At 73.8% G+C, this 96,423-nt stretch carries 89 protein-coding genes, 1 tRNA gene and 2 riboswitches; of the genes, 44 read left to right on the top strand and 46 right to left on the bottom strand.

Annotated elements, in window-relative coordinates:
* Together HLI28_RS07810 and HLI28_RS07805 are read left to right on the top strand one after the other, a co-directional pair.
* The coding region (locus HLI28_RS07810; RefSeq protein WP_171246954.1) for a dihydrolipoamide acetyltransferase family protein at positions 1-1,092 on the top strand (1,092 nt) is incomplete at its 5' end.
* Positions 1,093-1,180: 88 nt separating this feature from the next.
* A complete protein-coding gene (locus HLI28_RS07805) occupies positions 1,181-3,220 on the top strand; it encodes a cytochrome c oxidase assembly protein (RefSeq protein ID WP_171246953.1) in 2,040 nt (679 codons plus the stop codon).
* A gap of 25 nt (positions 3,221-3,245) precedes the next feature.
* Here the strand turns inward: HLI28_RS07805 and HLI28_RS07800 are convergent, their stop codons facing one another.
* The 4 genes from HLI28_RS07800 to HLI28_RS07785 all read right to left on the bottom strand — a co-directional run bounded on the left by HLI28_RS07800 (position 3,246) and on the right by HLI28_RS07785 (position 7,764).
* Positions 3,246-4,139: a carbohydrate ABC transporter permease gene (locus HLI28_RS07800; RefSeq protein ID WP_171246952.1), complete on the bottom strand. Its 894-nt coding sequence runs from the start codon at positions 4,137-4,139 to the stop codon at positions 3,246-3,248.
* Positions 4,136-5,038 (bottom strand): carbohydrate ABC transporter permease, encoded by a 903-nt coding sequence (locus HLI28_RS07795; protein WP_171246951.1) that lies wholly within the window; start codon positions 5,036-5,038, stop codon positions 4,136-4,138. Before HLI28_RS07795 ends, HLI28_RS07800 begins: the two co-directional genes overlap by 4 nt.
* Before the next feature lie 73 nt (positions 5,039-5,111).
* A complete protein-coding gene (locus HLI28_RS07790) occupies positions 5,112-6,386 on the bottom strand; it encodes an ABC transporter substrate-binding protein (RefSeq protein ID WP_246246517.1) in 1,275 nt (424 codons plus the stop codon).
* 205 nt (positions 6,387-6,591) lie between these two features.
* Entirely contained in the window at positions 6,592-7,764 is a 1,173-nt protein-coding gene (locus tag HLI28_RS07785) for an FAD-dependent oxidoreductase (protein WP_171246949.1), read from the bottom strand.
* A 172-nt stretch (positions 7,765-7,936) separates the two neighbouring features.
* Here HLI28_RS07785 and HLI28_RS07780 point away from each other — a divergent pair, with 172 nt between their 5' ends.
* On the top strand, positions 7,937-10,063 hold the full coding sequence (locus tag HLI28_RS07780; protein ID WP_171246948.1) for an alpha/beta fold hydrolase: 2,127 nt from the start codon (positions 7,937-7,939) through the stop codon (positions 10,061-10,063).
* Between the two features lie 21 nt (positions 10,064-10,084).
* Here HLI28_RS07780 and HLI28_RS07775 read toward each other — a convergent pair whose 3' ends face one another.
* Entirely contained in the window at positions 10,085-10,723 is a 639-nt protein-coding gene (locus HLI28_RS07775) for a TetR family transcriptional regulator (RefSeq protein ID WP_171246947.1), read from the bottom strand.
* 125 nt (positions 10,724-10,848) lie between these two features.
* Between HLI28_RS07775 and HLI28_RS07770 the strand changes: the two genes are divergently transcribed.
* Together HLI28_RS07770 and HLI28_RS15755 are read left to right on the top strand one after the other, a co-directional pair.
* Positions 10,849-13,686 carry an efflux RND transporter permease subunit gene (locus tag HLI28_RS07770; RefSeq protein WP_171246946.1) on the top strand — a complete coding sequence of 946 codons (2,838 nt, stop codon included), beginning with the start codon at positions 10,849-10,851 and terminating at the stop codon, positions 13,684-13,686.
* Positions 13,683-16,295, top strand: a complete 2,613-nt coding sequence (locus HLI28_RS15755; RefSeq protein ID WP_171246945.1) for a YhgE/Pip family protein — start codon at positions 13,683-13,685, stop codon at positions 16,293-16,295. Before HLI28_RS07770 ends, HLI28_RS15755 begins: the two co-directional genes overlap by 4 nt.
* 4 nt (positions 16,296-16,299) lie before the next feature.
* Here HLI28_RS15755 and HLI28_RS07760 read toward each other — a convergent pair whose 3' ends face one another.
* Complete coding sequence (locus tag HLI28_RS07760) at positions 16,300-16,533, bottom strand: hypothetical protein (RefSeq protein WP_171246944.1); 234 nt, start codon at positions 16,531-16,533, stop codon at positions 16,300-16,302.
* A gap of 125 nt (positions 16,534-16,658) precedes the next feature.
* On the opposite strand from HLI28_RS07760, the gene HLI28_RS07755 reads away from it, so the two are divergent.
* Positions 16,659-17,735, top strand: coding sequence for a chymotrypsin family serine protease (locus HLI28_RS07755; protein ID WP_171246943.1), 1,077 nt, complete (start codon positions 16,659-16,661; stop codon positions 17,733-17,735).
* A 19-nt stretch (positions 17,736-17,754) separates the two neighbouring features.
* Here the strand turns inward: HLI28_RS07755 and HLI28_RS07750 are convergent, their stop codons facing one another.
* A complete protein-coding gene (locus HLI28_RS07750; protein WP_171246942.1) occupies positions 17,755-18,501 on the bottom strand; it encodes a GntR family transcriptional regulator in 747 nt (248 codons plus the stop codon).
* Between the two features lie 69 nt (positions 18,502-18,570).
* A complete protein-coding gene (locus HLI28_RS07745) occupies positions 18,571-19,020 on the bottom strand; it encodes a PTS sugar transporter subunit IIA (protein ID WP_171246941.1) in 450 nt (149 codons plus the stop codon).
* Between the two features lie 140 nt (positions 19,021-19,160).
* On the opposite strand from HLI28_RS07745, the gene ptsP reads away from it, so the two are divergent.
* The gene (gene ptsP / locus HLI28_RS07740; protein ID WP_171246940.1) at positions 19,161-20,834 is read left to right on the top strand and encodes a phosphoenolpyruvate--protein phosphotransferase; all 1,674 of its coding nucleotides are present in this window, start codon (positions 19,161-19,163) and stop codon (positions 20,832-20,834) included.
* A gap of 12 nt (positions 20,835-20,846) precedes the next feature.
* Here ptsP and HLI28_RS07735 read toward each other — a convergent pair whose 3' ends face one another.
* Both HLI28_RS07735 and HLI28_RS07730 read right to left on the bottom strand, forming a co-directional pair.
* Entirely contained in the window at positions 20,847-21,131 is a 285-nt protein-coding gene (locus HLI28_RS07735; RefSeq protein ID WP_171246939.1) for an HPr family phosphocarrier protein, read from the bottom strand.
* A gap of 130 nt (positions 21,132-21,261) precedes the next feature.
* On the bottom strand, positions 21,262-22,098 hold the full coding sequence (locus HLI28_RS07730; RefSeq protein WP_171246938.1) for an aldo/keto reductase: 837 nt from the start codon (positions 22,096-22,098) through the stop codon (positions 21,262-21,264).
* Positions 22,099-22,157: 59 nt separating this feature from the next.
* Here HLI28_RS07730 and HLI28_RS07725 point away from each other — a divergent pair, with 59 nt between their 5' ends.
* The 9 genes from HLI28_RS07725 (at position 22,158) to mnhG (ending at position 31,113) form a co-directional block, all read left to right on the top strand.
* On the top strand, positions 22,158-22,379 hold the full coding sequence (locus tag HLI28_RS07725; protein ID WP_171246937.1) for a hypothetical protein: 222 nt from the start codon (positions 22,158-22,160) through the stop codon (positions 22,377-22,379).
* A gap of 38 nt (positions 22,380-22,417) precedes the next feature.
* Positions 22,418-22,642, top strand: coding sequence for a hypothetical protein (locus HLI28_RS07720; protein WP_171246936.1), 225 nt, complete (start codon positions 22,418-22,420; stop codon positions 22,640-22,642).
* Between the two features lie 90 nt (positions 22,643-22,732).
* The gene (locus HLI28_RS07715) at positions 22,733-24,721 is read left to right on the top strand and encodes a thioredoxin-like domain-containing protein (RefSeq protein ID WP_171246935.1); all 1,989 of its coding nucleotides are present in this window, start codon (positions 22,733-22,735) and stop codon (positions 24,719-24,721) included.
* Positions 24,722-24,803: 82 nt separating this feature from the next.
* Positions 24,804-27,680, top strand: coding sequence for a Na+/H+ antiporter subunit A (locus HLI28_RS07710; protein WP_171246934.1), 2,877 nt, complete (start codon positions 24,804-24,806; stop codon positions 27,678-27,680).
* Entirely contained in the window at positions 27,677-28,210 is a 534-nt protein-coding gene (locus HLI28_RS07705) for a Na(+)/H(+) antiporter subunit C (protein ID WP_171246933.1), read from the top strand. The genes HLI28_RS07710 and HLI28_RS07705 overlap by 4 nt, the downstream gene beginning before the upstream one ends.
* Positions 28,207-29,826, top strand: a complete 1,620-nt coding sequence (locus tag HLI28_RS07700; protein WP_171246932.1) for a Na+/H+ antiporter subunit D — start codon at positions 28,207-28,209, stop codon at positions 29,824-29,826. The genes HLI28_RS07705 and HLI28_RS07700 overlap by 4 nt, the downstream gene beginning before the upstream one ends.
* Complete coding sequence (locus tag HLI28_RS07695; protein WP_343035720.1) at positions 29,823-30,404, top strand: Na+/H+ antiporter subunit E; 582 nt, start codon at positions 29,823-29,825, stop codon at positions 30,402-30,404. The genes HLI28_RS07700 and HLI28_RS07695 overlap by 4 nt, the downstream gene beginning before the upstream one ends.
* The gene (locus HLI28_RS07690; protein WP_171246931.1) at positions 30,401-30,736 is read left to right on the top strand and encodes an MrpF/PhaF family protein; all 336 of its coding nucleotides are present in this window, start codon (positions 30,401-30,403) and stop codon (positions 30,734-30,736) included. Before HLI28_RS07695 ends, HLI28_RS07690 begins: the two co-directional genes overlap by 4 nt.
* Positions 30,733-31,113 (top strand): monovalent cation/H(+) antiporter subunit G, encoded by a 381-nt coding sequence (gene mnhG, locus HLI28_RS07685; RefSeq protein ID WP_171246930.1) that lies wholly within the window; start codon positions 30,733-30,735, stop codon positions 31,111-31,113. Before HLI28_RS07690 ends, mnhG begins: the two co-directional genes overlap by 4 nt.
* Before the next feature lie 18 nt (positions 31,114-31,131).
* Here mnhG and HLI28_RS07680 read toward each other — a convergent pair whose 3' ends face one another.
* On the bottom strand, positions 31,132-31,776 hold the full coding sequence (locus HLI28_RS07680) for an HAD family hydrolase (RefSeq protein ID WP_171246929.1): 645 nt from the start codon (positions 31,774-31,776) through the stop codon (positions 31,132-31,134).
* Between the two features lie 113 nt (positions 31,777-31,889).
* Here HLI28_RS07680 and HLI28_RS07675 point away from each other — a divergent pair, with 113 nt between their 5' ends.
* A complete protein-coding gene (locus HLI28_RS07675) occupies positions 31,890-32,750 on the top strand; it encodes a sugar phosphate isomerase/epimerase family protein (protein ID WP_171246928.1) in 861 nt (286 codons plus the stop codon).
* 7 nt (positions 32,751-32,757) lie between these two features.
* Here HLI28_RS07675 and HLI28_RS07670 read toward each other — a convergent pair whose 3' ends face one another.
* Entirely contained in the window at positions 32,758-33,363 is a 606-nt protein-coding gene (locus HLI28_RS07670) for a TetR/AcrR family transcriptional regulator (RefSeq protein WP_171246927.1), read from the bottom strand.
* A 192-nt stretch (positions 33,364-33,555) separates the two neighbouring features.
* On the opposite strand from HLI28_RS07670, the gene HLI28_RS07665 reads away from it, so the two are divergent.
* A complete protein-coding gene (locus tag HLI28_RS07665) occupies positions 33,556-34,566 on the top strand; it encodes a hypothetical protein (protein ID WP_171246926.1) in 1,011 nt (336 codons plus the stop codon).
* Positions 34,567-35,299: 733 nt separating this feature from the next.
* Complete coding sequence (locus tag HLI28_RS07660; RefSeq protein ID WP_171246925.1) at positions 35,300-36,346, top strand: pirin family protein; 1,047 nt, start codon at positions 35,300-35,302, stop codon at positions 36,344-36,346.
* Positions 36,347-36,406: 60 nt separating this feature from the next.
* On the opposite strand, the gene HLI28_RS07655 is transcribed toward HLI28_RS07660, so the two are convergent.
* Positions 36,407-36,477: transfer RNA gene (locus HLI28_RS07655), tRNA-Gly, on the bottom strand.
* A 137-nt stretch (positions 36,478-36,614) separates the two neighbouring features.
* Between HLI28_RS07655 and dcd the strand changes: the two genes are divergently transcribed.
* Positions 36,615-37,190, top strand: coding sequence for a dCTP deaminase (gene dcd / locus HLI28_RS07650; protein WP_171246924.1), 576 nt, complete (start codon positions 36,615-36,617; stop codon positions 37,188-37,190).
* Between the two features lie 101 nt (positions 37,191-37,291).
* The gene (locus HLI28_RS07645; protein WP_171246923.1) at positions 37,292-38,419 is read left to right on the top strand and encodes a hypothetical protein; all 1,128 of its coding nucleotides are present in this window, start codon (positions 37,292-37,294) and stop codon (positions 38,417-38,419) included.
* 9 nt (positions 38,420-38,428) lie between these two features.
* On the opposite strand, the gene HLI28_RS07640 is transcribed toward HLI28_RS07645, so the two are convergent.
* The 4 genes from HLI28_RS07640 to HLI28_RS07625 all read right to left on the bottom strand — a co-directional run bounded on the left by HLI28_RS07640 (position 38,429) and on the right by HLI28_RS07625 (position 42,623).
* Positions 38,429-38,941 carry a methylated-DNA--[protein]-cysteine S-methyltransferase gene (locus HLI28_RS07640; RefSeq protein ID WP_171246922.1) on the bottom strand — a complete coding sequence of 171 codons (513 nt, stop codon included), beginning with the start codon at positions 38,939-38,941 and terminating at the stop codon, positions 38,429-38,431.
* Complete coding sequence (locus HLI28_RS07635; protein ID WP_171246921.1) at positions 38,938-40,437, bottom strand: AlkA N-terminal domain-containing protein; 1,500 nt, start codon at positions 40,435-40,437, stop codon at positions 38,938-38,940. Before HLI28_RS07635 ends, HLI28_RS07640 begins: the two co-directional genes overlap by 4 nt.
* A gap of 81 nt (positions 40,438-40,518) precedes the next feature.
* The gene (locus tag HLI28_RS07630; protein ID WP_171246920.1) at positions 40,519-41,493 is read right to left on the bottom strand and encodes an alpha/beta hydrolase; all 975 of its coding nucleotides are present in this window, start codon (positions 41,491-41,493) and stop codon (positions 40,519-40,521) included.
* A 26-nt stretch (positions 41,494-41,519) separates the two neighbouring features.
* Entirely contained in the window at positions 41,520-42,623 is a 1,104-nt protein-coding gene (locus tag HLI28_RS07625; protein ID WP_171246919.1) for an LppM family (lipo)protein, read from the bottom strand.
* Positions 42,624-42,812: 189 nt separating this feature from the next.
* Here HLI28_RS07625 and clpB point away from each other — a divergent pair, with 189 nt between their 5' ends.
* Complete coding sequence (gene clpB / locus HLI28_RS07620; protein ID WP_171246918.1) at positions 42,813-45,413, top strand: ATP-dependent chaperone ClpB; 2,601 nt, start codon at positions 42,813-42,815, stop codon at positions 45,411-45,413.
* Between the two features lie 82 nt (positions 45,414-45,495).
* On the opposite strand, the gene HLI28_RS15505 is transcribed toward clpB, so the two are convergent.
* From HLI28_RS15505 to HLI28_RS07595, 5 genes are all read right to left on the bottom strand, one after another.
* Positions 45,496-46,839, bottom strand: coding sequence for a C40 family peptidase (locus HLI28_RS15505; protein WP_246246514.1), 1,344 nt, complete (start codon positions 46,837-46,839; stop codon positions 45,496-45,498).
* A 4-nt stretch (positions 46,840-46,843) separates the two neighbouring features.
* Positions 46,844-46,987, bottom strand: a riboswitch (cyclic di-AMP (ydaO/yuaA leader).
* A 294-nt stretch (positions 46,988-47,281) separates the two neighbouring features.
* Positions 47,282-47,974 (bottom strand): septum formation family protein, encoded by a 693-nt coding sequence (locus HLI28_RS07610; RefSeq protein WP_171246917.1) that lies wholly within the window; start codon positions 47,972-47,974, stop codon positions 47,282-47,284.
* 46 nt (positions 47,975-48,020) lie between these two features.
* Positions 48,021-48,731: an anaerobic ribonucleoside-triphosphate reductase activating protein gene (locus HLI28_RS07605; RefSeq protein WP_171246916.1), complete on the bottom strand. Its 711-nt coding sequence runs from the start codon at positions 48,729-48,731 to the stop codon at positions 48,021-48,023.
* Positions 48,721-50,553 carry a ribonucleoside triphosphate reductase gene (locus HLI28_RS07600; protein ID WP_171246915.1) on the bottom strand — a complete coding sequence of 611 codons (1,833 nt, stop codon included), beginning with the start codon at positions 50,551-50,553 and terminating at the stop codon, positions 48,721-48,723. Before HLI28_RS07600 ends, HLI28_RS07605 begins: the two co-directional genes overlap by 11 nt.
* A gap of 109 nt (positions 50,554-50,662) precedes the next feature.
* Complete coding sequence (locus HLI28_RS07595; RefSeq protein ID WP_171246914.1) at positions 50,663-51,460, bottom strand: exodeoxyribonuclease III; 798 nt, start codon at positions 51,458-51,460, stop codon at positions 50,663-50,665.
* Positions 51,461-51,491: 31 nt separating this feature from the next.
* Here HLI28_RS07595 and HLI28_RS07590 point away from each other — a divergent pair, with 31 nt between their 5' ends.
* Positions 51,492-52,265, top strand: coding sequence for an SDR family NAD(P)-dependent oxidoreductase (locus tag HLI28_RS07590; protein WP_171246913.1), 774 nt, complete (start codon positions 51,492-51,494; stop codon positions 52,263-52,265).
* A 23-nt stretch (positions 52,266-52,288) separates the two neighbouring features.
* On the top strand, positions 52,289-52,870 hold the full coding sequence (gene pyrE, locus HLI28_RS07585) for an orotate phosphoribosyltransferase (RefSeq protein WP_171246912.1): 582 nt from the start codon (positions 52,289-52,291) through the stop codon (positions 52,868-52,870).
* Positions 52,871-52,977: 107 nt separating this feature from the next.
* Here pyrE and HLI28_RS07580 read toward each other — a convergent pair whose 3' ends face one another.
* Positions 52,978-53,754, bottom strand: coding sequence for an HAD-IIA family hydrolase (locus HLI28_RS07580; protein WP_171246911.1), 777 nt, complete (start codon positions 53,752-53,754; stop codon positions 52,978-52,980).
* Positions 53,755-53,784: 30 nt separating this feature from the next.
* Here HLI28_RS07580 and HLI28_RS07575 point away from each other — a divergent pair, with 30 nt between their 5' ends.
* From HLI28_RS07575 to fbaA, 3 genes are all read left to right on the top strand, one after another.
* Entirely contained in the window at positions 53,785-54,756 is a 972-nt protein-coding gene (locus tag HLI28_RS07575) for an undecaprenyl phosphate translocase family protein (protein WP_171246910.1), read from the top strand.
* Positions 54,749-55,360, top strand: a complete 612-nt coding sequence (locus HLI28_RS07570) for a TrmH family RNA methyltransferase (RefSeq protein ID WP_171246909.1) — start codon at positions 54,749-54,751, stop codon at positions 55,358-55,360. The genes HLI28_RS07575 and HLI28_RS07570 overlap by 8 nt, the downstream gene beginning before the upstream one ends.
* A 195-nt stretch (positions 55,361-55,555) precedes the next feature.
* Positions 55,556-56,575 carry a class II fructose-bisphosphate aldolase gene (gene fbaA, locus HLI28_RS07565; RefSeq protein ID WP_171246908.1) on the top strand — a complete coding sequence of 340 codons (1,020 nt, stop codon included), beginning with the start codon at positions 55,556-55,558 and terminating at the stop codon, positions 56,573-56,575.
* Between the two features lie 67 nt (positions 56,576-56,642).
* Here the strand turns inward: fbaA and HLI28_RS07560 are convergent, their stop codons facing one another.
* Complete coding sequence (locus tag HLI28_RS07560) at positions 56,643-57,059, bottom strand: STAS domain-containing protein (RefSeq protein ID WP_304602743.1); 417 nt, start codon at positions 57,057-57,059, stop codon at positions 56,643-56,645.
* Positions 57,060-57,173: 114 nt separating this feature from the next.
* On the opposite strand from HLI28_RS07560, the gene HLI28_RS07555 reads away from it, so the two are divergent.
* Positions 57,174-59,369 (top strand): ATP-binding SpoIIE family protein phosphatase, encoded by a 2,196-nt coding sequence (locus HLI28_RS07555; protein WP_246246512.1) that lies wholly within the window; start codon positions 57,174-57,176, stop codon positions 59,367-59,369.
* A 41-nt stretch (positions 59,370-59,410) separates the two neighbouring features.
* Here HLI28_RS07555 and HLI28_RS07550 read toward each other — a convergent pair whose 3' ends face one another.
* The gene (locus tag HLI28_RS07550; protein WP_216077488.1) at positions 59,411-59,848 is read right to left on the bottom strand and encodes a DUF3151 domain-containing protein; all 438 of its coding nucleotides are present in this window, start codon (positions 59,846-59,848) and stop codon (positions 59,411-59,413) included.
* A gap of 100 nt (positions 59,849-59,948) precedes the next feature.
* Here HLI28_RS07550 and HLI28_RS07545 point away from each other — a divergent pair, with 100 nt between their 5' ends.
* The 5 genes from HLI28_RS07545 (at position 59,949) to HLI28_RS07525 (ending at position 64,742) form a co-directional block, all read left to right on the top strand.
* Complete coding sequence (locus HLI28_RS07545; RefSeq protein WP_171246907.1) at positions 59,949-60,326, top strand: STAS domain-containing protein; 378 nt, start codon at positions 59,949-59,951, stop codon at positions 60,324-60,326.
* Between the two features lie 97 nt (positions 60,327-60,423).
* Complete coding sequence (locus HLI28_RS07540) at positions 60,424-61,719, top strand: adenylosuccinate synthase (RefSeq protein ID WP_171246906.1); 1,296 nt, start codon at positions 60,424-60,426, stop codon at positions 61,717-61,719.
* Positions 61,716-62,423 (top strand): transporter substrate-binding domain-containing protein, encoded by a 708-nt coding sequence (locus tag HLI28_RS07535; protein ID WP_171246905.1) that lies wholly within the window; start codon positions 61,716-61,718, stop codon positions 62,421-62,423. The genes HLI28_RS07540 and HLI28_RS07535 overlap by 4 nt, the downstream gene beginning before the upstream one ends.
* 55 nt (positions 62,424-62,478) lie before the next feature.
* Positions 62,479-63,771, top strand: coding sequence for a phosphoribosylamine--glycine ligase (gene purD, locus HLI28_RS07530; RefSeq protein ID WP_171246904.1), 1,293 nt, complete (start codon positions 62,479-62,481; stop codon positions 63,769-63,771).
* Positions 63,768-64,742: a phosphoribosylaminoimidazolesuccinocarboxamide synthase gene (locus tag HLI28_RS07525; RefSeq protein ID WP_171246903.1), complete on the top strand. Its 975-nt coding sequence runs from the start codon at positions 63,768-63,770 to the stop codon at positions 64,740-64,742. Before purD ends, HLI28_RS07525 begins: the two co-directional genes overlap by 4 nt.
* On the opposite strand, the gene HLI28_RS07520 is transcribed toward HLI28_RS07525, so the two are convergent.
* The 3 genes from HLI28_RS07520 to HLI28_RS07510 form a co-directional block, all read right to left on the bottom strand.
* On the bottom strand, positions 64,720-65,457 hold the full coding sequence (locus HLI28_RS07520) for a Crp/Fnr family transcriptional regulator (RefSeq protein ID WP_171246902.1): 738 nt from the start codon (positions 65,455-65,457) through the stop codon (positions 64,720-64,722). The two genes, HLI28_RS07525 and HLI28_RS07520, sit on opposite strands and share 23 nt — an antisense overlap.
* A gap of 134 nt (positions 65,458-65,591) precedes the next feature.
* Complete coding sequence (locus HLI28_RS07515) at positions 65,592-67,280, bottom strand: MSCRAMM family protein (protein WP_171246901.1); 1,689 nt, start codon at positions 67,278-67,280, stop codon at positions 65,592-65,594.
* A 175-nt stretch (positions 67,281-67,455) separates the two neighbouring features.
* Entirely contained in the window at positions 67,456-68,256 is an 801-nt protein-coding gene (locus tag HLI28_RS07510) for a DUF4190 domain-containing protein (protein ID WP_171246900.1), read from the bottom strand.
* Positions 68,257-68,489: 233 nt separating this feature from the next.
* On the opposite strand from HLI28_RS07510, the gene purS reads away from it, so the two are divergent.
* The 3 genes from purS to HLI28_RS07495 are packed head-to-tail and all read left to right on the top strand — an operon-like array spanning position 68,490 to position 70,070.
* A complete protein-coding gene (gene purS, locus HLI28_RS07505) occupies positions 68,490-68,762 on the top strand; it encodes a phosphoribosylformylglycinamidine synthase subunit PurS (RefSeq protein ID WP_171246899.1) in 273 nt (90 codons plus the stop codon).
* The gene (gene purQ, locus HLI28_RS07500) at positions 68,762-69,493 is read left to right on the top strand and encodes a phosphoribosylformylglycinamidine synthase subunit PurQ (RefSeq protein WP_171246898.1); all 732 of its coding nucleotides are present in this window, start codon (positions 68,762-68,764) and stop codon (positions 69,491-69,493) included. The genes purS and purQ overlap by 1 nt, the downstream gene beginning before the upstream one ends.
* 43 nt (positions 69,494-69,536) lie before the next feature.
* A complete protein-coding gene (locus HLI28_RS07495) occupies positions 69,537-70,070 on the top strand; it encodes a GNAT family N-acetyltransferase (protein WP_171246897.1) in 534 nt (177 codons plus the stop codon).
* 12 nt (positions 70,071-70,082) lie between these two features.
* Here the strand turns inward: HLI28_RS07495 and HLI28_RS07490 are convergent, their stop codons facing one another.
* Genes HLI28_RS07490 through HLI28_RS07480 form a run of 3 tightly spaced genes read right to left on the bottom strand, consistent with a single transcriptional unit; the run spans position 70,083 to position 72,893 of the window.
* Positions 70,083-70,985 carry an LLM class flavin-dependent oxidoreductase gene (locus tag HLI28_RS07490; protein WP_171246896.1) on the bottom strand — a complete coding sequence of 301 codons (903 nt, stop codon included), beginning with the start codon at positions 70,983-70,985 and terminating at the stop codon, positions 70,083-70,085.
* A gap of 45 nt (positions 70,986-71,030) precedes the next feature.
* Positions 71,031-71,807, bottom strand: a complete 777-nt coding sequence (locus tag HLI28_RS07485; protein ID WP_343035717.1) for an MBL fold metallo-hydrolase — start codon at positions 71,805-71,807, stop codon at positions 71,031-71,033.
* 39 nt (positions 71,808-71,846) lie between these two features.
* Positions 71,847-72,893 (bottom strand): LLM class flavin-dependent oxidoreductase, encoded by a 1,047-nt coding sequence (locus HLI28_RS07480; protein ID WP_171246895.1) that lies wholly within the window; start codon positions 72,891-72,893, stop codon positions 71,847-71,849.
* A 97-nt stretch (positions 72,894-72,990) separates the two neighbouring features.
* On the opposite strand from HLI28_RS07480, the gene HLI28_RS07475 reads away from it, so the two are divergent.
* Positions 72,991-74,100 carry an FUSC family protein gene (locus tag HLI28_RS07475; RefSeq protein WP_171246894.1) on the top strand — a complete coding sequence of 370 codons (1,110 nt, stop codon included), beginning with the start codon at positions 72,991-72,993 and terminating at the stop codon, positions 74,098-74,100.
* 9 nt (positions 74,101-74,109) lie between these two features.
* On the opposite strand, the gene HLI28_RS07470 is transcribed toward HLI28_RS07475, so the two are convergent.
* From HLI28_RS07470 to HLI28_RS07445, 6 genes are all read right to left on the bottom strand, one after another.
* A complete protein-coding gene (locus HLI28_RS07470) occupies positions 74,110-74,514 on the bottom strand; it encodes a Rid family hydrolase (RefSeq protein ID WP_171246893.1) in 405 nt (134 codons plus the stop codon).
* The gene (locus tag HLI28_RS07465) at positions 74,511-74,666 is read right to left on the bottom strand and encodes a hypothetical protein (protein ID WP_171246892.1); all 156 of its coding nucleotides are present in this window, start codon (positions 74,664-74,666) and stop codon (positions 74,511-74,513) included. The genes HLI28_RS07470 and HLI28_RS07465 overlap by 4 nt, the downstream gene beginning before the upstream one ends.
* A gap of 10 nt (positions 74,667-74,676) precedes the next feature.
* Positions 74,677-75,333 carry a DUF6226 family protein gene (locus tag HLI28_RS07460; protein ID WP_171246891.1) on the bottom strand — a complete coding sequence of 219 codons (657 nt, stop codon included), beginning with the start codon at positions 75,331-75,333 and terminating at the stop codon, positions 74,677-74,679.
* Positions 75,334-75,483: 150 nt separating this feature from the next.
* Positions 75,484-76,755 (bottom strand): O-succinylhomoserine sulfhydrylase, encoded by a 1,272-nt coding sequence (locus tag HLI28_RS07455; RefSeq protein ID WP_171246890.1) that lies wholly within the window; start codon positions 76,753-76,755, stop codon positions 75,484-75,486.
* On the bottom strand, positions 76,752-77,207 hold the full coding sequence (locus HLI28_RS07450; RefSeq protein ID WP_171246889.1) for a rhodanese-like domain-containing protein: 456 nt from the start codon (positions 77,205-77,207) through the stop codon (positions 76,752-76,754). The genes HLI28_RS07455 and HLI28_RS07450 overlap by 4 nt, the downstream gene beginning before the upstream one ends.
* A gap of 187 nt (positions 77,208-77,394) precedes the next feature.
* Entirely contained in the window at positions 77,395-77,937 is a 543-nt protein-coding gene (locus HLI28_RS07445) for a hypothetical protein (protein ID WP_171246888.1), read from the bottom strand.
* Positions 77,938-78,161: 224 nt separating this feature from the next.
* Positions 78,162-78,277: riboswitch (SAM riboswitch) on the top strand.
* Between the two features lie 31 nt (positions 78,278-78,308).
* Between HLI28_RS07445 and HLI28_RS07440 the strand changes: the two genes are divergently transcribed.
* Positions 78,309-79,736 (top strand): aminotransferase class V-fold PLP-dependent enzyme, encoded by a 1,428-nt coding sequence (locus tag HLI28_RS07440; RefSeq protein WP_171246887.1) that lies wholly within the window; start codon positions 78,309-78,311, stop codon positions 79,734-79,736.
* 6 nt (positions 79,737-79,742) lie between these two features.
* On the opposite strand, the gene HLI28_RS07435 is transcribed toward HLI28_RS07440, so the two are convergent.
* Positions 79,743-81,191 carry an amidase gene (locus HLI28_RS07435; protein ID WP_171246886.1) on the bottom strand — a complete coding sequence of 483 codons (1,449 nt, stop codon included), beginning with the start codon at positions 81,189-81,191 and terminating at the stop codon, positions 79,743-79,745.
* A 43-nt stretch (positions 81,192-81,234) separates the two neighbouring features.
* Between HLI28_RS07435 and HLI28_RS07430 the strand changes: the two genes are divergently transcribed.
* Positions 81,235-81,813 carry a hypothetical protein gene (locus HLI28_RS07430; protein WP_171246885.1) on the top strand — a complete coding sequence of 193 codons (579 nt, stop codon included), beginning with the start codon at positions 81,235-81,237 and terminating at the stop codon, positions 81,811-81,813.
* A gap of 79 nt (positions 81,814-81,892) precedes the next feature.
* Here HLI28_RS07430 and HLI28_RS07425 read toward each other — a convergent pair whose 3' ends face one another.
* Genes HLI28_RS07425 through HLI28_RS07415 form a run of 3 tightly spaced genes read right to left on the bottom strand, consistent with a single transcriptional unit; the run spans position 81,893 to position 85,613 of the window.
* Positions 81,893-82,903, bottom strand: coding sequence for a MaoC/PaaZ C-terminal domain-containing protein (locus HLI28_RS07425; RefSeq protein ID WP_171246884.1), 1,011 nt, complete (start codon positions 82,901-82,903; stop codon positions 81,893-81,895).
* Positions 82,900-84,252 (bottom strand): 3-oxoacyl-ACP reductase, encoded by a 1,353-nt coding sequence (locus HLI28_RS07420; RefSeq protein ID WP_171246883.1) that lies wholly within the window; start codon positions 84,250-84,252, stop codon positions 82,900-82,902. Before HLI28_RS07420 ends, HLI28_RS07425 begins: the two co-directional genes overlap by 4 nt.
* A 17-nt stretch (positions 84,253-84,269) precedes the next feature.
* Positions 84,270-85,613: an acetyl-CoA C-acetyltransferase gene (locus tag HLI28_RS07415; RefSeq protein WP_304602716.1), complete on the bottom strand. Its 1,344-nt coding sequence runs from the start codon at positions 85,611-85,613 to the stop codon at positions 84,270-84,272.
* A 179-nt stretch (positions 85,614-85,792) separates the two neighbouring features.
* Here HLI28_RS07415 and HLI28_RS07410 point away from each other — a divergent pair, with 179 nt between their 5' ends.
* Together HLI28_RS07410 and HLI28_RS07405 are read left to right on the top strand one after the other, a co-directional pair.
* A complete protein-coding gene (locus HLI28_RS07410; RefSeq protein WP_304606653.1) occupies positions 85,793-86,410 on the top strand; it encodes a TetR/AcrR family transcriptional regulator in 618 nt (205 codons plus the stop codon).
* On the top strand, positions 86,410-88,506 hold the full coding sequence (locus tag HLI28_RS07405) for an acyl-CoA dehydrogenase family protein (protein WP_171246880.1): 2,097 nt from the start codon (positions 86,410-86,412) through the stop codon (positions 88,504-88,506). The genes HLI28_RS07410 and HLI28_RS07405 overlap by 1 nt, the downstream gene beginning before the upstream one ends.
* A 60-nt stretch (positions 88,507-88,566) precedes the next feature.
* Here the strand turns inward: HLI28_RS07405 and HLI28_RS07400 are convergent, their stop codons facing one another.
* The 4 genes from HLI28_RS07400 to HLI28_RS07385 form a co-directional block, all read right to left on the bottom strand.
* Positions 88,567-88,872, bottom strand: a complete 306-nt coding sequence (locus HLI28_RS07400) for a hypothetical protein (RefSeq protein ID WP_171246879.1) — start codon at positions 88,870-88,872, stop codon at positions 88,567-88,569.
* 139 nt (positions 88,873-89,011) lie between these two features.
* Positions 89,012-89,521, bottom strand: a complete 510-nt coding sequence (locus tag HLI28_RS07395; protein WP_171246878.1) for a hypothetical protein — start codon at positions 89,519-89,521, stop codon at positions 89,012-89,014.
* 120 nt (positions 89,522-89,641) lie between these two features.
* On the bottom strand, positions 89,642-91,255 hold the full coding sequence (gene crtI, locus HLI28_RS07390) for a phytoene desaturase family protein (protein ID WP_171246877.1): 1,614 nt from the start codon (positions 91,253-91,255) through the stop codon (positions 89,642-89,644).
* A complete protein-coding gene (locus HLI28_RS07385) occupies positions 91,252-92,151 on the bottom strand; it encodes a phytoene/squalene synthase family protein (protein WP_171246876.1) in 900 nt (299 codons plus the stop codon). Before HLI28_RS07385 ends, crtI begins: the two co-directional genes overlap by 4 nt.
* A gap of 51 nt (positions 92,152-92,202) precedes the next feature.
* Between HLI28_RS07385 and HLI28_RS07380 the strand changes: the two genes are divergently transcribed.
* Both HLI28_RS07380 and purL read left to right on the top strand, forming a co-directional pair.
* The gene (locus HLI28_RS07380; RefSeq protein ID WP_343035715.1) at positions 92,203-92,763 is read left to right on the top strand and encodes a MarR family winged helix-turn-helix transcriptional regulator; all 561 of its coding nucleotides are present in this window, start codon (positions 92,203-92,205) and stop codon (positions 92,761-92,763) included.
* Positions 92,764-92,811: 48 nt separating this feature from the next.
* Positions 92,812-95,145, top strand: coding sequence for a phosphoribosylformylglycinamidine synthase subunit PurL (gene purL, locus HLI28_RS07375; RefSeq protein WP_171246875.1), 2,334 nt, complete (start codon positions 92,812-92,814; stop codon positions 95,143-95,145).
* 101 nt (positions 95,146-95,246) lie between these two features.
* On the opposite strand, the gene HLI28_RS07370 is transcribed toward purL, so the two are convergent.
* Complete coding sequence (locus tag HLI28_RS07370) at positions 95,247-95,732, bottom strand: Dps family protein (protein ID WP_171246874.1); 486 nt, start codon at positions 95,730-95,732, stop codon at positions 95,247-95,249.
* A 281-nt stretch (positions 95,733-96,013) separates the two neighbouring features.
* On the opposite strand from HLI28_RS07370, the gene HLI28_RS07365 reads away from it, so the two are divergent.
* Entirely contained in the window at positions 96,014-96,409 is a 396-nt protein-coding gene (locus HLI28_RS07365) for a hypothetical protein (RefSeq protein WP_171246873.1), read from the top strand.
* The last annotated feature ends 14 nt before the right edge of the window (positions 96,410-96,423 follow it).

Genomic DNA, 96,423 nt, shown 5'->3' with positions numbered 1-96,423 from the left:
CGCGGGGGTGCGAGCACCGCCGCGGCGACCCCGCCGGCCCCGGCGGCGCCCCCGGAGGTCCGGCAGCCCGCGGCGGCCCCGCCGGCGCCCGAGACCCCCGCGGCGCCGTCCGGGCCGTCCCTCGACCGCGCGATGGTCAGCGTGCCCGCGGCATCGTCCCCGGCCGGCGCGCCGACCTCGACCCGTGCGCGGGTGCTCGCCAAACCTCCCGTGCGCAAGCTCGCCCGCGACCTCGGGGTCGACCTGGCCTCGGTCCGCCCCACGGGTCCCGGGGGGATCGTCACCCGCGAGGACGTCACCGCACACGCCGCGGCCGCCGCACCGCGACCCCTGGCCACGTCCCCCGGCGAGGACCGGCCCTGGACGGCCTCGGACGGCCTCTCCGACGACGGGCGCACCACCCGCGTGCCGGTGAGGTCCGTGCGCAAGCGCACCGCCGAGGCCATGGTGGCCAGCGCGTTCACCGCCCCGCACGTGACGGTCTTCCGCACGGTGGACGTCACGCGGACGATGAAGCTCGTCGAGCGGCTCAAGCGCGACCGCGACTTCGCCGACGTGCGGGTCACCCCGTTGCTGATCGCCGCCAAGGCGGCGCTGCTCGCCCTCCAGCGGCACCCGGAGGTCAACGCGAGCTGGGACGAGGCCGCCCAGGAGATCGTCTACCAGCACTACGTGAACCTGGGGATCGCCGCCGCGACCCCGCGCGGGCTCGTCGTGCCCAACGTCAAGGACGCCCACCGTCTCGAGCTGCTCGGGCTCGCGCAGGCGCTCGGCGAGCTCACCGCGACCGCCCGGGCCGGGCGCACGTCCCCGGCGGACATGGCCGACGGCACGTTCACGATCACGAACGTGGGGGTGTTCGGCATCGACACCGGGACGCCGATCCTCAACCCGGGCGAGTCCGGGATCCTCGCCGTCGGCGCCATCCGGCAGCAGCCGTGGGTGCACAAGGGCAAGATCAAGCCGCGCTGGGTCACCCAGCTCGCGCTGAGCTTCGACCACCGGCTCGTCGACGGCGAGCTCGGGGCGAGGTTCCTGTCCGACGTCGCCCGGGTGCTCGAGGACCCGGCGCAGGGTCTCGTCTGGGGCTGAGCGCGGCCCGTTCCCCAGGGTGTCCCGGGGCGAGCGTCACACCGTCGACGCGGCCGGAGCCCCGCGGGAGAGGCCTAGGCTGGACGGCGTGACAGCGCCCGCCCGCCCGACGAGTCGCCCCGCCCCGGCGTCGACGTCCGCGCGCCCGTGGTGGCTGGTCGCCGCCGGGCCGGGCGCCGTCGTCGTCGCCCTGCTCGCCCTGCTGGCCGCCGGCGCGTACTCGGGCGCCTTCGACCCGCTGGGGACGTTCAGCGACCCCGGGCCGGTGGTGCGGTGGGGCCTGCCCGCCGCGACCGTGGTCGCCGAGCTCGCGCTGTCGGTGACCGTCGGCGGGCTGTTCGCGGCGGCGTTCCTGCTGCCCCGGGGCCGGCACGCGGACCGCGTCCTGCTCGTGGCCGGCTGGGCGTCGAGCCTGTGGGCCGTCGCCGCCGTCGCCCAGCTCGTCCTCAACTACTCCTACGTCTCGACGATCTCCGTCACCGCCGACACCTTCGGGCAGGGGCTGTGGCAGTTCGCGCGGGACGTCGAGCTCGGCCAGATCGGGCTGTGGACGATCCTGCTGGCGGCCGTCACCTCCGCCCTCGCCCTCGGTGTGCGGGGACCGGTCGGAGCCCTGTGGACGGCCGTGCTGCCCGCCGCGGCGCTGGCGCTGCAGTCCACGACCGGGCACGCCGCCGGGGCGGTGAACCACGACCTGGCCGTCGGGGCGATGCTGCTCCATCTCGTCGGGGCGGCGCTGTGGGTCGGCGGCCTCGCGGCGCTGCTCGTCGTCGTGCTGACCCGGACCGGGCGTCGGCGGGACGACGACCGCGTCGCCGCCTCCGCGGTCGCCCGGTTCTCGCCCGTGGCCGCCTGGTGCTTCGTCCTCGTGGCCGCGTCCGGCCTGATGAGCGCGCTGATCCGCATGGAGCACCTCGACGACCTCGTCACCCGCTGGGGCGTCCTGCTGCAGGCCAAGGTGCTGCTGCTGCTGGCGCTCGGCGCGTTCGGGTGGGCGCACCGGCGCTGGGTCGTCGGGCGTCTCGCCGCCGACCCCGGCCGGGTGCGCCGGCTGTTCTGGCAGCTCCTCGCGGTCGAGCTCGCCACGATCGGGGCGGTCTCCGGCGTCGCCGTCGCGCTCGGGTCGACGGCACCGCCCGTGCCGGACGAGGAGATCGTCGACGCCTCGCCGGCCTTCCAGCTCACCGGCTACGCGCTGCCGCCCGAGAACACGGTGGGCAACTACTTCACGCAGTGGAGCTTCGACCCGCTCTTCGCCGTCGCCTGCGCCGCCGGCGCGCTGGTCTACGTCACCTGGGCCCTGCGCCTGCGCCGCCGCGGCGACCGCTGGCCGTTGGGGCGGACCATCTCCTGGTGCGCCGGCATGGTCGTCATGGTGTGGGTCACCAACGGCGGCCCGTCGGTGTACGGGCACGTGATCTTCTCCGGTCACATGACCCAGCACATGGTCCTGGCGATGGTCATCCCGCTGCTGCTCGTGCTGGCCGCGCCGGTGACCCTGCTGCTGCGGGCCGTCCCGCCGCGCAAGGACGGATCGCGCGGTCCGCGCGAGTGGGTGCTGGCGATCGTGCACTCCCGGTTCGGCAGCTTCGTGGCGAAGCCGGTCGTGGCCGCGGTCATCTTCGCCGGCGGCATGATCGCCTTCTACTTCACGCCGGTGTTCGGCTGGGCGCTGTCCAACCACGCGGGCCACGTGTGGATGATCATCCACTTCACCCTGGCCGGGTACCTGTTCGCCAACGCGCTCATCGGCATCGACCCCGGTCCGCAGCGCCCGCCGTACCCGCAGCGCCTGCTGCTGCTGTTCGCCACCATGGTGTTCCACGCCTTCTTCGGGGTCGTGCTCACCACCGGCACGTCGCTGCTCGTGGCGGACTGGTTCGGGAACATGGGGCGGCCGTGGGGGCTGTCCGCGATCGACGACCAGCAGCTCGGCGGGGCGATCGCCTGGGGGATCGGCGAGCTGCCGACGCTGGTGCTCGCCGTCGTCGTGGGCGTGCAGTGGGCCCGGTCCGACGAACGCGAGGCGCGCCGCAACGACCGCCGGGCCGAGCGGGACGACGACGCCGAGCTGCGGGCCTACAACCGCATGCTGGCCGACATGGCCGAGCGCGACGGGCGGGACTGACCACGCCGCCCCCGGGCCCGGTCGGTCAGCCCTTGACGGACCCGGACATGAGCCCGCCGACGAAGTACTTGCCGAGCAGGATGTACACCAGCAGGGGCGGCAGCGAGGCGAGGAGCGCGCCCGCCATGGAGACGCCGTAGTCCTGCAGCAGCGCACCGTTGGCCAGGTTGTTCAGGGCCAGGGTGACCGGGCCGTTCTGGCTCGAGGAGAAGAAGACGGCGAACAGGAAGTCGTTCCAGGCGTTGGTGAACTGCCAGATGAGCACCACGACGAAGCTCGGCACCGAGATCGGCAGGATGATCGACCAGTAGGTGCGCAGCATCCCCGCGCCGTCGACGCGTCCGGCCTCGACCAGCTCGTGCGGGACGGTCTGGTAGTAGTTCCGGAAGATGAGCGTCGTGATCGGTATGCCGTAGATGACGTGCAGGATGATCAGCGACGGGACGCCGCTGGGGATGCCCGCCCCGAGCATCAGCTCCAGCAGCGGGATCATCACCGCCTGGTACGGGATGAACATGCCGAACAGGATCAGCGTGAACACGACGTCGGCGCCGCGGAACGACCAGCGCGACAGCACGAAGCCGTTCATCGACCCCAGCATCGCCGAGATGATCGCCGCCGGGATCACCATCTGGAACGTGCGCCAGATCGCCGGTGAGAGGGCGTTCCAGGCGCCGCGCCAGTTGTCGAGGGTCCAGTCGGTGGGCAGGTTCCAGGCACGGCTCGGCGAGGCGTCGCCGGCACCCTTGAAGCTCGTCACGAACAGCACGTAGACGGGGATCAGCACGATGAGCACGAACAGGATCATCGCCGCGTACTTGGCGGTGCGGCCCACGGTGAACCTGTTGCGCGCGGTGTCGTCCCGGAGCTCGACGGGTTCGCCCGTGACCCCCGGCGGCGTGGAGACGTGGGTGCTCATCGCTTCTCCGCCTGATGGGTCCGGACCAGGTAGGGCACGACGACCAGCGCCACGATGACGAGCAGGATCGTCCCCACGGCGGCCGCGTCGGCGTAGTTGAAGCTCGACTTGAACACGTACATGTCCACGGCCGGCACCTTGGTCTGGTAGTTCGCCGGTTTCGAGATCGACATGATGAGGTCGAACGACTTCAACGACATGTGGCCGATGATGATCAGCGCGGACAGCGCGATCGGCGAGAGCTGCGGGAACAGCACCAGCCGGTAGACCTTCCACTCGCTGGCGCCGTCCACGCGGGCCGCCTCGCGCAGCTCCTCGGGGATGCCCCGGAAGCCGGCGAGGAACAGCGCCATCACGTAGCCGGACAGCTGCCAGATCGCCGGCAGCGCGATCGCCGTGATCCCGAAGGTGATGTTGTTCCACCAGTTGTTCTGCAGGAAGTCGAGCCCGATCATCTGGAACAGCCGGTTGAGACCGCTCGCGCTCTCCCCCTGGTTCGAGTTCAGCAGCCACCGCCACACGACGCCGGAGGCCACGAAGGACACCGCCATCGGGAACAGGTAGATCGAGCGGAAGAACCCCTCCCCGCGGTCGGGCCGGTCCAGCATCCAGGCCCAGCCGAAGCCCATGACCATGGTGCCGACGAGGAACACGACCGTGAACAGCACGAGGTTGGTCAACGAGTGCTGGAAGTCGTCGCTGCCCAGCAGGTCGATGTAGTTCTGGAACCAGACCGTCGTCACGGGCTCCTGGCCCGTGGCCTGCGCGGCCGTGTGGTTGTCCGTGATCGAGGTGTTGAAGTTCGCCGCGATGAGGCCGTAGACGAACACGCCCAGCAGGATCAGTGACGGGGCGAGCAGCAGGAGCGGGGCTCCGAGCCGTCGCAGGCGGTGTCTCATGCGTCCTCCGCGTCCTCCGGGCCGGGAGGGCGGGGGCCGGGCCGGTGCGGCCGCGACCCCCGCCCCGACGGCGTCACATGTTCGCCGCGGCGAGCTCCGACTGGAAGGTGGCCAGGTCGGAGGCCCCGGTCGTGAACTTGCTCGTCGCGTCGGAGATCGCGTTCAGGGTCGCGATCGGTGTCGCGGCGCCGTGCGCGAGGGAGGACACGATGGTGTCGTTCGCGAACGCCTCGACGGCGCTCTGCTGGTACTCGGAGAAGTCCGAGGTGTCGGCGTCCGTGCGGGCCGGGATGGATCCCTTGGCCTTGTTGAACGCCTCCTGGCCCTCGACCGAGCCGACCGTCTCCAGCCACGCCTTCGTGCCGTCGGGGTTGGGCGCGCCCACCGGCATGGTGAACGAGTCCGCGAGGAAGTCGAACTCCCCGTCGGTGCCCGGGACCGGGAAGTAGACGTAGTCGTCGGGCGACATCGCGCCGGCCTCCTGGAACGCGGCCTCGGCCCAGTCGCCCATGACGTTGAACCCGGCCTGGCCGTCGATGACCTGCTGGGTCGCGTCGGGCCAGTCCAGGCCGTCACGGTCGTCGTTGGTGTACCCCATGAGCTTCTCGAAGTCCTCCAGGGCGGCCGTCACCTCGGGGCCCTCCCAGTCGGTCGACCCGTCCCACAGGCCCGTGTAGGCCTCGGGGCCGAGCTCGGAGAGCAGCACGGTCTCCAGCAGGTGGACCTGCGTCCACGTCGTCGCGATGGACAGCGCCGTCTGGCCGCTCTCCTCGACGGCGTCGAGCGCCTCGTACCAGGCGTCGAGGTCGGCGTACTCGGCGGCGGGGTCGAGGCCGGCGTCCTCGAGCACCGTCGGGTTGGCCCACACCACGTTCGCCCGGTGGATGTTCGAGGGGATGGAGTAGATCGCGCCGTCCTCGGTGCTCAGGCGGTCGACCAGGTCGGCCGGGAACGCGTCGGTCAGGCCGAACTCGTCGTACAGGGCCGAGACGTCCTCGATCTGCGCGGCGTCGATGTAGTCCTGCAGCTCCGCACCGGCGTGCGCCTGGAACGTGTCCGGCGGGTCGCTGGCCTGCAGCCGGGACTGCAGGAGGTCCTTCGCCGCGGAGCCCGCGCCACCCGCCACGGCGCCGTTGACGAACGTGTAGTCCGGGTGCTGCTCCTCGAACACGCCCACGAGGGCGTCGAGCCCGGCCTTCTCCGAGCCGGCGGCCCACCAGGTGAAGACCTCGACCTCCCCGCCGCCGGACATCTCCTCGCCGGAGGTGCTCTCGTCCGAGCTGTCGTCGGAGCCGCCGCAGGCCGCCAGGCCCAGGGCGAGGACGGCGGCGCCCGCCGTCGCTGTCATGAGTCGTGCGCTACGCATTCTCCTCATCGCCTTCGGTGCGGTGCGAGGGGATCGAGGCCCGGGGCCACGACCAGGTGCGTCGGTGCACCCGTCATCCCCGATTTCAGAGAACGCTCGGCCTTCCCCGTTGTCAACACAGGACCCGAACTTCACCCCCGAACCGTGATCGGCTCGTGACCTGGCGTGACGCCCTGCCGGGCGGTGCTCAGAACAGCTCGTCCAGCACCCGGGGGGCCAGGCCGAGCGCGGTCGTCGTGGCCAGACCGTCCGTGACGTTGACCGTGCGCACCCCGGGCAGCGGCTCGCCGAGGACGAACGGGTCCGCGGCGGGCGAGGTCCGGGCGCGGACGGGCTCCGTCGCCGTCCAGCGGCCCAGCACCGTCAGGGGCCCGGTGCCCAGCAGCTCGGCGGCCGCGGTCAGCAGCAGCCCGTCCACCGCCTCGGACCGTCCGGGCACGTCGGCGGGGGCCCGACCGTCCCCGACCACCACGGAGCCGTCCGCCCGGGCCTGCAGCGACAGGTGGATCTCGGCGGCCAGCACGTCCGGCCGGTGCCGGCGCCACCGGTCACGCACCTCACCGAGGGCGCGGGAGTGCCGGTAGGCGGTGTCGCGCAGCAGGGTCGTCCCGCCCAGGACGACCGGCCCGGTCGTGAGGCGTCCCCGGGCGGCGGCGTCGTCCGGCATCGGGGGCGCGACCCGCAGGAGCTGGCGGCGCACCGGCGTCAGCTCGGCGCCGACCTCCCAGCACAGCGAGCCGACGTCCTGCCCGACGGCGACCACGACGCGCTTGGCCACCACCTCGCCGCGGGAGGTGCGCACCAGGGTGCGGCCGCTGCCGGCGTCGAGGGTCTGGGCGGCGGTACGCCAGGCGACGTGGACCTGGGGCCGGGTCCCCAGCCAGTCGCTGACGGCCGCCAGCGCGGCGGGCGGGTCCAGGCGCAGGTCCAGCGGCAGCCAGGCGCCGCCGACGGCCCGCGTCACGGGGGTGCGGTCGGCGACGCTGCGGTGGTCCAGCAGCGTGGCGTCCCCGGCGCGCGCGGCGACCAGGTCGTCGAGGACGGCGAGCTCGTCCTCGTGCTGCGCGACGACGACGGCGCCGCTCTCGCGGACCCCGAACCCGGCGTCCCGGCCGAGCTTGAGCCAGCGTTCGCGGGAGGCGAGCGCGCAGGCCAGCGCCGTCGAGTCCTGGGTGGTGACGGCGACGTGCCCGCTGCGTCGTGCGGTGGAGCCGTCGGGACGGTCGGCGGCGTCGACCACCACCACCGAGCAGCCGCGGGCCTGGGCCTCGACGGCGTGCGCCAGACCCACGACGCCCGCACCGACGACGACGAGGTCGGCCTTGGCGGGCAACGGGGGCAGGGCGCTGTGGTGGTTCACGTCCAGAATCTGCCCGAGCCCGCGGGTGCCGTTCAAGGCGTGCGTGACCCCCTGAGCAGGAGTTCGACCACTGTTCACCGGCTGTTGGGGCGGACGTTCCCCCGGCGTCGTGCAGCGTCGTGAGCGCGCTCGTGCGGGCCGGGCGGGCCCGGCGTGTGGTAGACCCGGTGAGGTGACTCAGGACACCACCGCGGACACCCCGCAGACCCCCTTCGACGACCTCGACGACTACATCGCGCTCGGGCGGCTCGGCGGCCTGGCCCTCAGCGCCGACGGACGCCGGCTGGTGACGACCGTGCAGACTCTCGACCCGGACGGCACCGGCTACGTGTCGGCGCTGTGGGAGGTCGACCCGGCGGGGGAGCGCCCTGCCCGCCGGCTGACCCGCAGCACCCAGGGCGAGGCGGCCGCCGTGTTCACCGCCGGCGGTGACCTGCTCTTCACCTCGGCGCGCCCGGACCCCGAGACCAAGGACGGCGACGAGAAGAAGGCCGCGCTCTGGTCGCTGCCCGCGGCGGGCGGCGAGGCCCGCGTCGTGGCGACGGCGCCGGGCGGGGTCGGTGGTGTGCTCGCCGCCCGTGACGCCGACGTCGTCTCGGTCTCGGCGGCCGTGCTGCCCTCCGCGGAGGGTCTCGAGGCCGACGGCGAGCTGCGTGAGGCACGTCGTGACGCGAAGGTGAACGCCATCTGGCACACCGGCTACCCGGTGCGGCACTGGGACCACGACCTCGGACCGGACGCCCCGCGGCGTTACGCCTTCACGCTCGGCGACGTGGCCGAGGGCGAGCGGGCCGAGCTGCGCCAGCTCACCGGTCCCGGCCGGCAGCTCGAGGAGCACGACGCCGCGCTGTCCCCGGACGGGCGCACGCTCGTGACGACCTGGGCCGTGGCCGACCCCGGCGCGGCGCGACGCACCACGCTGGTCGCGGTCGACACCGTCTCGGGCGAACGCCGCACGCTGGTCGACGACCCGGACGCCGAGGTCGGCGGTCCGGCGGTGTCCCCCGACGGCCGCTGGGTCGCCTACGTCACCTCGACGATCACCTCGCCCACCGACCCCCCGGTGGTCCGCCTCGGCCTCGTGGCGCTGGACGGTACCGGCGAGCCCGAGGTGCTCGCCGACGACTGGGACCGCTGGCCGACGTCGGCCGCCTGGCTCCCCGACACGAGCGGCCTGGTCCTCACCGCCGACGAGGACGGCCGCGGCCCGGTCTTCCTGCTGACCTTCGACGGCGTCCCCGGCCAGGGCCCCGTGACCGTGGAGCGGGTGACGGCGGACGACGCCGTGCTCACCGACGTCCGCGTCGCCCCGGACGGCTCGGCGCTGTACGCGCTGCGGACGTCCTACGCGGCGCCCGCGGAGCCGGTGCGGGTCGACCTGGCGGCGTTCGTCGCCTCGGGCGCTCCGGGCGACCGCGAGCCCGTCGCCGCCGTCGTGCTGCCGTCGCCGGTGCCGGCCCCGGCCCTGCCGGGTCACCTGACCGAGGTGGAGACGACGGCGGCGGACGGCAGCAGGGTCCGCGCCTGGCTGGCCCTGCCGGAGGGGGCGTCGTCGGCGGACCCGGCGCCGCTGCTGCTGTGGATCCACGGCGGTCCCCTCGGTTCGTGGAACGCCTGGTCGTGGCGCTGGAACCCGTGGCTGATGGTGGCCCGCGGCTACGCGGTGTTGCTGCCGGACCCGGCGCTGTCCACGGGCTACGGCCAGGAGTTCGTCGCCCGGGGCTGGGGTGCCTGGGGGGACGCGCCGTACACCGACCTCATGGCGATCACGGACGCCACGGAGGCGCGGGAGGACGTCGACGCCACCCGGACCGCGGCCATGGGCGGCTCGTTCGGCGGGTACATGGCGAACTGGGTGGCCGGGCACACCGACCGCTTCCGGGCGATCGTCACGCACGCCTCCCTGTGGGCCCTGGACGGTTTCGGCCCGACGACGGACCACGCCTACTACTGGGCCCGGGAGATGACTCCCGAGATGCGCGACGCCCACAGCCCGCACCGGTTCGTCAAGGGCATCACCACCCCCGTGCTGGTGATCCACGGCGACAAGGACTACCGGGTGCCGATCGGCGAGGGCCTGCGCCTGTGGCGCGAGCTGCTGGCCGACTCGGGGCTGCCCGCCGCGGACGACGGCTCGACCGTGCACCGGTTCCTGTACTTCCCGGACGAGAACCACTGGATCCTGACCCCGCAGCACGCGAAGGTCTGGTACCAGGGCGTGCTGGCGTTCCTGGCCGAGCACGTGCTCGAGGTGCCGGCCGGGGAGGGCGACACCGTCCTGCCGACCACCCTCGGCTGAGGAACGACCTCCTCGTGGCGCCTACCGGGGCGTCACGAGGAGGTCGACCAGCTGTTCCAGGCGCGCCGTCGCCTGCTGCTCGGGCGGCGCGCCCAGGACCGCCGCCCGGGACCCGGCGTCCTCGACGCACATGAGCAGGTCGACGGCGGTCTGCGTGTCGACGGTGAACCGGAGACCGCACTGCTCCAGCAGGCGGTCGATGACCGTGGCGACCTCCCCGCGGAGGCGGTTCTGGTCGGCGACGTACTGCCGGGCGACCTCCGGGTCGCGCATGGCCATCAGCTCGAACTCGGCGTTCATCAGACGCCAGAGGCGGTGGTTCTCCTCGTCCAGCTCGAAGGCGAGCAGCACCTGCCGCACGGCCTCGCGGAACCCCTCGGGAGTGGCGACCTGCGCGGCGGCGATCTGCGGGCCGAGCCGTTCGAGCGCCTCGAGGTGGTCGCGTTCCTTGCGTTCCACCAGGGCGCGGAACAGCTCCTCGCGGGACCCGAAGTTCGAGTAGAACGCCCCGCGCGTGAACCCGGCGGCCTCGCAGATCGCCTCGATCGGGGTGGCGGCCACACCGTGCTCCGAGAACAGCGCGAAGGCGGCGTCGAGCAGGCGCTCACGCGTGCGCTCGCGGCGCGCGGAGCGCACGCTGGTGGCGGGCTCGGTCGTCACGGTGGTGGCCTCCTGGGTCCGGTGCAGGGTCCACTGTAGTCAGTACACCGGTGTATCCGATACAAACCCGTATCGGATACAGTGACGTATCGACAGCCCGTCGTCCATGTTCCGGGGAGTCCCGCGTGTCATCCGTCCTGTACTCGCTCGGCCGCTGGGCCGCCGGGGCCCGTCGGCTCGTCGTCGTCGCGTGGCTCGGGATCCTCGTGGTCACCGGGGCGGCCGGCGGCCTCCTCTACCAGGGGTTCGACAACTCGATCACGATCCCCGGCACCGAGGCGCAGCAGGCGCTCGACCAGCTCTCCGCGACGTTCCCCGAGGTCAGCGGAGCGTCCGCGCAGCTCGTCGTCGTCGCCCCGGAGGGCACGACGATCCAGGACGACGCCGTGCGGGAACCGGTGGAGGACGCCGCCGAGGAGATCGGCGAGCTCGACGAGGTCCGGGTCGTCAGCACGCCGTACGACGAGCAGCTGTCCGCCTCCGTCAGCGACGACGAGCGGGCGACCATCCTGCAGGTCCAGCTCGACGGCGACGTCTTCTCCATCAGCGACGCCACCAAGGAGGCGATGCACGACACCACCGACGAGCTGGCCGCGGCCCTGCCCGCCGGGTCGCAGGCATCCCTCGGCGGTGAGCTGTTCTCCCAGGAGCTGCCCGCGCTGAGCATCGTCGAGGCGATCGGCCTCGTCGTCGCGCTGGTCGTCCTCGTCCTCACGCTCGGCTCCTTCGTCGCCGCCGGGCTGCCGCTGGTCAACGCGCTCGTCGGCGTCGGCGTGTCGATGCTGCTGCTGCTCGCCGCCACCGTCTTCGGGCCGATCAACTCCACCACCCCGATGCTCGGGCTGATGCTCGGCCTCGCCGTCGGCATCGACTACGCGCTGTTCATCGTCTCGCGCCACCAGGAGCTGCTGCGCGACGGCGTCGACGTCCACGAGTCCGTCGCCCGGTCCACCGCCACCGCCGGCTCCGCCGTCGTGTTCGCCGGGCTGACCGTCATGATCGCGCTCGTCGGTCTGAGCGTCGCCGGGATCCCGTTCCTGTCGGTCATGGGTATCGCGGCGGCGGTCGCCGTCGGGTTCGCCGTCATCGTGTCGCTGACGCTCCTGCCGGCCGTGCTCGCCCTCGCCGGGGACCGGCTGCGCCCCCGGCCGAAGAAGTCCCGCGGTCGCCGCAGCAAGGCCGCGCCGGCACCTGTCGAGGGCGGTGCGACCGGCCACGAGAACCGGTTCTTCGCCGGCTGGGTGGCGGGCGTGACGAAGAGGCCCGTGGTGACGATCGTGCTCGTCGTCGTCGCGCTCGGGGCCCTCGCGTTCCCCGCCACGAACCTGCGCCTCGCGCTGCCCGACGCCGGCTACCTGCCCGAGGACAACGAGGCCCGGCAGACGTACGACCTGGTCGGGGAGTACTTCGGCGACGGGTTCAACGGACCGCTCATCGTCACCGGGTCGATCATCGAGTCCACGGACCCGCTGGGGCTCATGGACGACCTCGCGGCCGAGATCGAGGACCTCCCCGGCGTCGCCGACGTCCCCCTGGCCACCCCCAACCAGAGCGCCGACACCGGCATCATCCAGGTCGTGCCGACCGGTGCGCCGGACTCCGAGGAGACCAAGGCGCTGGTCGACGAGATCCGCTCGATGCACGACTACTGGATCGACGAGTACGGCGTCGACCTGTCGGTCACCGGGTTCACCGCCGTCGGGATCGACGTCTCGGACAAGCTCGGGCAGGCGCTGCTGCCGTTCGCGTTCGTGGTCGTCGGCCTGTCGCTGCTGCTGCTCATGATGGTGTTCCGCTCGATCTGGGTGCCCGTCAAGGCGACCGTCGGCTACCTGCTCAGCGTGGGCGCGGCGTTCGGCGCTGTCGCCCTCGTCTTCGAGAACGGCCTGTTCGCCGACGCGCTGCACGTGACCAAGCAGGGTCCCGTCATCAGCTTCATGCCGATCATCCTCATGGGTGTGCTGTTCGGGCTGGCCATGGACTACGAGGTCTTCCTCGTGTCCCGCATCCGGGAGGACTTCGTCCACAACGGCCGGCGGGCCCGGCGGGCGGTGCACACCGGTTTCCAGGGCGCCGCGAAGGTCGTCACCGCGGCCGCGATCATCATGTTCAGCGTCTTCGTGGCGTTCGTCCCCGAGGGCGACATGTCCCTCAAGCCGATCGCGCTCGGACTGGCGGTCGGTGTGGCCGTCGACGCCTTCGTGGTGCGGATGGTCCTCGTGCCCGCCGTCCTCGCCCTGCTCGGCGACCGCGCCTGGTGGATCCCGCGCTGGCTCGACCGGACCCTGCCGACCTTCGACGTCGAGGGCGAGGGCATCGCCCGCGAGCTGCGGCTCGCCCCGTGGCCCGGGCCGCGGGACGACGGCCGGCAGGACGCCGTCGTCGCGCACGAGGTCACCGTCGCCGGCCCGCACGACCGCCCCGGCGGGGCGCCGCTGGTGGGCCCCGTCAGCGTCCGGGTCCCCGAGGGCGGAGCCCTCGCCGTGCACGGGGACGCCACGGCCGCGGTCAACGCCCTGCTCCTGGCCTTCGCCGGCCGCATCCACCCGGACCAGGGCGCGGTGAAGACCGCCGGGTACGTGCTGCCGGAACGGGCACCGGCGGTCCGGTCGCGCGTGGCCGTGGTCGACGCCTCGGACGGCGGGGCCGCCGGGGCCGTCACCGAGGCGGTGCGCCAGGGCACGCGTCTCCTCGTCGTCGACCGCACCGACGTCGTCGCCGACCGCGCCGCCCGCGAATCGCTCGCGCACGCACTGTCCGCCGCCGCGGCCGCGGGCACGACCCTGCTGGTCGGCTCGACCGGCGTCGCGGCCACCGACCTGCTCCCCGACGGCACCCCCGTGCTCGACGTCGGCGCCGGCTGGGGCGCCCCGAGCACCCTGCGCGGCGGGGAGGCCCCGCCGCCACCCCCCTCCGACCAGCAGGCCGAGCACACCTACGACCCCGAGGAGGTCCGGGCATGAACCGCGTCAGGCAGAACCCGTGGGCGGTCGCAGCGGTCGTCCTGCTCCCCGTGCTCGTGCTGGGCATCCTGCTCGCGTCCCTGTGGAACCCGGTCGACCGGCTCGACACGGTGCCCGCAGCGATCGTGAACGACGACGAGCCCGTCGAGGTCGACGGGCAGACCGTCCCGCTCGGCCGCCAGCTCGCGGCCGGTCTGGTCGGCGGGGCCGAGGACTCCGACGTCAACTACGACTGGACCCTCACCGACACCGAGCACGCCGCCGAGGGGCTGGACGACGGCACGTACGCCGCCGTGGTGACCATCCCCGAGGACTTCTCGGCCGCCGCGACGTCGTTCGGGTCCGACGACCCCGCCGAGGCGCGGCAGGCGACGATCGACATCTCCACACCGCCCGGCGGCCGCGTCGTGGACGACGCCCTCGCCCGCATCGTGGCGACGACGGCCACCACGATCATGGGGTCCTCGCTCACCGAGACGTACGTCGACAACGTGCTCGTCGGGTTCAACGACCTCTCCGACGGCATCGGCGAGGCCGCCGACGGCGCGAACCAGCTCGCCGACGGGGTCGACGAGACCGCGTCCGGTGCCGACGACCTGGCCGACGGGGCGGAGCAGTACGCCGACGGTGTCGACCAGTACGCCGCCGGCGTGGGCGAGGCCGCGGACGGTGGGTTCTCGTTGGCGGCGGGGGCGAACCAGTTCGCCTCGGGTGTCGGGCAGGCGGCGGACGGTGGGTTCTCGCTGGCGGCGGGGGCGAACCAGTTCGCCTCGGGTGTGGGCGAGGCCGCGGACGGCGGGTTCTCGCTGGCGGCGGGGGCGAACCAGTTCGCCTCGGGTGTCGGGGAGGCCGCCGACGGCGGCTTCGCGCTGGCCGACGGCGCCGACCAGTACGCGGCCGGTGCCGGGCAGGCCGCCACGGGAGCGGACGAGCTCGCGGCGGGGGCCGACCAGTACGCCGCAGGGGTGGCCGCGGCGGCCACGGGCGCCGAGGAGCTGGCCACCGGTGCCCGGCAGGTCGCCGGGGGCACGGAGGGGCTCGCCGCCGGTCTGCACGAGAGCGCCGCCGGCGCGGACGAGCTGGCTGCCGGGACCACGGAGCTGGCGACGGGCGCCGAGGAGCTCGCCTCCGGTGCGGGTGACCTGGCGAGCGGCCTCGAGACGCTCGCGGCCGAGGCCGCCCCGCTGCCGGACGGGATCGTGACGGCCGGGACCTCCGCGCAGGACCTAGCCGACGCGCTCGGCGCCTACATCGCGTTCGACTGCGGCGCCGACCCGACGAGCGCGGCATGCCAGGAGGTCCCCACGCTCCCCGAGATCCAGGCGGGGATGGCGGCTCTGGGTGACGGTCTGGTCGCGCAGGCCGGACAGCCGGGCACCGAGACCAGTGCTCCGACCGGCCTCTTCGCCCTCACCGCGGGCATCGCCGCGTCGAGCGACGGCGCGGACCAGCTCGCGTCGGGCGCGGACGAGCTCGCGGCCGGCACGGGCGAGGCGGCCGACGGGGCGACGGCGCTCGCCGACGGTCTCGACCAGCTCTCCGCCGGTGCGGACGAGCTCGTCGTGGGGACCGACGGCGTGGCGACCGGTGCTGCCGAGCTGGCGTCCGGCGTCGGGCAGCTCGACACGGGAGCGCAGGAGCTGGCGACCGGGGTGAACGAGCTGGCGACCGGCGTGAACCGGCTCGACGCCGGTGCGCAGGAGCTGGCCTCGGGGGTGAACGGGTTTGCCTCGGGGGTGGGGCAGCTGGACTCGGGTGCGCAGGAGCTGGCCTCGGGGGTGAACGGGTTCGCCTCGGGGGTCGGGCAGCTCGACTCGGGCGCCCAGCAGCTCGCCGCCGGCGCCGACGGCGTGGCCGACGGTTCCGGACAGCTCGCCGACGGCGTCGACCAGCTCGCCTCGGGCGCCGACGACCTCGCCGTGGGCCTCGACGAGGCCGCCGAGGGCATCCCGACCTACTCGGACGACGAACGGGAGAACCTCGCGGGTGTCGTCGCCGACCCGGTCTCCGCGCCGGGGGTCGACGACCTGTCGACCGGTGCGACCGGACCGCTGTTCGCCGTCGTCGCCCTCTGGCTGGGGGCGCTCGGGCTGATGACCGTGTACCCGCCCGTCGCCGCGCACGCCCTCGGCTCCACCCGGTCGTCGGCGCGGCTCGCCCTGGAGGCGCTGGCGCTCCCGGCGGCGATCGGTGCCGGGACCGGGGCGCTCGTCGGCGGCATCCTCGCCGCCGTCGAGGGTGCGTCCCTGCTCGGCTGGGTCGGGGCGGTCCTCGTCGGGGTGCTGGTGTCGGTGTGCTTCGTCGCCGCCCACCTGGGCTTCCTCGGCTGGCTCGGCCACGTCGGCCGCGGCATCAGCCTGCTGATGGCGGTGCTGCTCATCGGCACCGGGGTCGTGGCCACCGTGCCCGACGTGCTCGTCTCGCTGGTGGAGTTCCTGCCGACCGGTGCCGGCCGGGACGCCTTCGCCGCCGTGCTGCTGCCCGCGGTGGACGGCCTGGGCATCGCGCTGACCGGACTGGTGCTGTGGACCCTCGTCGGTCTCGGGCTGGGGGTCGCCGCGGCGGCACGTGCGCGGCGGACGCGGGTCTCGGCGCTGCTGCGCGCCTGACGGGTCAGTGCGAGACGTGGTGCCGCGACGGCTCCTCGGACGCGGGGTCCCGCGTCCAGGAGGCGGCGAACAGGTTGCCGGTGGCCTCGCGCCACCGCGCGACCAGTGCCGCGTCGGCCTGCCAGCGGGCGCTGCGGTCGAGCAGCGTCACCTGGCGGTAGTCGCGCAGCGCCACCAGGTCGTGGCTCAGCGCCCAGCGCACCGCGGCGCGGACGTCGGTGACCGTGGGGTTCCTCACACCAGGGGAGAGGGACCCGACCGCGGTTCATGACGTGATCGGGCCATCTTTTTCGGATCGACCCCTCCGGGGCTGCGCGGCGTGCCCGGCGAGCCCCTCGCCGCGCGGTGGGCCAGACTCGCCGCATGGATCTGACCCAGGCGCGTGCGATCAAGGCCCAGCTCACCGACTACGCCCGTGACCTGGCGGGACGGTACGGGGTGGCCGTCGGACCACGCGCTGCCGGGACGGTTTCGGCACCGGACCTGGTGCGGGCCCCCACCCTCGCGATCGGGCTGGCGCCGGCGGAGCACGAGGGCGAGTACGAGATCGCCGTGCGCTACCGGCTGGGGCTGCCCGCCGCGCGCGCGGTGGTCCGCAAGATCGCCGCCGAGGCCGGGCAGGCGCCCGACGTCCGCCGCACCGGCCGCATCCGACGGCTCGCGCCCGGGTTGCGCGGCACTCCGCGGGAGACCGGTCTCGGTCCGCAGCCCCCGGTCGCGACCGCCCTCGCCGTCGGCGAGACGGGTCGGGTGCGCCCCCTGCGTCCCGGGGTGTCGATCGCGCACGTCGACGTCACCGCCGGCACGCTCGGCGCGTTCGTCGTCCCGGACGCCTCGTGCGCCGGTGCCGCGGTCGAGCTGCCCGGGGACGCGGAGTCGGTGTACGCGCTGTCGAACCGGCACGTGCTCGACGGCGTCCCGGGGGACGGCGTGCTGCAGCCCGGCCCGGCGGACGGCGGCCGCGCCCCTCACGACCTCGTCGGGTCCGTGGCGGCGGTGGTCCCCCTGACCGAGGGAGAGCGCGCCACGGTGGACGCCGCCGTCGCGCTGCTCGACCGGCCCGAGATCGACCCGACCTACCCCGTGGGTGCGGTGTCGACGACGGCGGAGGCGCTGCCGGGCGACCTCGTCGAGAAGATCGGGCGGACCACCGGCCACACCCACGGGCGCGTCAGCGCCGTCGAGATGGACGACGTCCTGGTGGGGTACGGCCCCGAGCTCGGACTGCTCGCGTTCGACGGCCAGATCGAGGTCGAGTCGACCGGCACCGGGCCGTTCTCCCGGGGTGGCGACTCCGGGTCCCTGGTCTACCGCACCGACGCCACCGCCCTGGGCCTGCTGTTCGCCGGGTCGGAGACCGGAGGGCCGAACGGGACGGGCCTGACCTACGTCAACCCCATCTCGGCCGTCCTCGACGGGCTCGGCGTGCGCCTGGTGTGAGGTGCCGGGCCGCTGCGGGTCAGGCCCACACCGGGACGGGGGAGCGGGCTTCGCCCAGCGGCACGAACACGCTGTACCGGTCGCCGCGGTAGGAGAACCGCGAGTGGATCAGCGGCGTCTGGTCGACGTAGGTGCGGCGCTCGATGCGCATGACGGCGTGCGTGCCGGTCATGGCGAGCAGCCGGCGCTCGGTGGGGGTGGCGTCCGCGGCCGTGATGGTCTCGTCCCCACCGGTCGGTGCGTGGCCGCGCCGACGCAGCTCGGCGTCCAGGCTCTCCGGCACGCCGTGGGCGAGCAGGTCGGGGGCGAGGTGCGCCGGGATCCAGGCGTCCTCGACGGCCCAGGGCTCGTCGTCGGCGCTGCGCACCCGCAGCACGCGGTGGGCGTCGTCGCCGGGGCGGATCGCCAGGAGGTCCGCCACGGGGGCCGGGCACGGCGTGGTCGAGGCCTCCAGCACCTGCGACCCGGGTGTCATGCCGCGGCGGCGCACCTCCTCGCCGAACGTCGTCAGCCGCATCTCGAGGTCGGCGGGCGGCGGGGCGACGAACGTCCCGCGGCCCTGCGCCCGCTCCAGCAGCCCGTCGGCGACCAGGGCGTCGATCGCCTGGCGGACCGTCATGCGCGAGACGCCGAAGCGGTCCCCGAGCGCCCGCTCGGACGGGATCGCGTCGCCCACGGCGAGGTGGTCCACCAGCTCGGCCAGGTAGGCGCGGACCACGCGGTACTTCTGACCGGTGCCGGTCCGGCCGGCGGGGCGCGTCGCCATCGTCGAGTCGAGTCCTCCCTGACCACGCCGGACGGGGACCGGCTCGTTCCCGGCCCAGTCTGCCACCGGTCAGCGGGCCGCCAGGAGCGGGTCCCCGGGCACGACGGCGGTGCCGGGGGCGACCCGTGGTTCCACCTGCTCCGGGTCCGCCTCCAGGAGCACCACGGGGCAGACGGCCGCCCGGCCGCCGTCGCGGACCGCCGCCGGGTCCCACTCCACCAGGAGCTGCCCGGTCACCACCTCGTCCCCCTCGGCGACGTGCAGGGTGAACCCCGCGCCGCCGAGCTGGACGGTGTCGATCCCCAGGTGCACCAGCACCGCCGGTCCGTCCGCGGCCTGCACGACGAAGGCGTGCGGGTGCAGCTTGACGATCCGCCCGTCCACCGGGGAGACCACCTCGGTCCCCTCGGGCTCGACGGCCGTGCCGGGACCGACGAGCCCGGCGGAGAACACCGGGTCCGGGACCTCGCGGACGTCGACCACGGTGCCGGCGACGGGAGAGCTGACGATCAGGGGCATCGGGGGTCCTCCGAGGAGTCGTGGGCCGTGACGGACGTGATCCTTGACACAGAGTGCCTCATCCGACAGCGTGCCAGGCACAGCAGGATCGGAGACGCGACCGCGCGGCACCGGTGGGGCGGACGGAGGTCACGGCAGCGATGAGCACGACTCTCACGGGTGCGCCCGTCAGTCCGGGCAGGGCGGCGGGCCCCGCGGCCACCATGCCTCCGCCCGTGCCCGAACCCCGTACGACGCGTCTGGAGGGCGAGGGCGTCGAGGCGGCCGTCGCCCAGCTCACGGCCGCCGCCCGGGCGGTCCGCGACGAGCTGACCGACCGGGCCGGCCGCGCCACCGGCACCGCGGCCGACCTCCTCGCCGTCACCGCGGCGATGGCGGCCGACCCCGCCCTGGTCGCCGACGGCGAACGGCGCATCCGCACCGACCACCTCACCCCGGAGCGTGCGATCTGGGACGCCGCGCGCGGGCTGATCAAGCAGTTCGAGAAGCTCGGGCCCCCGCTGGCGGAGCGCGCCCGGGACGTGCGCGACGTGCGGGACCGCATCGTCGCCGAGCTCATCGGCGTCCGCCCGCCCGGGGTGCCGCAGCTCGACCACCCGTTCGTCCTGGTCGGTGAGGACCTCGCCCCGGCGGACACCGCCACGCTCGACCCCGAGGTGGTGCTCGGCGTCGTGACCAGCGGCGGCGGGCCGACCTCGCACACCGCGATCCTCGCCCGGGCACTCGGGATCCCCGCCGTCGTCGCGGTCCGCGGCGCCGAGGCGATCGCCGACGGCGACACGGTGCTGCTGGACGGGGCGGCCGGCGTCGTCGTCCTCGACCCCGACCCCGACACCGTGGCGGCCGCGCAGCAGCACGAGGCGGAACGCCGCGCGTTCGACGGGACCGGACGCACCGCCGACGGCACCCGCGTCGAGCTGCTCGCCAACGTGGCCGACCCCGCCGGGGCCCAGGCCGCGCTGGAGGCCTCCGCCGAGGGGGTCGGGCTGTTCCGCACCGAGTTCTGCTTCCTGGGCCGCAGCACCGAGCCCGGGGTGTCCGAGCAGGTCGCCGCCTACCGCCAGGTGCTGTCCGCGTTCCCGCGGCGCAAGGTCGTGGTCCGCACCCTCGACGCCGGTGCCGACAAGCCGCTGCCGTTCGTCACCGCCGACGGCGAGCCCAACCCGGCCCTGGGCGTGCGCGGGCTGCGCACGGCCTCGTCACGGCCCGGCGTGCTGGAGCGGCAGCTGCAGGCGATCGCGGCCGCCGCCGAGGCCGAGAACGCCGAGGTGTGGGTGATGGCGCCGATGGTCGCCACCGCGGGCGAGGCCGCCGACTTCGTCACGCTGTGCGAGCAGCACGGGCTGCGCCACGCCGGGGTCATGGTCGAGGTGCCCGCCGCGGCGCTGCGGGCCGCCGACGTCTTCGCCCACGCCGCCTTCGGGTCGGTGGGCACCAACGACCTCATCCAGTACACGATGGCCGCCGACCGCATGCTCGGCGAGCTCGCCGCGTTGTCCACCCCGTGGCAGCCGGCGGTGCTGGAGCTGATCCGCGCGACCTGCGAGGGGGCGGCCCGGCACGGCCGACCCGTCGGGGTCTGCGGGGAGGCCGCCGCGGACGCCACCCTGGCCCCCGTGCTCGTCGGTCTGGGCGTGCGGTCGCTGTCGATGACGCCCCGGGCGCTCGCGGACGTCGCGGCGGTCCTGCAGCGGGTCACCGACGCCGAGTGCGTGGAGCTGGCGCGGCTGGCGCTGGCCGAGGACGACCCGATGGAGGCGCGCAACGCGGTGCGGGACGCCATCCGCCCGGTGCTGGTCGACCTGGGTCTGTGACGCTCGGACAGGTCAGCCCGGCTCCGGGTCGGACAGGAACTCCTCGAGGGTGTCCAGGACCGCCGTGGCGGTCTCCTCGTCCTCACCGTGCCCGCCGGCGTCGACCGACAGCGTCACCGACGTGCCGGCGTCGGCCCCCAGCGTCATCACGGCCAGGATGCTGGCGGCGTCCACGGGGTCCCCGCCCTCCCGGGCGATCCGGACCGGGACGGGCTGGGAGGCCGCGAGGCGGGTGAACAGTGCGGCCGGCCGGGCGTGCAGCCCTTCGCGGATCGCGACGACGGTGTGGCGTTCCATGACGTCATTCTGCCCGTCAGCGCCCCGCCCGGCCGCCCGACCCCGCTGTGGGCATGAAATCTGCAGGCGCCGACGGGTCCGCGCCTGCAGATTTCATGCCCACAGCGGGCAGGGAGCGGTGGGGAGGGGGTCAGCGGTCGGTGCGGTTCTCCGTGTCCGGGTGGGAGCCGATCCGCTCGCCCCGGTCCAGGGCGGTGATCGCCGCGACCTCGTCGTCGCTGAGCGTCAGGTCCACGGCCTGCAGGTTCGAGGCGATGCGCGACGGCGTCACGGACTTGGGGATGACGACGACGCCGCGGGCCAGGTGCCAGGCGAGCACCACCTGGGCCGGGGTCGCGTCGTGCTCCTGCGCGATCCGCGCGATCGCCGGGTCCTCCAGCGCCTTGCCGCGGCCGAGCGGCGACCACGCCTCGGTGGTGATGCCGTGGCTCTCGTCGAAGTACCGCACGTCGGAGTTCGTGAACCAGGGATGCATCTCGATCTGGTTCACGGCCGGCACGATCGTCGCCTCGTCGAGCAGGGTGCGCAGGTGCGTCGGCTGGAAGTTCGACACGCCGATCGCCCGCGCCCGCCCGCTGCGCAGGATCTCCTCCAGGGCGCGCCAGGCCTCCAGGTAGCGGCCGACGGCGGGCAGCGGCCAGTGGATGAGGAACAGGTCCACGAACTCGAGCTGCAGCTCGGACAGCGTGCGGTCGAACGAGGCCAGGGCGTCGTCGTAGGCGTGGTTGGCGTTGTTGAGCTTGCTGGTCACGAAGACCTCGCCCCGGTGCAGCCCGGAGGCCGCGATCGCCTCGCCCACACCACGTTCGTTCCGGTACATCTGCGCGGTGTCGATGTGCCGGTACCCGGCCTCGAAGGCGTGCAGCACCGCCTCGCGCGTCTCGTCGTCGTTGATCTTGTACGTCCCGAAACCGACCTGCGGGATGGGGACGCCGTTGTTCAGGGTCACGGTGGGAATCGTCGTCACCCGCCCATCGTGGCACTGCAGCGCGCCGCGGGGGAGAATGGGACCAGGAGGTGTTGGCCATGGCCACGATCGAGCAGGCCCGAGCCGCCAAGGGTGCGCTGCGGGAGAAGGTCGCCCAGGTCGACGGCGTGTGCGGGGTGGGTCTGGCCCAGCGGGGCGACTCCCACGACTGGGTGCTGCAGGTGAACGTCACCACCGTGCGGGCGCGCAAGGACGTGCCGCCCGACGTCGAGGGCGTCCCGGTCCGGGTGCACGTCGTGGGGGCCGTCCAGGCGCTCTGAGGCGGATCGTGTCGGTGTCGGTGCCTACGGTGCTGGTCATGCACGATTCCGAGCCGGCGCTGTTCACGACGGAGCAGGCGATGCGCAACGTCAAGCCACGTGTCCAGGCGGCCGTCGCCCAGGGTTCCTTCCTGGCGGTGCACGAAGCCCAGGCCGCTGGCGCGAGCGAGGAGATGAAGGCCGCGATCCCGGCGTCGTACGCGCGCGCCTGGAGCGAGATCGATGCCTTCCTCGACCAGCGGGCCGGAGACATCGACGCGTAGTCGCGCCGAGCCCCGGCCACTCCACGGAGCCTGGCGTCCCGGTGTGCGGTCACCTCGTCGCGATCGCGCCTCCGCGGGGACAATGGGGCGGTGAGCACCACCCCCACCCTCCCGAAGGTCCGCGCGTCCGAGCTCGTCGGCCGCGGCTGGCTGAACACCGGCGGCCGTGAGCTGAAGCTCGCCGACCTGCGCGGCAAGATCGTCGTGCTGGACTTCTGGACGTTCTGCTGCCTGAACTGCCTGCACGTCCTCGACGAGCTCCGTGAGCTCGAGGAGGCGCACCGCGACGTCCTGGTGATCGTCGGCGTGCACTCGCCGAAGTTCGCCCACGAGGCCGACCCGGAGGCCCTCGCGGCGGCCGTCGAGCGGTACGACGTGCGCCACCCCGTGCTGGACGACCCGGAGCTCGTGACCTGGGACGCCTACACCGCCCGGGCGTGGCCCACGCTCGTGGTCGTGGACCCGCAGGGGTACGTCGTCGCGCAGATGGCCGGTGAGGGGCACGCGTCCGCGGTCGCGGCGCTGGTGCGCGAGCTGGTCGCCGAGCACGAGGCCAAGGGCACCCTGCACCGCGGGGACGGCCCGTACGTGGCGCCGACGCCGGAGCCCACGACGGTGCGGTTCCCCGCGGCGGCGGTGGAGCTCCCGGGCGGGAACCTGCTGGTGGCCGACGCCGGGCACCACGGGCTGGCGGAGCTCGCGCCCGACGGCGAGACGCTGGTACGACGCATCGGCTCCGGCGAGCGGGGGCTGGTCGACGGCGGTCCCGCTCCCGACGGCACGCACGCCGCGCGGTTCAGCGAGCCGAACGGGCTGTGCCTCGTGCCGGACGCGCTGCGCGACCGGCTGGGCTACGACGTCCTGGTGGCGGACACGGTCAACCACACGCTGCGCGGTGTCCACCTGGAGTCGGGTGAGGTGTACACCGTGGCCGGGACCGGCCGTCAGTACATGGTCGGCGGCCACGAGAACGTGGAGGTCCCGGGCGAGCAGCCGCGGGCCCACGTGTCCGACGAGGAGCTCGCGGCGACCACCGTCCGGCTCTCCTCCCCGTGGGACGTGGCGTGGTCGGAGCCGCTGTCCGCCTTCGTGGTGGCCATGGCCGGCAACCACACGCTGTGGGTGTTCGACCCGGTGGCGTCCGACGGGGACGGCAGCCTGCGCCTGCTGGCGGGCACGATGAACGAGGGCCTCGAGGACGGCCCGGGCGCGGCGGCGTGGTTCGCCCAGCCCTCGCGGCTCGCCCCCACGCTCGACACGGACCGCCGGCCCGACGGAGGGTTCTGGCTCGCCGACGCCGAGACGTCCGCGCTGCGCCGTGTCACGCCCGCGGGAGCCGCGGACGTCGACGTGAGCACCGCCGTCGGGCAGGGCCTGTACGACTTCGGGCACCGGGACGGTACTGCCGCCGAGGCGCTGCTCCAGCACCCGCTGGGTGTCGCCACGCTGCCGGACGGTTCGGCCGTCGTGGCCGACACCTACAACGGCGCGCTGCGTCGGTACGACCCGCGCTCGGGGGAGGTCACCACGCTCGCCACCGGGCTCGCCGAACCCAGCGACGTGCTCGTCCAGGAGGGCGAGGGCCGGGTGCACCTGCTCGCCGTGGAGTCCGCGGCGCACCGCCTGACCCGGGTCGCGCTGCCCGCCGACCTCGTCGGCCGGGTCCTCGACGGCGGCGCGCACCGCGTCGCCCGCGAGGCCACGGAGATCGCCGGGGGCACGGTCCGTCTCGAGGTGCCGTTCACCCCGGCACCCGGGCAGAAGCTCGACGACCGGTTCGGGCCGTCCACCGAGCTGCGCATCAGCGCCACGCCGCCGGAGCTGCTGCTCGACGGGGCCGGCGACGGCACCGACCTGGTGCGTGACCTGCGCATCGACCCCGCGGTCGCCGAGGGCGTGCTGCACGTGACGGCGAAGGCGGCCTCCTGCGACCTGCCGCCGCAGGACGCCGTCCTCGGCCCGGACGGTGAGCCGGAGGACTTCTTCCCCGCCTGCCACCTCGCCCAGCAGGACTGGGGCGTCCCCGTGACGGTCACGGCCGACGGCGCCGCGACGTTGACGCTGCCGCTGCGCGGCTGACCCGGGCCCGTCGCGTCTGCCGGGACGGCGGCGCCGTCCCCGGTTAGAGTCATGTCCCCGCCCCACGACCGGACGGAGCGCCGTGCTGGCAGTCCTGCTCCTGACCTTCGCGCTGGCCGTGGCGGCGCCCGCTCTGGTGGCGCTGCTGGGTCGGCGGGCGTTCTGGGTGCTCGCGGTCGGGCCCGCGGCCGCGGCGGGCTACGCCCTGGCGAGCACCCGGGCGGTGCTCGACGGCGACCCACCGGTCACGAGCATCCCCTGGGTACCCGGCCTGCACCTGACCATCGACCTGCGGCTCGACGCCCTCTCCTGGCTCCTGCTGCTCGTCGTCGGCGGCGTCGGTGCCCTGGTGCTGCTGTACTGCTCGGCGTACTTCTCCCGCGATGCCTTCGGTACGGGACGCTTCGCCGGCACGCTGACCGCGTTCGCGGGCGCGATGATGGGCCTGGTCATCGCCGACGACCTCCTGCTGCTGTTCGTCTTCTGGGAGCTGACCACGGTCTTCTCCTACCTGCTGATCGGCCACTACGCCGACCGCAAGGCCTCCCGGCGGGCCGCGATGCAGGCCATCGTCGTCACGACCGCCGGTGGGCTGGCCATGCTCGTCGGCCTCATCGTGCTCGGGGTGTCGACCGGCACCTGGCGCGTCTCCGAGGTCGTCGTGGACCCGCCCACGGGCACCGCGGCCGTCGTGGCGTCGCTCTGCCTCGTCGCCGGTGCCGCCACGAAGTCGGCGCTCGTGCCGTTCCACTTCTGGCTCCCGGCCGCGATGGCGGCCCCCACCCCGGTCTCGGCCTACCTGCACGCCGCGGCGATGGTGAAGGCCGGCGTCTACCTCGTGGCGCGGTTCGCCCCGGGCCTGTCCGGGGAGCCGGTCTGGCGCTGGTCGGTCGTCTCGCTGGGCGCGGCGACGCTGCTCCTCGGCGGCTACCGGGCGCTGCGCCAGCACGACCTCAAGCTCGTGCTCGCCTTCGGCACGGTCTCCCAGCTCGGGCTGCTCGTGCTGCTGCTCGGGCTCGGCACCCGCGCCGCGGCGCTCGCCGGGCTCGCCCTGCTCGGTGCCCACGCCCTGTTCAAGGCGGCGCTGTTCCTGGTCGTCGGGGTCGTCGACGTCGCCACCGGCACCCGCGACCTGCGCCGTCTGTCCGGCCTGTGGAGAGCCATGCCCGTCACCGCGGCGGCGGGACTGCTCGCCACGGCGTCGATGATCGGGCTGCCGCCGTTCGCCGGGTACGTGGCCAAGGAGGCGGCCCTGGAGGGGCTCTGGCACGACGCGACCCACGGGGCGGGCGGCCTCGAGGTCGCCGCGCTCGTCGCGGTCGTCGTCGGGTCGATCCTGACCGTGGCGTACGGGCTGCGGTTCTGGTGGGGGGCGTTCGGCACCAAGGGCTCCCTGCCCGACGGCGGTGCCCCGGCGGTGCCGCACCGCCGCCAGCCGGCGCTGCTGGTCGCGCCGCCGGCCGCGCTCGCGCTCGGCGGGCTGTTCGTCGCGCTCGTGCCGTCCGTCGGCGAACGGGTGCTGTCACCCTTCGCCGACACCTACCCGAGCGGTGACCCCGGGAAGCTCGTGCTGTGGGGCGGGTTCACGCCGGCACTGGTGACCTCCGTGCTGGTGCTCGCCGTCGGCGCCCTGCTCTTCGGGCAACGGGTCCGTGTGGAGCGCTGGCAGGCGTCCCTGCCGTCACCGCGCGGCGCCGACCTCGTCTACCGCCGGTCGATGCGCCGGCTGGACGACCTGGCGGCGGACGTCACCGGAGCCACGCAGCGCGGCTCGCTGCCGTTCTACCTCGGCATCGTGCTGGTCGTGCTGGCGGTCGCCCCGGGGGCCGTGATCCTGTCGGGCCTGCTCACCGGCACCACGGTCGCCGTCGACGTCGTGCCGTGGGACCGGCCCGCACAGGCAGCCGTGGTGGCGATCGTGGCCGTGGCGTCCGTGCTCGCGGCGCGGGCCCGGCGTCGGCTGAAGGCGGTCGTCCTGGTCGGTGTCGCGGGGTACGCCAACGCCGCGCTGTTCCTGCTGCACGGGGCTCCCGACCTGGCGCTGACCCAGGTCCTGGTGGAGACGGTCACCCTGGTGGTGCTGGTCCTCGTCCTGCGCCGGATGCCGCCGTACTTCACCGACCGGCCGCTCACCGCCAGCCGGTGGGTGCGGGTCGTCCTCGGCGTCACGACGGGCGTCGTGATGATGGGACTCACCCTCGCGGCCCCGCTGGCCCGGGTGCAGCCCCCCATCAGCGTGGACTTCCCCGCCGAGGCGGTGGAGTACGGCAGCGGGGACAACATCGTCAACGTCACGCTGGTCGACATCCGGGCCTGGGACACCGTCGGCGAGCTGTCCGTGCTGCTCGTGGCGGCCACCGGCGTGGCGTCGCTGGTCTTCCTGCGGCAGCGCAGCGGTGCGGTGCTGCGGCTGTCGCGCGCCCCGGGGGCGGACTCCGGGGAGCGCAAGGAGTGGCTGGCCGCCGGCCGCACGCTCGCCCCCGAGCGACGGTCGGTCATGTTCGAGGTCGTGACCCGGCTGGTCTTCCACGCCATGATCGTCTTCGCGCTGTTCCTGCTGTTCAGCGGGCACAACGCGCCGGGCGGGGGGTTCGCGGCGGGGCTGGTCGTGGGCATCGCGCTGGCGGTGCGCTACCTCGCCGGCGGCCGGTACGAGCTCGGTGAGGCGATGCCCGTCCCACCGGGCCTGCTGCTGGGGACCGGGCTGTTCCTGTCGGCCGGCGTCGGCCTCGGGGCTCTTCTGATCGGGCAGGAGGTGCTGGAGAGCTTCACCTTCGACTTCCACGTCCCGCTGCTGGGCAAGGTGCACCTGGTGACCTCCCTGTTCTTCGACGTCGGCGTGATGCTCCTCGTCGTCGGGCTGGTCCTGGACGTCCTGCGCACGCTCGGCGCCGAGATCGACCGGCAGGGCGAGCTGCCCGAGAACGTCGTCGCCGTCGCGGGGGAGGAGTCGCGGTGATCGTCCTGGAGAACACCCCCTCGGCCGTGCTGGTCCTCGCCGTCGGCGTGCTGTGCGGCACGGGCGTCTACCTGCTGCTCGAGCGGCCGCTGACGCGGATCCTGCTCGGGTTCATCCTGATCAGCAACGGCGTCAACCTCATGCTGCTGGTCGCGGGCGGCCGGGCGGGCGCGTCGCCGATCGTGGGCAGCTCCGACGAGCCGATGAGCGACCCGCTGGCGCAGGCGATGACGCTCACCGCGATCGTCATCACCCTGGGCCTGACCGCGTTCATCCTGGCGCTCGCCTACCGGTCGTGGCAGCTGCACGGCCACGACGAGGTCGCCGACGACGTCGAGGACCGCCGGGTCGCGCGGCACGCCGCGCTCAACGCCCCGGCCTACGAGGACGCGGACGCGGACGAGACCGGCCAGACGCTCGACGAGGAGGCCGCCGCGGTGCACGACGACGTCGCCGGTGACGAGGCCCCCGGTGAGGAGGCCCCCGGCGACGACACCTCCGACGTGACGACACCGGGGGAGGCGCGATGAGCTGGATCCCCGCGGCCTGGGGGCCGGAGACCCTCGTCCCGCTGCCGGTGCTGGTGCCGCTGTTCGCGGCCGGTCTCACCCTGGCGCTGCACCGCTACGCCAACGTCCAGCGCACGATCTCGGTCGCGGCGCTGGTCGCCTCGACCCTGGCCTCCGTGGGCCTGGTCCTCGCGGCCGACGCCGGTCCCGTCGTCGTGGACGTGGGCGGCTGGGCCGCCCCGGTCGGCATCGCCCTGGTCGCGGACCGGCTCGCCGCCCTGATGCTCACCGTCAGCGGCGTGATGCTGCTCTGCGTCCTGCTGTACTCGCTCGGTCAGGGCGTGCCCGAGAACGAGGCGGAGACGGTCGACGAGGCCCGCGTCGGCGGGGCGATCCCGGTGGCCATCTTCCACCCCACCTACCTGGTGCTGGCCGCCGGCGTCTCCAACGCTTTCCTCACCGGTGACCTGTTCAACCTCTACGTCGGGTTCGAGATCCTGCTCGCCGCGTCGGCGGTGCTGCTCACGCTCGGTGGCACGGCCGAACGGGTGCGGGCCGGGTCGGTGTACCTCATCGTGGCGCTGGCCTCCTCGGTGCTGTTCCTCTCGGCGATCGCGCTGATCTACGCCGCCACGGGCACCGTCAACATGGCCCAGCTCGCCGTGCGCCTGCCCGAGATCGACGACACGGTCCGGGTCGCGCTGCAGCTCCTGCTCCTGCTGGCGTTCGGGATCAAGGCGGCGGTGTTCCCGCTGTCGTTCTGGTTGCCGGACTCCTACCCGACGGCCCCCGCCCCGGTCACGGCCGTGTTCGCCGGGCTGCTCACCAAGGTCGGCGTGTACTCGATCCTGCGCACGCAGACGCTGATCTTCCCGGACAGCCCCGTGGTCGACCAGATCCTCCTCGTGGTCGCCCTGGCCACCATGGTCATCGGCATCCTGGGTGCGGTGGCCCAGAACGACGTCAAACGTCTGCTGTCGTTCACGCTGGTCAGCCACATCGGGTTCATGATCTTCGGCATCGCGCTGGCGTCCGAGGCGGGGACCGCCGCGGCGATCTTCTACGTCGTGCACCACATCTCCGTCCAGACGGCCCTGTTCCTCGTGGTGGGGCTGGTCGAGTGGCGGGGCGGGTCGACGTCCCTGGACCGGCTCGGCGGCCTGGCGAAGCTCGCCCCGCTGCTGGCGGTGCTGTTCTTTGTCCCGGCCCTCAACCTCGCGGGTATCCCGCCGCTGTCCGGGTTCCTCGGCAAGGTCGGGCTGCTCACCGAGGGCGTCCGGATCGGCACCCCGTTGGCCTGGGCGCTGGTGGTCGGTTCGGTCGCCACCTCGCTGCTGACGCTCTACGCCGTGGTCAAGGCGTGGAACAAGGCGTTCTGGCAGACCGCGCCCGCCGAGATCCCCGAGCACGCGCCGATGCCGCGCACGATGGTGTGGCCGGCCGCCGCCCTGGTGACCTTCGGGCTGTCGCTGACGGTGGTCGCCGGTCCGCTGTACGGGTACGCGGACCGCTCCGCGGCGACGACCATGGACGGGTACACCTACATCGAGGCGGTGTACCCGGGTGGGTCCGACCGCGGCACGGGACAGTCCGCCGACGTCACGGACGCGCAGACCGAGGGGGGTGACGGGCCGTGAACGACTCGGCGGAGACGACCCTGCGCGCCCGGGCCGGCCGCGTGGCCGCGCAGTGGCCCGCGCTGGCCGGCCTCACGGTGGTCTGGGTGCTGCTGTGGGGCGACCTGTCCTGGGCCAACGTGCTCGGCGGGCTGGCGCTGGGCGTGCTGGTCGTCGTCGCCCTGCCCCTGCCGCCGATCCCGTCGCGCTGGACCATCCGTCCGGGCCCCGCCCTGGGGCTCCTCGGACGTTTCGTCGTCGACCTCGTGGTGGCGTCGTTCAACGTCGCATGGATCGCGATCCGCCCGGGCCCGGCCCCGCAGGCCGCGGTCGTGCAGGTGCGGCTGCGCAACCCGGAGGACGTCTTCCTGACCACCACCGCCGTGCTCTCCACGCTGGTGCCGGGGACGCTGGTGGTCGAGACCGAGCGGGACACCGGTCTGCTGTCCGTGCACGTGCTGGACATCGACAGCTCCGGCGGGCCCGACGGGGTCCGCGACTACCTGCTCGACCTGGAGGACCGCGTGCTGCGCAGCTTCGCGCCGCGCGACGTGCTCGACCGGTGCCGGGCGCAGGACGGGACGGAGGCGCACCCATGATCGTCGTCGTCGTGCTGGCCGCGGTGATGGTGGCCGCCGCCGCGCTGCTGGCGCTCGTGCGTCTCGAGCGGGGCCCGTCGATGCTGGACCGCGCGCTGGGGCTCGAGCTGCTCGCGGCGGCCCTGGTCGGGGTGGTGGCGATCGAGGCCGCCTGGACCCGGCGGACCGAGACCATCCCGATCCTCGTGGCGATGTCCCTGGTCGGTTTCGTCGGGTCGGTCGCCATCGCCCGGTTCGCCGCACGGGAGCCGTCGGCCGTCCGGCGCCGAGCCGCCGACGACCCCGACTCCGTGCCGGGCGAGGCCCCCGAGGCCGAGGAGGGGGACCGATGACCGAGGTCGACCCGGGGTTCTGGACGACGCTCGCCGACGTCGTCGCGGGCGTGAGCCTGCTCGCCGGGGCGTTCCTCACGCTCGCCGCGGCGGTCGGCGCCGTGCGCTTCGACTCGCTGCTCGGTCGGATGCACGCGGTGACCAAGCCGCAGGTGCTGGGACTGATCCTGCTGCTGCTGGGGCTCGCGCTGCGGGTGCGCAGCTGGTCGGCGGTGACGATGCTCGCGCTCGTGGTCGTCTTCCAGCTCGCGACCGCGCCGGTGGCCGCCCACCTGGTCAGCCGGGCGGGTTTCCGGACCGGGAAGATCGACGAGGACGCGTTGGTGCCGAACGAGATGGAGCACGACGCGGCCGCAGCGCCTCCGGACCGGGACTGACCGGAGCCGGCGACGGCGTCAGCGGGTCAGGAGCCCGACCAGCTCCGCGAGCGAGTCGACGACGTCGACCCGTGCGGCCTCCGGTCGGGTCGCGTGCCAGTAGCCCCACGGTCCGCGACGGACCAGCACGGGCCGCATCCCGGCGTCGGCGGCGGGGAGCACGTCGTTGTCGAGGCGGTCGCCCACGTAGGCGATGTCCGAGGCCGCGTGCCCGGCCAGCTCGGCGACGCGGTCGAAGAAGGCCGGCGCGGGTTTCTCCACGCCCCACTCGTCGGAGGTGCGGATGGCGTCGACGGGCAGGTCCATGGCCTCGAGCGCTGCCCGGGCCTGCGGAGGCTGGTTCCCGGCGACGACGACGGCGAGCCCGGCGTCGCGCAGCGCGGACAGTGCGGGACGGACGTCGTCGTACAGGTCGTCGGCGTCGAAGTTCTCGCGGAGTCCCGTGGGGTCCTCGGCGGCCCAGCGGGCCATCTCGGCGGAGAGGTCGAGGCCCGGCCGGACGAGCTCGAAGGCCTCGACGAGCGGCCGGTCCGCCGCGGCGCAGGCGCCCACGAGGCCCAGGAACGTGCCCCGCGGCACGTCGAGCCGGTCGGCCCACCGGGAGAAGATCCTGGTCTCGTCGATCAGGGTCTCCCCGACGTCGAACACCACCGCGCGCACCATGGCACCGAGGGTAGCCGCCTCCGACCGGTGCGCCGGGACCGACCGCAGCGCCGGGCGTCTTTCGGGGGTAACGTGTCCAGCGTTCTTGCAGGTGCCCGAGCTAGGGTGGCGACATGGCCGAGACGCCGATCTCCGTAACTCTCTCCACCGCGTCGGTGTACCCCCGGCGCGCGGCGTTCGCCTTCGAGGTGGCGGCCGAGATCGGGTACGACGGCGTCGAGGTGATGGTCTGGTCCGACCCGGCCACGCAGGACCCGCGCGCGCTCGCGCGCCTGTCCGAGCGCACCGGGATGCCGATCCGTTCCATCCACGCCCCGACCCTGCTGATCAGCCAGCGCGTCTGGGGGCGCGACCCGGCGGCCAAGCTCGACCGCGCGGTCGACATGGCCGGCGAGCTCGGCGCCGACACCGTGGTGGTGCACCCGCCGTTCCGGTGGCAGTACAAGTACGCGCGCGGCTTCGAGGACCAGGTCCGTGAGCTCAACGCCAAGGGCCCGGTGACGGTCGCCGTGGAGAACATGTACCCGTGGCGGCCGCACTCCCGTCTCGACCGTGAGCTCAAGGCGTACCTGCCCGGCTGGGACCCCTCCGAGCACGACTACGACGCCGTCACGCTGGACCTGTCGCACGCCGCGGTCGCCCAGCAGGACGGCCTGGACCTCGTCCGGGAGTTCGGCGACCGGCTGCGGCACGTGCACCTGGCGGACGGCACGTCGAACATCCGTGACGAGCACCTGGTGCCGGGCCGGGGCGACATGCACTGCGACAAGGTGCTCACCGAGCTGGCCCACAACGGCTACCGCGGTGACGTCTGCCTGGAGATCGGGACGCGGAAGGCCAACGACGCCCACGAGCGGCACTCCGACCTGGCGGCGGCCCTGGAGTTCGCCCGCGCCTACCTCGCGCCGGTGCCCGTGCCGTACGTGACGCCGCCGCCGGAGCACCGCCACCGTCCTGCTGACGCCTGGTGGTGACGGGCGGTCAGGCCGCCATCTGAGGCCGGGCGCCGACGGCGCGCAGCACGAAGGTCTCGGTGGCGCGGATGGTGCGCTCGCGGGCTTCCTGGTCGGTCGGGATGAGCCGTCCCGACAGGCAGGCGTTGACGAGCTGCACCGTGGGCTCGATGTCCTGGGGTGGGAAGGCGCCCGTCTCGACGCCGTCACGCAGGATGCGCTTGAGGATCGACTCGACGATCTCGGCGTGCTCGCGCAGCCGGGACTGGGTGCTGCGGGACAGCACCGTGCGCAGGTCCGGACCCGGCGCGAGGTGGAAGACGGTGGTCAGCTGCGCCTGCTGGCGGATGTAGGTGCGCAGCTGGGTGACGGGGTCGTCGACCTCCGCGAGGGCGCGTTCCAGGGTGTGGGCGTACTGCTCGGTCTCGTGGGTGATGAAGCCCAGGAGCAGGGCTTCCTTGTCCGCGAAGTGGTTGTACACGGCGGTCCGGCCCACGCCGGCGGCCTGGGCGATGTCGGCCAGCGTGATCGTGTCGAACCCCCGCTCCGCCATGAGCGTGGACAACGCCGCGAACAGCTTGTGCCGGGTCATCTGGCGGTGCTCGTGAAGACTCTTGCCGATGATCTTGGGCATGCTGACAGCATAGGGCCCGGCCGTCAGGTCAGTGCCCGGCACGCGCGCCCCTGTGAGCGACACCACTCCGGGACCGGCGTGTCCCGCGCGGCATCCCGGCTTCCGGACGGGCCGGCCGTCCCCGAGCAGACGTAACACGGACGTCACCTTCGGGGCTGCCGCCGCGCCCCCGAAGGGAGTAGCGTCCGCGACATGTCGTACGTCCAGGCGCTCGTCCCCCCGGAGCACGTGTCGAACCACCTGCTCGTCCTGCCTGACGCGACCGAGGTCGCGACGGTGCGACGGCTGGCGGAGTCCTGGTTCTCCGACGTCCGGTGGCTGAAGGAACCCGAGGCGCGGTCGGGTCCGCAGCCGATGCGGGGTGCGCGCTTCCGCGGGATGGCCGCGGCGGCGCCGGACCCGCGGGACGTCGGCCCGGGTGTGCTCGGGATCGGCGCCGAGCACGGTGTCGCCGGTCCCTTCACCGGGCCGGCCGAGGTCGCCGCGCAGCTCGGGATGACGGGGCCGGTGCGGGTGTCCGCCCTCGGCCGTGTCGACGGGACGTTCGACCGGCGTGGTCCGCGACCCGCCTCGCCGGACGACCGCGACGGTGTGGCCCGGGCCTTCGCGGCCGGGCTGCCGGAGGATGACGAGCTGCGTCTGGTCCAGTGGGGGGTCGCCGTGGCCCGGAAGCTCGGCGGGCTGCTCCTGGCCGACGGGCGTGAGCTCCTGCGCCCCGACCCGGCCGGCTCGGTCGACCTGCGTCTCTTCTCCGCGAACCCGATCGGCGCGGCCGACCTCCTGGCCCTGCTCCGGTCGGTCGTGGCCACGGCCGAGCACGAGGCGGAGACGCCGGAGCCCGACGGGTCCACGAGCCACCGGCTGGTCGCGCGCACGCCGTACGACGGGAGCATCGTGCTCGACGCGCGGCAGGTCGACCGCGTGCCGCGGGCACTGGTCGACGTCGACGTGAACGACTACGGCCCCTTCGCGGTCGAGGTCCGGTGGATCCCGCAGGACCCGTACGAGCTGCGGCTGGAGCAGCCGTCGGGGGTGCACGTCATCGCCCGGAACCGGATGCGCGCGATGGTGGCGCGGCTGGCCCTGCTCATGCACGCCCGGTCCGGCGGAGTGCTGGTCGACGACGGCGCCTTCGTCGCGACGACGGCCGAGGTCGACCGACGGGTCGACGAGGAGCGGTCGCCGACACGCGCCTGGGTCTGACCAGCACGTTGTCCACAGGAGTGTGGACGCCCGTCGGCCGTGCTATCTTCCCCGGCCGCTCCCGGTGAACGTCGGGGGCCGGGAGGTGCTCGGACGGCCACGACGAGCGGGAACGGCGTGCCTCCGTGCTGTTCATCCCCGGGATCCTGCGGTTCCTCGTACCGGTCGGGAGTGTCCGCCGCGTGTCGTCCGGCGCCCTGCGGCGGGGTGCCGCGGCCGGGCAGGGCCATCCCGTGAACGCGTGTCCACAGATTTTGTCCACAGCACTGTGGACGGTGTGGGGATTCTGCGGCTCCGACTGTGGACGAACCTGTGGCTGGAAATTTCGTCCGCCGGGACCCTTGCAGGGGGCCCGAGGCGGGTCTAGAAACGGCGGTAGCAGTTCCGCCGGGGAGCACCTCCGGACCGCACTTCTGCGGGCCGGCTCGTCGACGGGACGACGGTCGACCGGAGAACGACGGGCCGATCCGCACCGAGTGCGGGCCGCGGGTGACGACGCGGGTGTCCGGGCGTGGCCGGAAGACCACCCACGTCCGGGTCTCGCTGTGGAGAAACGGGGTGGACGGGGCGACGACGCACCAGGCCCCGCCGCGCCGACAGTGGCCCGGGGCCGTGACGTCGACACGGCGCCCCGCCAGCGATCGCGCGGGGAACGTGGTTCCTGCCGAGGCCCCCGGCCGCCCCGGGGGCCTCGGCCATGTCACCGGGTGCCGCCGCGCGTAGGCTCCGATCCATGAGCAACCTCGAGCTGCGACCGGCCGAGCGGGTGTGCGCCGTCGGTGACGCCCCCGACGACATCGAGCTCCTCACCTCCCGCGAGGTGCCGCTCGGCGGGCCCCGGGCGATGACCGTCCGGCGCACGATCCCGCAGCGCCGACGGTCCCTCATCGGGGCGTGGTGCTTCTGCGACCACTACGGGCCCGACGACGTCTCGTCCTCCGCCGGGATGCAGGTGCCGCCGCACCCGCACATCGGCCTGCAGACGGTGTCGTGGCTCTTCGCCGGGGAGATCCTGCACCGCGACTCCGTGGGCTCCGAGCAGCTCGTCCGTCCGGGCGAGCTGAACCTCATGACCGCAGGGCAGGGGATCTCCCACTCGGAGGAGTCGACGCCGTCCACGCCGGACCGTCCCCGCCCGCCGACGCTGCACGGCGTCCAGCTGTGGACGGTGCTGCCCTCGTCCGACGCCGGCACGGCGCCGCGGTTCGACCACCACGCCGACCTGCCGGTGGCGGACGTCGACGGGGTGCGCGTCCAGGTCTTCCTCGGCTCGCTCCGCGTCGCGGGCGACCGACTGACCTCGCCGGCCCGGACCTACTCCCCGCTCGTGGGGGCCCAGCTCGACCTCCCGGCCGGGAGCCGGCTCGAGCTGGACGTCGACCCGGGCTTCGAGCACGGGCTGCTTGTCGACGCCGGGGAGGCGGCCCTCGAGGGGACCACGGTGCCCCCGTCCGAGCTCGCCTACGCCGCACCCGGCCGGGACCGGCTCGTCGTCGCCGCCGGTGCGGAGCCCGTGCGGGCGATCCTTCTCGGGGGTGCGCCCTTCACCGAGGACGTCGTCATGTGGTGGAACTTCGTGGGCCGCAGCCACGAGGACGTCGTCGCGGCGCGGGCTGACTGGTCGGCGCAGCTCACGGACCTCGCCGACGGCTCCACCGGGTACGTCGAGGGGGCGGAAGGACGCCGCTTCGGCCGGGTGGACGGCTACGACGGCGGACCCCTGCGCGCCCCCGCGCTGCCCGACGTGCGGCTGAAGCCGCGCACGCAGCCGGGGCGCTGACTCCCCGCGAGCGCGACGAGGCCCCGCACCGGAACCGGTGCGGGGCCTCGTCGATCAGCGAGCGGGTGACGGGAATCGAACCCGCGCTGTCAGCTTGGGAAGCTGAAGTTCTACCATTGAACTACACCCGCGCGGCGCACCGACGTCGATGCGCGCACGGCGATCATACCCAACAACCGCTGGTGACCCGAATCGGCTCCTGAGCGCGTGCCGGACCACGCCGCGGACCTCCTGACGCCGGGCCGCGTGGCGGACTACCGTGGGCCTCGTGCTGCTCTCCGACCGCGACATCCGGGCCGAGCTGGACGGCGGACGCGTCGCTCTGGACCCGTACGACCCGGCGATGGTCCAGCCGTCGAGCATCGACGTGCGCCTGGACCGGTTCTTCCGGCTGTTCGACAACCACCGGTACCCGTTCATCGACCCCTCGCAGGAGCAGCCGGAGCTGACCCGGCTCGTCGAGGTGGAGTCCGGTGAGCCGCTGGTGCTGCACCCGGGGGAGTTCGTCCTCGGGTCCACCTACGAGACGGTCACGCTGCCGGACGACGTCGCCGCCCGGCTGGAGGGCAAGTCCTCGCTCGGTCGTCTCGGGCTGCTGACGCACTCCACCGCCGGGTTCATCGACCCGGGGTTCTCCGGGCACGTCACCCTCGAGCTCAGCAACGTGGCCACCCTGCCGATCACGCTCTGGCCCGGGATGAAGATCGGACAGCTCTGCTTCTTCCGGCTCTCCTCCGCGGCCGAGCACCCGTACGGCTCGGCCCGGTACGGATCGCGCTACCAGGGCCAGCGCGGCCCGACGGCGAGCCGGTCCTGGCAGTCCTTCCACCGCACCGACGTATGAACGGGCCCTTCAACGGCGGCGACCGTCGTCGGTACGCTCGGACCCGCCGCGCCGGCGACCTCCGTCGGCCGGACTCCCGGACCCGGAAGGAACGTCACCCGATGGCCCAGACCTCGTCCCCGCCCCTGCCACCGCTCCCGCGTGCCTCCACGCAGGGACACCAGGCCCGGCACCTGCTCGCCGTGCCCGACGACGTGGCCGTCGACGAGGTCGAGGTGCTCGCCCTGTCCCGGTTCAGCGGCACCCGCTGGGACGTCGTCCCGGCGGACCTGCCCGGCGCCGACCTGCCTGCCGGCCGGATCGCCGGCCCCGGTGAGCCCGGCGTGCTCCGTCTGACGCGGCACAGCCACGTCCACGGCCCCTACGCGCCCTCCGGCGACGGGTTCGAGCCGGGGCTGCCCGCCCGCTCCGCCCTCGTCTTCGACGTCGTCTGCCCGCGCGAGCGCTGGGACGACGCGCCCTACCCCGGTGGCGGCGACCGCGACGGTCTCGCCCGCGCGTTCCCGGCGGGTCTGCCCACCCGGGAGGAGGAGCGGGTCGTGCAGTGGCTCATCGCGGCGGCCCGCCGCCTCGGTGGTGCGGTCCGCCTGGACGTCGCCGGCCTCTGGGACCCGGCGGAGGCCCAGCGCCGCGGTGCCGGGTCCGGCGTCGTGCTGACCCCCGACCCGGGTGCGGCCGTCAACCTCAGCGTGTGGTCCGACGTGTGGCTCGACCCCCAGGCCGCGCACCGGGTGCTGCAGGAGGTCCATCCCCGCGTCGTCCTGGCCACCCAGGGCGCCGAGTACCAGGGGCCGCCGCAGGGCATCGCCGACAAGCCGCTGTACCCGGGCGAGAAGATGGACCCGGACCTGCGCCGTGAGGTGCACGCGCGGGCGGACGACTTCGACATCGCCGCGCTGCAGGCGCCCGTCGTCCTGGACGGCTACGGGCTGACGGTCGACCTCGGCCACGACGGCTGGGTCACGGTGGAGGTCAGCGGCGACGAGGTGCTGCCCCTGCTGGTCAAGGAGCTGCCGTGGGCCGCCGCCGGGGCGATCTGCTACCGGGTGGTGTGGGACCCGCCGGACCAGTTCGAGGCCCAGATGGAGTTCCCGCAGGCGGGTCTGGTGGTCGCCCGCAAGCGGGCCGCCGACCTGGTGGCCAAGGTCGCCGCCGCGATCCACGCGGCCGTCGGCGGCGAGATCGCCGACGAGTCGGAGTTCCTCCTCGCCCCGGAGGACCTGGGCTGACGGCCCCGGTCAGCCGGCCGCGGAGCGCTCGCGGGCCAGCAGCGACTCCTTGACCGCCGCTCCGTACCGGAAGCCGCCCGTCGTGCCGTCGCTGCGCAGCACCCGGTGGCACGGGACGAACAGGGCTGCCGCGTTGTGCGCGCACGCCCCGGCCGCCGCCCGGACGGCGGCCGGGCGCCCGGCCCGGTGCGCGTACTCGGTGTAGGTGACCGGGGCGCCGGGGGCCACCTCGCGCAGCACCTGCCAGGCGTGCTCGCGGAACGGGCCGGACCGCTGGACGACGTCGACCCGGCCGACGGCGTCGAGGTCGCCCGCGTAGTACGCGGCGACGGCCGCGGCCGGTCCGGAGACCGCCTCGTGCCCCGGGTCGACCTCGGTCACGGCGGTGGGGCGCAAGGCCGGGTGGACGAGTCCGACGAGCACGTCGACGTCGTCGGTCCAGCCCGAGGCCAGGACGGTGCCGTCGTCGGCGACGAGCGTGAACGCTCCGTCGGGGGTGTCGAGCGTGGTGGCGGCGATCATGGGGTGTTCCTTCCAGAGCGGGGTGCGGCGGCCTGCCACACGTGCCGGGCGGCGTACGAGCGCCACGGGGCCCAGCGGTCGGCCCGGGCGGCGAGGGAGGCGTCGTCGGGGAGCCCCAGGGCGCGCGCCCCGGCCCGCAGGGCGGCGTCCCCGTCCAGCCAGACGTCGGGGTCGCCCAGGACCCGCAGGGCCACGTAGCCCGACGTCCACGGGCCGATCCCGTGCCGGGCCTCGAGGGCGGCGCGCAGGTCGGCGGCGTCGGCGCCCACGTCGACGGCGAGGGTGCCGTCGGCCAGGGCGCGGGCCGTGTCGACGACGGTGCGGCGCTGCCGGGCGGGCAGCGCCAGGTGCGTCCCGTCGTCGTCGGCCACCTGCGCGGCCGTGGGGAAGAGGCGGTCCAGGCCGTCGATCGTCGACGGGTACGGCGTGCCGGCGGCCGACGTGAGCCGGTCCAGGTGGGTGCGGGCGGCGGCCACGGAGATCTGCTGTCCCACGCAGGCGCGGACGACGATCTCGTGGGCGTCCACGGCCCCCGGCACGCGGGTCCCGGGGCGGGCGGCGACCGACGGGGCGAGGACGGGGTCGTCGGCCAGCGCGGTGTCGACGGCCACGGGGTCGGCGTCCAGGTCGAGCAGCCGGCGCAGCCGGGCGACCGCGGTGGCGACGTCCTGCCACGAGGACAGCTCCAGGTGGGCGGCGAGCCGGCCGGGGCCGACGGCAGGTCCGGCGGTCACGGCGACGGCACCCGGACCGTGCGGCAGGTGCAGGGTGCGGGCGTAGCGCACGGTGGGGCCCTCCAGCGAGGCGGTCTCGACGCCCGCGACGGCGCGGGCCGCCAGGTAGGCGATCGTGCCCGCGGCGTCGAACGGCTCGCGCACCGGCAGGGTGAGGTCCAGGTGGACCCGGTCCCCGGCCGTCGCGGTACCGACCGGTGCCGGACGGCGTCGCCGCAGCGCCGTGGGCGTGGTGGCGAACACGGCGCGCACGGTGTCGTTGAGCTGGCGGATGCTGCCGAACCCGGCGGCGAAGGCGACGTCCGCCACGGGCAGGTCCGTGCCCGTCAGCAGGGTGCGCGCCGTCTGGGCGCGCTGGGCGCGAGCCAGGGTGAGGGGGCTCGCGCCGAGCTCGGTACGCAGCACCCGGTGCAGGTGGCGGGGGCTGTAGCCCAGGCGTGCGGCGAGCCCGGCCACGCCCTCACGGTCCACGACGCCGTCGGCCACGAGCCGCATCGCGCGGCCCGCGGCGTCCCGGCGCACGTCCCAGGCGGGGGTGCCGGGGGTGGCCTCGGGCAGGCACCGCTTGCAGGCGCGGAAGCCGGCGTCGTGGGCGGCCGCGCTGGTCAGGTAGAACGTGACGTTCTCCGGCTTGGGCGTGCGGGCGGGGCAGGACGGCCGACAGTAGATGCCGGTGGTGCGCACGGCGGTGACGAACTGGCCGTCGAACCGTGCGTCGCGCGCGGCGATGGCGCGGTAGCGCTCGGCCCGTTCGTCGGTCATGGCGTCATCGTCACCCGGCGGGCGGCACGATGGCTAGCGGGAATCGGACATGACGGTGAGCGCCCCGGCCGGGCGCGCGGCTCAGACGGCGGCGCGGATCCAGTCGACGACGACCTGCAGGTACTCCTCGCGCGCGGGGGAGGGCGAGAGCGCGAGGTCGTGCATCCCGCCGCGGATCGTGACGAGGCTGACGTCGTCCCCCAGCCGGGGGGCGATCTTGCGCATGTGGCCGACGTCGAGCACCGTGTCGCTGCTCAGGTGCTCGGTGCGGGTCGTGCGGTCCGAGGTCAGCACGAGCACCGGGATCTCCAGGTCCAGCCCGCGCGCCAGACGTCGCTGCGACCGACGGACGGAGCGGAACCAGGCGGCGCGCACCGGGAACGGCTCGAGCGGCTTCCACGCGGGGTCGAAGTCCCACTCCCCCTCGTGCGCGCGGTGCAGGGCGCGGGGGTAGGCGTCGTCGAGATGGCCGAGCACGGCCCGGGGTGCCAGCGGGGCGACCGCCTCGGCGGCGGCGGCGGAGACCCACCGCACGGGAGCAGGGGCGTGGTGCTCGAACCACGGACTGTTGAGCACCAGCGCGTCGGCACGTCCCGGGCGGGCCGACGCCCACAGCGGCACGACGAGGCCGCCGGTGGAGTGGGCCATGACCACGAGGCGTTCGTGCCCGGCCGCGCGGACGGCGTCGGCGGCCGCGTCGAGATCCACGGCGTGGACCGCGAGGTCCGGTTCCTGGTTCGGGTCCCGGCCGGCGGCGGCGTGGGCGTCCCAGGATCGTCCGTGGCCGCGCAGGTCGACGGCGTAGGCCGCGAACCCGGCCGCCGCCAGGGCCCGGGCCACGTGGGGGTGGAAGAAGTAGTCCGCCAGGCCGTGCACGACCAGCACGGCGACCCGTGCCGGGGCGCCCTGCGGGGCCACCGAGGGCGTGTGGCGGACCAGGGTGGCCGTCGCGTCGTCGGGCAGGTGCAGTGTCCGGGCCTCGAACCCGTCGCCCAGCAGGTCCGGGTGCCAGTCGGTGCCGGACGTGGGGGCCGTGCCGTCCTCGAGCTGCGTCATGGCCCGAGGCTAGCGGCCACGGAGGGTCAGCGCGGAGCGGCGGGCGGGGTGCCGTCCGGGTCCTGCGGAGGCTGCTGGGGGCCCGCCGGGGGCTGCTGCGGACCTGCCGGGGGCTGCTGCGCGGGTCCCTGGTACGGCGGGGGGTAGGGCTGCGGTGCGGTCTGCTGCGGTGGCACGACGGGCGGTGCCTGCTGCTGCGGCTGCCCGTACCCGGGCGGGACGCCGCCGGCGGCGTAGGGCGCCGGGCCGGTCCCGGGTGCCCCCGCGGCGGGTGGACCCGGCCGACGGTTGTTGCGCACGACGAGCGCGACCACCACACCCAGGACCGCCAGGCCGAGCACCAGGCCGACGAGCCACCAGGGGAAGCCCGCGTCGTCCTGCTGGGCGACGTCGGCGACGTCGTCGTCGGTGCCGGTGGTGCCCTCGTCCGTGCCCTGGTCGGCGTCCTCGGTGGGTTCGTCGGTGGCGCCCTCCTCCGGGGCTGCCGCGCCGTCGCCCACCGCGGAGCCGCGGGCGTAGACCTCGGTGACCTGGCCGAACGTGGGGGTCCACACGACGGTGGTCCCCTCGACCTCGCCCGTGGTCTCGGTGATCTCGCCGGGGAAGGTCACGGCGATGCGCATGTCGAAGCTGTCGAGGAGGCCCTCGGGCAGGTCGCCGGTGTCCCCCATGTCCGCGGCGTCCTCGCTGAGGTCGAAGACGCCGTCCACGACGAACTCGTCGCCCTCGCGGGTGACGGAGAGCTCGTCCTCGGTGCCGCCGGCCATCTCGGAGATCGGCTGGTCGGTGAACGTGACCTCCACGCCGGTGTACTCGCCGTCCGAGTACGGCTGCTCGGTGGACCCCTCGGGCATGCCCTCGGTGAACGAGTCGCCCCCCTCGTTGGACATGTCCCACAGCTCCTGGGGGTCCATGCCCATCGACTCGGCGAGCTCGTCGGAGAAACCCATGATCACGGTGCCGGACGCGGTGTCGTCCTCGTGCAGGGTCATGTCCCAGTCGACCTTCATGCAGCCGCCCAGGGCGAGCAGGCCGACGGCCGCGAGCGCCGCGACGGAGGCGCGTCGCAGCGGGTGCCGGCGACGGGGGCGGTCCGTGGCGGGCGCGTGGGCGGGCGTGGTGGTCCTCACCGTTCCAGCATCGCCGACCGGGCGTGGACCGGCACCCCGGCCCCGGGCCGCCCGGCAGGATTCACCCGCGGTGCCGGGCGAGGCCCCACCAGCGGGGACCCCGCGTGGCGACACAAAGTTGAGCGGAATAGACTCAACTCTGCGGAGGTTGACCTCAGCAGTCATCACGACCCCGGACCCGGAGGATCCATGGACACCAAGTTCACGACGATGTCGCAGCAGGCGATCGGCGACGCCGTGCAGTCGGCATCGGCGGCCGGCAACCCCCAGCTCGAGCCGGCCCACCTCCTGTCGGCGCTGCTCCAGCAGACCGGCGGGGTGGCGGTCGGTCTGCTCGATGCGGTCGGTGCCAACCCCCAGCAGATCGGGCAGAAGACCCGCGCGGCCCTCGTCGCCCTGCCCACCGCCAGCGGTGAGGGCGTGGCCCAGCCCTCGCCGTCCCGCGCCATGCAGACCGTCCTGAGCACCGCGGCCCAGGAGGCCGAGGCGCTCGGCGACGAGTACGTCTCCACCGAGCACCTGCTCATCGCGGTCGCCGCCGGCCGGTCGGCCGCTGCGCAGGCCCTCACCGACGCCGGGGCCACCGCGGACGCGCTGCGTGCGGCCCTGCCCGCCGTCCGCGGCTCCGGGAAGGTCACCAGCCCCAACCCCGAGGGCACCTACAAGGCGCTGGAGCAGTACGGCACCGACCTGACCCAGCAGGCCCGGGACGGCCGGCTCGACCCGGTCATCGGCCGGGACGCCGAGATCCGCCGGGTCGTGCAGGTGCTGTCCCGCCGCACCAAGAACAACCCCGTGCTCATCGGCGAGCCCGGGGTCGGCAAGACGGCCGTCGTCGAGGGGCTGGCCCAGCGCATCGTCGCCGGCGACGTGCCCACCTCCCTGCAGGGCAAGCGGCTCGTCGCCCTCGACCTCGCGGGCATGGTCGCCGGGGCCAAGTACCGCGGCGAGTTCGAGGAGCGGCTCAAGGCCGTCCTGGAGGAGATCAAGTCCTCCGACGGCGAGGTCATCACCTTCATCGACGAGCTGCACACCGTGGTCGGCGCGGGCGCCGGCGGCGAGGGTGCCATGGACGCCGGCAACATGCTCAAGCCGATGCTCGCCCGCGGCGAGCTGCGCATGGTCGGCGCCACGACGCTCGACGAGTACCGCGAGAACATCGAGAAGGACCCCGCCCTGGAGCGGCGGTTCCAGCAGGTGTTCGTCGGCGAGCCCTCCGTGGAGGACACGGTGGCGATCCTGCGCGGCCTCAAGGAGCGTTACGAGGCCCACCACAAGGTCACCATCGCCGACTCCGCGCTGGTCGCCGCCGCGGCGCTGTCCGACCGGTACATCTCCGGGCGCCAGCTCCCGGACAAGGCGATCGACCTGGTCGACGAGGCCGCCTCCCGGCTGCGCATGGAGATGGACTCCTCCCCGGTGGAGATCGACGAGCTGCAGCGCGCCGTCACCCGGCTGGAGATGGAGGAGGTCGTCCTCAAGGACTCCGACGACACGGCCTCCCGGGACCGGCTGGAGAAGCTGCGCGCCGACCTGGCCGACCGCCGCGAGGAGCTCGCCGCCCTCACCGCGCGCTGGGAGGCCGAGAAGGCCGGCCACAACCGGGTGGGCGACCTGCGCGCCCGCATCGACGAGCTGCGCACCGAGGCCGACCGCCTGCAGCGCCAGGGCGACCTCGAGTCCGCCGCGCGCCTGCTCTACGGGGAGATCCCGCAGGTCGAGCGCGAGCTCGTCGAGGCCGAGCAGGCCGAGGCCTCCGAGGAGGCGGCCGAGGAGGCGGCGCACGAGACGCCGATGATCGCCGACAAGGTCGGGGCGGACGAGGTCGCCGAGGTCGTCTCGGCCTGGACCGGCATCCCCGCCGGCCGCATGCTCCAGGGGGAGACCGAGAAGCTCCTGCACATGGAGGACGTGCTCGGCGAGCGGCTCATCGGGCAGCAGGCGGCGGTGCGCTCCGTGTCCGACGCCGTGCGGCGCTCGCGGGCCGGGGTGGCGGACCCCGACCGGCCCACCGGGTCCTTCCTGTTCCTCGGGCCGACCGGTGTCGGCAAGACCGAGCTCGCCAAGTCCCTGGCCGAGTTCCTCTTCGACGACGAGCGCGCCATGGTGCGCATCGACATGTCCGAGTACTCCGAGAAGCACTCGGTGGCGCGGCTGGTCGGCGCGCCCCCCGGGTACGTCGGCTACGAGGAGGGTGGGCAGCTCACCGAGGCGGTGCGCCGCCGGCCCTACTCGGTGGTGCTGCTCGACGAGGTGGAGAAGGCCCACCCCGAGGTCTTCGACATCTTGCTGCAGGTGCTCGACGACGGTCGCCTCACCGACGGGCAGGGCCGCACCGTGGACTTCCGCAACACCATCCTGGTGCTGACCTCGAACCTCGGCTCGCAGTTCCTCGTCGACCCGGTGATGGACCAGGAGGCCAAGCGCGAGAGCGTCATGACGGCCGTGCGCACGGCCTTCAAGCCCGAGTTCCTCAACCGGCTGGACGACGTGGTCCTCTTCGACGCGCTGTCCCTCGACGAGCTGGGACGGATCGTCGAGCTGCAGGTCGCGGCGCTCGCCCAGCGGCTGGCCGACCGGCGCATCACGCTCGACGTGACGCCGTCCGCCCGCCGGTGGCTGGCGGTCGAGGGGTACGACCCCGCCTACGGCGCCCGCCCGCTGCGGCGGCTCGTCCAGCGGGAGATCGGCGACCGGCTGGCCCGCCGGCTGCTGTCCGGCGAGACGGCCGACGGGGACACCGTCGTCGTCGACCGCGTCGAGGGTGCCGAGGGGCTCTCGCTGGCCTGATCGTCGCCGGGACGACGACGGCCCCGCCCTCCGTGCGGAGGGCGGGGCCGTCGGGCGCTCGCGGCGCCCGGACCGGTGCCGGTCAGATGCGGATGAACCGCGGGCTGCTCTGCCAGATCTGGCGCTTCACCACGCCGACGCCCGGACGGGCCGACTCGATGATCCGGCCGTTGCCGGCGTAGATCCCGATGTGCCCCGGCGAGTAGACCAGGTCGCCCTGCCGGGCGTTGCTGCGCGAGACGCGCGTGCCGAGAGAGGCCTGGGCCGACGACGAGCGCGGCAGGGTCTTGCCGATCGCCTTCTTGTACACGTAGGACGTGAACCCCGAGCAGTCGAACCCGGTGGCGGGCGACGTGCCGCCCCACGAGTACCGGTGCCCGATGTAGTTGTGGGCCACCCGGACGACCTTCTGGCCGCGGGTCAGCTTCGGCTTGACGTGGACCTTCCGGTACTTGGTCGACTTCTTGAGGCCCTCGGCGCGGGCCGGCACCCCGACGACGCGGATCCTGTTCTTGCCCAGGTCGTACTTGCCGAGCCCCGGCCGGAACCGGACGACCCCGTACTTGTTGGTCTTCTTCACGGCGACCTTGTCACCGGAGATGAACAGGCGCACGCGGCCCTGCACGGGCTCGCCCCACTTGCGCAGCTTCACCGTGTACTTCGGGCGGGTGTGCCACTTGCCCTTCGTGGCCGTGTGACGGCTCTTGGAGACGTACATGTTGGTCGTCGCCTTGGGCTTGATCCACACCCGGCGGTGCTTCGTCACCTGCTCCAGCCCGGTGGAGGCGGCCGGCGCGACGACGACGCGGATGCCGTTGCGGCCGACGTCGTAGTGGGAGAACCCGGGGCGGAAGTGGATCGTGCCGTCCCCGTCGAGGCTCTTGACCGCGACCTTGGTGCCCTGGACGTAGAGCCGGACCCGGCCGGCGAACGCCTCGCCGTCCGCGGTCGCGCGGACCGTGTAGCGGGGGCGGGTGTGGCCCTGTCCCTTGCGGCCGGTGCTGCGGGACTTCGACACCGAGACGTCCGGCGTCGTGCTCACGACGACGGGCTCCTCGGTGGCGGTGCCGGTGTCTCCGGCGGCCGGCTCCTCGGTCGGGGTCGTGGTCGTCCCGTCCGTGGTGGTCGTCGGCTCGGGGGACGCGGTGTCCTCGACGACGGGTTCCGGCGTCGGGGTCGCAGTGGCGTCGGAGACCGACGTGTCGGTCGAGTCCGTGGTGGTCGTGCCGGCCGAGGTGGTCTCGTCGGCGACGGTCTCGTCCGTGGTGGTCGTGAGCGCGTCGTCGGCGGCGGCCGATCCGGCGCTGACGACCAGCGTGCCGCCGGCGAGGGCCGCCGTGAGCGTCATGGCGACGGCGGCGTGGCGTTTCCTGGGGGTGCGCACGGCACCCTGCGGGCGCGCAGCATCCAGCGAGGGTGTGGACATGGGGTACTCCTCCAGCCGGCGAGATGAGCTGTCGGGTTAGGCCGAGAAGTGGTGGCCTGCCGCCGATGGACGGCTTCACCCCGAGGGTGGCGCTGACGTCACCCGAAGAACCTGGGTCTCCCGCTGCTGCCGTCGGTGCTCCGGTGGGCCGTCCCGTCGGCAGCACTGGGCACCGGGCCGGTCGCCGCCCGGTCTCCGGGCGACGACAGGACGCTAGCCCCGAAACGGTCGGAGGTCACGGTCAGATAACGGTCACCTCCTGCGCCGATGGTGGAGGCGGTGTGAAGGGATCCGGCGGCGGGACGCTGTCCGACATGACGGACACGACACGTCGGAACCGTCGGAAACGGCCGTCCACCGAGGGTCGGGATCGGGCGATCGACCCATCCGGGGTGCCGGGGAGGTGAAGATCGGGCACCGATCCGATGACGTTCCCGGCCGCTCAGTCCAGGAGCGAGCCGGTCCGCGTGCCGTCCACGACGGCCACGCACAGCCCCGTCCGGTCCCCGGCGGCCCAGGACTCCTCGCTCGGCGCCCAGACCACCAGCTCGACCCGCGTGGAGTCGTCCGCGCGCGCCTGCGGGCCCAGGAGGTCCGGGGTGCAGCCCCGCGCGGTGCGGGCCGCGGCCTCGTCCGCGCCGGGCCAGACGGCGTCCGCCGACGCGTCGGTGCGCCCGACCACCTCGGCCGCGTGCGGCTCGCCGCACGGCACCACCTCGACGCGTCCCACGGCGCCGTCGGTCGGGGCCTCGGCGAGGCACGAGCCGAGGACGAGCTGCACGGCGTTGACGGTCTCCGGCGCGGTGACGTCGGCCGCGACGGGTTCCCACGCCTCCTCGCGCGTGCTCGTCGTCAGGTAGGAGGCCCCCACGGCGCCGCCGACCACGAGCAGGATCAGGGCGAGGACCGACAGCACCCAGATCCGGGCCCGGCGCCGCGCCGCGGCGCGCTCGGCCGGCGTGGGTCCGGGGGCGCCCCAGCGGGCCCCGGGGTCCACCGGCCGGCGGTCCGACGCGCCCGTCGGTGCCGGGCCGGGGGACGGGCGGGCCGGACCCCGCGTCCCGTCCGGGGCGGGGCCGGACGCCTCCGGGCCGGGCGAGGCGAAGGAGAGGTCGTCCTCGGGGCGCTCGGTCATGGGAGCCAACCTACCGAGCCGGGCGCACCTCCCGGGTCCGCGTGGTTCAGACCCCCACGCGGCGCTCGACGCCGGGCAGGTCGTCCTCGCGCAGCACGTCGGACAGCCGTCGGCGGTCCAGGCGGCGCACCCACCCGGCCCGCGCGCCGTCCGGTCGCGCCTCCTGCAGCACCCACCGGCGGACGCCGAGCGCGGTGAGGCGTGCGCCGATCGCCAGGACGTCCTCGCGGGTGTGCACGGTGGGGTCGACGGTGGTGCGGATCTCGTGGTCGACGCCGGACTCGACCACGAGCCGGGCCGACTCCCACGCCGCCCGCCCGGACGGTGCCGCCCCGGTGACGAGCTCGTACCGGTCCGGCACCGCCTTGATGTCCAGGCCGACCCAGTCCACCAGGGGCAGCACGCGGGCGAGCCGGGTCGGCCAGGGGCCGCCGGAGTGCACGCCGACCTCGAGCCCGAGGTCGCGGACGTCGCGGCAGGCGTCCGCCAGGCCGGGCTGGAGGGTGGGTTCACCGCCGGAGATCACCAGGCCGTCCAGCAGGCTGCGGCGCTTGCGCAGCAGCTCGAGGACCTCCGACCAGGTCGCACCGGGCCGCCGCCGGGGGTCGATCAGGGAGGGGTTGTGGCAGTAGGTGCACCGCCACGGGCATCCCTGGGTGAACGCGGTGGCGACGAGACGACCGGGCCGGTCGACCGTCGAGAACGGCACGAAGCCGGCGATGCGCAGCGGTGCCCGGGCCGGGGCGTCAGGCGACATCGACGGTCACCGCCGCGGGCTCCCGGGAGGCCGCGGGCTCCCGGAACGGCACGCGCTCGGCGTACTCGCCCTGCTTGCCGGTGTTGAAGGACGCCACGGGGCGGAAGTACCCCATCACCCGGGTCCACACCTCGGTCCCGGCGCCGCAGGTCGGGCAGGTGCGCACGTCGCCCGCGAGGTAGCCGTGCGTGGCGCAGATCGAGAACGTCGGCGTCACCGTGAGGTAGGGCAGCCGGTGGTTCTCCAGGGCACGGCGCACGAGCAGCCGGCACGACTCGGCGCCGGACATCTGCTCGCCCAGGTAGAGGTGCAGCACCGTGCCGCCCGTGTATCGCCGCTGCAGCTCGTCCTGGCGGGCGAGGGCCTCGAACGGGTCGTCGGTGAAGCCGACCGGGAGCTGGGTGGAGTTCGTGTAGTACGGCTGCTCCGGGGTCCCGGCCTGCAGGATCCCCGGGTAGCGGGCGCGGTCCTCGCGGGCGAAGCGGTAGGTCGTGCCCTCGGCAGGGGTCGCCTCCAGGTTGTACAGGTGGCCGGTGCGCTCCTGGATCTCGACGAGGCGCGTGCGCAGGTGGTCGAGCAGCTCGAGGGCCGTGGCGTGCCCGGCCGGGGTGGTGATGTCCTCGGTGTCGGCGGTGGCGTTGCGGATCATCTCGTTGACCCCGTTGACGCCGATGGTGGAGAAGTGGGCGTCGAGCGTCCCGAGGTAGCGCCGCGTCCAGGGGTACAGCCCGCCGTCCATGAGCCGCTGGACCGTCTCGCGGCGTGCCTCGAGACCGTCGGCGGCGAGGTCGACGAGGCGGTCCAGCGCCGCGTACAGCGCCTCGCGGTCCGGGCCGTGGACGTGCCCGAGCCGGGCGCAGTTGATCGTGACCACGCCGAGCGAACCGGTCTGCTCGCCGGACCCGAACAGCCCGTTGCCGCGCGCGAGCAGCTCGCGCAGGTCGAGCTGGAGGCGGCAGCACATCGAGCGCACGTCGCCGGGGTTCAGGTCGGAGCTGATGAAGTTCTGGAAGTACGGCGTGCCGTACCGCGCGGTCATCTCGAAGATCTCCTCGGAGATCTCGGAGTCCCAGTCGAAGTCCGGCGTGATGTTGTACGTCGGGATCGGGAAGGTGAACACCCGGCCGGCGGCGTCCCCGGCGGACATGACCGCGACGAACGCCCGGTTGATCATGTCCGACTCGGCCTGCAGGTCGCCGTAGGTGACGTCGAGGACGTCGTCGCCGACGACGGGGTGCTCGTCGGCGAGGTCGGGCGGGCAGGTGAGGTCGAAGGTCAGGTTGGTGAACGGCGTCTGGGTGCCCCAGCGGGACGGCACGTTGAGGTTGTGGACGAACTCCTGCAGGGCCTGGGTGACCTCGGCCTGGCTGAGGCGGTCGACGTGGACGTACGGGGCCAGCAGCGTGTCGAAGGAGCTGAAGGCCTGGGCCCCCGCCCACTCGTTCTGCAGCGTGCCGAAGAAGTTGACGATCTGCCCGAGCGCCGAGCTCAGGTGCCGGGGCGGCCAGGAGGCGACCGCCCCCGCGACCCCGCCGAACCCCTCGGACAGCAGCTGGCGCAGCGACCACCCGGCGCAGTAGCCGCCGAGCACGTCGAGGTCGTGGACGTGCAGGTCGCCCTGCCGGTGCGCGGCGGCCAGCTCGGGGGAGAACACCTCGTCGAGCCAGTAGTTCGCGATCGTCTTGCCCGCGACGTTCAGGACGAGGCCACCGAGGGAGTAGCCCTGGTTGGCGTTGGCGTGCACCCGCCAGTCGGCCCGGGCGACGTACTCGCCCACGGCGGCGGAGGCATCGATCTGCGTACCCACGGCGACTCCTCGCATGTGGCTTGTGAAGACATTCACGAGCCTAACGAGGGGAGGGAGGGGGCCCTCCCGACACGCCGCGGCGGCCGGCGTGACATCGATCCGGACCGGCCGTCACCTCGGCGCCTCAGACCAGGTCGAGCACCACCGGCACGTGGTCGCTGGCACCCTTGCCGCGTCGCTCGTCCCGGTCGACCGCGACGCCGGTGACCCGGTCGCGCAGCGCCGGCGAGGCGTACGCGAAGTCGATGCGCAGCCCCTTGTTCCGCGCGAAGGCGAGCTGCTGGTAGTCCCAGTAGGTGTACGTGTGCGGCGCGGGCAGGTGCTCGCGCGTCACCTCCGTGTACCCCGCAGGTCCGAAGGCCTCGAACGCCGCCCGCTCGGCGGCCGACACGTGGGTCCTGCCCTCGAACGCCGTGACGTCCCAGACGTCGGTGTCGCGCGGGATGACGTTCCAGTCGCCCAGCAGGGCGAGCTGCGCCCCGGGGTCCGCCGCCAGCCACTGCTCGGCGTCGGTGCGCAGGCCTTCCAGCCAGGCCAGCTTGTAGGCGTAGTGCGGGTCGTCCAGCGCGCGGCCGTGCGGCACGTACAGCGACCAGACCCGCACGCCGCCGCAGGTGGCCCCGAGGGCGCGGGCCTCGAGGCGCGGTTCCTCGTCGGGCTTGGCGAACGTGGGCTGGTGCGGGAACGACGTCGCCACGTCCTCGACACCCACCCGGGAGACCACGGCCACGCCGTTCCACTGGTGGTAGCCGGTGTGCGCCACCTCGTACCCCGCCTCCTCGAAGGCCCGGTGGGGGAACTGGTCGTCCCGGCACTTGGTCTCCTGGACGGCCAGCACGTCCGTCCCGGACCGTTCCAGGAAGGCCAGCACGCGGTCCAGCCGCGTGCGGACGGAGTTCACGTTCCACGTGGCGATGCGCACGCGAGCACCCTAGGACACATAGAGTGCCGTCATGGGTACTGCGCTCGTCACCGGTGCGACCGCCGGTCTCGGACTCGAGATCGCCTGGCAGCTCGCCACCGCTCGCCACGACCTCGTCCTCGTCGCCCGTGACGGCGAGCGTCTCGACCGCGTCGCCGGACAGATCCGGGCCGCGGCCGGTGTCCACGTCGAGGTGATCCAGGCGGACCTGGCGCGCCACGACGACGTCACCCGGGTCGCCGAGCGGCTCACCGTGACCGGCGCGGACCCGGAGGACGACCGCCGTCCGGTCGGCCTGCTGGTCAACAACGCCGGTTTCGCCCCCGCGCAGCGGTTCGTCGCCGGAGACCTGGACATCGAGCTCGACGCCGTCGACGTCATGGTCCGTGCGGTCATGGTGCTGTCCCACGCCGCCGTCGGTCAGATGGTCCCGCGCGGCCGGGGTGCCGTGCTCAACGTCGCCTCGGTGGCGGCCCTGACGGCGGGCGGCAGCTACGCCGCCGCCAAGGCCTACGTGCGGACCTTCACCGAGGGGCTGGCCGTCGAGCTGAAGGGGACCGGTGTCACCGCGACCGTGCTCTGCCCCGGCTTCACCCGCACGGAGTTCCACGACCGTGCCGGCCTGAGCACGGAGGTCCTGCCGGACGGCGCCTGGCTGCACGCCGCCGACGTGGCGGCCGAGGCGCTCGCGGACGTGCGCCGCGGCGTCGTCATCTCCACGCCGTCGGTGCGCTACAAGGCGGCCGCCGCCCTGCTGCGCGCGATGCCCCGCTGGGCGGTGCGCGCCGTCGGGCACTACCGCTGACGCGCCCCCGTACCCTGGTACCCGTGACTTCCGCCGACTTCTCCCCGACCCCCCGCGAGCAGCTGCTGCAGCTCGTCAAGGACCTCGCCGTGGTGCACGGGAAGGTGACGCTCTCCTCCGGCAAGGAGGCCGACTACTACGTCGACCTGCGTCGCATCACGCTGCACCACCGTGCGGCCCCGCTGGTCGGGCACGTCCTGCTGGACCACCTCGAGGAGGTCGGGCTCGGGACCGCCGAGGTCGACGCCGTCGGGGGACTGACCCTCGGTGCGGACCCCATCGCGGACGCGCTGCTGCACGCCGCGGCCTCCCGCGGGCAGGACCTCGACGCCTTCGTCGTGCGCAAGGAGGCCAAGGCCCACGGCATGCAGCGGCAGATCGAGGGGCCGGACGTCACGGGGCGCAAGGTCGTCGTGCTGGAGGACACCACCACGACCGGCGGCTCGCCGATCACCGCGATCGAGGCGTTGCGCGGGGCCGGTGCCGAGGTGCTCGGCTGCGCCACGATCGTCGACCGCGCCACCGGGGCCGGGGAGAAGATCGAGGCTCTCGGGGTGCCGTACCACTACCTCTTCGACCTCGAGGACCTCGGCCTGAACGGCTGACCCTCGCGTCGTGGGTAGGAAATCTGCCGCCCGGCACCGGTCATGGGCCGTAGATCTCATACCCACAGCGGAGACGGCGGTGGAGTGACGGGCAGGCGCCCCTCGGGTCAGACGCGGTCGACGAGGTCCGCGACGGACTCCACGACGTGGGACGGGCGGAAGGGGTGCTCGTCGACCTCGTCCTCCACGGTCGTCCCGGTCAGCACCAGGAACGTCTCCAGGCCGGCCTCGATCCCGGCCACGATGTCGGTGTCCATGCGGTCGCCGATCATGGCCGTCGTCTCCGAGTGGGCCTCGATGCGGTTGAGGGCCGAGCGGAACATCATCGGGTTCGGCTTGCCCACGTAGTAGGGCGAGCGGCCGGTGGCGGCCGTGATCATCGCCGCCACGGAACCGGTGGCCGGCAACGGCCCCTCGGGCGACGGCCCGGTCGTGTCCGGGTTCGTGGCGATGAACCGCGCGCCCCCCTTGATGAGCCGGACCGCCTTGGTGATCGCCTCGAACGAGTAGGTGCGGGTCTCGCCGAGCACGACGTAGTCGGGTCCGGTGTCGGTGAGGGTGTACCCGGCCTCGTGCAGGGCGGTGGTCAGCCCCGCCTCGCCGATGACGTACGCCGACCCGCCGGGCACCTGCTCGGCGAGGAACGTGGCGGTGGCGAGCGCCGAGGTCCAGATGGACTCCTCGGGCACCTCGACCCCCGACGTCGCGAGCCGGGCGGCCAGGTCGCGCGGGGTGAAGATCGAGTTGTTCGTGAGCACCAGGAAGCGGCGCTTCTTCTCCCGGAGGGCGTCGATGAACTCCGCCGCGCCGTCGATGGCCTCGCCCTCGTGCACGAGGACGCCGTCCATGTCGGTCAGCCAGCACTCGATCTTCCGCTCGGTCATGGCAGACACCGTAGCCCGTAGGCTTCGAGCGTGACCGACGAGCACGCAGATCCTCCGACCCACACCGGTGCCGTCCGCCGCCACGCGGCCCCCGCGCCCGGCACGAGCTGGCGTTCCGCCCCGGGCCTGGCGGCCCGCGGCGGGCTGGTCGGCATGGCCGAGTCCGTCCCCGGCATCTCCGGCGGCACCGTCGCGCTCATCACGGGTCTGTACGACCAGCTGCTGGCCGCGGCGAGCCAGGTCGTGCACGCCGGCCGCGAGCTGGTCCAGGGCGTGGCGCAGGGGCACGGGCTGCGCCCGGCCGGCCGGGCGCTGCGGGCGGTGGACTGGCGCTTCCTCGCCCCCGTGCTGGGCGGCATGGTGGTGGTGCTCCTCGCCTCGCTGAACACGATCGCCCCGCTGCTCGAGGAGAACCCGGTCCCGGTGCGGTCGGTGTTCTTCGGCATGATCGCCGTGTCGGTGCTGGTGCCGCTGAGCATGATGCCCCGCCGGTTCCGGCCGCTGGACGCCGTGCTGCTGCTGGGTGCCGCCGTGGTCGGGTTCTTCTTCGTCGGGCTGCCGCCGTCGCAGGTCGTCGACCCCTCGCTGTGGTACGTCGCCGGGTCGGCGGCGGTCGCCATCAACGCGCTCGTGCTGCCGGGCGTCTCGGGGTCGACGCTGCTGGTGATCCTCGGGCTGTACATCCCGGTCCAGCAGGCCGTCGAGGACCGCGACCTGGCCTTCCTGGGCGCGTTCGTCGTCGGTGCCGCCGTCGGCCTGGCCTCGTTCGTCAAGCTGCTGCACTGGCTGCTCGAGCACCGGCGGCAGGGCACGATGGCGGTGCTCGCCGGGCTCATGATCGGCTCGCTGCGGGCCCTGTGGCCGTGGCAGGACGCCGACGGCGGGCTGCTGGCCCCGGACGACGCGAGCGCCGTCGTCGGCCCCCTGCTGCTGGCCCTCGCGGGGGCCGCGGTGGTCGGCGCGCTGTTCTGGTGGGAGTCCACGCGGGACGGCGATGAGTGACCGGGTCGTCGGCGTCGGTCCGTGGGCCGGGCCCTGGCCCGACGACCCGCGCTACGACCCCGAGCTGCTCGAGCACGGCGACCGGCGCAACGTCGTCGACGCGTACCGCTACTGGTCGGTCGAGGCGATCGTGGCGGACATGGACCGACGTCGTCCGCCGGACCGGCAGCTGCACGTCGCGATCGAGAACTGGGCGCACGACCTGAACATCGGCTCCGTGGTGCGCACCGCGAACGCCTTCAACGTCGCCGGCGTGCACATCGTGGGCCGGCGGCGCTGGAACCGGCGCGGTGCGATGGTCACCGACCGCTACCTGCACGTCCAGCACCACCCGGACGCCGAGTCCTTCGCCGCGTGGGCGGCCGGCGAACGCCTGCCCGTGGTCGGTGTGGACAACGTGCCGGGCTCGGTGGCGCTCGAGCGCCGCGAGCTGCCGCCGCGGTGCGTGCTGCTCCTCGGCCAGGAGTCCGACGGGCTGACCCCGCAGGCGCAGGCGGTGTGCGACGTCGTCGTCCACATCACCCAGCACGGGTCGACACGGTCGTTGAACGCCGGCGCCGCAGCGGCGATCGCCCTGCACGCCTGGGCGTCGCAGCACCTGTGAACCGCCCGTGACGTCCCGTCGCGCCACCGATGACCCGGGCGACCGTCTCATCCTGTGCGACGCCATGTGACGGTGATGCGTCGGACGTGAGAAAATCCGGATGCATGTGGGCTGCGTGCTCGCCGGCCACCAGCGACGGTGGGACGTCGCCCGCCTGCGTCGTCCCTCGTACGTCCCCTCATTGGAGTACCGCAGATGCCTATCGCAACCCCCGAGGTCTACGCCGAGATGATCGACCGGGCGAAGGCCGGCAAGTTCGCCTACCCCGCCGTCAACATCACGTCGTCCCAGACCATCACCGCAGCCCTGCAGGGCTTCGCCGAGGCGGAGTCGGACGGCATCATCCAGGTCTCCGTGGGTGGTTCGGAGTACGGCTCGGGCTCGACGGTGAAGGACCGCGTCGCCGGGTCGCTGGCGCTGGCCGCCTACGCGCACGAGGTCGCGAAGAACTACCCGGTCAACATCGCGATCCACACCGACCACTGCGTCAAGAAGAACCTGGACTCCTGGGTGCGCCCGCTCCTCGCGCTCGAGGCCGAGCAGGTCAAGGCGGGCAAGAACCCGACCTTCCAGTCCCACATGTTCGACGGCTCGGACATCCCGCTGGAGGAGAACCTCGTCATCGCCGAGGAGCTGCTCGAGCTGTCGCAGGCCGCTCGCACCCTCCTCGAGGTCGAGATCGGCGTCGTCGGCGGCGAGGAGGACGGCCACGTCGCGGAGATCAACGAGAAGCTGTACACGACGCCCGCGGACGGCCTGGCCACGGTCAAGGCGCTCGGTGCCGGTGAGAAGGGCCGTTACCTGACGGCGCTCACCTTCGGCAACGTGCACGGCGTCTACAAGCCCGGTGCCGTCAAGCTGCGCCCGGCGATCCTCGGCGAGATCCAGAAGGCCGTCGGTGACGAGATCGGCAAGGAGAACCCGTTCGACCTCGTGTTCCACGGCGGGTCCGGCTCCACCGCCGAGGAGGTCGCCGAGGCGGTCGACAACGGCGTCATCAAGATGAACATCGACACCGACACCCAGTACGCGTTCACGCGTCCCGTCGTCGAGCACATGTTCACCAACTACGACGGCGTGCTGAAGATCGACGGCGAGGTCGGCAACAAGAAGGCCTACGACCCGCGCGCCTGGGGCAAGAAGGCCGAGGCCGGCATGGCGGCCCGCATCGTCGAGGCCTGCCAGTGGCTGCGCTCGGCCGGTCACAAGATGTGATCAGCCTCCGCTGACGCACCGACGCCCCGCCGCTCCTCGGAGCGGCGGGGCGTCGGTGCGTGCAGGCTCAGTGCTGGGCCGAGGTGATGTCCAGGTCGACACCGGGGTCGTCGTCGACGATCTCCAGCAGCTCGCCGATCCGCGTGACCTCCAGCAGGAAGCGCACCGTCGGCGGTGCGCGCAGGATGCGCACCGTGTGCGGGCTGCGCGAGGCGAGGCGCGCCAGGAAGGCCACGCCGGAGGAGTCCATGAAGGTCACGTGGTGGGCGTCGATCTCGACCGGCAGCCCGGAGGCCTCCGCGTCGGAGATGGCCTCGCCCAGCTCGGAGCTGACGTCGGCGTCGATCTCGCCCGAGAGGACCACGCGAGCGCGTGAGCTCCCCACGATCACATGGATGCTCGCGGGGTCGCCGATCTGGGGCGCCGCGTTCTTGTCACCGTCCCCGTCGTCCGGGGGGTGCGCCGCATTGGATGCGTCCTGCACGGTGCTCCTTCCTCGAGCTTTCGCTCACCTCACGTCTCGGCGGACACCAATCTACGGTTGAATGGCCCCCCGATGCACCAACCTGGCCGCGAGACGTTGAGAAGGGAGGGGGCAATGGACCAAATGCCCGGTTCGTCCGCCGACGTTCTGCCCGTTCCCGCCTCCCGGCTCGCGGCCGCGCTGTCCGTCACGACCGTCCCGGCCTTCGTCACGGGTGCCTGGAGCCTCGGCATGCCTGTGCTCTGGGTCAACCGGGCGTTCGAGGAGCTGGGTGGCGTGGGCATCGAGGAGCTGGCGCTCCTCGGCCCGAACTCCCTGCTCGCGCTCGTCGAGGACGACCCCCAGCGCACCGCCGCCCAGGAGGACCTCAAGGCCGGCCGCGCGATGCGGAGGATCGTGAGCACCCGTCGCAGCGACGGCCGCACCACGTGGCTGCAGGTCGACGTCACCCCGCTGCCGACCGACCACGGGCTCCCCGAGTACTGGGTCGGCGTGACCACCGACGTCTCCGAGTACGTCGACCAGCAGGCGGCGCAGCTCGCGTCGCTGGAGGTCGAACGCCGGCAGCGCGCCGACCTGGACCTCATCGCGCAGACCACCGATCTCCTCGGCGACCTCGAGTACCCGTTCGCGCTGCGGGACATCGCCGACCTGCTGCGCTCCCTCGTGCCCTGGGCGGGGTTCTACGTCAACGACGACGGGCTGCTCTTCGCCGAGGGCGTCGACGTCGCATCCCCGCCGTCGGGTCGCGGACGGCGTCACACGCGCTACGTCCCCGAAGACCGGACGCACGACCGGCTCGAACCCGCCCTCACCGGGGACGTGTCGGAGGTCCCCGAGCCCGTGGTGGACGACGTGCAGCAGCTGCTCGACGGCGCCGTCGACGGGCCGGTGCGGCTGAGCCTCGAGGGCCGTTTCGACCCGTCCTCGGCCGCGGGGTGGTTGCGGCGGGACCTGATGCACCGGGTCGTCGCCGAGACGGGCGCGGTGCCCCGGGAGGCGGTGGTGCACGCGGTGGCGGGCCGACGTCGTGTCCTCGGTCTCCTCGTCACCTGGGACGGGGACGAGCCCGTGCCGGAGTCGGGACCCGCACCGGGGCTGGACCACGTGTCCACCGTGGTCGAGGTCGTGGCCCGCCGCGCCGGCACCGCGATCGACAACGCGCGGCTGTACGCGCGCGAGCACCGGCTCGCCGAGGCCCTGCAGCGTGCCATGCTGCCCGAGCAGGCGGACGTGACCGGGCTGGACGTGTGGACCTACTACGCGCCGAACGCCGAGCACGCGCAGGTGGGCGGCGACTGGTACGACGTCCTCCAGATCGCCGACGGGACGGTCGGCCTGGTCATCGGCGACGTCGTCGGGCACGACGTCGAGGCGGCCGCGGCGATGGGTCAGCTGCGGTCCGTGGTGCGGGCCTACGCCTACGAGCTGACGACCCCGGGGACCGTGCTCGACCGCGTCGACCAGCTCGTGGCCGGGATGCGGGTGCCGCGGCCGGCGTCGATGGTCTACGCCGCGCTGCAGCACCGGACCGAGGACGACAGCTGGGGCCTGGAGTACACCCGCGCCGGGCACCTCCCGCCGCTGCTGCTCCGGGACGGCGGCACACGCCTGCTGAACGGGGCGGGCGGCATGCTCGTCGGCTTCGGCAACGAGCCCCGCGAGACCGGGCACGAGGTCCTGCGTCGCGGGGACGTGCTGGTCTTCTACACCGACGGGCTCATCGAGCGTCGCGACCGGTCCCTCAAGCGCGGGCTGGAGACGCTGACGGAGATGTCCGGGCGCATCACGGCCCGCGACGCCGCGGGCGTCGGGGAGGAGCTGCTGTCCCGGCTGGCCGACTCGCCCGAGGACGACGTCGCGATCGTCGTGGTGCGGGTGCCCGACCCGGAGGCCGACCACCGGGTCACGGCGCTGAGCCCCCGCTCGCGCCGCTGGCTGCTGCCGAGCGAACCGGCCTCCATCGGCCGTGCCCGCCACGCGGTCCTGCGCACCTCGCAGGCGTGGGGGCTGGCGGAGTCCGCGGCGGCCGAGCTCGTCGTGAGCGAGCTGGTCGCCAACGGTGTGCTGCACGGCTGGGGCAACATCGCGCTCCGGCTGTTCGACACGGGGGACGGCCTGCGCATCGAGGTCGAGGACTCCAACCCGGCGCCACCGGTCGCCACGGACGGGCACCCGAACCGGCTCGGCGGGTTCGGCATGCAGATCGTCGAACGCCTGGCGGACTGGGGATGGCGGCCCAGCGCGTCGGGAAAGCTGGTCTGGGCCAAGCTGCGCCCCGACCTGACCAGCGGGTCAGGACCCGCGTAGCCGGCCCGGCCCGGCGCCGGCCCGCCGGGCCGGGACAGGGGTCAGCGCAGCGCGCGGACGTCGGCGGCCGAGACCCCGGAGTCCGTCAGGAGCTGCGCGCAGCGCTCCGCCTCGTCCGTCTCGCCGATCCGCGCGGCGGCCTCCGACAGCGCCAGCAGGGCCCGCAGGAACCCCTGGTTCGGGGTGTGGTCGACCGGCACCGGTCCCTGGCCGCGCCACCCCGCCCGGCGCAGGGCGTCCAGGCCCCGGTGGTAGCCGGTGCGTGCGTAGGCGTAGGCCGTCACGGAGCGGGTGACGTCGTCGCCGCCCGCGAGGGTCTGCTCGGCCAGGACGGCCCAGGCCGTGCTGGCCGCCGGGTGCGCCGCCGCCAGGACCGCCGGGTCCTCACCGGTCTCCAGGGCCTCCCGCACCGCCGCGTGGTCGTCGGGCAGGAGCGTCGGGTCGGGTCCGGACAGCAGGTTGTCGGTCAGAGGGTTCATGGCGTCATCCTCCCAGGGGGGTGCGCGGGCCTGCCACGCGGACGCGGCCCTCGCCGTCCCGAGGCGCGGAACTCCGGGGTGCGACGGTAGGCTCGGGCACATGATCGAGATCGCGACGTCCTCCACGACGACGACGCTCGTGATCGCCGGCGACCTCGACCTCGCCGAACGGGACCAGTTCCCCGAGATCGCGGCGCGCGTCGTCGGCCTCCGCCGTCAGCTCCTGGTGATCGACATGTGCCGGGTGACCTTCATGGACTCCACCGGTGCGGCGTTCCTCATCTCGCTCGCCGACGCGGGTCGCAAGCGCGGCGGGGCCACGGTCCTGCGCGGCGCCGACGACCGCGACCTCTTCGTGCTCGAGGTGTGCGGCGCCCTCGACCTCTTCCGGATCGACACCGACCACCACTGCGAGCAGTCGGACACGGCCACGGGTGCCGCGTCGGTCGAGCTGCCGCAGCGTCCCCGACCCGCCTAGGGCGCGCTGCCTGGGACACCAGGTCATGGCCGGGTAAACTCTGGCGAGGCCCGGCGGGATCCTCCGGGTCTCATCGACGAACGAGGAGAGTTGATCCATGCCAGCCGTGGTGCTCGTCGGCGCCCAGTGGGGCGATGAGGGCAAGGGGAAGGCGACGGACCTCCTCGGTGACCGCGTCGACTACGTGGTCAAGTTCAACGGGGGCAACAACGCCGGGCACACGGTGGTGATCGGCGACGAGAAGTACGCCCTGCACCTCCTGCCCTCGGGCATCCTGTCCCCCGGTGTGACCCCGGTCATCGCCAACGGTGTCGTGGTCGACATCGACGTCCTCTTCGAGGAGCTGGACGCGCTCGAGGCCCGCGGCGTCGACACCTCCAAGCTGATGGTGTCCTCCGGTGCGCACGTCATCGCCTCGTACCACCGCACGGTGGACAAGGTCACCGAGCGGTTCCTCGGCAAGCGGCGCATCGGCACCACCGGGCGGGGCATCGGCCCGGCCTACGCCGACAAGATCAACCGCGTGGGCATTCGGGTCGCCGACCTGTTCGACCCCAAGATCCTGCGCGAGAAGGTCGAGGGCGCGCTCGACCAGAAGAACCACCTGCTGGTGAAGGTCTACAACCGTCGCGCCGTCGAGGTCGACGAGGTCGTCGAAGAGCTGCTCGGGCACGCCGAACGGCTGCGGCCGATGGTCGCCGACACCGGGCTGGCGCTGAACCAGGCGCTGGACGCCGGTCACAACGTCCTCTTCGAGGGCGGCCAGGCGACCATGCTCGACGTCGACCACGGCACCTACCCGTTCGTGACGTCGTCGAACGCGACCGCCGGCGGCGCGGTCACGGGGTCCGGCGTCGGGCCGACCCGGATCGACTCGATCATCGGCGTCATCAAGGCGTACACCACCCGTGTGGGGGAGGGGCCGTTCCCCACCGAGCTGTTCGACGCGAACGGCGAGTACCTGCTCAAGACCGGCGGGGAGTACGGCGTGACCACGGGACGTGCCCGGCGCTGCGGCTGGTACGACGCGGTCATCGCCCGGTACGCGGCACGCGTCAACGGACTCACCGACCTCGTCGTGACCAAGCTCGACGTGCTGACCGGCATCGAGAAGATCCCGGTCTGCGTCGCCTACGACGTCGACGGCACCCGGTACGACGAGATGCCGGACGACCAGTCGGCGTTCCACCACGCCACGCCGATCTACGAGGAGCTGCCCGGCTGGTGGGAGGACATCTCGCAGTGCCGGTCCTTCGACGAGCTGCCGGCCAACGCCCAGGCGTACGTGCGGGCGCTCGAGAAGATGTCGGGCTGCCGGATCTCCGCCGTCGGGGTCGGGCCGCGGCGTGACGAGATCATCCCGATCCACGACCTGATCCACGCACGGGCATGAGCCGCGCCGCGGAGGCCGCCGTGCTCGCCCCCACGGGGGCGCTGCGCGCCGTGATCAACCTCGGCAACCCGGTGCTCGCCCAGGGCACGGCGTCGGCGCCCACCGGCGTCACCGTCGACCTGGCCCGTGCCCTGGCCGACCACCTCGGCACCTTCATCGAGCTGTCCTGCGTCGACGCCGCCCGGGACGCGTTCGCCGCCGTCCGGGACGGCCAGGCGGACGTCGGGTTCCTCGCGGCCGAGCCGCAGCGCGCCGAGCACGTGGCGTTCACCGACCCGTACGTCCTCATCGAGGGGGTCTTCGCCGTCCCCGCGTCCTCGCCGCTGCGGTCCGCCGCCGAGGTCGACGCCCCCGGGGTGCGGATCGGGGTCAAGGAGGGGTCGGCGTACGACCTGTCCCTGACGCGGACCCTGCGGCACGCCCAGCTCGTCCGGGGCGCGGAGGGGACGGCCGTGTTCGAGGCGGAGGGTCTCGACGTCGCCGCCGGGATCCGCCAGCCCGTGACCCGCTGGGCCGAGGATCGCGGCGACGTGCGGGTGCTGGAGCCGCGGTTCACCGAGATCCGACAGGCCGTGGCCACCGGGCGCGACCGGTCCCCGGACGCCGTGTCCTGGCTGCGGGACGCGGTCGCCGACCTGGTGCGGACCGGGTTCGTGGCCGACTCCCTCGCGGCGTCCGGTCAGGACGCGACCGTGCCGTCCTGACCGTCCGCCGGACCGCCCGCACGGGCCCCGACCGCTCCACCTACACTGAGATCCCGTGAAGATCCTCGTCGTCGGGAACGGTGCTCGCGAGCACGCCATCCTCCACGCCCTCGCCGCGGAAGACGCCCTCGGAGGAGAGCCGCACGAGCTGCACGCGGCCCCCGGGAACCCGGGGATGGCCCGCGAGGCCACCCTGCACCCCGTCGACGCCGTCGACGGCGGCGCGATCGCCGCGCTGGCCACCGACCTCGGTGCCGACCTCGTCGTCGTGGGCCCCGAGGCGCCGCTGGTCGCCGGGGTCGCGGACGCGGTCCGGGACGCGGGTGTCCCGGTCTTCGGGCCCTCCGCCGAGGCGGCTCGGCTCGAGGGGTCGAAGTCGTTCGCGAAGGAGGTCATGGCGGCGGCGAACGTGCCCACCGCGATGGCCCACGTGTGCACCACCCGCGACGAGGTCGCCGCCGCCCTGGACGCGTTCGGCGCCCCGCACGTGGTCAAGGACGACGGCCTGGCGGCCGGCAAGGGGGTCGTGGTCACCTCCGACCGCAAGGAGGCGCTGGCGCACGCGGAGGCGGCCCTCGGTGCCCGACCCGGGGGGCGGGTCGTCGTCGAGGAGTACCTGGACGGCCCGGAGGTCTCGCTCTTCTGCCTGTGCGACGGCGCCTCGGTGGTCCCGATGGTCCCCGCCCAGGACTTCAAGCGGGTGTTCGACGGTGGCGAGGGGCCGAACACGGGCGGCATGGGTGCCTACACCCCGCTGGACTGGGCGCCGTCGGGCCTCGTCGCCGAGGTCGTCGACCGGATCGCGCAGCCGACGATCGACGAGATGGCGCACCGCGGCACCCCGTTCGTCGGCGTGCTCTACGTCGGCCTCGCGCTGACCTCGCGCGGGGCCCGGGTGGTCGAGTTCAACGCCCGGTTCGGCGACCCGGAGATCCAGGCGGTCCTGACCCGCCTGACGACCCCGTTGTCGTCCGTGCTGCTGGCCGCGGCCCGCGGAGAGCTCGAGCAGCACGCACCGCTGCACTGGTCGCCCGAGGCCGTGGTCAACGTCGTCGTCGCGGCGACCGGCTACCCGGAGTCGCCGCGACGAGGTGATGCGATCACCGGCATCGAGGCGGCCGAGGCCCTGCCGGGTGTGCACGTCCTGCACGCCGGCACCGCGACGGCCGAGGACGGCACGCTCGTCTCCGCCGGCGGCCGGGTGCTGTCGGTGGTCGGCCGGGGCGCCGACCTCGCCGCGGCCCGGGCCGCGGCCTACGCCGGCGTCGCCGAGATCCACCTCGCGGACTCCCACCACCGCACGGACATCGCGCTGGCCGCCGAGCGGGGCGAGGTGCGGGTGCCGTGACGACCGAGACGCCCGAGGCCTTCGCCGGTGGCCCCCTCGACCTGCCCGGGTGGCGGCACGCCTACTCCGGCAAGGTCCGCGACCTGTACCTCCCGGACCTGCCGGCGCTCGGTGGGGTGCACCCGCTGGGTGACGTGGTGCTCGTGGTCGCCTCGGACCGGGTGTCGGCCTACGACCACGTGCTCACCCCCGGGATCCCCGACAAGGGTGTGGTCCTCACCCAGCTCAGCCTGTGGTGGTTCGACCAGCTCGCCGACCTCGTCGACAACCACGTCGTCTCGGTCGAGGCCGGCGCCGAGCCGGGTGACGGTCTCGTCCCCGACGTCGTCGCGGGCCGGGCGATGGTCTGTCGCCGCCTGGACATGTTCCCCGTCGAGTGCGTGGCGCGCGGCTACCTCACCGGCTCCGGGCTCGCCGAGTACCGCAGCACCGGCGAGGTCACCGGCATCCCGTTGCCCGCCGGGCTCGTCGACGGCTCACGCCTGCCGGAACCGATCTTCACCCCGGCGACCAAGGCCGAGGTGGGCGAGCACGACGAGAACGTCAGCTTCGCCGAGGTGGCGCGGCGGATCGGGGAGGGCGACGCCGCCCGGCTGCGCGAGCTGACCCTCGCCGTCTACGCCCGTGCCGAGGCGATCGCCCGGGACCGGGGCGTCGTCCTCGCGGACACCAAGCTCGAGTTCGGCCGGGTGCCGGACGGGTCCGATCACCCGACCGGGCCGATCGTGCTCGGCGACGAGGTGCTGACCCCGGACTCGTCGCGGTTCTGGCCGGCCGACGACTGGGAACCGGGCCGGGCCCAGGCGAGCTTCGACAAGCAGTTCGTCCGTGACTGGCTCACGTCGTCGGCGTCCGGGTGGGACCGTGCCGGGGACGCCCCGCCGCCCGCGCTGCCGGCGGACGTCGTGCGCCGGACCCGCGACCGGTACCTCGAGGCCTACGAACGGCTCACGGGTTCTCGCCTCGACTGACACCGTTCGGCGACGCCGTCGACGGTCCGCCGTCGTCGGCCGCCGCGCGCAACCCCTCCGGGTCGTGGATCGTCAGGTACCCGCGGCTCGTGGCGACGAGTCCGTCCAGACGCATCACCCGGAGGTGGCGGACCAGCGCCTCGCGGGAGATCCCCGCCCAGGACGCCAGCTCGGCCTGGGTGCACCGGACGACGACCGATCCGTCGGGCTGCGGCACGCCGGACCGTGCCGCCAGCTGGAGCACCCAGTGGCACACCAGGGACCGGACGTTGCCGTAGGACCCGTGCAGCCGGTGCTCCTCCAGCGTGTAGGCGAGGGTGGCCAGGGCGGAGACCGCCGCCTCCGAGACGGCGGGTGTCGTGACGAGCTGCCGGAAGACCCGCGCCGGGACGGAGAGCACCTCGGCCGGCGCGGACGTGCGCACGGTCGACAGCGCCGGGACGGCTGCGCAGACCTCGGGGAGGCAGGCCGCGTCGCCGGGTCCGTAGGACAGCACGCGGGTCTCGTGGCCGCCCTGGTCGACTCGCACCGCCTCAGCGGTGCCCGAGAGCAGCACGCAGAGCGACGACGGCGTGGTGCCCTGGGTGGTGAGGGGCGTCCGGGCGGGGACCTTCGTGCGGTGCCCGGCCGCCAGCAGGCGGGAGCGATCGGGCTCGTGGATCAGCCCGATGAACGACGCCGGATCGAACGCCGGCACTGTGCGCGCGGTTGCCATCGTGTCGTCCCTGCCGCAGCAAGGTCCCCCTCGCGCCAGCGTAGGCCCGGGCCGTGGCTCCTGCCCGCGGGGTGGCGACGGCACACGGCACGGCGGGCGCACGCTCCGTGCGTGCGCCCGCCGTGCTCAGGGGACTATTCGGCCGTGTGGCCTGGGATGTTGACGGTCAGACCCACCTCCCCGTGTTCGAGGTCGGAGAACCCGGGCAGGTTGCACAGCTTCTCCTCCGCGTCGGGGTCGACGTCCGTGAGCGGCGTGATGTCGCTCGGTGCGACCGTGTCCTGCGACTCACCCTCGCCGAGCGCCACCGTGCCGACGACCAGCTCGTCGTCCGCCTGGTGGCAGACCAGCACCACGATGCGATGGAGCTGCTCGTTGGTGAACGTCAGGTCCGGCGTCGGGTTCTCCTCGGCCAGGCGCTCCGCACAGCTCTCGGAGCTGTTGACGGTGACGTTCTTCGGGTCCTCACCCACGTAGTCGTCCGGCACCGTCGTCTCCTCGACGGTGTAGTCGCCGTACGGCACGTCGGCACAGAACACGCCGTTGCCGTAGTCGGTGAGGTCGGTCACGTCCTCGCCGGCTGTTGCGGTGAAGGCCGCGCCGTCGAGCGGATCACCGTTGTCGTCGACCTTCTCCACGAGGATCGACCCGAACAGGCTGTTGTAGAACGTACAGGTGATGTCGTCGTCCGCCTCCAGATTGACGGTCACCGTCCGGTCGGCCACGCTCCAGTCGCCACTGTCGCAGACGATGCTGTCGAGCTCTCCTGGTGCGTCCGCGGCCTCCGTCACCGTGTAGGTGCCTTCGAACACGTCGGTGTAGGCCTGGGTGCCGTCGTCACCCAGGGTGAACGTCGCGGGTGTGAGCCCGCCCGTGGTGGTGAAGTCGAACGTGTCGGACACGCCGTCCGGATCGGTCTGCTTCACGACGGTGAGCTTCCCGCAGTTGGAGATGTTGACCCCGACCGGCGCGATGTAGTCCTTCAGCTGTGACGTGAAGGAGTCCGAGGACCGTGACTTGAGGAAAGCGCTGCCGAACGACAGGCACTCCTCGTCGTCGAACAGGAACCCGAGGTCGATGCTGGCCTCACCGAAGGTGCGTGGACTGAGCGGCCCCAGCGGGACCTCCCCCGGGTCGCCGGCGTTGACGATCGCTTCGTTGGCCGGGATCGCCGTCTCGTTGATCGTGCCCGTCGCGTCGTTGACCGCGGTCAGGTCCTGGACCGGACCCCACTCGCCCGCGGCTTCGTCCCAGAGCCGCGCGAGGACGATCGCCTGCTTGCCGCCCTGGTCGATCTGGTACTCGAGCAGCAGGTCGCCGTCGGTGCGGACCTTGTTGACGCCGTTGCCGCAGTCTTCACCGGATTGGTTCAGCTCGAAGTCCATGAGCGTGGTGCCGTTCGGTTCCTGGACGCGCGTCCAGAACAGGTGCAGGAATCCGGGATCGCCCTCCTCCTCGTAGACCCCGAAGTTCAGCAGGTCGCTCTTGTTGTTCGGGATGCTGCCCGTCGTCGTGCCCGGACAGACGTCGTCCTCCTTGGACCCGCCGGCGAACGAGTCGTCGTCCCGGCCGGTCGGCTCGTCGGTGCCGACGGTGGCGTCGACGTTCGCCCAGTCCAGGTTCCCCGCGTCGTCCACCTTGAGGTTGGCGTCGGTGTCGATCTCGAAGTCGCTGCCCGGCAGCGAGGCCAGGTGCATGTCCGCGGTCGCGGTGACCGCCTGGCTGAGCAGGAGCGGGACGGCGAGCGCGAGAGCGCTGAACAGGGCCAACCGGCGTCGCGACCTCCGTGGCGTCGCGGTCGGCGTCGTGCTGTTGTCTGACATGGGTCGGTGCCTCCTCGTCGAGTCCGACCGGCCCGCGGGAGACGGACCGGAGGGCGTCCGCCGTCGGCGGAGATCGTCCGGATCCACCGTTCTCCCGGTGGCCCCGCGCCTTCTGCGTCAGGTGACGCACAGCGCAGGGTGAATTCGGACGGTTCGACGAGGAGGCGCCGGGAGCTCAGATCCCGGAGCCGGCGACCGTCCCCTCGAGCGGGCTGCCGTCCATCGTCACGGCCTCGCAGAAGACCTCTCGGTCCCCGGACGTCCACATCTCCTCGGTCGGGTAGTAGTAGAAGAAGTCGAGGCTGGAGTCCATGTAGTCGGTGCCGACGTACTTGGTGAAGGCGCTCAGGCAGAACTCCTCGGTCGCCTTGATCACCTGCTGCTCACCGGGGAACTCCTCGCCGGCCAGCTCCTGGACGCCGAACACCTCGGAGTGGTGCGGGGACGTGCAGTCGACGGCCTCGAGCGGGGGGTCCTCGAAGCAGTCGCCGACGGTGATCTCCGTGCTCGACACCTCGGCGAGTCCTGGGTCCGTGCCGGCGGAGTCCTCGAGCCCGAGGTCCGTGCCGGTCGACTCCTCGTAGCCCTCCTCGAAGCCCTCCACGAAGGCCTCCTGGAAGTCGTCGTTCGTGAAGAGGGCGGAGAACAGCAGGATGATCGCGGCCCACGCGACGGTGGACAGCGCGCCGAGGACGATGCCGGCGATCGCGAATCCCTTGCCGGACCTGCCGGACTTTTTGATGCGGACCAGCGCGGCGATGCCGAGGCCGAGCGGGATGATCGTCATCTGCAGGATCCCGGTCACCAGCGCGGCGATCGCCAGCCCGTCCGTCCCGGGGTGGGTCGGCGGTACCTCGTACGGCTGAGCGGGCACGTCGGCGGTGTCCGGCAGCACGGTCGTCGGTGCGTCCGGCGCGGACGCGTCCGGTGCGGTGGTGGTCGGGGGTGCGTACGGGTCCTGCGGCGGGTTGGTCATGGTTTCTCCCTTTTGGCTGTGGATGACCTGGACGGTAGCGGGGGACGACCACCCCTGTCTGCACCCGACCGGACGATGGTCCGGGGTCCGCGGACGGCCGGGGCCCGCGGCTCCGCTCGACGGGTAGACTGACGCCCGGAATCCTGCCGCCGTGCTCCCGCCCGTCACCTGCCGCCGTGCTGCGTGCCGGGATCCCGGAGCGGCGGCCCAGCCGAGCGCCTGAGGAGCCCGCCGTGGGACGCGTCGTCGTCGAGGTCATGCCCAAGCCCGAGATCCTGGACCCCCAGGGCAAGGCCGTCGTCGGGGCGCTGCCGCGGCTCGGCTTCACCCAGTTCACCGGTGCCCGCCAGGGCAAGCGGTTCGAGCTCGAGGTCGAGGGCGACGTCACGCCCGAGGTGCTCGCCGCCGCGCGCGAAGCAGCCGAGACGCTGCTGTCGAACCCGGTCATCGAGGACGTCGTCCGGGTCGCGGACGCCTCCGCCGAGGCGGCCGAGGTGTCGGCGTGATGAGCGCGGGCACCCTCGACACGACGCTGGACGAGGCACGCATCGGCGTCATCACCTTCCCCGGCACCCTGGACGACCGCGACGCGGCCCGTGCCGTGCGCCTCGCCGGCGGCGAGCCGGTGTCGCTGTTCCACGCCGACGGCGACCTGCAGGGGGTCGACGCCGTCGTCCTGCCCGGCGGGTTCTCCTACGGGGACTACCTGCGGGCCGGCGCGATCAGCCGCTTCGCGCCCGCCATGGACGCGCTCGTGGACGCCGCGAAGGGCGGCATGCCGGTGCTGGGCATCTGCAACGGCTTCCAGATCCTCACCGAGGCCCACCTGCTGCCCGGCTCGATGATCAAGAACGAGCACCTGCACTTCGTCTGCCGCGAGCAGGTGCTCGCCGTGGAGAACGCGGACACCGCGTGGACCCACCGGTACGAGGCGGGGCAGCACATCACGATCCCGCTGAAGAACCAGGACGGCCAGTTCGTCGCCGACGAGCGCACCCTCGACGAGCTCGAGGGGGAGGGCCGCGTCGCCTTCCGCTACGTCGGCTGGAACCCGAACGGCTCCCGCCGCGACATCGCGGGCATCACGAACGCTGCGGGGAACGTCGTGGGGCTCATGCCGCACCCGGAGCACGCGGTCGAGGCGGGGTTCGGCCCCGACGGTCCGGACGGGCCGCGCTCCGGCACGGACGGCCTGGGCTTCTTCACCTCGGTCCTGGCCTCGCTCGTCCACGCGTGATCCCGACGGCACGTCCGCCTCGACGGCGAGAAAGGGTGGCGCCATGAGCGTCGACCTGCAGCGCCCCGCAGCCACCGGACCGGGGGACGGCGCCGTCGAGGTCGTCCGGGTCCCGTGGGAGGACGCCGACGCCGTGGCGCTGCGCGCCGAGGCGGTCGCCGAGCTCGGCCGCCGCTACGGCGGGGACGACGACGCCCACGAGGTCATCGACCCGGGGACGGTCGTCGCCACCTTCCTCGTCCGCGTCGACGGGGTCCCGGCCGCGTGCGGGAGCGTGCGCGACGTGTCCGCCACCGACGACGGCCGGGGCCGGGGCACCGTGCACCCCGCGGCGACCGGTGAGCTGAAGCGCGTGTTCGTCCTCCCCGAGCACCGGGGGCGCGGGCTGGCCCGCCTGCTGATGGCCGAGCTGGAGCGCGTCGCCCGGCAGGCCGGGTTCCGGCGGTTCGTGCTCGAGACCGGCACCGCGCAGCCGGAGGCCATCGGCCTGTACACCGCACTCGGGTACGAGCCGATCGAGTCGTACGGCAAGTACGCCGGCTACGACGACCAGCGCAGCTTCGGCAAGCACCTCTGACCAGGGTCGGCGTCACCACGCGCCGACCGAACGGCCCGCTCGGTCGGCGAGCCGCGGCCTGACCTCCCGCCCGAGGAACGCCGCCAGCTCGGCGAGGTCGGGCTCGTCCGCGGTCGGCTGGATCGCGACAGCCGTCGCACCGGCGTCGGCCAGTGCCCGCACGCCCGCGGCGATCTCGTCGGCGCCCCCGGCCGCCCCGATCCCGCGCTGCGGGTCGGCTCCCCACCTCGGCAGCTCCGCCGCCAGTCGTTCCCGAGCCCGCGCCCCGGTCGCGACGACGAGGGTCGCGTGCACGTCCGGGAGCTCACGCCCGACGGCGGACGCGCCCTCCCGGGCCGTGGCGACGGCGTCGCGCACGTCGTCCGGGGTCAACGCGTTGGCCAGGGTCAGGCCGTCGGCCAGCTCGCCGGTCAGCGCCAGCGTGCGCGGGCCGACCCCGCCCGTCCACAGGGACACCGGCGTCGTCGGCGGCCACTCCAGGCGGACGGCGTCCAGGTGCACGTAGCGGCCCGACGTCGTGACCTCCTCGCCGTCCAGCAGCGCGCGCAGGGCCGTGACGTGCTCGCGCAGCAGCGTCAGGGGTGAGTCGACGCGCACCCCGGACTGCGCCATCCAGGACTGCACCCCGTGCCCGACGGCGGGGACGAACCGGCCCGGGAACGTCCGTGCCAGCGTGGCGATCTCCATCGCGGTGATCGCGGTGCTGCGCAGCGGGACCGGCAGGAGACCGATCCCGACCCGGATCCGGTCGGTCCACGCCAGGGCCGCGGACGCCGAGGCCAGGCCGCTCTGCTTGAAGCAGTCCTCCCACACCCACAGGTCGTCCAGCCCCGCGTCCTCGGCCGCGGTGGCCACGGTGCGCAGCGTCTCCGGGGCGTGCGTGGGGACGTGGGCGATGCCGAGACGGACGGTCATGTCGCCATCATGCCGTCGCCAGCGCCCACGCGCCCCGGTGCGCCGTCAGCTCCCGTGCCGCAGGTAGGCGAGCTGGGCCGCCACCGACTGCCGGGCGGCCCGCAGCACCGACGGGTCGACGTTCGCGTAGACCTGGGCCACGACGTCGTCCACCCCGGCGTCGGGGCCCAGCGCGGCCAGGGCCGCGCGCACCTGGTCGAGACGCTCGAGGCGGTGCGCCCGGTAGGCGCGGACGGCGTCACCGAGGTCGGCGATCTCCGGCCCGTGCGCGGGGACCCCGAGCCGGCCGTCCCCGACCCGCTCCAGCAGGTCGAGGGAGGCGAGGTAGTCCTGCAACGAGCCGTCGGGCTCGGCGAGGACGGTCGTGCCGCGCCCCAGGACGGTGTCGCCGGTGAGCACGACAGGGTCCTCCCCCGGTGCCGTGACCGTGAAGGACACCGAGTCCGCCGTGTGCCCCGGGGTGGCGAGCACGTCGATGCGCAGCCCGGCGGCCTCGACGACCTCGCCGTCGGCGAGCGGTTCGCCGCCGTGGCAGTGCCGCCGGTCGGCGGCCCGCACCGGGGCTCCCGTCCGCGTCCGCAGCCCGGCCGATCCGGCCGTGTGGTCGGCGTGGCGGTGCGTGATCAGCACGAGGTCCACGGGCCCGGCGGCCGCGAGGGCGTCGAGGTGCGCGGCGTCGTCCGGCCCCGGGTCCACCACGACGCACGAGGACGCACCGGGGGCGCGCAGCACGACCGACCGGGTCCCGTCGAGCGTCATCGGGCCGGGGTTGTCGGCGCGCAGCACGCCGACCGCCGGGGTGAGGGGGCGCAGGTCGGGCACGGTCCTTGCTCCTTCGGTCGTCGCGGTGATCCTCGCACGTCAGCCGGCGAGCAGCTCCAGCGTCTGCACCCGGCCGGGGGTCGCGTCCAGCGGTTCGGAGGCGTAGCTGCCGGCCACCGGGACGATCATCACCTCGTCGACCCCGTGCCGCGCCGCCAGGCGGGCGACCTCGGCCCGGGCCTCGTCCGGCGTGCCCACGAGCCAGCGCGACCGCATGTCCTCGACCATCTGCTCGCCGAGGCCGTCCAAAGGGGCGGCCAGCGCCTCCTCGACCGTCTCGGCGGTGCCCATCGGCCGACCGGTGCGCAGTCGGGCCATCGCCCGGAGCTGCGGCAGTGCGCGCTCGTGGGCCTCCTCGGCCGTCGGGGCGACGACGGCGTTCAGGGTGAGGAAGGTCCGCGGCCGCGGGTGGGTCTCGCTGGGACGGTAGCCGTCGCGGTAGAGCGCGAGCACCTGGTCGATCCCGGCACCGGAGAAGTGGTTCGCGAACACGTACGGCAGCCCGAGCTCCGCGGCCAGACGCGCCGAGTAGTCCGAGGAGCCGAGCAGCCACAGCGTGGGCGTCGTCGTCGCGGCGGGCGTGGCGTTGACGTCGTAGGTCTGGCCGTCCGTGAGTCGCAACCGGGCGCCGTCGGGCGCCATGAGAGCCAGGATGTTGCGCAGGTGCTCCGGGAACCGGTCCACGTCCGACGTCGGCCCCGAGGATCGCAGCAGGGCGGTCACGACGGGGTCGCTGCCCGGGGCACGCCCGATCCCGAGGTCGATGCGGCCGGGGGCGAGCGCCTCCAGCGCGGCGAACTGCTCGGCGACGACGAGCGGGGCGTGGTTCGGCAGCATCACACCGCCGGACCCGACGCGGATGCGTTCGGTGCGTGCGGCCGCGGCGGCGATCATCACCGGCGGTGTGGAGGCCGCGACGGCGGGCATGTTGTGGTGCTCGGCGAACCAGTAGCGGGTCAGACCCAGCGCGTCGGCCCGGCGGACCAGCGTCATCGAGGACTCGAGCGCCTGCGCGCTCGACTGCCCGGTGCGGACGGGGACGAGGTCGAGGACCGAGAGGGCGGGGGCGGGGCGGACGTCGTTCATCGCCCGGGACAACCCACCGTCCCGACCTGCGTATTCCGGCGAGCGGATGCGCTCCTGACGTTCTGTGGCGAGGATCGCTCGGGACGAGAGGGGTCCGATGGTCGAGAAGCGGGTCGCCGGGGTCGCCCAGGCGCTGTACTGGACATGGCTGCGCCATCCACGCTGGTCCATCGCGGCGCGCGGCGCGCTCGCGGCCGGGGTGGCGTGGGTCGTGGGGATCTACGTGCCGCACCCGCTCGGGGACTTCCCCTACTACGCGCCGCTCGGTGCCATCATCGCGACGACGAGCACGCTGGTGCGGTCCGTCAAGGACTCCTATCGCGTCACCGTCGCCGTCCTGCTCGGTGCCGGGATCGCCCGCTTGGCCCAAGAGTTCCTCCCGGTCGGCCCGTTCTCGATCGCGCTGGTCATCGGCGTCGCGCTGCTGTGCGCCGGGTGGAAGTTCTTCGGCGACCAGGGGAGCTGGGTGGCGAACTCCGCCCTGTTCGTGCTCATCCTCGGCAACGCCGACGCGCTGTCGTTCGTGGGTTCGTTCGCGGGACTGGTGGCTCTCGGCGCCCTGGTGGGCATCGGGCTGAACCTGCTGCTGCCCCCCTTGCCGCTCACCCCCACCGAGAACGCGCTGGACGGGCTGAGCGCGCTGCTCGCCGGGCAGATCGAGGACCTGGCGGAGTCGCTGGAGGAGTCCAGCGACGTGGACGCCGAGGACTGGGAACGCCGGCGCGTCGCGATCCAGCCGGTGCTCGAGGAGACCCGGGTCTCGGTGCGGGAGAGCCGTGATGCCGCGAAGGCCGGGAGCCACCCTCGGGTCCGCCGGTATCGGCGGTGGACCGAGGGGCAGGACGCCCGGGCCCAGGAGCTGGAGACGGTCGCGGCGTCCGTCGACGTCGTCGTGACGCTGCTGGTGGACACCGCCGAACCGGTGCGCCTGCCCGAGGACCTGTGCGAACCGCTCGTCGGAGTGCTGCGCTCCCTCGCCGGGGTGCTCCGCGCCGACGCCTGGGGAGAGGACCGCGACGAGCTCGTCGACGCGCTGCGCGAGCAGGTCCGCGACTTCCGCCAGGGTGTGGTCGATCGCTCCAGCGACCCCGGCGAGGGGCTCGTGGTGGGCTCGGTCGCGGTCGCCCTGCGCCGCGCGGCCGACGCGTTCGCGAGCACCCGCCCGGACGACGCCGAGGAGGAGATGGTCCGGGGCGAGACGGAGTGACGTCCGTCGTCATCCGCGTGCGACGGCGACCGCCTCGACCTCGCAGAGCTGGTCCGGGTAGCCGAGCGCCGTGACCCCCAGCAGCGTGCTGGGCACGTCGTGGTCGCCGAACGCCGCCCGGACGACGTCCCAGACCGCGACCAGGTCGGACCGGTCGGTGGAGGCCACGAGCACCCGTGTGCTGACGACGTCCTCGATGCCGGCACCGGCGTCGGCGAGCGCCTGACGGAGGTTCGCCACGACCTGGTGCGCCTGTGCCACCGGGTCCCCGGGCGCGACGGTCCGGCCGTCGGCGTCCAGCGGGCAGGCGCCGGCCAGGTGGACCAGCCGGGTGCCGGCCGGCACGACGGAGGCGTAGGCGTAGTCGACCTCCGCGGTGAGCACGTCCGAGCGGACGAGCCGGACCCGGCTCACGACGCCACCGCCGTCGGACCCGTCAGCACGGTCAGTTCCTCGCCGTCGACGCCGTGCGTCGCCCGCTCGTCCTGCGGGGCGGACCCGAGCGACCGGCGCAACGCGATCACGGGGAGGTCGGCAGAGCTGGCGGCGCGGATCGTGAGGCTCACGGTCGGGAGTCTACGGAGCGGTGTCGCCGTCCCGACGGGTCCAGGGCTGCCAGCGGCCGTCCGGCAGTGCGCGGAGGCGGCCGCGCAGGCGGCGGATGTCGGTGCGCGGGATCCGGCGTCGTCCCTCTCCGGCTGACGTCGCGTCGGCGGCACCGACGAGGACGGTGCGGGCGCCTGGCCAGCTCCGGCGCACCCATTCGCGCAGGGTCCCGGCGGCGACGCCGAGCACCAGCCGTTCGAGGTCGTCGGCGCTGTCCTCGACAGTCTCGTCACAGGCGTCGCAGGCACAGCAGGGAAACGTCTCGACGTGCTCCAGCCCGGCGTGCACGACCACCCCCGGCAGGTCGCTCCAGATGATCGTCAGCGGCGCGGCGTGGTCGCGCGCGGGTCGCAGGTGGACGATGCGCCGCGGCTCGCCGGTCACCCGAGGATCCGGGCCCGGCGCGCCGTCGGCGGTGACCTCGACGTCGTAGGTCGCCATCAGGTGCTCGACCAGGGCGTCGGCGACCGTGTGCAGCGGGGCGAAGCGTTCGGGGTGCGTCACCGCCGAGAAGGCGGACTCGGGCGGACCGTCCACGGTGCGCCACCGTCGCCCGTACGGGATCGGGGTCCCGGCGTCGTCGCGAAAGACCGCGGGCGGCAGCGCGGGGCGGACGTAGGCGGACACGCCTCGACCCTAGCGAGCCCGCCTGCCTTCCCACCTGGCATTTCTCGCTCCGTTTCCGCCGCGACCATGCCCTCCCGACGGTCGAACATGTCCTGGCGGCCCGTCCCGGTGCCAGGACGGGCCGCGAAGGCATGCTCGGCGGAACGGGGGTCAGGCCCGCAGCGCCTGGGCGACGTCCTCGACGATGTCCAGCGGGTCCTCGAGCCCGACCGACAGCCGCACCGTGCTCTCGTGGATGCCGACGGCCGCGCGGCCCTCGGCGCCGAGCCGCCGGTGCGTCGTCGTCGCGGGGTGCGTGACCAACGACTTGGCGTCCCCGAGGTTGTTCGAGATGTCGACGATCCGCAGCGCGTCCAGGAACCGGAACGTCCGCTGCTTCGCCTGCTCCGGGGTGGCGCCGTCGGGCACTGCGAGGTCGAACGTGACCACCGTGCCGCCCCCGGTCTGCTGGGACCTCGCGAGCTCGTGCTGGGGGTGCGAGGCCAGGAAGGGGTACCGCACGCCCGTGACGCCGTCGGCGGTCTCGAGGTACTCGGCGAGCTGCAGCGCGGCCGCGTTCTGCGCGCGCACCCGCACGTCGAGGGTCTCCAGCCCCTTGAGCAGCACCCAGGCGTTGAACGGGCTGAGCGACGGCCCCGTGTGCCGCAGGAACGTCTCGACCGGTCCGGACAGGAACTCCCGGGGACCGAGGATCGCCCCGCCGAGCACCCGGCCCTGGCCGTCGACGTGCTTGGTCGCCGAGTACACGACGATGTCGGCGCCCAGCTCGAGCGGCCGCTGCAGGACCGGGGTGGCGAACACGTTGTCGACGACGACGACGGCACCCGCGGCGTGCGCGAGCTCGCACACGCGCCGCACGTCGACGAGCTCCTGCATGGGGTTCGACGGTGTCTCGAAGAAGACGACGTCGGCGGGGGTGGCCAGGGCCTCCTCCCACTGCGACGTCACGTGCCCGTCGACGAGGTCGACCCGCACGTCCCACTTGGCGAGGATCTCGTCGTAGATGACGTTCGTGGAGCCGAACAGGGCCCGGGCCGAGACGATCCGCGACCCGCTGCGCACCAGCGCGGCCAGCGTGGTGAACACCGCGGACATTCCGGTGGCGGTGGCGTAGCAGGCCTCGGCCCCCTCGATGAGGCGCAGGCGTTCCTCGAAGGTGCGCACCGTCGGGTTGCCGTACCGGGAGTACACGAACCGGGAGTGGTCCCCGGCGAACGCTGCCTCGGCGTCGGCGGCGGAGTCGTAGGTGTAGCCCTGCGTGAGGAACAGGGCCTCGGACGTCTCGGAGAAGTCCGAGCGGCGGTGGCCACCGCGCACCGCGAGGGTGGCGGGACGTGCGGTCGGGGGCAGGGGCGCGTGGCCGGCGCCGCCGTACGGCTCGGGGTTCGGGCCGGGACCGGTGGGGATCTCGGTGCGGGTCACCGGGTCGGCTCGGCGTAGGCGGTGTGCGGCAGCTCGCGGACCTTCCACCCGGCCTGGTCGCGGGCGCCGAACGGGCCCACCGGCCCCTCGAAACCCTCGAGCACGTTGTAGGCGGGGCCGTAGCCCGCCGACGTCGCCAGGCGGGCGGCGCCGATGGAGCGCTGCCCGGAGCGGCACAGGAACACCACGGGCTGGTCGGTGGGCACGCCGGCGGCCTCGAGCTCGGCGAGGAATCCCGGGTTGGGTCGGCCGTCGCCGGTGACCCACTGCGTGAAGACGGTTGCCTTGTCCAGCGAGGCGACGTCGGGAACCCCGATCGTGCGCCACTCGCCCTCGGTGCGGACGTCGACCAGGACGGCACCGGGTTCGGCGGCGAGCAGGTCCCACGCCTGCTGCGGGGTCAGGTCGCCGGCGTAGCCCTGCGCGGGTCGGGGTTCGATCGGTGCGGTCACGGCACTCCTCCCATCGGCCGTGGCGGTAGCACCCGCGCCCGGTCCCGTGCGCCGTCGTGGTGGACGGCGGCCCGGTCCCGCGGGGTTGCTGCGGCGTCAACGTGCCACGTCACTCGGCCGCTCGGGATGGTCCCCGCGATCGTACGCCGCAGATCCCGGTGTGCGGACGTATCGTCTCGCCCAGTGGTCACTCTGCGTCCGGATCGCACCCCGGAGTATCCGTGTCGGCAGGGTCGCAGAGGGTGACGGCGAACGGGAGCGTCGTCCCGCCCGACCGGGTCGTGACCTGGAAGCTCTCGGCGCCGACCGTGCCGGAGGCTGCCGGGCGGGACAGCTCGAGGCCCAGTTCGTCGGCCTCGCCCTCCGCGCAGGACGCGGTGACCGTCCGCCGCGCGGTGTCGAAGCCGGCATGGTCGAGGGGGACGTCCTCGGCGCCGAGCATCGCGCCGTCGAGTGGCCGGGCTGCGAAGCTGGTCACGACGACGTCCCCCTCCGGCTCGACGGCCGCGATGTCCAGCGGCTCTCCGGTGGGGGTGCAGACGGGGACGGAGCCGAAGCTGAGCGCGCCGTCGGCAGGGACGCCGGGGAGGGTGGCGCCGAACGGTTCGACGCCGGGGAACGCGACGGCCGCCGGCTCGTCGCTCGCGCAGGACGCCGTGACCACGGCGGTCACGAGGGCGACCGCTCCCATGACCGGGGCGCTGATGGATCGCGTGGCAGGTGCCTTCATCGGTCCTCCAGGCGGGGCTGAGCGGCCCCGGGGGGCGCGGCGTCCGCTGCGGGACGCTGAGGTGCAAACTAGCCCCCGACCTCGCCCGGAGCGTGTGGTTCGAGGAATTCCTGAGACCGGCGTGGTGCGCGAGGTCTGCGTACACGCGAGCAGGAGTTGCTCGCATGATGGGACGTTCTGCCCACTGGTTGACACGCTCGGGGCGTCGCGTGATGCTGGCAGCAGGTCAAGAGCGCCAGCGCCAAGCCCCGGCTCGCTGGCCGGCAACCCTCCCCTCGCGGCGGGGTGCCCCGGGTGACGACCAGGCACGGCGCCGACCGGCGTCGGGCAAGCGCGGGGAGACGTCTCCCCGGGACACCGAGGAGGACGCCATGACCGCGATCGCCGAGACCCCCACCTGTCCGGGCGCCGAGCCGGTGGGCGACCGCGCGCCGGTGCTGCCCGTCCTCGGGCACGACACCCCCGCCCCGCTGTTCGACGGACGGCGCGTGCCGTACGCCAACCTCGACGTCGCCGCCTCGGCGCCCGCGCTGCAGGCCGTGGGGGACCGCGTCACCCGCACCCTGCCGCTCTACGCCTCCGTGCACCGGGGCGCCGGCTACCTCTCCCAGGTCTCCACCACGCTGTACGAGTCCGCCCGCGCCACCATCGGCGAGTTCGTCGGTGCCCGCCCGGACGACCTCACCCTGCTGGTGCGCCACACCACCGACGCGCTCAACCTGCTGGCCGGGTGCGTCCCGGCCGCCGCGGACGGCACGCCGGGCCGCGTGCTCGTCCTCGACGTCGAGCACCACGCGAACCTCCTGCCGTGGCAGCGCGCGACCGACGCGACGGTCCTCACCGGTCGCGGCACGGTGGCGGCCACGCTCGAGGCGGTCCGTGCCGAGCTCGCCGCCGGGACGGCCGCAGGGCGCGGTTACGCCCTGCTGGCCGTCACCGGGGCCTCCAACGTCACCGGCGAGACGTTGCCGGTCGCCGACGTCGTCGCCGCCGCGCACGACGCCGGTGCCCGCGTGGTGCTGGACGGCGCCCAGCTCGTGCCGCACCGGCGGTTCTCCCTGGCCGCGACCGGCGTCGACTACCTCGCCTTCTCCGGCCACAAGGCCTACGCGCCGTTCGGCACCGGCGCCCTGGTCGGCCGCCGCGACTGGCTGGACGCCGGCACGCCCTACCTCGCCGGCGGCGGCGCGGTGCGCAGCGTGCGCGTGGACGGGACCGACTGGCACGACGGCCCGGCCCGCCACGAGGCCGGCTCGCCGAACGTGCTCGGTGCGGTGGCGCTCGCCGCCGCCTGCGAGACGCTCGCCGCCGTCGACACCGTGGCCCTGCGCGAGCACGAGGACGCGCTGCGGGCCCGGCTGGTCGACGGGCTGGAGGCGATCGACGGCGTCGAGGTCGTCCGGCTGTGGCCCGACGCCCCGGACACGGTCGGCGTCGTGACGTTCACGGTGTCCGGCTGGGAGCCAGGTCACGTCGCCGCCTACCTGTCCGCCGAGCACGGCATCGGCGTGCGGGACGGACGCTTCTGCGCGCATCCCCTGCTCACCCGGCTGGGCTACCGCGCCGGTGCCGTCCGCGCGTCCGTCGGCGCCGGCACGGCCGGGGAGGAGGTCGAGCGGCTCGTGGCCGCCGTGGCCGCGCTGGTCGCCGACGGGCCGCGGGCCGACTACGCCGTCGTCGACGGGCTGTGGGTGGTCGTGGACGACCCGCGCCCCGTGCCCGAGGGGTCCGGGCTGGACGGCCTGCTGGCCACGGCCGGCCCCGGCGGTGACGAGGCGTTCGCCTGCGTCCCCGACTGACCGGCCTCACCAGACGGGCGGGTGCCTCTCCGGCCAGCGCAGCACGTCCTCGAGCTGCGCGGCGAGCGCCAGCAGCGTGACCTCGCCGCCGGGACGGCCGATGATCTGCACCCCCATGGGCAGCCCGTCCGCCGTCCAGTGCGTCGGCACGGTGATCGCGGGCAGCCCGGCCACGTTGAGCCACGACGTGAACGGCGTGTACTGGCACTGCTGGGCGAAGTTGTGGTCCGGGTCGGCGGCGTCGAACCAGCCGATCGGCCGCGGCGTCATCGCCAGGGCGGGAGTGACGACGGCGTCCAGGTCGCCCATGCCGGCGATGAGGGTCCGCTCGAACCGGGTCAGCGTCGCCAGGGCCTCGGCGAGCTCGCGGGCCGGCACCTGCCGGCCGCGACGGATCAGCCACGCCGTCAGCGGCTCGAGCTGGTCCAGCACCGCGTCGTCGTCGATCGGTACCGCCGACGCACCCCCCATCCACAGGCTGCGGAAGGCGTCGCCGTACTCCGGGACCGGGTCCCAGGTGTGCTCCTCGACGCCGTGCCCGAGACCCGCCAGCGCCCGGACGCCCGCGTCGAGGGCCGCCCGTGCCTCCGGCGCCACGGTGACGTCGTAGTAGTCGTCCCAGGCGTTCCAGGTGGTGACCCCCACCCGGAACCGGTCGCCGTCGTCGTCCCGCCCGGGGACCTCGCCGCGCAGCGCGGCCGCGAGGTACGACCCGGCGTGCGCGGCGGGGGTGCGCAGCGTGAACCGGTGGTCGACGTGGCCGTCCGGGGTCCGGCGCAGCATCCCCTCGAGCAGCAGCGCCGTGTCCGCCGTCGTCCGGGCGATCGGTCCGTTGACCACGAGGCCGCCGAGGGCCTCGATCCCGGACCCCGCGGGCAGCAGGCCGCGCGAGGGTTTGAGCCCGACGACGCCGCAGGCGGCGGCCGGGATCCGGACGGACCCCCCGCCGTCGGACCCCGGGGCGAAGGGCAGCAGGCCCGCGGCCACCGCGACCGCCGCCCCGCCGCTGGAGCCGCCGGCGCCGCGCGTGAGGTCCCACGGGTTGCGTGCCACGGGCCCCGCCAGCGGCTCGGTGTAGGCGGGGAACCCCAGCTCGGGCGTCGCGGTCTTGCCCAGGCTGACGATCCCGGCGGCGTCGAGGTCCAGGACGACGTCGTCGGACTCGTCGGGCACGAACCCCTCCATGGCGCGCGTGCCGAAGCCGGTCGGCACTCCCGCCCGGTTCCACAGGTCCTTGTCGGCGGTCGGCATCCCCCACAGGGGCCCCGACGGCGCACCCAGCTGCGTCGCGCGCTCCCGAGCCCTCTCGGGGGTGACGCGGGCGAACGCGCCCAGCTCGTCGTTGCGTGCCGCGATCCGGGCCAGGAAGTGGTCGGTCACCTCGCCCGGGGTCAGCTCACCGGCGCGCAGCCGGTCGCGGAGCTCCAGGGCGGTCTGCTCGTGCAGGGCGTCCATGGCCCGACCCTACGCCGGGACGCCCTGCGCTACTCTCCGCCGCATGAGACCGCTGCAGATCGTCGTCGGGGGCCTGGTCATCGTCGTTCTCGACCTGCGGTTCGACGGGTTCGACGTCGTCGTCGACCCGGTCGGCTGGATCCTGATGGTGAAGGCCCTGCGGCTCCTCGCGGTCCGCGACCGGGCCTTTGCGGTCGCCGCCGTCGGTGCGGTGCTCGGCGGGCTCGGGTCGATCGTCCAGCTCGTCCCCGGCCTGACGGTCGGGGCCGGCGTCCTCTCCGTGCTCGGGGCGGTCGAGACGCTCGCGCTCACGGTGGTGGTCGTCGCGATCTGCACGGGGATCGCCCGCGTGCTGGCGCACGAGCCACAGGTGGTCCGGCACGCCCGGATCCTGCGGGCGACGGACGTCGCGCTCACGGTGGTCGCCCTCGGGCTCGGATCGAGCCCCGTGCTGCTCTCGGCCGGCCCGACGCCGGGGACCACCGGCTGGCTCGTGGGCGCCGGTGCGGTGGTGCTCCTCCTCGGCGTGCTGACGTTCGCCGTCCTGATCTGGTTCCTGGTGTTCCTGTGGCGGCTCCGGGACCGTCCCGAGCTGCAGGAGCAGCAGCCGGTCGTCGCGTGACCCCGACGTCGCGGGCCCGAGGCAGCGCAGGTGCTGCGCCTCGGGCCCGCCGACGTGCCGACTCCGGCCGGGGGGCCGCTCAGAGCGGCGTGACCTCGCCGGAGAAGTGCCGCAGCCCCTTGCGGGCGTTCCATCCCACGTAGGAGAACCCGGCCCCGTCGCCCTCCTCGGGCGTGATCGCCACGTCCACGGTGGCGGGCAGCAGCACGGGCTTGGCGAACTCCACGGTCCACCGGTACGCGTCACCGCGCCCGGGGCCGACGTCGGCCAGTGCCCGCGCCGCGGAGTACATCCCGTGCGCGATCGCCCGCGGGAAGCCGAACGCCTTGGCCGACAGCGCCGACATGTGGATGGGGTTGCGGTCCCCGGACACCGCCGCGTAGGCACGGCCGGTCTCCGGCCCCAGCACCCACCGGCCGGTGGGCAGGGGCGGTGTCCACTGCCCGCGCGGCCGGTCGGCCTCCGACGCGCCGTCGCCGTCCTCGAGGAAGTACCCCTTGGCCAGGTGCGTCGAGACACCGCGCCACACGGGCGGCTCCGTCTCGTCGCCGGCGTCGCGGCGGACCTCGGCGACGAGGTCCACCTGCACCCCGCGCCGGTGCGGACGCAGGTTCTCCGCCCACGCCCGCACCTCGAGGACGTCGCCGACCGTGACCGGCCCGCGCAGCTCGACCCGGTTCGCCAGGTGCACCATGCCGAGCAGGGGCAACGGGAAGTCGTTGCGCACCATGATCCCGGTCGTCAGCGGGAAGGTGAGCACGTGCAGGTAGCCGGCCGGCATCGTGTTGCCCACCGGCTCGTGCACCAGCCGCTGGTAGTCGTGCAGGTGGCGCTCGAGGTCGTCGGTGCGCACCCCACCGACGCGGTAGGCCACGTCGGGCAGGGTGAGGTCCCCGTCCGAGGCGTCCGCCCGGGTCTCCGGTCCGCGGGCCTCCCCGATGCCCGGGATCGACGGCAGCGCGCGGCCGGCCGCGATCAGACCCGAGGCGGCCGCGCCCCGCGCGTAGAGCCCGCCGAGCCCGGGGAGGCTCGGCTGGGTCTCGACGCGCAGCTCGCGGCCGTCGGCCGTGCGCGGGGGCGCCGCAGTCACTGGCCCACCATGTGCTGTCCGCACACCCGCAGGACCTGACCGTTGACGCCGGCCGTCGCGGGCCAGGCCAGGAAGGCGACGGCCTCGGCGACGTCCACCGGCTCGCCGCCCTGGGAGAGCGTCGGCAGCAGCCGTGCCACGGACCGCGTGGCGAACGGGATCGACGCCGTCATGTCGGTCTCGATGAACCCGGGGGCGACCGCGTTCGCGGTGCCGCCGTGCTCGGCGAGCAGCGGTGCCGTGGCCCGGGTGTGCCCGATGACGCCGGCCTTGGAGAAGGCGTAGTTCGTCTGGCCCTTGTTCCCGGCGATGCCCGAGGTGGAGGCCAGCGACACGACGTGCAGGTTCTCCAGGCCGGCCTGGACCAACGTCTCGTTGATCTGCAGCTGGGCCTCGAGGTTGACCGCGATCACCGCGTCCCACTGCGCCGGCTTCATGTTGGCGAGCAGCTTGTCGCGCAGGATGCCGGCGTTGTGGACGACGATGTCGAGCCCGCCGTGGCGCTCGCGGGCGTGCAGCAGGATCCGCTGGCCGGCGTCGGGTGCCGTGACGTCGAGCTGCAGGGCGGTGCCGCCGACCGCGTTCGCGGTACGGGCCAGCCCCTCGCCGGCGGCCGGGACGTCGACGCACACGACGGTCGCGCCGTCACGGGCGAGCGTGCGGGCGATCGCTGCGCCGATGCCACGGGCGGCGCCGGTGACGACGGCGACCTTCCCGGCCAGCGGACGGTCCGTGGTCAGGTCCGCGGCGGGTGCTCCGGCCTTCGCCGGGCCGACCCGCAGGAGCTGGCCGTCGACGTAGGCGCTCTTCGCGGAGAGGAAGAACCGCAGCGTGGCCAGCACGGACGTCTGGTCGACCGCGGCGTCGTCGGTGAGCACGATCCCGTTGCCGGTGGCGCCGCCGCGCAGCTCCTTGGCGAGCGAGCGCAGGAACCCGTCGACGGCGTTCCGGGCCGCCGACAGCGCCGGGGCGTCGCCCTCGGCGGCAGCCCGCGAGACGGTGACGACCCGGCCGTTGCCGGCCAGCCGTCGCAGCACGGACCCGGTGGCCAGCACGGCCTCGGAGGCGTCGCCGGGGCGGGCCGTCTCGGTCAGGACGAGGACGATGGCGCCGAACCGGACGTCGTCGCCGGGGTCGCGCCGCACGTCGAGGTCCCAGCCGAGCAGCGTCTGGGCCAGGGCGTCCGCGTCGGCCTTCGACGCGCCGTCGGACACGACGAGGACGGGGCCCACGGTGAGCGGCTCACCGGCACGGTAGCGGCGCAGGAGCGCGGGACGCGGCAGCCCCAGCTTCGTGGCGAGGGTCTTCGTGAACCCGGAGTTCACGGCCTGGGTGTAGCGGTCGGTCACGGGGTCTCCTTCCGGGTTCAGGCGGACTCGAGGACGGCGGTGGCACCGAGGCCGCCGGCGGCGCACACGGACACCAGGGCCCGTGCCGGCTTGCCGGTCTCGGCGGCCTTCTCGGCCACGAGCTTGGCGGCGGTGGCGACGATCCGCCCGCCGGTCGCGGCGAACGGGTGGCCGGCGGCGAGCGAGGAGCCGCGCACGTTGAGCTTGCTGCGGTCCACGGTGCCGAGCGCGCCGGACAGGCCGAGCTCGTTCTTGCCGTAGTCGGCGTCCTCCCAGGCGGCCAGGGTGGTGAGCACCGTGGACGCGAAGGCCTCGTGGATCTCGAAGAAGTCGAAGTCCTCGAGGGTCAGGCCGTTGCGGGCCAGCAGGCGCGGCACGGCGTGCACGGGGGCCATCAGCAGGCCCTCGCGGCCGTGCACGAAGTCGACGGCGGCGGTCTCGGCGTCGACGAACCGCGCGAGCACCGGCAGGTCGTGGGACTCGGCCCACTCCCGCGAGCCGAGCAGCACGGTCGAGGCGCCGTCGGTCAGCGGGGTGGAGTTGCCGGCGGTCATCGTGGCCGGGGTCTCCAGCGAGCGGCCGAAGACGGGCTTGAGACCGGCGAGCTTCTCCGCCGAGCTGTCGGGGCGCATGTTGTCGTCCCGGGACAGGCCTCGGAACGGGGTGACCAGGTCGTCGAAGAACCCGGAGTCCCAGGCCTCGGCGAGGTGGTGGTGGCTGGCCAGGGCGATCTCGTCCTGGGCCTCGCGGCTGATGCCCCAGCGGGCGGTCGTGATCGCCTGGTGCTCACCCATGGACAGGCCGGTGCGCGGCTCGTCGGTGGCGGGGGTGAGCGGCTTGAGGTCGGCGGGGCGGATCCGGGCGAGCGCCTTGGCGCGCGCCTGCCAGGTCTTGGCGTGCCCGGCCTCCAGCAGGGCGCGGCGCAGCCCCTCGCTGACGGCGACCGGTGCGTCGGAGATCGTGTCGGCACCGCCGGCGATCCCGGAGTCGACCTGACCCAGGCGGATCTTGTTGGCGATGGTGATCGTCGCCTCGAGCCCGGTGGCGCAGGCCTGCTGCAGGTCGTACGCGGGCGTGTTCGGGGAGAGCGACGAGCCCAGTACCGACTCGCGGATGAGGTTGAAGTCGCGGGAGTGCTTCAGCACGGCTCCGCCGACGACCTCGCCGAGGCGTTCGCCCTGCAGCCCGTAGCGGGCGACGAGGCCCTCGAGGGCGGCGGTGAACATCTCCTGGTTGGAGGCGTCGGCGTACTTCTTCCCGGCACGGGCGAAGGGGATGCGGTTGGCGCCGACGACGACGGCGTCGCGCGGGGCCTGTGCCGAACCGGCGGACTGGGCTCGGGCGGTCTGGCGAGTGGCCACTGTGTGCTTCCTTACACTCGACGGTTTCAAGTAGTACTCACAGTACCTGATACTCTCAGTCTCGTGAGACGAGTCACAGGGGGTGACCGATGACGGTCGCGACGAACGGACGTGCCACCCGGCCGGACGGACGGTCGACCCGATGGGACGATCATCGTGCCCAGCGGCGGACCTCGCTCGTGCGTGAGGCCCGCCGGGCGATCCACGAGATCGGCCCCGGCGCGTCGATGGACGAGATCGCCGCGATGGCCGGTACGTCGAAGTCGATCTACTACCGCTACTTCGACGACAAGGCCGGCCTGCGCCTCGCCGTGGCCGAGTCCGTGGTCAAGGGGATGCACCGCCTGCTCGCGGAGGCCGCCGCGGAGGCGCCGACGCCGCACGCCGCCCTGCGTGCCATGGTGCGCACCTACCTGCAGACCATCGAGAGCTCGCCCCAGGTCTACTGGTTCGTCACCCGGACCGCGCTCGGGGGCAACGAGCCCGACGACGGCACCGCCCGCCCCGAGGCGCTGGGTGCCTACCTCGACTCGGTCATCACCCTGGTCGCCGAGCCCTTCGCCCGGGCCGTCCACGTCCCCCCGACCACGGCGGCCGCCTGGGCCGCCGGTGCCGTCGGCTTCGTCCGCGGTGCGGGGGAGTGGTGGCTCGGACACACCCGCGCCGACGGTCAGACCCGCGACGACCTGACCGACCAGGTCACGACCTGGCTCTGGAACGGGCCCGTCGGCGTGCTCCACCACGACGCCACCGGCGGCGCCGAGCCGTCCCGCCACCTCGAGAAGCAGGAGTCCTGATGACGACGACGTCCGACCAGTCCCCGGCCACCCTCCCCGACCGCGACCGCACCTCCGCGCCTCGTGACGAGGACGTGCGCCTCGACGTCGAGGCGGTCTCCGAGCTGCTGCTGGGCCGGTGGCCCGAGTGGCGGCGGCAGGCGCGCGAGCGCGCCGGCGACCCCCAGTTCCACAAGGACGAGTCCCTGACCCCGGCCGAGCACCGCGAGCGCGTGCTCGCGCAGATGCGCGTCATGGTCGAGGGCGGTAACAAGCTGTCGTGGCTCGCTTTCCCGGAGCGGATGGGCGGCCTGGACCAGCCCGGCGCCAACCTCGCCTGCTTCTCCGAGCTGGTCGCGGCCGACCCGTCGCTGCAGATCAAGTCCGGTGTCCAGTGGGGTCTGTTCTCCGCGGCGATCCTGCACCTGGGCACCCCGGAGCAGCAGGACCGGCTGCTGCCGGACGCCATGGACCTCACGGTGCCCGGGGCCTTCGCGATGACCGAGACCGGTCACGGCTCCGACGTGGCGGCCATCGGCACGACGGCCACCTACGACCCGGAGACCCAGGAGTTCGTCATCGACACCCCGTTCCGCGGGGCGTGGAAGGACTACCTCGGCAACGCGGCCCTGCACGCCACGGCCGCGACGGTGTTCGCCCAGCTGATCACGAACGGTGTGAACCACGGCGTGCACTGCTTCTACGTGCCGATCCGTGACCCGAAGACCCAGGAGTTCCTGCCCGGGGTCGGCGGGGAGGACGACGGCCTCAAGGGCGGTCTGCGCGGTATCGACAACGGCCGGCTGCACTTCTCGGGCGTGCGCGTGCCGCGCGAGGATCTGCTCGCGCGCTACGGCTCGGTGGCGCCCGACGGCACCTACAGCTCGCCGATCGAGAGCCCGGGCCGCCGCTTCTTCACGATGCTCGGGTCCCTGGTCCAGGGCCGTGTCTCGCTGGACGGCTCCGCGGTCAACGCGGCCAAGATCGGTCTCGCGATCGCGGTGAAGTACGCCGCCGAGCGGCGTCAGTTCGCGGGTGCCGGCGCCGAGGAGACCGTGCTGCTCGACTACGCCACGCACCGTCGTCGGCTGTTCCCCGCCATCGCGGAGGCGTACGCGGGCCACTTCGCCAACGAGCGGCTGCTCGACCTGTTCGACGACGTCTTCTCGGGCGAGCACGACACCCCCGAGCGGCGCGAGGACCTCGAGACGACGGCGGCCGCCCTGAAGTCGACATCCACCCGGTTCGCGCTCGACACCCTGCAGGAGTGCCGCGAGGCCTGCGGCGGCGCCGGGTTCCTCACGGAGAACCGGATCACCTCCCTGCACGCCGACCTCGACGTCTACGCGACGTTCGAGGGGGACAACACCGTCCTGCAGCAGCTCGTGGCCCGTCGCCTCGTCGCCGACTACGGCCGCGAGGTCAAGGGCGCCACCAAGACGCCGGCCGGCATGGCACGGTTCGTGGTGGAGCGGGCCACCGGCGCGGCGCTGGACCGGACGGGGCTGCGCCGCGTCTCCCAGGCGATCGCCGACGTGGGCGACCCCCGCCGGGCCGCCGGTCACCTGCGGGACCCGGAGACCCAGCGCGAGCTGCTCGCCGACCGCGTGGCCACCATGGTCGAGGACGTGGCGATGGCGCTGCGGCCCGCCCAGAAGGCGGAGCCGGCCAAGGCGGCGCGCATCGTCGACGAGAACCAGGTGGCGCTGGTCGAGGCGGCCAAGGCGCACGCCGACCTGCTGCGCTGGGAGGCCTTCACCACGGCCCTGACGGAGATCAAGGACCCGGGCACCCGCCGGATCATGACCTGGGTGCGCGACGTCTTCGGCCTGACGGTCATCGAGCGGAACATGGCGTGGTACCTGCTCAACGGACGGCTGTCGGACCAGCGCGCCCGCACCGTCACCGCCTACGTCGACCGGCTGCTGCGTCGGCTGCGCCCGCACGCGGTCGACCTGGTGGACGGTTTCGGCTACGGCCAGGAGCACCTGCGGGCGAAGATCTCGTCCGGCGCCGAGGCCGAGCGGCAGTCCGAGGCCCGCGCGTACTACGCCGCGCAGCGGGCGAGCGGTGCCGCCCCGGTCAGCGAGAAGGCGCTGCGCAAGTCCTCGCGCTGAGCCGACCCGACGACGCGACGCCCCCGGTCACCAGGTGACCGGGGGCGTCGTCCGCTGAGGTCAGGCGGCGACCGCTGCGGGTTCCGCGACCTGCGGCTCGGGCACGATGCCCGTCGTCGCGACGGCGTCGGCCTCGTCGGCACTCTCCGTGGCGACCGGGTCGCGCAACGGGAGGCCCAGGGTGACGGTCGACGCACGAGCCGGCGCCCGCGGCGCCGGTGTCGTCACCGCGACCAGGGTGGCGCCGGCGATGCCGGCCCCCACCAGGAGGATCGCGACCACGGTCCAGCCGAGCGCGATCGTCGTACCGAGCAGGACACCGTCGCCCAGTGCGACGGCTCCGCCCGCGAGGAGCACCTTCTTCATCAGTTTCCGACCCTTCTCCGCGGTCCGCCTCAACCGCGTCACCACCAGCACACGTCATCCACGGCGAGGACGCATCCGCTGGAGGCGCCGATCGGGTCACAAGTCGATACCGACTGCGTGACGCCGACCGGGACAAGGGTCAGAGCCGGGGCCGGGCGTCCTCGAGGCCGGACCGGGCGGAGACGGAGAGGCTGTGACCGAGCAGCAGCGGCGACGGTGCGGGCGCCGCGGCGCGCCGTGCCTGCTGGTGGACCTCGCCGCACATCCGCAGCGCCAGCTCGAGGCGGACCGGGACGGCGCAGTCGCCGCGGAGCCGGCCGCCGAGCGCGGGGTGCGGCATGAAGGTCAGGACCTCGTCCGCGGCGGGCACGACACCGTGCTCGGCGGCCTCCATCACGAGGTCCTCGAGCAGGAGCTCCTGACGTCCCTCGGGTGAGTCCAGCTCGGCGGAGAGCTCGACGGCCGTGTGCCACCGCAGCTCGAGGGTCCCTTCGACGGTGTCGAGGAACCACCACCCGTCCAACGACTCCAGCAGGACGTCGCCGAAGACGGTGGCGAAGCGTGGGTTCTTGCCCCGGAGGCCGAGCCACGACCACGCCGCCAGCCCGTACTCGAAGGCTTCGGGGGCAAAGGGTCGAAGGTGTTCCACGCGCGCATCAAAACACGGTCTCCACGCTGGAGAAAGCGTGTCGACGAGTGAACAAGCTGTGACCCGGTTCACGCCGGTACGTCACTCGTGCCATGAGTTGTTCATGGCCCGGCAGACGGGTCAGGGAAGCGATCGTGCGACGTCCCCCGGGGCGGGATCCAGCGGGCGCGCCGACGTGTCCCCCCGGAGCCGCTTGACCACCAGCTCGGCGCTGATCAGGCACATCGGCAGTCCGATCCCGGGGATCGTCGTGCCGCCCGCGTGCAGCAGCCCGGTCACGTGCCGCGACTGGTTCCCGGGTCGCAGCATCGCGCTCTGCGACAGCGTGTGCGCCGGGCCGAGCATCCCGCCCGACCAGGAGGCGAGGTCCGCCGCGAAGTCACCGGGGCCGACGGTGCGGCGCACGGCGATCCGGTCCCGCAGGTCCGGGACGCCCGCCCAGGCGGCCACGCGGTCGATCGCGTCGTCGGCGATCGCCTCCACCTGCGGGTCCCCGGTGCCGTCCTCGCCGCCGCGCCCCAGCCCCGGGTCGGCCGGCACCGGGACGAGGAGGAACAGGTTCTCGTCGCCGGCGGGGGCGACCGTGTCGTCCGTGCGCGAAGGGGCGCACACGTACAGCGACGCCGGGTCCGGGACCCGGCCGTCCGCGATGGCCCCGAAGTTCTCGTGCCAGTCGGCGGTGAAGAACAGGGAGTGGTGCGCGAGCTCGGGGATCCGGCCACGGACACCGAGCATGACCAGCACGCCGCCGGGCCCGGGGTCACCGCGTCGCCACCGGCGCTCGGGCTGGCTGCGCAGCCGTGCGGGCAGCAGGTCCTGCTCGACGTGGTGCAGGTCCGCGGCGGTGACCACGACGTCCGCGGCGGAGTGGTGCTCCAGGCCGGACGTGTCGCGCCAGCGCACGCCCGTCGTGTGCGCGCGGGGTCGGCGGGGACCGGGGACGCCGCCGCGCCCGTCGGGCCGTTCGCCGGCGGCCGTGGTGACCGCCGTCACGTGCGCACCGGTCCGGATCCGTGCGCCGGCGCGCTCGGACAGCCCGGCGACCGCGTCGATCAGGCGGGCGAACCCGCCGGCCGGGTAGCGGACGCCGCCGTCCAGGTCCAAAGCGCTCATCAGGTGGTACAGCGCGGGGGTGCGGTCCGGGGAGGACCCGAGGAACACCGCCGGGTAGCCGAGGACCTGCTGCAGGCGGACGTCCTCGAACCGCCGGCCCACGTGCGACTCGAGCGAGCGGGTGAGCAGCGGCAGGAGGCGGTGGGCGCGGGTGAGGACCCGACGGTCGGCCAGGGGCAGCCAGGAGGCGAAAGTCGTGTACAGGAAGTGGTCCAGGGCCATGTCGTAGGCCTCGTGGGCCTCGTCCAGGTACCGGTCCAGGCGCGCCCCGGCGCCGGGTTCGACGGCCTCGAAGGCGGCCAGGTTGGCGGCGCGGTCACGCCGCACGTCGAGGGGGTCCGGGTGCCCCTCGTGGAAGACCCGGTACGCCGGGTCCAGGGCGCGCAGGTCCAGCTCGGCCTCCGTCGAGCTGCCCATGAGGTCGAACCAGTGGTCGAAGACCTCGGGCATGAGGTACCACGAGGGACCCGTGTCGAACCGGAATCCGTCGCGCTCCCACGACCCGGCGCGGCCGCCGAGCGTCTCGTGCCGCTCGAGCAGCTCGACCTCGTGCCCGTCCCGGGCGAGGAGCCCGGCGGTGGCGAGCCCGGCGATGCCGCCCCCGACGACGACGACCTTCACGCGACAGCCACCTTCCGGCGTTCACGGACCATGGCGGAGAGCACGAGCCGGCCCTTGACGGCGTCGGGCACCCGGACCCGGCGCGTGCGCAGCTCGTCCGCGGACGTGGCGCGCAGCCGGCGGGAGAGCTCGGCGAACAGGTCGTGGGCGGCGCGCACGGCGACGCGGCTCGACCGGGGCAGCTCGACGATCGTCGCCGAGGCCGTGGCGAGGTCGGCGTCGATGTCGTCGAGGAGGCGGTCGCGGACCGAGTCGTCGAAGTCGACGTCGTAGTCGGGGAAGTACGCGCGGCCCCGGTCGTCGAGGTCGTCGGCGAGGTCGCGCAGGAAGTTGACCTTCTGGAACGCCGCCCCGAGGCGGGCGGCACCGGGTGCGAGCCGGCCGTACGCGGCCTCGTCGCCGCCGGTGAAGACGCGCAGGCACATCAGCCCGACCACCTCGGCCGACCCGTAGACGTAGCGCGCGAAGCTGTCGGCGTCGTGCTCCCTCACCGTCAGGTCCGTGCGCATCGAGGCGAAGAACGGCGCCGTGAGGTCGGCGCCGATGCCGAACCTCCGTGCCGTGACGGCGAAGGCGTGCACCACCAGGTTGGTGCTGCGGCCGCGGCGCACGGCGGCGTCGACCTCGCGCTCGAGCTCGTCGAGCAGCGCCGCGCGTTCGTCCAGGCTCAGGGGTGCTGCCATGTCGTCGACGATCTCGTCGGCGACCCGGACCAGGGCGTAGACGGCACGCACGTGGTCGCGCACCTCGGGGCCCAGCAGGCGGCACGCCCACCCGAAGGACGTGGAGTACCGATCGATCACCACCGCGGCGCTGCGGTACGCGACGTCGTCGTAGGCGGAGTCGGCGTCCTCGGCGGCGTCCGACGTGGGTTCGGTCAGTCCGTGGCCTGGCATGTGGCTAGCCTAGCAAGATTCTTGCTAGCCGAACTAGGTACAGTGGGTGTCGTGAGCACCTCCTCCCTCTCCACCTCGTCGCCGTACTGGTACGGCGACGAGGACGCGGCGGCCCGTGAGCTGCTCGAGGCCGTCCGGGTCTTCCGCCGCTCCGACGAGGTGATGCGGCAGCGGGCGAGCCGCGAGATGGACATGAACGTCACCGACCTGCGGGCGCTGCGGTTCGTCATCGCCGCCCAGCGGCGGGGCGAACCCGTGACCCCGCGCGGCCTGGCCGAGTACCTCGAGATCTCCACCGCCTCGACCACCAAGCTGCTCGACCGGCTCAGCCGGACGGGGCGCCTGCAGCGGCAGCCGCACCCGCACGACCGCCGCTCGGTCGTCGTCCTGGCCACGGAGGGTGCGCAGGAGGAGGTCCGCGAGCGGTTGACCCGGGTGCACCGCGAGATGTTCGAGGTCGCCCGGCAGGTGCCGGAGCACTGCCGCGGGGCCGTGCGCGACTTCCTGCTGGGGCTGGCCGCCCAGGTGGACGAGCCGGAGGACGCGGCGGCCGCCGCAGCGACAGGGGGCGACGAGGGGGCGACCCCGGGAGGCCTCGCGGCGCGCCGGTAGACTGGCGGACGCTCGGCCCGAGCATCCCGTGCGACCCGAGGGAAGTTGATGACCGCCGCTGCCCAGGCTGCCACCCCCCGTCCGACGCTCGACACCGTCGACAACGCCGCCGCCACCCCTGACGAGGCCCTGCCGTTCGGCGAGCTCGGCCTGAAGCCCGACGAGTACCAACGCATTCGCGACATCCTCGGGCGTCGCCCGACGGCGGCGGAGCTGGCGATGTACTCGGTGATGTGGTCCGAGCACTGCTCGTACAAGTCCTCGAAGGTCCACCTGCGCAAGTTCGGCGACCGTGTCACCGAGGAGATGAAGCGCCATCTGCTCGTCGGCATCGGGGAGAACGCCGGCGTCGTCGACATCGGCGACGGCTGGGCCGTGACCTTCAAGGTCGAGTCGCACAACCACCCCTCCTTCGTCGAGCCCTACCAGGGCGCGGCCACGGGTGTCGGCGGCATCGTGCGCGACATCATCTCCATGGGCGCCCGCCCGGTCGCCGTGATGGACCAGCTCCGCTTCGGCGCGGTCGACCACCCCGACACCGCACGCGTCGTGCACGGCGTGGTCTCCGGCGTCGGCGGGTACGGCAACTCCCTCGGGCTGCCGAACATCGGCGGTGAGCTGGTCTTCGACCCCTCCTACCAGGGCAACCCGCTGGTCAACGCCCTGTGCCTGGGCGTGCTGCGCCACGAGGACATCCACCTGGCCAACGCCTCGGGCGCCGGGAACAAGGTGATCCTCTTCGGCGCGCGCACGGGCGGCGACGGCATCGGCGGCGCGTCCATCCTCGCCTCGGAGACCTTCGAGGACGGGGTGCCGGCCAAGCGGCCCAGCGTGCAGGTCGGCGACCCGTTCATGGAGAAGGTGCTCATCGAGTGCTGCCTGGACCTGTACGCCGCGCACGTCGTCGAGGGCATCCAGGACCTCGGCGCGGCCGGCATCTCCTGCGCGACCTCCGAGCTCGCGTCCAACGGTGACGGCGGGATGCACGTCGACCTCGACGACGTCCTGCTGCGCGATCCCACCCTGAACGCCGGCGAGATCCTCATGTCGGAGTCGCAGGAGCGGATGATGGCCGTCGTGCGGCCGGACAAGCTCGAGGAGTTCCTCGCGATCACGGGCCGCTGGGACGTCGAGACCTCCGTCATCGGCGAGGTCAACGGCTCCGGCCGCCTGACCATCGACCACCACGGGCAGCGGATCGTCGACGTCGACCCGAAGACCGTGGCCCACGAGGGTCCGGTCTACGAGCGTCCCTACGCGCGGCCGGCCTGGCAGGACGAGCTGCAGGCGGCCTCCGTCGTCGGGCTCGGCCTCGAGCGACCGGTCACGGGTGCCGAGCTGCGCGCCACCGCGCTGCGGCTGCTGGCTTCCCCGAACCTGGCCTCCGCGGCCTGGGTCACCGACCAGTACGACCGTTTCGTGCAGGGCAACACCGCGCTCGCCCAGCCGGACGACGGCGGTGTCGTGCGTGTCGACGAGAGCACCGGTCTGGGCGTCGCCCTGGCCACCGACGCCAACGGGCGGTACGGCAAGCTCGACCCGCGGGCGGGTGCGCAGCTCGCCCTGGCCGAGGCGTACCGCAACGTCGCCACGACCGGGGCGACCCCGCTGGCGGTGACCGACTGCCTCAACTTCGGGTCCCCGGAGCACCCGGACTCGATGTGGCAGCTCGTCGAGGCCATCGAGGGGCTGGCCGACGCCTGCCAGGAGCTCGCCGTGCCCGTCACCGGCGGCAACGTGTCCCTGTACAACGGCACCGGGGAGGCCGGGCAGATCGACTCGGCCATCCACCCCACGCCCGTCGTCGGCGTGCTCGGCGTGCTGGAGGACGTCCGCACGGCGCTGCCGTCCGGTTGGCGTGCCGCGGACCAGTCCGTGCTGCTGCTCGGCACGACCGCCGACGAGCTCGACGGCTCCGCCTGGGCCGACGTCGAGCACCAGCACCTCGGCGGGCTGCCGCCGCGGGTCGACCTGGCGGCCGAGCGATCGCTCGCCGAGGTCCTGGTGGCCGCGCGCCGCGCCGGTGCCGCGACGGCGGCGCACGACCTGTCCGAGGGCGGTCTCGCGCAGTCCCTGCTCGAGGCGTCGCTGCGTTACGGCGTGGGCGTCTCCGTCTCCCTCGACGAGGTCGCCGCGCGGGACGCGGTGACGCCGTTCGCGACGCTGTTCAGCGAGTCGACCGCCCGGGCGCTCGTGGCCGTGACGCCGGGCCGCGAGGCCGAGGTCGTGGCGCTCGCCGAGGGTGCCGGGGTGCCGGTCGTGCGTCTGGGCCGGACCGGTGGTGACACCGTGTCCGTGACCTTCGGCGAGGACTCCTTCGAGATCGCGCTCGACGAGGCCCGCGAGGCCCACGAGGGCACGCTGCCGCGGCTCTTCGGCTGACCCCTCCCGCCACCCCTTGGTTGTGGGCATGAAAAATGCAGGTCTCCGAGACGGGGACCTGCATTTTTCATGCCCACAACGGGGGCGTGAGCTGGGCGGGGTCAGACCTCGTGGTTCTCGGAGGACATCATCCAGGCCTGCTTCTCCAGGTCGTGGATGATCTCGTGCAGCAGGTCGGCCGACGTCGGGTCGGCCGCGTCGACGTCGTCGTGCACCTCGCGCACGACCTCGGCGACCTGGGCGACGCGCTCGACGACGGCGTCCACCGTGTCGGTCACGGACACGAGGCCGGCGGGATAGGGCGAGAGGTCGGTCGACGTGGCCACCGTCTCGGAGCGTCCGTCGGGCACGGCCTGCAGGGCACGGAGCCGCTCGGCGACCGTGTCGCTGTGCTGCCGGGCGACGTCGACGAGCTCGTCGAGCTGCAGGTGCAGGTCGCGGAACCCGCGGCCGGTGACGTTCCAGTGCGCCTGCTTGCCCTGGACGTGCAGGTCGACGAGCGCCACGAGGACACGCTGCAGGTGCCGCGTGAGGGTCTCGGAGGCCTCGGAACGGTCCGTCGTGCGATGGATGGCGGGCGTGGTCATCGTGCTCCTCGCTCTCTCGGGGGTCACCCGGTCGCTTTCTGGAACGATTCCAGAATAGGGCGGGTCGAGGGATCGCGCCAGCGGGCCGAGCCGGACCCTCGCCGCGCGTCAGTCTGTGCGTCCGCGAGTCAGGACTCCCTCGCGCGAATCAGTCCTGACTCGCGGACGGGGTGCCGGGGACCAGGAGCCCGGGGGCCCGGAGCCCGGGAACCAGGTCGGGACGCGGCGAGGTCGCCGCACGGTGAGACGGGTCACTAGAATGGGTGTCTCGGAGGCGCACGATGTCGTGGTTCGCAGTGTTCCTGCTGACGACCGGATCGGTGGTCATCGGTCTGGCCGTGCGATCCTGGCTGCGCTCGGACGCCCACCACGACGCGGTGGCCCGCCGCCGTCGTCGCCGCCGGGCGGGTCCCGACCCCCTGGTCACCCTCGCCATCCAGATCCGGCTCGGCCAGCTCGCGGAGGAGCTCCGCACCGTCACCGAGGATCCCGGGCTGTACGCGCGTGCCCACCACTGGCGGGCCGTCCAGGACGCCTACGACGCCATGCTGCGGGACGCCTGCCGCGTCGCCGGTCTCGCCGTGGTGGACGAACCGCTGCGTCCCGACGAGCGCGTCTCGGAGGACGAGCGGCTGCGCGAGGAGCTGGAGCTCAGCGCCCGCGGCTGGTCCTGGTAGCGACGCACCTGCGC

This window comes from Isoptericola sediminis (assembly GCF_013085345.1).
Taxonomy (GTDB): Bacteria; Actinomycetota; Actinomycetes; order Actinomycetales; family Cellulomonadaceae; genus Isoptericola; species Isoptericola sediminis.
The sequence above is the reverse complement of the archived record's forward strand: the minus strand, read 5'-3'. Positions and strand labels throughout refer to the sequence as shown.

Coding starts and splice junctions, on each gene's coding strand:
- HLI28_RS07800 (WP_171246952.1), bottom strand. CDS start 4,139: ATGAGCACCCACGTCTCCACGCCGCCGGGGGTCACGGGCGAACCCGTC.
- HLI28_RS07795 (WP_171246951.1), bottom strand. CDS start 5,038: ATGAGACACCGCCTGCGACGGCTCGGAGCCCCGCTCCTGCTGCTCGCC.
- HLI28_RS07790 (WP_246246517.1), bottom strand. CDS start 6,386: ATGACAGCGACGGCGGGCGCCGCCGTCCTCGCCCTGGGCCTGGCGGCC.
- HLI28_RS15755 (WP_171246945.1), top strand. CDS start 13,683: ATGAACCGCGTCAGGCAGAACCCGTGGGCGGTCGCAGCGGTCGTCCTG.
- HLI28_RS07755 (WP_171246943.1), top strand. CDS start 16,659: ATGGATCTGACCCAGGCGCGTGCGATCAAGGCCCAGCTCACCGACTAC.
- HLI28_RS07750 (WP_171246942.1), bottom strand. CDS start 18,501: ATGGCGACGCGCCCCGCCGGCCGGACCGGCACCGGTCAGAAGTACCGC.
- HLI28_RS07745 (WP_171246941.1), bottom strand. CDS start 19,020: ATGCCCCTGATCGTCAGCTCTCCCGTCGCCGGCACCGTGGTCGACGTC.
- ptsP (WP_171246940.1), top strand. CDS start 19,161: ATGAGCACGACTCTCACGGGTGCGCCCGTCAGTCCGGGCAGGGCGGCG.
- HLI28_RS07735 (WP_171246939.1), bottom strand. CDS start 21,131: ATGGAACGCCACACCGTCGTCGCGATCCGCGAAGGGCTGCACGCCCGG.
- HLI28_RS07725 (WP_171246937.1), top strand. CDS start 22,158: ATGGCCACGATCGAGCAGGCCCGAGCCGCCAAGGGTGCGCTGCGGGAG.
- HLI28_RS07720 (WP_171246936.1), top strand. CDS start 22,418: ATGCACGATTCCGAGCCGGCGCTGTTCACGACGGAGCAGGCGATGCGC.
- HLI28_RS07700 (WP_171246932.1), top strand. CDS start 28,207: ATGAGCTGGATCCCCGCGGCCTGGGGGCCGGAGACCCTCGTCCCGCTG.
- HLI28_RS07690 (WP_171246931.1), top strand. CDS start 30,401: ATGATCGTCGTCGTCGTGCTGGCCGCGGTGATGGTGGCCGCCGCCGCG.
- mnhG (WP_171246930.1), top strand. CDS start 30,733: ATGACCGAGGTCGACCCGGGGTTCTGGACGACGCTCGCCGACGTCGTC.
- HLI28_RS07680 (WP_171246929.1), bottom strand. CDS start 31,776: ATGGTGCGCGCGGTGGTGTTCGACGTCGGGGAGACCCTGATCGACGAG.
- HLI28_RS07675 (WP_171246928.1), top strand. CDS start 31,890: ATGGCCGAGACGCCGATCTCCGTAACTCTCTCCACCGCGTCGGTGTAC.
- HLI28_RS07670 (WP_171246927.1), bottom strand. CDS start 33,363: ATGCCCAAGATCATCGGCAAGAGTCTTCACGAGCACCGCCAGATGACC.
- HLI28_RS07665 (WP_171246926.1), top strand. CDS start 33,556: ATGTCGTACGTCCAGGCGCTCGTCCCCCCGGAGCACGTGTCGAACCAC.
- HLI28_RS07660 (WP_171246925.1), top strand. CDS start 35,300: ATGAGCAACCTCGAGCTGCGACCGGCCGAGCGGGTGTGCGCCGTCGGT.
- HLI28_RS07645 (WP_171246923.1), top strand. CDS start 37,292: ATGGCCCAGACCTCGTCCCCGCCCCTGCCACCGCTCCCGCGTGCCTCC.
- HLI28_RS07640 (WP_171246922.1), bottom strand. CDS start 38,941: ATGATCGCCGCCACCACGCTCGACACCCCCGACGGAGCGTTCACGCTC.
- HLI28_RS07635 (WP_171246921.1), bottom strand. CDS start 40,437: ATGACCGACGAACGGGCCGAGCGCTACCGCGCCATCGCCGCGCGCGAC.
- HLI28_RS07630 (WP_171246920.1), bottom strand. CDS start 41,493: ATGACGCAGCTCGAGGACGGCACGGCCCCCACGTCCGGCACCGACTGG.
- clpB (WP_171246918.1), top strand. CDS start 42,813: ATGGACACCAAGTTCACGACGATGTCGCAGCAGGCGATCGGCGACGCC.
- HLI28_RS15505 (WP_246246514.1), bottom strand. CDS start 46,839: ATGTCCACACCCTCGCTGGATGCTGCGCGCCCGCAGGGTGCCGTGCGC.
- HLI28_RS07610 (WP_171246917.1), bottom strand. CDS start 47,974: ATGACCGAGCGCCCCGAGGACGACCTCTCCTTCGCCTCGCCCGGCCCG.
- HLI28_RS07605 (WP_171246916.1), bottom strand. CDS start 48,731: ATGTCGCCTGACGCCCCGGCCCGGGCACCGCTGCGCATCGCCGGCTTC.
- HLI28_RS07600 (WP_171246915.1), bottom strand. CDS start 50,553: ATGCGAGGAGTCGCCGTGGGTACGCAGATCGATGCCTCCGCCGCCGTG.
- HLI28_RS07590 (WP_171246913.1), top strand. CDS start 51,492: ATGGGTACTGCGCTCGTCACCGGTGCGACCGCCGGTCTCGGACTCGAG.
- HLI28_RS07580 (WP_171246911.1), bottom strand. CDS start 53,754: ATGACCGAGCGGAAGATCGAGTGCTGGCTGACCGACATGGACGGCGTC.
- HLI28_RS07570 (WP_171246909.1), top strand. CDS start 54,749: ATGAGTGACCGGGTCGTCGGCGTCGGTCCGTGGGCCGGGCCCTGGCCC.
- fbaA (WP_171246908.1), top strand. CDS start 55,556: ATGCCTATCGCAACCCCCGAGGTCTACGCCGAGATGATCGACCGGGCG.
- HLI28_RS07555 (WP_246246512.1), top strand. CDS start 57,174: ATGGACCAAATGCCCGGTTCGTCCGCCGACGTTCTGCCCGTTCCCGCC.
- HLI28_RS07550 (WP_216077488.1), bottom strand. CDS start 59,848: ATGAACCCTCTGACCGACAACCTGCTGTCCGGACCCGACCCGACGCTC.
- HLI28_RS07545 (WP_171246907.1), top strand. CDS start 59,949: ATGATCGAGATCGCGACGTCCTCCACGACGACGACGCTCGTGATCGCC.
- HLI28_RS07540 (WP_171246906.1), top strand. CDS start 60,424: ATGCCAGCCGTGGTGCTCGTCGGCGCCCAGTGGGGCGATGAGGGCAAG.
- HLI28_RS07535 (WP_171246905.1), top strand. CDS start 61,716: ATGAGCCGCGCCGCGGAGGCCGCCGTGCTCGCCCCCACGGGGGCGCTG.
- HLI28_RS07520 (WP_171246902.1), bottom strand. CDS start 65,457: ATGGCAACCGCGCGCACAGTGCCGGCGTTCGATCCGGCGTCGTTCATC.
- HLI28_RS07515 (WP_171246901.1), bottom strand. CDS start 67,280: ATGTCAGACAACAGCACGACGCCGACCGCGACGCCACGGAGGTCGCGA.
- HLI28_RS07510 (WP_171246900.1), bottom strand. CDS start 68,256: ATGACCAACCCGCCGCAGGACCCGTACGCACCCCCGACCACCACCGCA.
- purQ (WP_171246898.1), top strand. CDS start 68,762: ATGAGCGCGGGCACCCTCGACACGACGCTGGACGAGGCACGCATCGGC.
- HLI28_RS07495 (WP_171246897.1), top strand. CDS start 69,537: ATGAGCGTCGACCTGCAGCGCCCCGCAGCCACCGGACCGGGGGACGGC.
- HLI28_RS07490 (WP_171246896.1), bottom strand. CDS start 70,985: ATGACCGTCCGTCTCGGCATCGCCCACGTCCCCACGCACGCCCCGGAG.
- HLI28_RS07480 (WP_171246895.1), bottom strand. CDS start 72,893: ATGAACGACGTCCGCCCCGCCCCCGCCCTCTCGGTCCTCGACCTCGTC.
- HLI28_RS07475 (WP_171246894.1), top strand. CDS start 72,991: ATGGTCGAGAAGCGGGTCGCCGGGGTCGCCCAGGCGCTGTACTGGACA.
- HLI28_RS07445 (WP_171246888.1), bottom strand. CDS start 77,937: ATGAAGGCACCTGCCACGCGATCCATCAGCGCCCCGGTCATGGGAGCG.
- HLI28_RS07440 (WP_171246887.1), top strand. CDS start 78,309: ATGACCGCGATCGCCGAGACCCCCACCTGTCCGGGCGCCGAGCCGGTG.
- HLI28_RS07435 (WP_171246886.1), bottom strand. CDS start 81,191: ATGGACGCCCTGCACGAGCAGACCGCCCTGGAGCTCCGCGACCGGCTG.
- HLI28_RS07430 (WP_171246885.1), top strand. CDS start 81,235: ATGAGACCGCTGCAGATCGTCGTCGGGGGCCTGGTCATCGTCGTTCTC.
- HLI28_RS07405 (WP_171246880.1), top strand. CDS start 86,410: ATGACGACGACGTCCGACCAGTCCCCGGCCACCCTCCCCGACCGCGAC.
- HLI28_RS07400 (WP_171246879.1), bottom strand. CDS start 88,872: ATGAAGAAGGTGCTCCTCGCGGGCGGAGCCGTCGCACTGGGCGACGGT.
- HLI28_RS07385 (WP_171246876.1), bottom strand. CDS start 92,151: ATGCCAGGCCACGGACTGACCGAACCCACGTCGGACGCCGCCGAGGAC.
- purL (WP_171246875.1), top strand. CDS start 92,812: ATGACCGCCGCTGCCCAGGCTGCCACCCCCCGTCCGACGCTCGACACC.
- HLI28_RS07370 (WP_171246874.1), bottom strand. CDS start 95,732: ATGACCACGCCCGCCATCCATCGCACGACGGACCGTTCCGAGGCCTCC.
- HLI28_RS07365 (WP_171246873.1), top strand. CDS start 96,014: ATGTCGTGGTTCGCAGTGTTCCTGCTGACGACCGGATCGGTGGTCATC.